Source organism: Kitasatospora sp. NPDC048365 (assembly GCF_043200835.1).
In the GTDB taxonomy this organism is placed as follows: Bacteria; Actinomycetota; Actinomycetes; order Streptomycetales; family Streptomycetaceae; genus Kitasatospora; species Kitasatospora terrestris.
Window position 1 is genome coordinate 1 of record NZ_JBICYJ010000032.1, and the last position, 101,892, is coordinate 101,892.

General features: G+C 72.1%; 91 protein-coding genes and 4 pseudogenes. 50 read left to right on the plus strand and 45 right to left on the minus strand.

Features of this window, described 5'->3' with window-relative positions:
* The first annotated feature begins 396 nt into the window (after positions 1-396).
* The 5 genes from ACGFX4_RS28110 to ACGFX4_RS28130 all read left to right on the plus strand — a co-directional run bounded on the left by ACGFX4_RS28110 (position 397) and on the right by ACGFX4_RS28130 (position 4,359).
* On the plus strand, positions 397-984 hold the full coding sequence (locus ACGFX4_RS28110) for a hypothetical protein (RefSeq protein ID WP_393079933.1): 588 nt from the start codon (positions 397-399) through the stop codon (positions 982-984).
* Between the two features lie 74 nt (positions 985-1,058).
* Positions 1,059-1,751 carry a VOC family protein gene (locus ACGFX4_RS28115; protein WP_393079936.1) on the plus strand — a complete coding sequence of 231 codons (693 nt, stop codon included), beginning with the start codon at positions 1,059-1,061 and terminating at the stop codon, positions 1,749-1,751.
* 194 nt (positions 1,752-1,945) lie between these two features.
* A complete protein-coding gene (locus ACGFX4_RS28120; protein ID WP_393079938.1) occupies positions 1,946-2,404 on the plus strand; it encodes a DUF4279 domain-containing protein in 459 nt (152 codons plus the stop codon).
* A gap of 523 nt (positions 2,405-2,927) precedes the next feature.
* Complete coding sequence (locus ACGFX4_RS28125) at positions 2,928-3,353, plus strand: BrxA/BrxB family bacilliredoxin (RefSeq protein ID WP_393079941.1); 426 nt, start codon at positions 2,928-2,930, stop codon at positions 3,351-3,353.
* Positions 3,354-3,861: 508 nt separating this feature from the next.
* On the plus strand, positions 3,862-4,359 hold the full coding sequence (locus ACGFX4_RS28130; RefSeq protein WP_393079944.1) for a cupin domain-containing protein: 498 nt from the start codon (positions 3,862-3,864) through the stop codon (positions 4,357-4,359).
* Positions 4,360-4,476: 117 nt separating this feature from the next.
* On the opposite strand, the gene ACGFX4_RS28135 is transcribed toward ACGFX4_RS28130, so the two are convergent.
* Together ACGFX4_RS28135 and ACGFX4_RS28140 are read right to left on the minus strand one after the other, a co-directional pair.
* Positions 4,477-5,037 carry an Imm1 family immunity protein gene (locus ACGFX4_RS28135; RefSeq protein WP_393079947.1) on the minus strand — a complete coding sequence of 187 codons (561 nt, stop codon included), beginning with the start codon at positions 5,035-5,037 and terminating at the stop codon, positions 4,477-4,479.
* Positions 5,038-5,627: 590 nt separating this feature from the next.
* Entirely contained in the window at positions 5,628-9,074 is a 3,447-nt protein-coding gene (locus ACGFX4_RS28140; RefSeq protein WP_393079950.1) for an AAA family ATPase, read from the minus strand.
* 651 nt (positions 9,075-9,725) lie between these two features.
* On the opposite strand from ACGFX4_RS28140, the gene ACGFX4_RS28145 reads away from it, so the two are divergent.
* From ACGFX4_RS28145 to ACGFX4_RS28160, 4 genes are all read left to right on the plus strand, one after another.
* On the plus strand, positions 9,726-10,199 hold the full coding sequence (locus tag ACGFX4_RS28145) for a hypothetical protein (RefSeq protein WP_393079952.1): 474 nt from the start codon (positions 9,726-9,728) through the stop codon (positions 10,197-10,199).
* Between the two features lie 241 nt (positions 10,200-10,440).
* On the plus strand, positions 10,441-10,749 hold the full coding sequence (locus tag ACGFX4_RS28150; protein WP_393079955.1) for a YkvA family protein: 309 nt from the start codon (positions 10,441-10,443) through the stop codon (positions 10,747-10,749).
* A gap of 291 nt (positions 10,750-11,040) precedes the next feature.
* The gene (locus ACGFX4_RS28155) at positions 11,041-11,505 is read left to right on the plus strand and encodes a hypothetical protein (protein WP_393079957.1); all 465 of its coding nucleotides are present in this window, start codon (positions 11,041-11,043) and stop codon (positions 11,503-11,505) included.
* A complete protein-coding gene (locus ACGFX4_RS28160; protein ID WP_393079959.1) occupies positions 11,502-11,849 on the plus strand; it encodes a transcriptional regulator in 348 nt (115 codons plus the stop codon). The genes ACGFX4_RS28155 and ACGFX4_RS28160 overlap by 4 nt, the downstream gene beginning before the upstream one ends.
* A 229-nt stretch (positions 11,850-12,078) precedes the next feature.
* Here the strand turns inward: ACGFX4_RS28160 and ACGFX4_RS28165 are convergent, their stop codons facing one another.
* A complete protein-coding gene (locus tag ACGFX4_RS28165; RefSeq protein WP_393079961.1) occupies positions 12,079-13,104 on the minus strand; it encodes a hypothetical protein in 1,026 nt (341 codons plus the stop codon).
* Positions 13,105-13,450: 346 nt separating this feature from the next.
* Between ACGFX4_RS28165 and ACGFX4_RS28170 the strand changes: the two genes are divergently transcribed.
* Positions 13,451-13,801 carry a hypothetical protein gene (locus ACGFX4_RS28170; protein ID WP_393079963.1) on the plus strand — a complete coding sequence of 117 codons (351 nt, stop codon included), beginning with the start codon at positions 13,451-13,453 and terminating at the stop codon, positions 13,799-13,801.
* A gap of 92 nt (positions 13,802-13,893) precedes the next feature.
* Here the strand turns inward: ACGFX4_RS28170 and ACGFX4_RS28175 are convergent, their stop codons facing one another.
* Positions 13,894-14,400, minus strand: coding sequence for a TetR/AcrR family transcriptional regulator (locus tag ACGFX4_RS28175; RefSeq protein WP_393079965.1), 507 nt, complete (start codon positions 14,398-14,400; stop codon positions 13,894-13,896).
* A gap of 18 nt (positions 14,401-14,418) precedes the next feature.
* Between ACGFX4_RS28175 and ACGFX4_RS28180 the strand changes: the two genes are divergently transcribed.
* On the plus strand, positions 14,419-14,754 hold the full coding sequence (locus tag ACGFX4_RS28180; RefSeq protein ID WP_393080164.1) for a DUF4345 domain-containing protein: 336 nt from the start codon (positions 14,419-14,421) through the stop codon (positions 14,752-14,754).
* 195 nt (positions 14,755-14,949) lie between these two features.
* Here ACGFX4_RS28180 and ACGFX4_RS28185 read toward each other — a convergent pair whose 3' ends face one another.
* Complete coding sequence (locus ACGFX4_RS28185; protein WP_393079968.1) at positions 14,950-15,321, minus strand: hypothetical protein; 372 nt, start codon at positions 15,319-15,321, stop codon at positions 14,950-14,952.
* Positions 15,322-15,578: 257 nt separating this feature from the next.
* Positions 15,579-17,318: an aminotransferase class V-fold PLP-dependent enzyme gene (locus ACGFX4_RS28190; protein ID WP_393079971.1), complete on the minus strand. Its 1,740-nt coding sequence runs from the start codon at positions 17,316-17,318 to the stop codon at positions 15,579-15,581.
* Positions 17,319-17,587: 269 nt separating this feature from the next.
* Here ACGFX4_RS28190 and ACGFX4_RS28195 point away from each other — a divergent pair, with 269 nt between their 5' ends.
* Positions 17,588-18,787, plus strand: coding sequence for an aminotransferase class I/II-fold pyridoxal phosphate-dependent enzyme (locus ACGFX4_RS28195; RefSeq protein ID WP_393079974.1), 1,200 nt, complete (start codon positions 17,588-17,590; stop codon positions 18,785-18,787).
* A gap of 187 nt (positions 18,788-18,974) precedes the next feature.
* Here ACGFX4_RS28195 and ACGFX4_RS28200 read toward each other — a convergent pair whose 3' ends face one another.
* Entirely contained in the window at positions 18,975-19,178 is a 204-nt protein-coding gene (locus ACGFX4_RS28200; protein WP_393079977.1) for a tetratricopeptide repeat protein, read from the minus strand.
* Between the two features lie 248 nt (positions 19,179-19,426).
* Positions 19,427-19,603 (minus strand): hypothetical protein, encoded by a 177-nt coding sequence (locus tag ACGFX4_RS28205; RefSeq protein WP_393079980.1) that lies wholly within the window; start codon positions 19,601-19,603, stop codon positions 19,427-19,429.
* Positions 19,604-19,772: 169 nt separating this feature from the next.
* On the opposite strand from ACGFX4_RS28205, the gene ACGFX4_RS28210 reads away from it, so the two are divergent.
* Positions 19,773-20,162: a hypothetical protein gene (locus tag ACGFX4_RS28210; RefSeq protein ID WP_393079983.1), complete on the plus strand. Its 390-nt coding sequence runs from the start codon at positions 19,773-19,775 to the stop codon at positions 20,160-20,162.
* 227 nt (positions 20,163-20,389) lie between these two features.
* Here the strand turns inward: ACGFX4_RS28210 and ACGFX4_RS28215 are convergent, their stop codons facing one another.
* The 5 genes from ACGFX4_RS28215 to ACGFX4_RS28235 form a co-directional block, all read right to left on the minus strand.
* On the minus strand, positions 20,390-20,734 hold the full coding sequence (locus ACGFX4_RS28215) for a hypothetical protein (protein ID WP_393079986.1): 345 nt from the start codon (positions 20,732-20,734) through the stop codon (positions 20,390-20,392).
* 24 nt (positions 20,735-20,758) lie between these two features.
* A complete protein-coding gene (locus tag ACGFX4_RS28220; RefSeq protein WP_393079988.1) occupies positions 20,759-21,619 on the minus strand; it encodes a DUF4240 domain-containing protein in 861 nt (286 codons plus the stop codon).
* Positions 21,620-22,153: 534 nt separating this feature from the next.
* A complete protein-coding gene (locus ACGFX4_RS28225; protein WP_393079989.1) occupies positions 22,154-24,874 on the minus strand; it encodes a PKD domain-containing protein in 2,721 nt (906 codons plus the stop codon).
* Positions 24,875-25,186: 312 nt separating this feature from the next.
* The gene (locus ACGFX4_RS28230) at positions 25,187-28,246 is read right to left on the minus strand and encodes a protein kinase (RefSeq protein ID WP_393079991.1); all 3,060 of its coding nucleotides are present in this window, start codon (positions 28,244-28,246) and stop codon (positions 25,187-25,189) included.
* A gap of 72 nt (positions 28,247-28,318) precedes the next feature.
* On the minus strand, positions 28,319-29,464 hold the full coding sequence (locus tag ACGFX4_RS28235; RefSeq protein ID WP_393079994.1) for a hypothetical protein: 1,146 nt from the start codon (positions 29,462-29,464) through the stop codon (positions 28,319-28,321).
* Between the two features lie 112 nt (positions 29,465-29,576).
* Here ACGFX4_RS28235 and ACGFX4_RS28240 point away from each other — a divergent pair, with 112 nt between their 5' ends.
* Positions 29,577-30,290, plus strand: a complete 714-nt coding sequence (locus ACGFX4_RS28240) for a hypothetical protein (RefSeq protein WP_393080167.1) — start codon at positions 29,577-29,579, stop codon at positions 30,288-30,290.
* Here ACGFX4_RS28240 and ACGFX4_RS28245 read toward each other — a convergent pair.
* Positions 30,208-30,972, minus strand: coding sequence for a maleylpyruvate isomerase family mycothiol-dependent enzyme (locus ACGFX4_RS28245; protein WP_393079996.1), 765 nt, complete (start codon positions 30,970-30,972; stop codon positions 30,208-30,210). The two genes, ACGFX4_RS28240 and ACGFX4_RS28245, sit on opposite strands and share 83 nt — an antisense overlap.
* Before the next feature lie 308 nt (positions 30,973-31,280).
* Between ACGFX4_RS28245 and ACGFX4_RS28250 the strand changes: the two genes are divergently transcribed.
* The gene (locus ACGFX4_RS28250; RefSeq protein ID WP_393079999.1) at positions 31,281-31,793 is read left to right on the plus strand and encodes an RNA polymerase sigma factor; all 513 of its coding nucleotides are present in this window, start codon (positions 31,281-31,283) and stop codon (positions 31,791-31,793) included.
* The gene (locus tag ACGFX4_RS28255; RefSeq protein ID WP_393080001.1) at positions 31,786-32,280 is read left to right on the plus strand and encodes a hypothetical protein; all 495 of its coding nucleotides are present in this window, start codon (positions 31,786-31,788) and stop codon (positions 32,278-32,280) included. The genes ACGFX4_RS28250 and ACGFX4_RS28255 overlap by 8 nt, the downstream gene beginning before the upstream one ends.
* Positions 32,281-32,459: 179 nt before the next feature.
* Here the strand turns inward: ACGFX4_RS28255 and ACGFX4_RS28260 are convergent, their stop codons facing one another.
* The gene (locus ACGFX4_RS28260; RefSeq protein ID WP_393080004.1) at positions 32,460-32,996 is read right to left on the minus strand and encodes a hypothetical protein; all 537 of its coding nucleotides are present in this window, start codon (positions 32,994-32,996) and stop codon (positions 32,460-32,462) included.
* A gap of 429 nt (positions 32,997-33,425) precedes the next feature.
* Between ACGFX4_RS28260 and ACGFX4_RS28265 the strand changes: the two genes are divergently transcribed.
* Positions 33,426-34,631, plus strand: coding sequence for an Ig-like domain-containing protein (locus ACGFX4_RS28265; RefSeq protein ID WP_393080007.1), 1,206 nt, complete (start codon positions 33,426-33,428; stop codon positions 34,629-34,631).
* A 76-nt stretch (positions 34,632-34,707) separates the two neighbouring features.
* Here ACGFX4_RS28265 and ACGFX4_RS28270 read toward each other — a convergent pair whose 3' ends face one another.
* Positions 34,708-34,875, minus strand: coding sequence for a hypothetical protein (locus ACGFX4_RS28270; protein ID WP_393080009.1), 168 nt, complete (start codon positions 34,873-34,875; stop codon positions 34,708-34,710).
* Positions 34,876-35,055: 180 nt separating this feature from the next.
* Between ACGFX4_RS28270 and ACGFX4_RS28275 the strand changes: the two genes are divergently transcribed.
* Together ACGFX4_RS28275 and ACGFX4_RS28280 are read left to right on the plus strand one after the other, a co-directional pair.
* A complete protein-coding gene (locus tag ACGFX4_RS28275) occupies positions 35,056-35,751 on the plus strand; it encodes a CBS domain-containing protein (RefSeq protein WP_393080011.1) in 696 nt (231 codons plus the stop codon).
* 51 nt (positions 35,752-35,802) lie between these two features.
* Positions 35,803-37,098 carry a Ni/Fe hydrogenase subunit alpha gene (locus ACGFX4_RS28280; RefSeq protein ID WP_393080014.1) on the plus strand — a complete coding sequence of 432 codons (1,296 nt, stop codon included), beginning with the start codon at positions 35,803-35,805 and terminating at the stop codon, positions 37,096-37,098.
* Between the two features lie 6 nt (positions 37,099-37,104).
* On the opposite strand, the gene ACGFX4_RS28285 is transcribed toward ACGFX4_RS28280, so the two are convergent.
* Positions 37,105-37,971: a universal stress protein gene (locus tag ACGFX4_RS28285; RefSeq protein WP_393080017.1), complete on the minus strand. Its 867-nt coding sequence runs from the start codon at positions 37,969-37,971 to the stop codon at positions 37,105-37,107.
* Positions 37,972-38,182: 211 nt separating this feature from the next.
* Here ACGFX4_RS28285 and ACGFX4_RS28290 point away from each other — a divergent pair, with 211 nt between their 5' ends.
* The 3 genes from ACGFX4_RS28290 (at position 38,183) to ACGFX4_RS28300 (ending at position 40,330) form a co-directional block, all read left to right on the plus strand.
* The gene (locus ACGFX4_RS28290) at positions 38,183-38,881 is read left to right on the plus strand and encodes a response regulator (protein WP_393080019.1); all 699 of its coding nucleotides are present in this window, start codon (positions 38,183-38,185) and stop codon (positions 38,879-38,881) included.
* 167 nt (positions 38,882-39,048) lie between these two features.
* Complete coding sequence (locus tag ACGFX4_RS28295; protein ID WP_393080022.1) at positions 39,049-39,339, plus strand: SHOCT domain-containing protein; 291 nt, start codon at positions 39,049-39,051, stop codon at positions 39,337-39,339.
* A 16-nt stretch (positions 39,340-39,355) separates the two neighbouring features.
* Complete coding sequence (locus ACGFX4_RS28300) at positions 39,356-40,330, plus strand: Acg family FMN-binding oxidoreductase (protein WP_393080024.1); 975 nt, start codon at positions 39,356-39,358, stop codon at positions 40,328-40,330.
* 41 nt (positions 40,331-40,371) lie between these two features.
* Here the strand turns inward: ACGFX4_RS28300 and ACGFX4_RS28305 are convergent, their stop codons facing one another.
* A complete protein-coding gene (locus ACGFX4_RS28305) occupies positions 40,372-42,087 on the minus strand; it encodes a GAF domain-containing protein (protein ID WP_393080027.1) in 1,716 nt (571 codons plus the stop codon).
* 174 nt (positions 42,088-42,261) lie between these two features.
* Here ACGFX4_RS28305 and ACGFX4_RS28310 point away from each other — a divergent pair, with 174 nt between their 5' ends.
* The 5 genes from ACGFX4_RS28310 (at position 42,262) to ACGFX4_RS28330 (ending at position 48,656) form a co-directional block, all read left to right on the plus strand.
* Positions 42,262-43,305: a zinc-dependent alcohol dehydrogenase family protein gene (locus tag ACGFX4_RS28310; RefSeq protein WP_393080030.1), complete on the plus strand. Its 1,044-nt coding sequence runs from the start codon at positions 42,262-42,264 to the stop codon at positions 43,303-43,305.
* 43 nt (positions 43,306-43,348) lie between these two features.
* A complete protein-coding gene (locus ACGFX4_RS28315; RefSeq protein WP_393080033.1) occupies positions 43,349-44,023 on the plus strand; it encodes a pyridoxamine 5'-phosphate oxidase family protein in 675 nt (224 codons plus the stop codon).
* 186 nt (positions 44,024-44,209) lie between these two features.
* On the plus strand, positions 44,210-45,211 hold the full coding sequence (locus ACGFX4_RS28320; RefSeq protein ID WP_393080036.1) for an Acg family FMN-binding oxidoreductase: 1,002 nt from the start codon (positions 44,210-44,212) through the stop codon (positions 45,209-45,211).
* A 14-nt stretch (positions 45,212-45,225) separates the two neighbouring features.
* Positions 45,226-47,961, plus strand: a complete 2,736-nt coding sequence (locus ACGFX4_RS28325; RefSeq protein WP_393080038.1) for a GNAT family N-acetyltransferase — start codon at positions 45,226-45,228, stop codon at positions 47,959-47,961.
* Positions 47,958-48,656: an HPP family protein gene (locus ACGFX4_RS28330; RefSeq protein WP_393080041.1), complete on the plus strand. Its 699-nt coding sequence runs from the start codon at positions 47,958-47,960 to the stop codon at positions 48,654-48,656. Before ACGFX4_RS28325 ends, ACGFX4_RS28330 begins: the two co-directional genes overlap by 4 nt.
* Before the next feature lie 51 nt (positions 48,657-48,707).
* Here ACGFX4_RS28330 and ACGFX4_RS28335 read toward each other — a convergent pair whose 3' ends face one another.
* The 6 genes from ACGFX4_RS28335 to ACGFX4_RS28360 form a co-directional block, all read right to left on the minus strand.
* Positions 48,708-49,403 (minus strand): pyridoxamine 5'-phosphate oxidase family protein, encoded by a 696-nt coding sequence (locus ACGFX4_RS28335; protein ID WP_393080044.1) that lies wholly within the window; start codon positions 49,401-49,403, stop codon positions 48,708-48,710.
* Positions 49,404-49,516: 113 nt separating this feature from the next.
* A complete protein-coding gene (locus tag ACGFX4_RS28340) occupies positions 49,517-50,080 on the minus strand; it encodes a hypothetical protein (protein WP_393080047.1) in 564 nt (187 codons plus the stop codon).
* Positions 50,081-50,241: 161 nt separating this feature from the next.
* Positions 50,242-50,928, minus strand: a complete 687-nt coding sequence (locus ACGFX4_RS28345) for a hypothetical protein (protein ID WP_393080050.1) — start codon at positions 50,926-50,928, stop codon at positions 50,242-50,244.
* Between the two features lie 672 nt (positions 50,929-51,600).
* Positions 51,601-52,914, minus strand: a complete 1,314-nt coding sequence (locus ACGFX4_RS28350) for a tetratricopeptide repeat protein (RefSeq protein ID WP_393080053.1) — start codon at positions 52,912-52,914, stop codon at positions 51,601-51,603.
* Between the two features lie 86 nt (positions 52,915-53,000).
* Positions 53,001-54,449 carry a DUF4331 domain-containing protein gene (locus ACGFX4_RS28355; RefSeq protein WP_393080056.1) on the minus strand — a complete coding sequence of 483 codons (1,449 nt, stop codon included), beginning with the start codon at positions 54,447-54,449 and terminating at the stop codon, positions 53,001-53,003.
* A gap of 231 nt (positions 54,450-54,680) precedes the next feature.
* Positions 54,681-55,835, minus strand: coding sequence for a HoxN/HupN/NixA family nickel/cobalt transporter (locus ACGFX4_RS28360; RefSeq protein ID WP_393080059.1), 1,155 nt, complete (start codon positions 55,833-55,835; stop codon positions 54,681-54,683).
* 356 nt (positions 55,836-56,191) lie between these two features.
* Between ACGFX4_RS28360 and ACGFX4_RS28365 the strand changes: the two genes are divergently transcribed.
* Both ACGFX4_RS28365 and ACGFX4_RS28370 read left to right on the plus strand, forming a co-directional pair.
* Positions 56,192-57,913: a high frequency lysogenization protein HflD gene (locus tag ACGFX4_RS28365; RefSeq protein WP_393080062.1), complete on the plus strand. Its 1,722-nt coding sequence runs from the start codon at positions 56,192-56,194 to the stop codon at positions 57,911-57,913.
* Between the two features lie 29 nt (positions 57,914-57,942).
* Complete coding sequence (locus ACGFX4_RS28370; protein WP_393080064.1) at positions 57,943-58,275, plus strand: hypothetical protein; 333 nt, start codon at positions 57,943-57,945, stop codon at positions 58,273-58,275.
* Between the two features lie 312 nt (positions 58,276-58,587).
* Here ACGFX4_RS28370 and ACGFX4_RS28375 read toward each other — a convergent pair whose 3' ends face one another.
* Both ACGFX4_RS28375 and ACGFX4_RS28380 read right to left on the minus strand, forming a co-directional pair.
* The gene (locus tag ACGFX4_RS28375; protein ID WP_393080066.1) at positions 58,588-58,893 is read right to left on the minus strand and encodes a hypothetical protein; all 306 of its coding nucleotides are present in this window, start codon (positions 58,891-58,893) and stop codon (positions 58,588-58,590) included.
* Positions 58,890-59,225, minus strand: coding sequence for a tetratricopeptide repeat protein (locus ACGFX4_RS28380; RefSeq protein ID WP_393080169.1), 336 nt, complete (start codon positions 59,223-59,225; stop codon positions 58,890-58,892). Before ACGFX4_RS28380 ends, ACGFX4_RS28375 begins: the two co-directional genes overlap by 4 nt.
* A 91-nt stretch (positions 59,226-59,316) precedes the next feature.
* On the opposite strand from ACGFX4_RS28380, the gene ACGFX4_RS28385 reads away from it, so the two are divergent.
* Both ACGFX4_RS28385 and ACGFX4_RS28390 read left to right on the plus strand, forming a co-directional pair.
* Positions 59,317-60,657, plus strand: coding sequence for an RHS repeat-associated core domain-containing protein (locus tag ACGFX4_RS28385; RefSeq protein ID WP_393080069.1), 1,341 nt, complete (start codon positions 59,317-59,319; stop codon positions 60,655-60,657).
* 30 nt (positions 60,658-60,687) lie between these two features.
* Entirely contained in the window at positions 60,688-61,167 is a 480-nt protein-coding gene (locus tag ACGFX4_RS28390) for a hypothetical protein (protein ID WP_393080072.1), read from the plus strand.
* A 58-nt stretch (positions 61,168-61,225) separates the two neighbouring features.
* Here ACGFX4_RS28390 and ACGFX4_RS28395 read toward each other — a convergent pair.
* Positions 61,226-61,351: pseudogene (locus ACGFX4_RS28395) on the minus strand (IS5/IS1182 family transposase); the annotation flags it as partial.
* Positions 61,352-61,431: 80 nt separating this feature from the next.
* Positions 61,432-62,517 (minus strand): hypothetical protein, encoded by a 1,086-nt coding sequence (locus ACGFX4_RS28400; protein WP_393080074.1) that lies wholly within the window; start codon positions 62,515-62,517, stop codon positions 61,432-61,434.
* Between the two features lie 298 nt (positions 62,518-62,815).
* On the opposite strand from ACGFX4_RS28400, the gene ACGFX4_RS28405 reads away from it, so the two are divergent.
* The gene (locus tag ACGFX4_RS28405) at positions 62,816-63,379 is read left to right on the plus strand and encodes a hypothetical protein (RefSeq protein WP_393080077.1); all 564 of its coding nucleotides are present in this window, start codon (positions 62,816-62,818) and stop codon (positions 63,377-63,379) included.
* 693 nt (positions 63,380-64,072) lie between these two features.
* A complete protein-coding gene (locus ACGFX4_RS28410; RefSeq protein ID WP_393080080.1) occupies positions 64,073-64,570 on the plus strand; it encodes a hypothetical protein in 498 nt (165 codons plus the stop codon).
* A 65-nt stretch (positions 64,571-64,635) separates the two neighbouring features.
* Here ACGFX4_RS28410 and ACGFX4_RS28415 read toward each other — a convergent pair whose 3' ends face one another.
* The 5 genes from ACGFX4_RS28415 to ACGFX4_RS28435 form a co-directional block, all read right to left on the minus strand.
* The gene (locus ACGFX4_RS28415; RefSeq protein WP_393080172.1) at positions 64,636-65,226 is read right to left on the minus strand and encodes a hypothetical protein; all 591 of its coding nucleotides are present in this window, start codon (positions 65,224-65,226) and stop codon (positions 64,636-64,638) included.
* 10 nt (positions 65,227-65,236) lie between these two features.
* Positions 65,237-66,292 carry a hypothetical protein gene (locus ACGFX4_RS28420; RefSeq protein WP_393080083.1) on the minus strand — a complete coding sequence of 352 codons (1,056 nt, stop codon included), beginning with the start codon at positions 66,290-66,292 and terminating at the stop codon, positions 65,237-65,239.
* Positions 66,293-66,703: 411 nt separating this feature from the next.
* Complete coding sequence (locus ACGFX4_RS28425; RefSeq protein WP_393080086.1) at positions 66,704-67,198, minus strand: hypothetical protein; 495 nt, start codon at positions 67,196-67,198, stop codon at positions 66,704-66,706.
* The gene (locus ACGFX4_RS28430) at positions 67,185-75,005 is read right to left on the minus strand and encodes a DNRLRE domain-containing protein (RefSeq protein WP_393080089.1); all 7,821 of its coding nucleotides are present in this window, start codon (positions 75,003-75,005) and stop codon (positions 67,185-67,187) included. Before ACGFX4_RS28430 ends, ACGFX4_RS28425 begins: the two co-directional genes overlap by 14 nt.
* A gap of 653 nt (positions 75,006-75,658) precedes the next feature.
* Entirely contained in the window at positions 75,659-76,432 is a 774-nt protein-coding gene (locus ACGFX4_RS28435) for a DUF6193 family natural product biosynthesis protein (RefSeq protein WP_393080092.1), read from the minus strand.
* A 358-nt stretch (positions 76,433-76,790) separates the two neighbouring features.
* Between ACGFX4_RS28435 and ACGFX4_RS28440 the strand changes: the two genes are divergently transcribed.
* Positions 76,791-77,534, plus strand: a complete 744-nt coding sequence (locus tag ACGFX4_RS28440) for a hypothetical protein (protein WP_393080094.1) — start codon at positions 76,791-76,793, stop codon at positions 77,532-77,534.
* 48 nt (positions 77,535-77,582) lie between these two features.
* Positions 77,583-77,766 (plus strand): annotated as a pseudogene (locus ACGFX4_RS28445) (LysR family transcriptional regulator); the annotation flags it as partial.
* A gap of 82 nt (positions 77,767-77,848) precedes the next feature.
* Here ACGFX4_RS28445 and ACGFX4_RS28450 read toward each other — a convergent pair.
* The 3 genes from ACGFX4_RS28450 to ACGFX4_RS28460 all read right to left on the minus strand — a co-directional run bounded on the left by ACGFX4_RS28450 (position 77,849) and on the right by ACGFX4_RS28460 (position 82,091).
* Positions 77,849-80,554, minus strand: a complete 2,706-nt coding sequence (locus tag ACGFX4_RS28450) for a hypothetical protein (protein ID WP_393080096.1) — start codon at positions 80,552-80,554, stop codon at positions 77,849-77,851.
* Between the two features lie 21 nt (positions 80,555-80,575).
* A complete protein-coding gene (locus ACGFX4_RS28455; RefSeq protein ID WP_393080099.1) occupies positions 80,576-81,442 on the minus strand; it encodes a hypothetical protein in 867 nt (288 codons plus the stop codon).
* Positions 81,443-81,773: 331 nt separating this feature from the next.
* On the minus strand, positions 81,774-82,091 hold the full coding sequence (locus ACGFX4_RS28460) for an AAA family ATPase (RefSeq protein WP_393080101.1): 318 nt from the start codon (positions 82,089-82,091) through the stop codon (positions 81,774-81,776).
* Positions 82,092-82,224: 133 nt separating this feature from the next.
* On the opposite strand from ACGFX4_RS28460, the gene ACGFX4_RS28465 reads away from it, so the two are divergent.
* Complete coding sequence (locus tag ACGFX4_RS28465; RefSeq protein ID WP_393080104.1) at positions 82,225-83,508, plus strand: hypothetical protein; 1,284 nt, start codon at positions 82,225-82,227, stop codon at positions 83,506-83,508.
* A 452-nt stretch (positions 83,509-83,960) separates the two neighbouring features.
* Here the strand turns inward: ACGFX4_RS28465 and ACGFX4_RS28470 are convergent, their stop codons facing one another.
* Complete coding sequence (locus tag ACGFX4_RS28470; RefSeq protein WP_393080106.1) at positions 83,961-84,296, minus strand: hypothetical protein; 336 nt, start codon at positions 84,294-84,296, stop codon at positions 83,961-83,963.
* A gap of 171 nt (positions 84,297-84,467) precedes the next feature.
* On the opposite strand from ACGFX4_RS28470, the gene ACGFX4_RS28475 reads away from it, so the two are divergent.
* From ACGFX4_RS28475 to ACGFX4_RS28485, 3 genes and pseudogenes are all read left to right on the plus strand, one after another.
* A complete protein-coding gene (locus ACGFX4_RS28475) occupies positions 84,468-84,716 on the plus strand; it encodes a hypothetical protein (protein ID WP_393080109.1) in 249 nt (82 codons plus the stop codon).
* Positions 84,717-84,925: 209 nt separating this feature from the next.
* Positions 84,926-85,117, plus strand: a pseudogene (locus tag ACGFX4_RS28480) (DNA polymerase); the annotation flags it as partial.
* Positions 85,118-85,203: 86 nt separating this feature from the next.
* Positions 85,204-85,878 carry a hypothetical protein gene (locus ACGFX4_RS28485; RefSeq protein ID WP_393080112.1) on the plus strand — a complete coding sequence of 225 codons (675 nt, stop codon included), beginning with the start codon at positions 85,204-85,206 and terminating at the stop codon, positions 85,876-85,878.
* Between the two features lie 44 nt (positions 85,879-85,922).
* Here the strand turns inward: ACGFX4_RS28485 and ACGFX4_RS28490 are convergent, their stop codons facing one another.
* Entirely contained in the window at positions 85,923-86,084 is a 162-nt protein-coding gene (locus ACGFX4_RS28490) for a hypothetical protein (protein WP_393080115.1), read from the minus strand.
* A gap of 129 nt (positions 86,085-86,213) precedes the next feature.
* Positions 86,214-86,438 (minus strand): hypothetical protein, encoded by a 225-nt coding sequence (locus tag ACGFX4_RS28495; protein ID WP_393080118.1) that lies wholly within the window; start codon positions 86,436-86,438, stop codon positions 86,214-86,216.
* 152 nt (positions 86,439-86,590) lie between these two features.
* Here ACGFX4_RS28495 and ACGFX4_RS28500 point away from each other — a divergent pair, with 152 nt between their 5' ends.
* The 5 genes and pseudogenes from ACGFX4_RS28500 to ACGFX4_RS28520 all read left to right on the plus strand — a co-directional run bounded on the left by ACGFX4_RS28500 (position 86,591) and on the right by ACGFX4_RS28520 (position 90,593).
* A complete protein-coding gene (locus tag ACGFX4_RS28500; RefSeq protein WP_393080120.1) occupies positions 86,591-87,844 on the plus strand; it encodes a DNA/RNA non-specific endonuclease in 1,254 nt (417 codons plus the stop codon).
* Positions 87,845-87,917: 73 nt separating this feature from the next.
* Positions 87,918-88,220 (plus strand): annotated as a pseudogene (locus ACGFX4_RS28505) (transposase); the annotation flags it as partial.
* Positions 88,221-88,469: 249 nt separating this feature from the next.
* Positions 88,470-88,772, plus strand: a complete 303-nt coding sequence (locus ACGFX4_RS28510) for a DUF6404 family protein (RefSeq protein WP_393080123.1) — start codon at positions 88,470-88,472, stop codon at positions 88,770-88,772.
* A gap of 364 nt (positions 88,773-89,136) precedes the next feature.
* Positions 89,137-89,463, plus strand: a complete 327-nt coding sequence (locus tag ACGFX4_RS28515) for a hypothetical protein (RefSeq protein ID WP_393080126.1) — start codon at positions 89,137-89,139, stop codon at positions 89,461-89,463.
* 320 nt (positions 89,464-89,783) lie between these two features.
* Positions 89,784-90,593 (plus strand): hypothetical protein, encoded by an 810-nt coding sequence (locus tag ACGFX4_RS28520; protein WP_393080128.1) that lies wholly within the window; start codon positions 89,784-89,786, stop codon positions 90,591-90,593.
* Positions 90,594-90,636: 43 nt separating this feature from the next.
* On the opposite strand, the gene ACGFX4_RS28525 is transcribed toward ACGFX4_RS28520, so the two are convergent.
* From ACGFX4_RS28525 to ACGFX4_RS28535, 3 genes are all read right to left on the minus strand, one after another.
* Positions 90,637-91,233, minus strand: a complete 597-nt coding sequence (locus ACGFX4_RS28525; RefSeq protein ID WP_393080131.1) for a hypothetical protein — start codon at positions 91,231-91,233, stop codon at positions 90,637-90,639.
* Entirely contained in the window at positions 91,230-91,814 is a 585-nt protein-coding gene (locus ACGFX4_RS28530; RefSeq protein WP_393080134.1) for a TetR family transcriptional regulator, read from the minus strand. Before ACGFX4_RS28530 ends, ACGFX4_RS28525 begins: the two co-directional genes overlap by 4 nt.
* 136 nt (positions 91,815-91,950) lie before the next feature.
* A complete protein-coding gene (locus ACGFX4_RS28535) occupies positions 91,951-93,138 on the minus strand; it encodes a CopD family protein (RefSeq protein ID WP_393080137.1) in 1,188 nt (395 codons plus the stop codon).
* Between the two features lie 148 nt (positions 93,139-93,286).
* Here ACGFX4_RS28535 and ACGFX4_RS28540 point away from each other — a divergent pair, with 148 nt between their 5' ends.
* Together ACGFX4_RS28540 and ACGFX4_RS28545 are read left to right on the plus strand one after the other, a co-directional pair.
* Positions 93,287-94,027 (plus strand): hypothetical protein, encoded by a 741-nt coding sequence (locus ACGFX4_RS28540; protein WP_393080140.1) that lies wholly within the window; start codon positions 93,287-93,289, stop codon positions 94,025-94,027.
* A gap of 207 nt (positions 94,028-94,234) precedes the next feature.
* Positions 94,235-94,663, plus strand: coding sequence for a VOC family protein (locus ACGFX4_RS28545; RefSeq protein ID WP_393080142.1), 429 nt, complete (start codon positions 94,235-94,237; stop codon positions 94,661-94,663).
* Between the two features lie 28 nt (positions 94,664-94,691).
* Here the strand turns inward: ACGFX4_RS28545 and ACGFX4_RS28550 are convergent, their stop codons facing one another.
* Both ACGFX4_RS28550 and ACGFX4_RS28555 read right to left on the minus strand, forming a co-directional pair.
* Positions 94,692-96,092, minus strand: coding sequence for an NAD(P)/FAD-dependent oxidoreductase (locus tag ACGFX4_RS28550; protein WP_393080145.1), 1,401 nt, complete (start codon positions 96,090-96,092; stop codon positions 94,692-94,694).
* Positions 96,093-96,235: 143 nt separating this feature from the next.
* A complete protein-coding gene (locus tag ACGFX4_RS28555) occupies positions 96,236-97,432 on the minus strand; it encodes a nitrate/nitrite transporter (RefSeq protein ID WP_393080147.1) in 1,197 nt (398 codons plus the stop codon).
* Between the two features lie 317 nt (positions 97,433-97,749).
* Here ACGFX4_RS28555 and ACGFX4_RS28560 point away from each other — a divergent pair, with 317 nt between their 5' ends.
* On the plus strand, positions 97,750-97,959 hold the full coding sequence (locus ACGFX4_RS28560; RefSeq protein WP_393080149.1) for a cold-shock protein: 210 nt from the start codon (positions 97,750-97,752) through the stop codon (positions 97,957-97,959).
* A 54-nt stretch (positions 97,960-98,013) separates the two neighbouring features.
* Here ACGFX4_RS28560 and ACGFX4_RS28565 read toward each other — a convergent pair whose 3' ends face one another.
* Positions 98,014-98,697 carry a TetR/AcrR family transcriptional regulator gene (locus ACGFX4_RS28565; RefSeq protein WP_393080152.1) on the minus strand — a complete coding sequence of 228 codons (684 nt, stop codon included), beginning with the start codon at positions 98,695-98,697 and terminating at the stop codon, positions 98,014-98,016.
* 103 nt (positions 98,698-98,800) lie between these two features.
* Here ACGFX4_RS28565 and ACGFX4_RS28570 point away from each other — a divergent pair, with 103 nt between their 5' ends.
* The 3 genes from ACGFX4_RS28570 (at position 98,801) to ACGFX4_RS28580 (ending at position 101,804) form a co-directional block, all read left to right on the plus strand.
* Positions 98,801-99,655 (plus strand): patatin-like phospholipase family protein, encoded by an 855-nt coding sequence (locus ACGFX4_RS28570; RefSeq protein ID WP_393080155.1) that lies wholly within the window; start codon positions 98,801-98,803, stop codon positions 99,653-99,655.
* 338 nt (positions 99,656-99,993) lie between these two features.
* Positions 99,994-101,268 carry a hypothetical protein gene (locus tag ACGFX4_RS28575; protein ID WP_393080158.1) on the plus strand — a complete coding sequence of 425 codons (1,275 nt, stop codon included), beginning with the start codon at positions 99,994-99,996 and terminating at the stop codon, positions 101,266-101,268.
* A 143-nt stretch (positions 101,269-101,411) separates the two neighbouring features.
* Entirely contained in the window at positions 101,412-101,804 is a 393-nt protein-coding gene (locus ACGFX4_RS28580) for a hypothetical protein (RefSeq protein ID WP_393080161.1), read from the plus strand.
* The last annotated feature ends 88 nt before the right edge of the window (positions 101,805-101,892 follow it).

Consider the following 101,892-nt stretch of genomic DNA (forward strand, 5'->3'; position numbering starts at 1 on the left):
TCATCGCCCGCGAGATCTACAAACACCTCGCCAGCCCACGCACCACAGCGCCACCACTCCTTCAGACCACTTGACGATCTATAGGAGCTTCCGGCCGACAGGCCGGGCCCGTGCCGGACGGCCCGTCAGCATCGCACGACGGGGCGCGAGAAGGTGCTTCCTGGCGGCGAGGGCCGGGGTTGAGCCGTTCGCGAGGAACCGGACGCAGTCGAGAAGGCTGGTCGAGCGCCCGCGGCCTTCCACCGGCCCGGCATCCCGGTGCGCGTCGCGGTCTACCTGCCACTGCTGCTGCCCCTGCCGGCCGCACTCCTCGCCCCGGGGCCGGCGACAAGCTCCCGCCCCGGGCGGCGACCCGGCTGCCGTCCGGAACGTGGACGCGCCCGTTAACCTGCGGTCATGGCGATCAACGGCTTCGGGGTCACCGAGCTCCAACTTGTCCTGCTCCGCAGGATGGCCGACTTCCAACCGGCCCTGGTGGAGGACGCGGTGCTCCGGCTGGGCGCCGGCCGGGCCGAGCTGCGGGAGGCCAACAAGCGCTGGCAGGCGATGATCCGCGCGCCCCGCTTCCCGCGCGGCGGCGCCCGGTACACCGCCGTACTCGGACCGCCCGACGCGACTGTGGCGCGGCGCATCGGCGACCTCGACTGCACCGCCCACCAGTGGGCCCTGCCGCTCTGGCCCGAGCTCCGCTTCGAAGTGCTGCTCGGACCGGCGGAGCTCGGCGGACCACTGCTCAACGAGTGGCTGGTCCGGCCGCCCGGCTCCCCGGCGCCGGCACTGCGCACGCTCGCCGACCTGGCGCCCTGGAGCTGCGTGCCGGACGACGTGGGTGCCGCGTTCCCGTCCGCCGTACCGCGGGAAGGAACCGCGCCCACCCGCTTCCAACTGGACCTCCAGGCGCCGGACGCGGACGGCCGACTGCACTCCTGCACGGCCGACTTCACCTGGGGCCTGCTCCAGGAGGTCCGGGTGGCGGGCGAGTAGCCGCCGCCACCCATCGGGGCGGCACTCGGACGGACCGCCTGACGGACCGCCCGACGGGCTGCGAAGATGCTTGCGTGGAACGGACATTGACGGGTTCGGAAGCGTCGGAGGCCATCCAGGACCACGGCTGGCGCTTCCTGCTGGGCAGTCTGCGGACGTCGGTCCCGGTCGGATCGCTGGCCCAGGCGATCGACGTCGCGGCGAAGGCCGCCACGGTGTGCGGCAGCGACGCCGACCGGCACCTGTCGGTCGACGCCCGCCCCCACCGGGTCGTGCTCACCCTGCAGTCGGTGGACCACGCCGCGGTCACCACCCGGGACGTCGAACTCGCCCGTCTGATCTCCGCCGCCGTACGGCAGACCGGCCCGTTGACGACCGGCCCCGAGACCGGAACGGGCGCACCGCGGTCGGTCCAACTCCTGGAGATCGCCATCGACGCGCTGCGCATCGCCGAGATCCGGCCGTTCTGGAAGGCGGTGCTGGGCTACGCCGACGAGGCGGGTGCCGGAGGACCGGAGGACCCGCTCGTCGACCCGGTCGGGCAGGGCCCGGCGATCTGGTTCCAGCAGCTGGATCGTGCGCGCCCCCAGCGCAATCGCATCCACTTCGACATCTGCGTCCCGCACGACGAGGCGCCCCGGCGGATCGCCGCCGCGCTGGCGGCAGGCGGCCACCTCGTGTCGGCGACCCGCGCCCCCGCCTTCTGGGTGCTCGCCGACGCGGAGGGGAACGAGGCCTGCGTGACCACCTGGCAGGGCCGCGACTGACACGCCCGCCGGCCTCCCGACGGCGCCCGGGCGAGCAACCGCTCGGACGCAGTGATCCGGAACGGGCGCCCGAACCGTGGAGCTGACGGACGTTCCGTTCCGGCTCGCCGGGCACCTCGCCCGCCCGGCTGCCGGCCCCGGGAGGCCGGGACAAATCCCGCTCGCCGTACCCCTGGCACCACTATTCTCCCGGGATGCCTCTCCACCAGTACGCCTACTTCGCGCTGTTCAGCCGGTGCATCCCTGCCGACGAGATTACTTCACAACTGTGTATCGCTCCCGACGAGGTGTCCGTCCGCGGCAGCCGTTTCACCGGGCCGAGACCGATTCGGGTGGACCACAGCTGGAAGATCGTCTGCCGGGAACCTGGACTGCGTGTCGATGAACAGATCACCTGCATCCTCGACAGACTCCGGCCGCACACGGCCCGCATCGCCGAACTGGCGGGTCGGCTGACCGCCAACGACGGCGGGGCGGTCCTTCAGGTCGTGCGCTACTTCAACGACACCGACCTGGAGCAGCCAAGCACAACGGACACCCCCAACCTCTTCGGCTGGCATCTGGACCGAGCTGTCCTGGACTTCCTCACCACAGTCGGTGCCGAGCTCGATGTCGACGAGTACGACATGACCGACATCGAGGCCGCCAGTTGAACCGCGCGACCTCCTGGTCGGCTGAGCACACGAGCTGAGGCGCTGACCTGTCTCAGCGAAGGCGGCGTGGTTCTCACCGAAGGTGAGCGGATGCGGATTCGTCTCGGCGAAGGTTGATCACCACAGGCCAGAGCCGGTTTTGCTCGCCTGGATGCGGGTCCCCCCGCGAGGCGGCAGTCTGGTCGGCCTCGCCGACCCTGCCCTTCCACCGCAACCGTTGCTACTGACCTCGGGGTCACCACCCACACCGACCGTGTCCACCAGGCACCACCACACACACCGCCAGGCGAGCACACCAGGTACCCCGCACGAACCACGCCAGAGCGCAGCGGCAGGCGGGCTGAAGCAGCGTGCCGGGACCGATCACGGCCGCAGCTGCGGCGGGAGGACGGCGGGCGGCGAACGGTCGGGAGGCGGTGCGCCCCGGAATCGCCGGGAACAGCCGCCGCGGGTGCAGCGGCAGGCACACCACGCGGCAGATACGCTTTGTGATCACACCATTCCATACAGTGAGGATCTCCTGATGCCGTACTCGCCGCTGCTGGTCAAGCCGTTCAAGGAAGAGCTGACGTCGATCGGGTTCAAGGAACTGCTGACCGCGGACGAGGTCGACGCCGCGATGGCCGAGGCGAACACCGGTGTGACCCTGATCGCCATCAACAGCATCACGGGCGCCGCGGCGGGCACGGCCCGCCCCGGGGTCGGCATCGCCCTGGAGAGCGACGGCAAGCACCCCGACCGGCTGTTCACGGTCTTCGACGAGCAGGACCTGGAAGCCACCGCGCGGATGCGCGGCTACTTCCCCGACATCCCGCCGTCCCACCCCTCGTTCGCCCTCTTCAAGGACGGCGAACTCGTCCACTTCATCCCGCGCCACCGCATCGAGGGCCGCGACGCCCGGCAGGTGGCCGCCGAGCTCACCGAGGCCTTCGAGGAACACTGCCAGTAGCCCCAGGCCCACCCCGCCACCAAGGCCACTCGGCGCTCCCGGCAGACACCCGGGAGCGCCGAGGCGGGGCACCAACAGCCGCGAGCCTTCGCTGAGACGAATCTGCATCCGCTCACCTTCGGTGAGAACCGCGCCGACTTCGCTGAGACAGGTCAGGCGCGCCCGCAAACCGGTTCGGCCGGTTGCCTGTTCGTGGGGTGTCGTCATGAGTTGACCGATGAGTCGTGGGTGGCGAACGACAGGTAATCGATCTTGCGGTAGGCCTGGGGTGGCCTGCTCCGCACGGCGTCGCCGTTGTCCGCCGCCTGCGGGTCGGAGCCCCTGATCGGCGCCAGAACTGCCGGTTGCCCAGAGCTGCCTCGGCGCGGCGGGCCGCTGTCGCGGAGCAGAATTGACCTGTGATTGTCGATGGTAAATGAACCATGTGATAGGTCTTTTCTCGGCCTAGAGTTGTGATCACAAGGCCGCGAGGGAACGCCGGAACGGCCCGTGACCAGGGGAGACCACCATGAGCAGCGCCGTGTTGAAGCCCGTTCTGACCTGTGCCGCCGAGGCCGAGACGACGAGCGACCCGAGCAGCACGATGACGCTGCTCGCCGACTGCGGCACCGACGGCAGCCCGATCACCACCTACCGATCCACCTTCGCCAAGGGCGCGGTCGGTGCCCCGGCCCACTTCCACACCCGGGCCTCGGAGCAGTTCTTCGTCATCTCCGGCGCGCTCCAGGTGCTGGTGGGCGACGAGGTGAAGACCCTGAACGAGGGCGACTTCCTTCTCGTCCCCCCGCACACCCCGCACGCGTTCGCCGCGGCCCCCGGCAGCGAGGCCGACGTACTGTTCACCTTCACGCCCGGCATGCCGCGCTTCGACTACCTGCGGCTGCTCGGCCGGGTGATGCGCGGGGAGGCGAGCGTGCAGGAGATCAAGGACTCCTCCGAGCTGTACGACAACCACTACGTCGACAGCCCGCTGTGGCGTACCACCCTGGAGGCCGCCGCCGAGTAGGTGCGCGGCTGTGTCCCGCGGGCCTCGGCCGAGCCGGCCGGCGAGTGCGCAGGGCGGGCGGCCCGCACCTCGAAGTGCGGGCCACCCGCCTCCCGTCCGATCACCGAGTGGGCCGGTTCAGGCGATTTCCGTTCGAATCGGCTCGGGATTCGGATCGGGTTCTCGCGGGAAGGCGTCGAGCCACACTTTGAATCGCGGTCCGTCGTGGCGCGTACCGTCGTACTCTCCGGTGACCCAGCCGATGCAGGTGGGACGTTCGCCGGTGCCCGATGCGCAGTACTCCTCGATCGCCGCCCTGATCAGTGCCAGGGGTAGGGCGCTGGCGGGTTCGTAGCACTCGCCGGAGCACGGATCCGCTATCAGTTGCGGTCCCGCACAGGAAGGGCCGGGGTTGTCGGAGAGCCAGAAGAAGTCGTACATTCCGCCGGATTGTGCACTGGACCACCAACTGAGGGCCCCGTAGCCGCTTCGCTCGTCCGCTGTGACGCGAAGGTACGTGCGGGGGCTTTTGGAATCCGGCTCACCGACGGTGAACCATGCCTGGCTGCCAACGGAGTGGACGCCGGGAGAGATTTCCTTCGGTGTGATCGACCGGAAGGCTTCGGAAGTGAGGTCGGAAATTTCTTCCGGGCGCGTCGGAAAGTGCTCGTCGCCCTTTATTTCGACTCGGAGGATCAACGCTCACCCCCGGGGCGCTTCCTCGTTCCCAGAGTTTCTTTCTCGGTCATTCTTCCCCTTGTCCAGCCACTGGCAACCATGAGCCGGTCAGTGTAGAGGGTCGCCGAAACTGACTCCGCGCAAGTCCATGGCGTCTTGCTGCGCATCCCCTCGCCATTGCTGATGGCGGCTGTCGCGTAGTTCTTGCCAAGGAATCCCTATCGGCCGTCCCCGCCGAGCACCCTGGCCCTCCTGGCTTGCCTGGCGACCGTGCCCGACCCGCGCCGCACCACGGCCGACGCCACCGCTCGTCTTGGTTCTCGCCCTGACCGCCTGCGCGGTCCTGGCGGGGCTCGCTCTCTCGCAGCGATCGCGGAATGGGCCAAGGCCCACCACGTCAGAGACGTCAGCTTTGGTGAAGACGCCTCCCGCGTCCGCACCGGCACTGCGCCCCGGGCCATGGCCGCCCTACGCAACCTGGCGATCGGCGCACTACGACTCGTCGGCCGCACCGACATCGCCGCCGGGCTTCGTCACCACGCCCGCGACACAACCCGGCCCACCACGACCCCGGCCCAGTTCTTTCAAGGGACAGGGGCGGAACGCGGGTATCAGCGCCTGTCCGGCAGCAGGAATGCGCGGCGCTCCTCGGTGCTGAGCTCCCGGAACACCCTCTTGTGGGCGCGCCGCAGTAGGCCGTCGACGTCGTGTCCGGCCAAGGTCCAGATGCGTACAGTCCGGTCGCGGGAGGCGGTGGCGAGGCGCGTGCTGTCAGGGTGCCAGGCGAGGCTGTTGCTCCAGTCGGCGTGGACGCCGAGTACGGCGACCTGGGTGGCGGTGTCCGGGTGCCAGAGTCGGACCGTGCGGTCGCGGGACGCGGACGCGATGCAGGTGCCGTCGGGTGACCAGGCGACGTCCTGGACTGCGCCCTCGTGGCCGGTCATGACGGCGAGTTCGGTGCCGCGGAACGGGTCCCACAGACGAATCGTGTGGTCGCGGGAGCCGGTGATCAGGCGGCGGCCGTCGGGTGACCAGTGGACTCTCCAGACGTAGTCCAGGTGGCCGTGCAGGGTGGTGACGGGGGTGCCGACGGTGGTGTCCCAGACGATGGCGGTGCGGTCCGTGCTGGACGTGGCGAGGTAGCGGCCCTCCGGGGACCAGGCCGTACCGCCGATCCAGTCCGCGTGGCCGCGCAGGATGTGGACGGTCGCACCGGTGGCGGCGTCCCAGATGCGAGCTGTGCCGTCGCGGGAGGCGGTGGCTATCCGGGTGCCGTCGGGGGACCAGGTGGCGTAGGACAGTTCACCGGCGTGCCCGTTCAGGACGATGTCGTCGCCGCTGCCGTCCGCCCGCCACACGACGGCTGCGCCGTCGCGCAGAGCGGTGACCAGACGGGTGCCGTCCGGGGCCCATGCCACCGCGGACACCTCACCGCCGCGCCGGAGGCGGGTTGTACGGCCGGTGGCGATGTCCCGGATACGCACGGAGCCGTCCTGGCAGGCAGAGGCGATGCACGTCCCGTCGGGCGCCCATGCGACGTGGAGGACCGCGTCGGTCTGGCCGCCGAAGACATCGGTCGATTCGGTGACGTCCCACACGGCCGCGGTCCGGTCGCGGGAGGCGGTCGCCAGCCGCTTCCCGTCGGGGGACCAGGAGACGCCGTAGACGGTGTCCGTGTGGTCGGTGAGCCGGACGTCCCCACCGGTGCCGTCGAGGCTCCATACGTGGGCCGTACGGTTCGCGTCACCACCGGCAAGGCGGGTGCCGTCCGGAGACCAGGCCAGGGAGTTGATGACCTCCGGGTTCTCCAGCGTCCGCTGCGTCTCCCATTCGACGGTGTCCCAGATCCGAACGGTCCGGTCACCGGAGGCCGAAGCGAGCCGACGGCCGTCCGGCGACCATCGGACCGACTCGATGTTGCTCTGGTGATCGGTGAGCACCGTGACGACGGCTGCCGTGGCTGAAGCCCAGACCCGCACCGTGCCGTCTTCTCCGCCGCTGGCCAGGTGTTCTCCATCCGGTGACCACGTCACGCTCCAGACCGTGCGCTCGTGCCCGCGCAGCACCGCGCATTCGGTGTACGTGTCGGTGTCCCAGATCCGCACGGCACAGTCGCTGCCGACGGACGCGAGGCGGGTGCCGTCGGACGACCAGGCGACACCGCCGACCCCTTCCTCCCGGTCGCCGGTCGCCGCCGTGTGGCGGAGGACGGCCAGTTCGGCCCAGGTGCGCGTGGACCAGACGCGGACGGTGGAGTCCCTGCAGCCGACGGCAAGCCTGAGCCCGTCGGGGGCCCAGACCACCGCTTGCATCCAGGCACCGTCCCCCTCGAGCACTACCGGTTGGTCGTCACCCTCCGGGCGCCACACGCGGACGGTACCGTCGTCGCTCGACACGGCCAGCAGCCGAGCGTCCGGCGACCAGGCCACCGCGGATGCGCCGCGTTCGAAGCCGCGCAGCACCGCGCGCAACCGCGAGGCGCCCAGGGCCGTGTGCAGTGCCTGGACCGCGCCGGGTGTGGCCGCGCACTCCTCGACTGCCGCAAGGGCGGCGAGCACCGCGCTCCCGGGCTCCGTGGCGAGGTTTTCGAGGGCCCGGACGGCCACCGCGTCCGCGGCACGTTCCATCGTCGCCCGATCCGCCCGTAGCGACCGGTCCACGAACTCTTCGACCAGCGGCGTCGCGCCGACCGTCCGCGCCGACTGCGCCAGCCACCGCCGGACGACAGACAGCCGCTCCCCTGTGAGGAGGTACGAGTCCTGGCGCTCCGCGCGCTCCCAGTCCTGCACCCAGCGTTCCAGCTCGGTGCGGCGGCGCAAGTCCTCGGTACGCGCGACGACCGCCTGGCGCAGCGGCGCCCACTGGCGGAACAGCGCCTCGTGCGCCACGTCCATGACGCCCCCGTCACTGGTGAGCAGGCGTCCGGCGACAAAGGCATCGGCGACCTCCTGCTCCTGCGGGGCGAGGTCGCCGCGGCGGACCCGCCGACGGGTGGCCTCGTTGCCGTCGACGGTGACGAACCGCAGCAGGGTGGGGATGACGGGTGCGTCCGCCAGCTCGGCGGCGATCCGGTCGGCCCTCTCGGACAGGGCTCCGGCGACGCCGCCGAGGGCGCGGTAGGTTTCCTCGGTCACCGTCCCGCCGGAGCCTCCGGCGCGCAGGTACAGCTCCTGGAGCGTGTAGGCGAGCAGTGGCAGCGCGTCGCCGCCCCCGCAGTCGTCGACCATGCGGGCCACGACTCCGGGCGCGAAGGTCAGCCCGGCCTGCTCGGCGGGCTTCTCGATGACCTCGTACAGCGCGTCCCGAGCGAGCGTGCCGACGATGGTCGGCTCGCGCACCAGCTCGGCGAAGCCGGACTCCAGGAACCCGGTGAGGAAGTCCGAGCGCAACGTAGCCACCATCCACAACCGCGGGTCACGGCGCAGCGCCTCCCGTACGGCGGCGAGAAACGCGTTGCGCTCCTCGGGCCCGGACAGGGTGAGCAACTCCTCCAGTTGGTCGATGACGAGCAATGCGGGTCGTTCGGAAGGCAGTTGGGCCAGCCGCCGTTGCAGGGTGCCGACCGGGCCCACTCCGGGCGAAAACGGTGCTGCGACCGACCAGCGTCCCCGCCGCCGGGCCAACGCCGGCAGCAGACCGGCCCGCACCAGCGACGATTTGCCGCTGCCCGACGGCCCGACCACGGTCACGAATCGCTGCGCCCGCCTCGGCGCGGCCGGGTGCAGCCGTCCGACCAGGTCGGCGATCTCCCGGTCCCGCCCGAAGAAGACGGCTGCGTCGTCCGCTGTGAAGGCTTCCAGCCCCGGGTACGGAGGCTGGGCCCGGTCCCAGATCCGGCGCACCGGCGACGGCCGGTCGAGGAGGTGCAGCGCGATCTGGCCCCCGACGAGAAGCACCAACGCGACGCCGATCAACGGCACCGACCAGTCCCGCAACAGCCGCAGTGGCAGCGGCACATGGTCCGTTCGGCCGGTCGCGTAGTTCGTCGCCATGCCCAGCAGGGTCCCGATCAACATGAGCAGGACATCGACCACGAGCTTGATGGGTCGTCGCTCCATAGATCAACAACTTATCCGGCGGAGAGGCCCGGATGGTCGGATCCCCACAAGTTGCTGATGCCGTTCCGATCCCGGGCCGTTGGACACGTCGGCTGCACGCGGCGCCGATCACCGCCGGCGGCTCGAAGCCGTGCCCACCTCCCTCTTGCTCCGGGTCAGCCGCGAAGCATGCCAAGTCATCTCACATTTTGACAAATAGGGCGCAATCGCGAGAACGACGCAGCCCTGCCTCCTGCGTGGCGCCGCACTCGACTCGGACTCCGCTCCCACGGCCGTCGGATGTCTGGTCGGCGTCGCAGGCGACGAACCGGTGACCACGGCGCGCGAGTTCTTCCTCCATCACCCCGACCGGGAGGTGCGCGAGGAGGCTCGGATCGCGGCAGTCGAGATCACCGCTGTCGTGTCGGAGGGCTTCACCCGCAACTCCTGACGCGGGTCCGCGTCTACCGCCCGGTGGCGGCCTCAACTCCCGTGCGGAGCAGAAGGGATCCGAGAGACCCGCCTCCCGGGCGCCGGTTCCGCGCCTGGCGGCCGAACGGTGGCCGGCGCGCATGCGCCGCGCCGTCGGGGGTAGCCGCCACGCACGACCAGGTGCCTCCGGTTCGGGCGAACTCGATTCGGACAGAGGCGAGTTGAAGGGTAGGAGACAGCGTGACGACGGAAATGCCGGGCGACGACGCATCCGCACCGTCACTCGACGAGCTGAGCGACCGGGCCGACCGGACCCCCAGACGACTCGGGCACACCGAGGGCGGCCCGACCGGTGAAAGCGCGCTCCCCGAGAGCGCCATGCGAAAGGCGGCAGCCGTGAAGGACGAAGTCCAGGAACAGGCCGTGCAGGCCGCCGAGGCGGTACGTGGCACGGCCGCGCGCGCCGTTCGCGCCGCACGGGACCACACCCCGACGGAGGTGCTCGACCGAGCCGGACAGGTGATGGCGCAGGCCCACGAGGCGGTGGCCCACCTCGGGCATCTCGCCACTGACGCCACCCCGCCGCAGCTGCGCGAGCGGGCCGGCCGCGCCGCGACGGCGGCCCGCGCCAACCGTACGCAGCTGCTCGTACTCCTCGGCGCGGCGGCCCTCGCCGCCGCCGTGCTCCGGGCCATGAACAGAAGGCGCCGGTGAGAAGGGCCGACAAGCTCGCCGGGCAGGTCGGGGCCCCGGGCGCCGGGCCCGACCTGCCGGGAGGCGCACTCTTCGCACCGGCCCGGTAGGGTCGCCACCACGACGGCCGACCCGGCCGGGCAGCCGCAACCCGTTCCGGAGCCTGCGCATCCCGGACCGCCCGCTGGACCGACTGCGTCGCTGTACCGAAACGGCGGCGGCTCTCGCGGGATCGCGCACCGTCCGAGCGAAAGGTGAACGGATGAACGGCGACGGCACACTCTGGTGGCTGGCCGGCGCGGCGCTCCTGGTCACCGTGGTGCTCGCGGCCGTCCTGGTGGTGAAACTCGTCCGGGCCAGGAAGCTGCTCGGGGCATCGGGGATCCCGATGTCGAACAAGGTGCTGTTCTGGGCGTCCATCGTCTACCTGATCAGCCCGGTGGACCTGCTGCCCGACCCGGTCCTGCTCGACGACATCGGCTTCCTGCTGATTGCCCTGCGCTCCCTCAACAAGGCCGCCTTCCGCCTGCGGACCGACCACCCGTCCGGCCGCGACGGCGACCCTCACTGATCGCGGCAGGGCCCCGCCGGCGCTGTCACCCTCCTCGGTGCAGGCCTCGTCATCGCCTACGGTCCGGGCACGGCTGCTGCACCCACCGCCGTCGGCCGGCTGCGTCGAATCGCCCCCGGCAGCGCCCTGCTCACCGGGTTGCTCACCTGGCCGTCGGACTGGGTTGTCGCCGCTTCGCTGCTGACGGGATCCGGGGCGAGGCCGGACCCGCTGCGGAGGTGCGCGAAAGTACTTTCCAAAGTGGAAAGAAGATGCCATCCTGGAGGAACTTGCCGAACTCAAGGGGGAACCATGGACCGCTCGCTCACTCCTGCCGAGGCGCTCGAACTCGCCAACCGCGCCACCGCCGCCGCCTCCCGCCCGGTACCGCCGCCCGACTGGTACGGGCCCGCGGTCGGAGCGGTCTTCCTGGCGCAGGGGCTGGTCGTCGGCGCCGCGATGCAGTTCGACCTGGACTGGCTGATGATCGTCGGGTGCTCGATGGTCGGTCCGGTGATCGGCGCGCTGGCCGGAGGGGTCGTCCGCCTCCAGAAGGTGGTCAACCGGCCCTCGCCGGCCGCGGCCAAGGTGGCCGTCCTCACCGCGCTGACGATCGCCGCGGTCGAGCTCGGGCTCGGCGGGCTCGGGTGGTGGGCCGGGCTGCCGATGCTGATGGTCGGCGCGGTCGCGGGCGCGGCCGCCGGTGCGGTGTTCTGGCGCGCCATGCGCCGCGTCACCCTCCAGATGCGCGGCGCCGGCCCGGAGGGCGACCGGTGACCGGGCTCCACCCTCAGCTCAACAACCCGACCAGGCTGACCGTACTGGCCTTTCTGACGGGGTGCCAGGAGGCGGAGTTCGGCGCCGTCCGCGACTACGCGCAGGTCTCCGACTCGGCGCTCAGCAAAGCCGCCGCCGCGCTGGAGGAGGCCGGGTACGTGCGGGTCAAGAAGGGGTACGTCGGCAAGCGCCCGCGCACCTGGCTCGCCGCGACCAAGGAGGGGCGGGTCGCGCTGGCCGCCCATCTGGCGGCTCTGCAACAGCTCGCCAGCGCGGCCGAGGCCGCCGGTGCGGCGAGCTCCTCGGGCCCGCTCTCGAAGGGGTCGGATCCGCAGCAGGCTTGAGGCGATGGCGATGGCGATGGCGCCCGGCCAGAACTCTGGCGGGGCGTTGACGCCGGCCCGTCCTCGACACGCGACCGCGACCCGCCCGCGCAGGGACCACAGCCCCGGGCCGTCGGCCCCGCCGCCCGCGCTGTCGCGGCACCCTTGGCGGGTGGGGTGGTGATGCGTGCCGGGACCTGGGCGGATGGGTGCATTCCCTGGGTGGCCTCGGCACTGCGATACATCCGAGTCAGTGGCCCTCCGCCCGCTGGAGCGGGCGGTGGCTCGGCGTCGCCGGAAGGGCGGGAACGGGGTAAGCGAACGGTCGCCCGTAGACGAGTTGGCGGACAGTGCTCAGCAGGCCGTAGTTACGGGTGAACCACGGCACCTCGTCGAAGGCCTTGTCCGCGTCGGCGGTGACGAAGGCGCCGACCATGTACCGCAGGTCGTCCGGGACCGGGTTGTCGGTGAGGCAGAGCCAGGCGAGCGCGGCCGCGATGCGGACATCCGCCGTCTGGTCCGGGTCGGGCCACAGGGTGCCGATCCAGGCGGTGACCGCGGGGTCGGGGTGGCTGCGCGTGAGTTCCGCGCAGGCCAGGATGAGCGCGGCGCGGACCGCGGGGACCTGCTCGGCGGCCAGCCGGTCCCGCAGGGCCGAGGTGATGAGGTCGGTGTGGTCCAGCACGGTGGCGAGCGCGTCGGCGGCCGCGGTCCGCACGTCCGGGGCCGGATCGTCGAGCAGAGGCAGAAGCAGGCGGGTGTCGGCGGTGATCGCCAGGCGTGAGGCCTCGATGGTCCAGGTCATCAGGTAGCCGTCGCAGGAGAAGTACAAGCCCGGTTGCGCGGTAACCAGGAAGTGGTCGCGGGTTGCCCCGTAGTCGCCGTGGCGGGCCACCGCGGCGGCCAGGCCCAGGGCGTCGGCGCGCCACGGTGTCGCCGGGACGACGCCCAGACGCAGCAGGAACGGCACGAGCAGCGGGGCACTGGCGTTGACCTGGTAGTCCGTGAACAGGCGGCGGAACAGGCAGTCCAGTGCGCGGCGGGCCGTCCCGGGGTCGGCGGAGCATGCCTGCACGAGCAGACGCTTCACCTGAAGGCCCTCGCCCGGGCCGTGGCCCAGTAGGAAGCGCTCCCACGGGACCTCGTCCAGCAGGAAGCCGTCCTTGACCCGCTGGGGCATCTGGGCGAGTACCGTCCGCGAGTCCAGCCCGGTGCCCTCGTATGCCTCCACCAGGTCCGTCCGATGCATGTTCCACACCGGATCGTCGCTCGCCATGCGCGCCCCCTCGAAAGATCAACAGCCATGCCTACCATCTGCTGCCGACGGCGGGTCCACGATGGCGGAAGGCACTGCGACGGACCCGGGCCGACCGGGCGGCCGGCTGTCGACGGTGGAATCGGGAGAACCCGGACCTGGCCCCGGCCGAAGGCCAATCCTCATGTGCCTCACGCCCTTTGGGCACCCAAGACAACCTGCTCGTGCGACGGACGGGACTCGGCCGTGGGTTGCTAGGGTGGCGGCAGGTCAGGGACGGCTCAGGCGCGGGGGATTCGTGGGTTCGGAGCATGGAAGTGACCGCGCGGCCTTCGGGTGCGCGGCGTGCTGCGCCGAGGATGCCGTGGTGGCGCGGGCGCACCATCACAGCCGCAACGGGGTCCGGCTGGAGAGGATGATCCAGGACGACTCGCATTTCATCGTCTCCGTCCAGCGCTGCGGCCTCTGTTCGCAGGCCTTCGTGAGCGTCTTCACCGAGTACGTCGACTGGGTCGCCTCACGGGACGCGCAGTACCGGACCGTGCTGCCGATCACGGACGCCGAGGCGGACGATCTGATGGCGGGACGGTTGAGCCCGCACCGGGTCGGGGCCCTGGGACACGGCCGCCGCCATCTGCAGAGCGACTGGCCGAGCGAGGCCGACGAGCCGTCCGTGTACTGGGACAGCGGCGTCTTCGAGGTGCGCGAGGGGTATTGACCCGACTTCGCCGCTGCTCCGGTCGCCGGGGTCCGGGCGCTTCCGGATCGGGCGTTCGTGGTGGCCCGGTCGGTTGCTCGTTCGGCGCTTGCTCACGGCCGGTCGGGGGCGGGGTCTTCGTCGAGGAGCGGTCTGATGGCGCCGAGGACGGCGCCGATGCAGACGTTGCGCAGTTCGGTCCGGGTGCAGGTCTCGTGGGTGAGCCAGTCCACGCACAGCACCTGGACGAACACCAGCCAGCTCTTCAGGACGCCGGACACGGCTTCCCGGGTGCTGTCGTCGGTGAGCGGGAGGACGCCGAGAAGCCGCTCGCGCAGGGCGTCGAGTTCGTTGGTGATGATCGTCTGGACCAGGCGGTCGCCGGCCGGCACTCGGTTCGCCGCCAGGACGGTGTTGCGGTTGGCCGCGAAGTACTCGATGTGGGCGTCCAGGCCCTCGGTGAGCTGTTCGACCAGGGTGTCCGCGGGGTCGAGGCGGGTCCGGGCGAGCAGTCGGTCGGCGACCTGCCGGTAGAGGGCGGCGAACAGGTCCCGCTTGCCGGGGAAGTGGCGGTAGAGCAGCGCGCGGGAGATTCCGGCGCGCTCGACGACGTCCTCCATGAGCACGTCGTCGTACGGCTGCGAGGCGAAGAGCTGCGCGGCGACGGCGAGGAGTTGGGCGCGACCGTCGACAGCCTCGGGCGCTTCTTCGGGGCGATCCTCGCCGGGTACGGCCTCGGCTGGCTCTGGGCCGCTCGGCAGTCTCCGGTCCCCGCAGCCGCCGTGCGATGGCTGGCAGGAGTCCTGTTGCTGGGCGGATTCGGGCGGCTCGTGTCCCTGGCCGTGGACGGGTGGCCGCACTGGTTCCAGGTCGTCCTGACCGTGATCGAACTCGTGCTTCCGCCGGTGTTCTTCCGGCTGGCCGGCGCGCAGGGGCAGGCGCCCCGGCCGGCGGACGCTCCCGCGGGCCCGTAGATCGGGGGCGAAGGCGGGCACGTACGGGTGGGCGCACGCTCCGAGGCACGGCGCCGGGCCGCCCGCCCCGGTCCCCACGGCGCAGGATGCGAAAGGCAGAGCCCCCGACAAGCCGCCGTGAAGCGGCCTGCCAGGGGCCTTGTGGCCACGGACCGTCACGCTGTCGGTGGCGCTGGCGCGTTCACCGTGCACTGCTCACGAGGCGGCGATGGGCACCAGGAAGAACACCTGGCCGTCGGGCGCCTCAAGGCGCAGCGGCGTGTCGGGCAGGGCCTCGAAGACGGCGTCGGCCACCTCCTGCGGGTCCGTGGCGCGAGTCAGCGGCTCCCGCAGGGCGCTCCGGACCGCCAGCCGGGTTTCGGGGGAGGGGGCGGGAGCCGAGGCGTCGTCCCTGGCCTCGGCGATGCACTCCAGCAGCTGGGTGTCGGTCATGTCTGCGTCCAGGCCGCGGCGCAGGGCGATCGCGGCGGCGCCGGTGGCCAGTGCCGCCCGCGAGTGCGCGCGGCAGAGTTCGCCGTCGGTTCCGGCGGGGTGGAAGAAGCGGGCCGTGCCGATGTTGGACCTCACAGCAAGCCTCCAAGGCGAGCAGAAGTGACGCGGAAGTGGGGTGTGGAAAGCAGGGGGATCAGGCGCCGCACCTGGCTTGGCCTGCAGAGATATTCTCTCGCCCGGCACTGACAGTCCGTCGGCCCCGCAGCTTCGAGGACTCCCGGTTCCGGCCCCGCGCCGGCCCGGCACGCGGGCTGCGGCACGACTGCGGCCGGCTTCCTTCGCCCGGACAGGGCAAGGGCGCCTGTGGCGACGGCGCGACTGCTGTCACCGGGTCACGGGGCCAGGCACTGCGGCGGCAGCGGGAACCAGCGCAGGGCCTCGAACTCCGCGGGGAGGGGGCAGGGGCCGGAGTCGATCAGGTCGGGCCGGCTGTCGAGCAGGGCAGCGGCCTGGGCGAGTTGCCCGGGCAGGGCCTCCTCTCCCATCCGGGCCCGGGAGTGCGGCCACCGCAGGTTTCCGTGTTCGTCGTAGCGGGCGTCGGTGAGCCTCAGCGGCGGTTCGGCCGCGGCGTTGCGGTGGCGCCAGAGGCCGGTGTGCGGGTCGAAGCGGTAGTCGGGCAGCAGCCGGTGGCCGCGGTCGGCGAGCAGGTCGACGGCGTCGATGAGGTAGTCCCGGACGGTGTCGGAGACGAAGTAGTGGAAGTTGATCCGGGTCCAGCCCGGTTTGATGCCCTCGCAGTGGTGTCCGACGATCTCGTCCCGGAAGGCGTGGGAGTGCGGCGTGTCGATGGCGAGCAGCCGGTGGCCGTAGGGGCCGGCGCAGGAGCAGCCGCCGCGCGACTGGATGCCGAAGAGGTCGTTGAGGACGGCGACCACGAAGTTGTGGTGGAGGAAGCGGTCTTCGTGCCGGATCCGGAAGGAGACGATGGACAGCCGTCGGGCGCGGTGGCTGCCGAGGACGTCGATCCGCGGGTTGCGTTCCCACCGGTCCAGGGCGGCGTGCCACATCTGTTCCTCGCGGGCCTGGATCAGGTCGGTGCCGACGGCGTCCTTGAGTCCGAAGACCAGCCCGGCGCGGATGGACTCGACGATGGCGGGGGTGCCGCCCTCCTCCCGGGCGACCGGGTCGTCCAGGTACCGGTGGCTGCTGGGGTCCACGAACATGACCGTGCCGCCCCCCGGCGCGGTGGGGACCGGGTTGCGCACCAGGTCCCGGTGGACGACCAGCACGCCGGGTGTCTGCGGGCCGCCGGGGAACTTGTGCGGTGACAGGAAGATCGCGTCCTTGCCGTCGCCGCGGCCCGGGGAGCTCTCGGCCGCACGCACGGGGACGTACGGTGCGGCAGCGGCGTAGTCCCAGAACGAGAGCGCGCCGTGGGCGTGCAGGAGGCGGGCGGTGCGGTCGGCGTCGGTGAGGATGCCGGTCACGTTCGAGGCGGCGGAGAAGCTGCCGATCTTCAGCGGCCGGTCGGCGAAGCGCAGGAGCCCAGCCTGGAGGTCGGCGAGGTCGAGGTGGCCGTCGGCGTCCTCGCCGATGGCCACCACGTCGGCGACCGTCTCGCGCCAGGGCAGTTCGTTGGAGTGGTGCTCGTACGGCCCGACGAAGACCACCGGCCGCTCCCCGGGCGGCAGTCGTCCGTCGGGCCCGAGCCGGGCGGCGAGGCCGGTGGGCGTGCGCAGTCCGAGGATGCCGACGAGCTTGTTGACGGCGGCCGTGGAGCCGGACCCGCAGAAGATCACCAGGTGGTCGTCGGTGCCGCCGACGCTCTCCCGGATCGTCCGGCGGGCGTCCTCCCGCAGCCGGGTCGTCTGCAGACCGGTGCCGGAGCTCTCGGTGTGGGTGTTGGCGTACCGGGGGAGCACGGCCTCGCGGATGAAGTCCTCGATGAAGTCGAGCGATCGGCCGGACGCCGTGTAGTCGGCGTAGGTGACCCGGCGCGGGCCGTAGGGGCCGTCGAGGACCGCGCCCTCACCGATGATGCCGGCCCGGATGCGCTCCAGGAGCGGTGAGGAGGGGGCGGGGGTGGGGGAGGGGGAGGTGGACTGCTCGCCTGACGCGGTCGTGGTGCTCACGTCGGCCTCCTTTCGGGGCGGTCGGGACCGGTGGCTGCGGTCCCGGAGATCACCCGGGTGACTGCCAGCATCCCTCACCTGCCTGCGCCGGGCCAGTGCCGGGCGTCCCAGATCGGATTCGTGATCGTCCTTCAGCCGCGCACCCGTCCCGTGCCGGCAGCTCCGCGAACCGGCCCGTGGTTGTGGGACGATCACCGCGATCACCGCGACCGCCGTCGCCCGCGGGTGCGGCAGCCGGGCGGCGCGGACGCAGGACGAGGGAGAACCGGATGACCAGCAGCACGGCCGGCCCGCGGCTCTCCGCGCGGGCCCGCGGCACCGCGCCGTTCTACGCGCTGGAGTTCGGCCGGCAGGCCGCCGCGCTGGAGGCGCAGGGCCACAAGGTGGTCAAGCTGAGCATCGGGGAGCCGGACTTCGGTGCGCCGGCCGCGGTGCGGGAGGCGATGCGCGAGGCGATGGACGGCCGGCCGCTGCCGTACACGGCGGCGCTCGGGCTGCCGGAGCTGCGGGAGGCGATCGCCGGGTTCTACGCCGAGCGGCACGGGGTGGACGTGGACCCGGCCCGGGTGGCGGTGACGGCGGGGGCGTCGGCGGCGCTGGTGCTGGCGGCCGCGGCCCTGGTGGACCCGGGCGACGAGGTACTGATCGCGGACCCCTCGTACCCGTGCAACCGGCAGATCATGGAGAGTTTCGGGGCGCGGGTGCGGCTGGTGCCGACCTCGCCGGAGACCCGCTTCCAACTGGACGCGGCGGCGGTGCGCGAGCACTGGTCGGCGGACACCCGCGGGGTGATGGTCGCCACCCCCGCCAACCCGACCGGCACCTCGGTGCCGACGGAGGAGCTGGCGGCGCTGTGCGCGCTGGCCGCCGAGCGGGGCGGCTGGCGCCTGGTGGACGAGATCTACCTCGACCTGGCGGACCGGGACGCGGACGGGCGCCCGCCGCGCAGCGCCCTGGCCCTGGACCCGGGGGCGGTGGTGGTGAACAGCTTCTCGAAGTACTTCGGCATGACCGGCTGGCGGCTCGGCTGGTGCGTGCTGCCGGAGGAGCTGGTGCCGGCGGTGGACCGGCTGGCGCAGAACTACTTCCTGTGCGCGTCCGCCCCGGCGCAGCTGGCCGCGCTGGCCTGTTTCACCCCCGGGGCGCTGGCGGAGTGCGAGGAGCGCCGGGCGGAGTTCGCCCGGCGGCGGGCGCTGGTACTGGACGGGCTGGCCGGGATCGGCCTGCCGGTGCCGGTGCCGCCGGACGGCGCGTTCTACGTCTACTTCGACGTCAGCGGGACGGGGCTGTCCTCGTGGGAGTTCTGCGAGCGCGCCCTGCGGGAGGCGCACGTGGCGCTGACGCCGGGGCTGGACTTCGGCCAGGTGTCGGCCGACACCCACGTCCGGCTGTCCTACGCGGCGTCGAGCGCGGAGCTGGCCGAGGGCATCGAGCGCCTCGGCCGCTTCACCGCCACGCTGCGGGCGTGAGCGCGGCGGCCGCTCAGCCACGGCCGAGCAGCCGCGCCAGGAAGCCGCCCCATCCGTCCCCGCGGCGCGGCGGGCGCCCGCCCTCGGTGCGTTCCAGGTTGGGATATACGGGCCGGCAGGACCAGGTCCGCCTCAGAGGCCCGCAAGACCCGCTGCACGCCGCGGCTGGGCGCCACCGGCACCAGCTCTACGTAGGGAGGTCGGGTGAGTGGTGTATCGCCAGTCCCAGCATGCGCCAGCCGCGGAGCGCATCCGCCGTTTGTCGGGTGTCTGGGTGGTCGTGGCCCAGCAGCCGCTCAGCGTCGGTGACCACCTGCTCCAACAGCTCGATCGCCCTGTCGATGCGCCCGGCCTGCCAGTAGGAGGCGGCGAGGTTGCCGCGGGAGGTCACGGTGTCGAGGGGTCTGCGGCATGCGGGCAGCTGGCGGCGAGCTGGTGCAGGACGTCGGCCTCGCGCCAGTCGACGGACAGGCCCGCTCTGAGGCCACGGCAACGGTTCGGAGACGACGGAGCGCAGCCGGTCGAGGCTGACAGTCCGGTCCGGCGCAACGGTGGGCAGTGCCGTTGAGCACCCGACGTGGGGCAGGGGGCGACGTTGTGAGTGCCATTCCCTGCGCCGCCGCTGAACACCTGTGCCCTTCAGCGACAGATCCAGTAGCTGTCGCGGGCCGGGTGCATGCGTCGCTCGCCAGTAGGGTTGGTCACCACGACGTTGCCCTCCTCGTACGAGAGCCGGTCGCCCGCTGCGACGAACACCGGCCCGTCCAGTTCGACTTGGAAGTCGGCGTGCAGCAGGAACTCGCTGATCAGTAGCATTCGTGGCACCAAGGTGATCCCGTCGGCATTCACTCGCATGAGCCGAGCATTCCGGACGGACCGGTGCCGCCGCGACAGGCTTTGAGGGTCAGGCAGGCACTGATGCCCCTGGATACCCTCGTTCTCGTTTCCGCCGGCACCCCTTGGACCACACCACCAGGAGGAACCAGTGTCATACCCGCAGCCGCTTACCCCCGAGGAGAAACTCGCCGACGCGAAGAAGCAGCTGAACCTCCCGCCCATCGTCGTGATCTGCGGCTCCACTCGTTTCATGACCGACATGACCGACGCGGATCTTCGGGAGACCGCTGCCGGGAAGGTTGTCGTCAAGCCGGGTTGCGACATGAAGTCGCCACATGAACTCTGGTCCGATCCTGTCGAGGCCGAGGAGCTGAAGGTTCGACTCGACGATCTGCACCGGGCGAAGATCCGGCTCGCTGATGAGGTGCTCGTGGTCGGTGACTACATCGGAGACAGCACGCGAGCCGAAATCGCCTATGCCCGGTCGCTGGGCAAGCCCGTGCGGTTCACGCACCCCGAAGTCGACCCCGACGCCTGACCGCCTACCCCCGCACCCTCCGCAGGCACCCTGGCCGGTCGGGCGCGGCGGGCGCTGAGGTGGGCAGCGTCAGCACCCGGGCGGGGTGAGGCGGTCAGGCCAGTTGGTCGGCGGCGGAGGTGACCAGGGCGGGGGCGGCAGTGCGGCCGATGTCCATGACGGGCCGCCAGCCTTCACCGGTCCAGGCTCGCAGGCCGACCATCGTGCCGTCGGTTACCGCTCAGCCGTCACCGGTCTCGCCGCGGTGCACCAAGACCTCGCTGTACCCACCGGCCGGGCCGGTTCAGGGGCGAGAGCGCCTGCGGGTTCCGGGACCAGCGGACATAGTCGGCGCTGCTCGCGGCGCAGGTGTTGTTCAGGAGGCTGCCAGAGCGGTCGAGGCAGTCGTACAGGCGGCCCAGGCGGTCCCAGGCCCGCAGCTGGGCGATCAGCCAATCCTGATCCTCGCCGGTGACAGCCTGGCCGGCGGCGACGGCGTCCAGGCGGCCGGTGTCCTGGGTGCTGGCCGCGAGGAAGGCGTCGACCCGGGCCGCCTCGTCGGCGGTGAGTTTCTCGGCGATGCGCCGGACCACGGCCGAGTCCCGGTGATTTTCCGTTCAGGCGTCCGGCGCTCGGTCGCGGAGCTCGGGCCAGCCGTCCTTGTTCGAGCAGGACTCGTAGTCGTAGCGGGTGAGGCGGTCCCACTCTGTTCCGGTCGCCTGCTCGAATGCCTCCTCGTGGACGTAGAGCAGTTCCTCGCATTGCAGTGCGGTGAACGGCGCGAAGCGCTCCGGACAGCCGAAGACACTCTCGTATGGCTGGCGGCCGGCGGCCACGACGGCAGCCCGCGAGTACAGGAAGCTGTCGTCCGACTGCGGAAACGGCGAGCCGTCGGACAGCTCCATCCCAACGACGGGCAGCGTGCCGAACGGCTCCTGGTCCAGCCGGTAGAGAGCTTCCGCGAGACGCTCACCGAAGCCGATGATCCGGCCCACGGGTTCGCGCGAGAGAATCGCGGTCAGGCGCGCGCAGCCCTCCTCGAAGCCCTGGTAGGTCTCGATGCCGGCCTCACCGCCGAGAACCGCGATGAGCTGCCAGAACCGCTCCCAGGTCATCACCGGGAGCCCGGGGCCGACGCCCTCGTTCAGCGGTGTCCTCGAATCGTTCACGACATGATCACCGTCGTCGTCCCCGTCGTCGGACGGCTCATCGCTCCACCGGAACCAGGAGTGACCGTCCTGGACGTGAAGCAGGAACTCGGCAACCGGGCCCGAGGGCGAGACCAGCGACAGGGTCTTCCTGACCTCCTCGTAGACGCCGTCGAAGCCTTCCCAGTCCTCTGCGTCGGCCAGCGCCCGTGACCGGGCGAACAGCGGCTCGAATGCGGCGAAGGCCGGACCTGCCATGAAGCGTCCGCGAAGCCACGGAAAGTCCGTCTCCTCGACCACGATCTCGCCTACCAGCTCGTTCTGGCCCACCAGCCGCCAAACCTGGCCCACGAATCCCATCGCACCCCACCCTTGCTGCCGTACCTTGCTGCCCGGCAGTCTCACATGCACCTCCGACACCGCAGGCCGGGAAGCGATCTTGCAAGACCTTGGAAGCCCCACGGTCAGCGCCACTCGTGAACACCCCTGGTTCTGCGGCAGAGCCCCGCTCGCGCGGGGAGGAGGCTTTCTGACCCTGGCGTGTCCAGACCTTGTCCCACGTGGTGATCTTCGACAGTCGTTTGTGGCAGGTTATGAGGGCGGCGAGGTCGCAGAAGGCCAGGTAGAGCAGGTGGTTGCGTTCGTAGCGCCGGGCGATGCGGCGGGTGCCGCCTGGTGGCCCGGGCGGTCGCCGAGGGCGGCCGGGAGCTCCGGCGGTTCAGACCTCGCTGGGTACCGGCCGAGCGGCAGGTGGCGCTCCAGGCGGGCGCGGGGCCGGCGGCGGTGGACGCGGTGGGCTGACCGGAAGCTGGAGACGGAGAGGGGCGCGGCCGAAGCCACGCCCCCTCGTGCGGACCACCGAGGTCAGCCGATGCCGCCCGCGGCGACGCCGGTGATGGGCTTGGCGGGGGTGCCGGCCGCGCCGGGGGCGGTCACGTCGAGCCACTTCGACCACTGGCCTCGGGTGTAGTCGCCGTTGGCGTTGTAGAGGTGGCCGCCGGACACGCCGAAGAGGCGGAGGCTGTTGCCGGTCGACGCGGCGGCGACCTCGGAGAAGCCGCTCAGGCCGCTGGCGGCGGAGATGTTGCCCCAACCGGTCCAGTAGCCGGCGGCGTAGTCGCCGGTGGTCTCGTAGACACTGCCGCCCGCGAGGACCACGACGTGGAACCGCGAGCCGGGCGTGGAGGCGCCCGCGACCTGCGTGATGCCGGTCGGGCCGCCGTACGCCGCGGTGACGTCGCCGCCCGACCAGGTGCCCCGGTCGTAGTTGCCGTCGGCGACGCGCACGTGCCGGTCGGCGCCGAGGGTGGCGACATGCAGCGAATTGCCGGTCGTCCCGGCCGCGATGCTGGTCACCCCGCCCGGCAGACCGACCGCTGCCGTGATGTCGCCCCACTTGCTCCAGGTGCCCGAGTCGTGGCTGCCGGAGGCCTCGTACACCCGGCCGCCTGCCAGGGCGACCAGGTGGGTCTGCTTGCCGATCGAGGCGGCCGCGAGCTGGGTGACTCCGGTGAGCGGACCGGGACCGGACGCATCCGAGAGGTCCTTCCAGCCCTCCCACCGGCCGCGGGCGCCGGTGGGCATGCTCTCGAAACGGGGCACCCCGAGGTTGCGGTCGCCGTTGTAGATCTTCCCGTCGGCGAGCAGGAAGGTCCGCAGGTACTCGTCCGAGGTCGTGGCGGTCGCCACTGCGGTCACGCGGTCGAGCGGCACCTGCGCGCCGAAGCTGGTGTCGACCGGCGAGAAGCCGGCCCAGACGCCGGCGGTGTAGTTGGCGCCGGTGCTGAGCAGGGGGCCTGACGACCGTGCGATCACCTGGACGCGCTCGCCGGGGAGCAGCGCACGGTGGTCGGCGTCGAAGTCCACCTGCACCTGCCGGCTCTTGGTGACGGTGTGCCCGGCCGTGTCGGTCACGGTCACCGTGACCGGGTAGGTGCCGGGGAACTCGTAATGGTGGTAAATGTCCTGGAAGGTCGACCCGCCCTGCCTACCGGTGCGGTCGCCGAAGTCGGCGGTGACCGAGGCGATCTCCCAGGGGGAGGAGGCGGACACCGCGAGGGCACACGTTCCGTCGCCGAGCACCCGGGAGGTGAAGTCCGCGGTCATGTCGCCGGGCGGGTTGGCGTGAACCCCGCCCCTGTGGATGGTCGCCGAGGCGCCGAGCGCGTTGGTGACCGTCACTCCGATGGTGAACTGGCCCGGCTGGGCATAGGTGTGCTCGACCGTGGGGCTGGTGGAGACCACGGGGGCCGTGCCGTCGCCGAAGTCGAAGGTGTAGCCGGTGAGGGGTGTCCCCCAGTCGTCCTGCGCACGCGCGGTGAACTTGATGGTGAGCGGCGTCGGCCCGACCGGGAAGGTGCCCTGCGTGCCCTGGAAGTTGAGTTCGGCGTAGCGCAGACCGCTGCGTTCGTACGCGCCCCGGTCGCGGAGGCCGGGGTTGGCGACCGAGGGGTGGTCGAGCGGCTTGGATCCGGACAGGTCGGTGGGCACGCCGGGCGCGGTCGGGTCGGCCGAGTCGATGGCGGCGGCGTCCTGGTCGCTCAGCCTGTGGAACGGCCAGTTGAGGTTCTCGTCGAACGCGATATCGAGGTCGGTGTCGTGCGCACCCTGACCGGTCGCCGTGGTGAATGCAGCGGCAGTCGGGTACGGGGTGCCGGCCCAACGGTAGGCAGCGGCGTCCGGCCAGGGATGGACGGTGTTGTAGTCCGCCTTGCTGCCGGCGGTGGAGTCGGCGGAGATCGAGATCTCCGCCTCGCCGCGCCGGCCGGCCCCGCACTTCGTGGTGTCGTACTGGGTGATGGCGGGGTAGTCGGCGGTGATCACGTTGTTCTCGACCAGCGCGCCCGGCGAGGCGCCGTCGATCAGCACGCTCTCCATGCAGGAGAAGGCGATGGTGTTGTTGGTGACCGCGGTCCCGGGCGCGTCCTTCGCGGTGATTGCCGCCGTCCGGGTGCGGTCGAAGTCGTTCGCCGTGACCAGGGTGTCGTGCACGCCCGGGTCGATGGCCACACCGGGCGAGTTCAGGAACTTGTTCCGGCTGACCGTGATGTGGTCGCTGGCACCGGAGAGCCTGATGTCGGCTGTGCCGGTGGTCCAGTCGAACCAGTTTCCGTCGACGGTGATCCGGGAGGAGTCCGCGATCGTGATGGCGTTCCGCAGGGAGTAGTACTGGAAGCCCTTGATCACAACGTCGTGCACGTTCGACAGGACGAAACTCCCATTGCCTGCGCCGGTGCTGGACCGCAGCAGGGGCTGCCCGGAGTTGTCCGCGCCCAAGGTGCCGCCGAGGAAGGTGATCGGCCGGTCCGGGGTCCCGGAACGGGTGAGGTGGACCTCGTCGTCGAAGTACTGACCGGCGCCGGAGGACAGAACCCGTACGGTCTGGCCCGGTTCGACCACCTTCGCGGCGGCGGAGATGGTGCAGAACGGCTGGGCGGGCGTGCCGCTGCCGGTGTCCGAGCAGTGGGCGGCCGGATCGTTGTCGACGATCAGCGTGCCGGCCTGGTCGGCCGTCGCGAGGCCGGGCAGGCCGAGGACGGCGGTGACCGCGGCCACCGTCAGCGCGGCGGATTGACGAAGACGCATGAAGCGTGCCCCCTACACGTTCGAACAAGATCGGCACAATATAGCGACGCAGACGAAGGGGCCGACTCCCAGGGGGGCTCGGCCGTTCGGGTGGTGCGACGCGTCAGATCCTTTGGCCTCCGACCGAAGGCGGTCGATGGCAGCCGTGCCGAGGCCGGTGCTGTCGTGGAGCGTCCGGCGCCGGCGTAGGCCTCGGCACCCGTCGGCAACCGCGTGGGAGGACCGCCCCGGCCGGTTGAGGGCTTGGCGAGGACCGGTGCGGCGAATGGGGCGGGGCGATCGCCGTCGGCGGGTGGAGCTGCTGACGGTGGGTCACCCCCGCGGGCGCCGCCAGCGGTCCGTGAGCCGGAGCCAGAAGGCGGTTCCGGGGTGCTCCGCTTCCAGGCGGGACAGATGCTTGGCAGCCGTGGCGTTGCCACCGCCCGCCGCCCAGCGGTACCAGTCCAGGGCAGCCCGGAAGTCGCCGCGCTGTTCGAGGGCGCGGGCGCCGTCCAGGACGGCCGAGGTGATCTGCCTCTCCCCGGCGCGTCGTAGCCAGTCCAGGCCGGTGAGGAAGTCCTCCTCGGTGCCCGTTGCGATCAAGTTCTGGCCCAGCGCTCGCATGGCCGGGGCATTGCCCGCTTTCACCGCGACGAGGAGCCAGCGCCGGGCGTTGGGCGGATCCAGCCGGGCCAGATCGAGGGCCAGGCCCACATCCCCGGCCCGGGCGAGCTCTTCCAGAGCGCGGAGGGACTGCTGGTCACCGTTCGCGGCGAGCTCGCGGTAGCGGCTGAGTCCCCGCTGGCGCAGCTTCTGGCGTCCGGCGGTCTTCGCCTTGCCCGCGAGTTTGACGGACAGTCTGGCCACCTCCCGCTTGGCGGTCTGGTCACCGATCGCCTCGGCCTTGAGGTACTGCTGCAGGGCGCCTTCCAACCGCCCTTGCTGCTCGCGGGCGCGTGCGCTCTCGCACAGGTGGGCGATCTGCTGCCGCTTGGCGGCGCTGAGGACGGTGGCCGCTCCGGCCTGCTGCGTGCTGCTCTTCTTCGGTGCGGCTGCTGGTGCCGGGGCGGCTTTCTTCGCGGCGGGTGCGAGGGTGGCTTTCTTAGCGGTGGGCGCGGGCGCGGCTTTCTTCGTGGCGGGTGCCGGTGTGGTCTTCCCGGCCGCCGGCGCGGCGGTCCGGGCCTGCGCCGAGCCGAGGCGCTCCGCCTCCTGGGCGGCCTTCTGGTCCCCCTTCGCGGCGGCGCGGCGGTACCACTCCAGCGCCCGGTCCGGCTGCTGCCCCTGCTCCAGCAGCTCCGCGGCCTCGATCATGGAGGGGCGGTGGCCCTTCTCGGCCGCCAGTTGGAAGCGGCCGAGGGCCTCCCTGAGGTCGCCCTTCTCGCGCCACCGGCGGCCCAGTGCGTGCATGGCCGCGGTGTTGCCCGCACCGGCGGCGCGGCGGTACCACTCCAGCGCCGCCGCCTCCTGTGCCGGGTCCTGGGCCAGCAACTGCGCTGCCAGCAGCATCGCATGGGCGTTGCCGGTGTCGGCGGCCCGCGCGTACCAGTGCAGCGCGGGTTCGTTCAGAGCGGCGTTCTGGTACCAGCTGCCGAGGATCAGCAGGGAGTGCAGGCTGCCCTTCACAGCGGGCAGTTGGTGCTCACCCAGCAGCGCGAGCTCAGCGGCGGACGGTGGAACGTGCGGTGCGCCGCCGCGCAACCGGGCCACCGCCTTTGCGGCCGTGTCGTCGCCGAGCGCAGCGGCCTTGGCGTACCAGTGGGGCGCCTCGGCCGACTGCTTCCGATCCCGCTCCAGCAACTCGGCGAGCCGTACGGGAGCTTCGCGGACTTCGCCCTCGGCCGCAGTCCGGTAGAGGTCGATCAGCCGGTGCCGTTGCTTCGGGAAGCTCTGCTGGATCAACTCCGCGGCCTGGTACGCCCCGGTGGGGTTGCCGGCCGCGGCCGACCGCAGGAACCACTGCAGGGCGGACTCCTGGTCCCCGGTCGCCTGCTGGGCTCGCGCGACCAGCCGCATGGCCTCACTGTCGCCGGCCCGGGCAGCGGCCAGGTGCTTGGTGCCGGGCGGGTTCGCGGTGGCAGACGGGTTCGCGGTGGCAGGCGGGTTCGCGGTGGCAGGCGGCGCGGCCGCGACACCGTTCCTGTCGCCTGCCGAGGTCGAGGGTGCCTTCGCCGCTGCCGGCCGTGCGGCAGTCGGTGCGGTCGGTGCGGCCGGCGCTGCGGCAGGTGCCGTGGCGACTGCCTTGACCACGGTCGCCGCCGCAGTCGTGCCGCGTGCGGCGGCCGGGCCGGGCGCAGTCGGGGGCAGCGTGGTGGCGTCCCCGTCCGGTCGACCGGGCGGCGCGGCGCTCGGCCGGTGCCGGCCGGGTCTGCGGTCCCCGGGTGGCACGGTCGGGTCCCCCGGGTCCGGCACCGGTGTCCAGGTCCTGGCATCCGGCGAGCTGTCAGCGCCCCACGGCTCATCGGGGCCCCGCTCCCGTCCCGGCAGCCGCAGCGGGGCCCGCAGGTTGATGGCGAGGGCAGAGCGGTCCTCCAGGACCCGCCAGAGTGGGCGCGGCAGCCACTCCTGCTCGTCGGGGGACACGGCGGCCGGCAGCAGCCCGGCCAGCTCGGCCAGGCCGGGGCGGGCGGCCGGGTCGGGCTCCAGGCAGGGGCGGACGACCCGCTCCACGGTCGGTGCCAGCCCGCGCAGGTCCGGCCGCCCGTGGACGATGTTCCAGCTGATCTCCAGCGGGGATCCGGGACCGAACGGATGGCGGCCGAGCGCCACGTAGGCCAGCACCAGGCCCAGCGAGAAGACGTCGCAGGAGCTGTCGGCCGGTTCGTTGCGGAGCAGTTCGGGGGCGGCGAAGTTGAGCGTGCCGAGGGCGGCGTTCCCCGTGAGGGTGGTGGCGTCCTCGAGGGTGAGGTGCCGGGCGATGCCGAAGTCGACCACGTACGGCCGGGTGCCGGCCAGCAGGACGTTGCCCGGCTTGAGGTCGCGGTGGACCAGCCCGGCGGCGTGGACGGCCCCCAGGGCGTCGACCAGCCCGGTGGCCGCCACCCGCCAGGTCCGCTCCGGCAGGGGCCCCTCGCACTGCTCCAGTGCGGTCGGCAGATCGACACCGCTGATGAACGTGGTGGCGAACCAGGGCTCGGCGGCATGCGGGTCGGCCTCCACCAGGGTGGCGGTGTACTCGCTGACCACCGTCCGTGCCGCCCGCACCTCCCGGGCGAATCGGCGGCGAAACAGCTCGGGGTTCCCGGCCAGGACGTGCGGGTGGATGGTCTTGAGCGCCACCCCGGCGCCGTACGGCCTGCGCGCGAAGTAGACCGTCCCCCACCCGCCCTGGCCCAGCCGGGCGAACAGCCGGTACGGGCCGATCGTCTCCGGATCGTCCGGCCGCAGGTGCTCCAACTCGCCCTCTTCTCCGTTCGGCCGGCCCTGGGACCCGCCCTGGTGTCGCCGTTCGGCCCGCCCGTCGAGGCCTCAGCCCACGCGGGTCAGGTCGTCCCCGTCGCGCGGGCGCCTGGGCGGCTTGGCCCGCACCCCCTCGTGCCGTTCGCCCGGCCAGCGCTGCCCGCTGCGGGAGAGCAGCACGCCCGGCACGATCTCGATCTCGTCGTCCGGGCCGAAGGCGCGCAGCAGCTCCTCGCGTGACTGCCCCGCCGACAGCTGGTTCAGGTGCGGCAGGGGCTCCCACGGGGTCGGTTCGCCGCCGGGCCTGCGCGTGCGGACGGAGCTGAGCGCCGTGCTGACGTCGAGCACGCGCAGCGTGCCGTGCCGGGAGACCAGGATCAGGTGCCGTCGACTGATCCGCCGGCGGCGGTCCTCGTCGAGGTGGCGCTCCTCGATCCGGTCCAGGTGGCCGCGGCCCAGGACGAACTCCCGGGCGTCGTCATGGGTCAGGTTGTCCCAGGCCCGGCAGACCCCGTCGACCGTGATCTTGAGCTGCACCCGGGGGCGGCGCGGGCCGCAGTCGTGCAACAGCGTCCGGTGGACCTGGCAGACCACCTTGCCGCCTGCCAGTGCGGGCTTCGGCGTGCAGCCGACGACCGGGCACTGCCAGGCGTGCTCCAGCACGTCGGAGCGGGGCCTGCCGCGCTGGTCGAGCAGGCGGGCGGCGCGCAGCCGGTCGTGCTCGTCGGCGCTGGACACCTCGCGATCGGCGACGAACCGCATGTCCCGGGGGACCAGCCGCACCGAGGGGCCGACCCGCTCCGGCTTGAGGAACCGGTCCCGGTTGCCCTGGATCCACTCGTGGCGGCCGCGGTGGCCCTTGAAGTTGTCGCTGCTGATCACGGGAGTGCCGAGGGCCTCGGCATGGTCGAGCAGGTCCGGGTCGGCGGTGGCGTGGGCGGTGATCAGGGAGCGCTCGTGCCACTCGCGCAGCAGCGCGGGCTCCGCGGGGTCGGGGAAGTCGGCGTCGTGGGCCGGGTTGAGCAGGCTGTCGTCGGCGATCGCGTGGACGGTCACCTCGCGGTCGCCGGTGAGGTCGCGCAGTGCGTCCAGGACCAGCCGCAGGCGGTGCAGCGAGCCGCGGTCGGCGCCGCCGAGTGACTTCTCCCGCACGATGTTCGACAAGTCCAGGAGGAAGTCGGCCTGTTCGGGGTCGCCCTCCAGGTGACGTTCCATCAGGCGAAGGTTCGTCAGATCGCTGGTCACGTGTTTCCACTCCACACCGAAGCGTTGTCGGTACGGGAGTAGAGGCTAGCCCGTCCCGGCGGGGCGCACTCGCGCATCCGGGATTTCTGCGCCGGCGACGCCGAGACCCGCGAGCGAGCAGAAGACCCGTGCCCGGCAGGACAAGTACGAGACCCCGGAGGAGCTGCGCCTGGCCCGCCGGCTCCGGGTCGGCCGGATCGTCATCGACAACCTCGCCGAGATCGCCCGCCTCGCCGCGCTCACCGTCGCCGACACCCCGCAGCGCGTCCTGGTACGGGTCGTTCCCGGCGTCGCCGCGGGCCACCACAGTGCCGTGCGGACCGGCGTCGACGGGCAGAAGTTCGGCTTCTCGCTCGCCGGCGGCGACGCCGCCGACGCCATCGCCCGGGTCCTCGCCCAGCCCGGCCTCCACCTGGTCGGCCTGCACTGCCAGCTCTCCATGGCCTCCGGGTACAACCTGGTCGGCCGCCCACTCCGCGATCTTCGAGTGGGCCGAAGGCTGGTACACCATGCGCAGGCCGCACAGCAGCCTCGGCTACCGCAGTCCCGCCGACTACGAGAACGTCCTGGCGGCCTGACCACCACACCAACGGTGTCTGTCAAAGCGGGGCAGGCTCAGGCTCCGCATGGTCGTCCGACGCTCGACGAGTTGCTACCGCTGGGACGGCCGCCCCACCGGCCGACGTCTCGAGTGGTCCGTCGGCCGGTCGGCCTCAGCCCCAGTCCTGCAGCTGCTGGAGCAGGTTGGCGTTGCCCTCGATCCGCACCGAGTCGGCCGGGATGCGCATGTACATGAGCAGGGCAATCTCGCTCGCCCTGCCGTAGATGGCGGCGGTGGGCTTGCTCTCGGCGGCCTCCGCCGAGGTGAGGCGGGTGAAGCGGGAACCGGCGGCGTCCACCGTCTGGCGCCAGGAGCCGGCCTCGGCTGCGTGGTAGTCCATGGTGGCGGGCTCGCCCGGCCACGGGTCCGTGCCGGTGCAGACGGTGGCGAGGAACTCCTCGACGGCGTCGAGCGCCTCGGTCGTCGGCAGCTCCTGCTGGGTGCCGGAGGCCAGCTGGGCGTCGTAGGTGTGGATCAGCGATTCCGGGACGCGGCGGCGGGCCACGGCGGCCACCATGTGCGACGAGGCCAGCGGCTCCCACCAGGCCCAGCAGCCCCGGTCCGGGCCGGCCTCGCGCAGAGCAGCGAGCAGCTGCTCCGTCGAGTCGGCCAGCCAGGTTGTGAGGGCCTCGCGCTCCCTGGGCGCCGCCAGCCCGTCCTTGCTCGGCCGCTCGTCGCCCGGCGCGGTGTTCAGCACGATGTAGGCCCAGAAGCGGTCCCCCTCGCTGAGGTGGTTCGCCAGGTCGTACAGCGTCCAGCCCGGGCAGGACGGGACGTCGGCGTCGAGGCTGGGGGCTGCGGCGACGGCGGCGCGGAACGCGGCGGAACGCTCGTCAATCATCCGCAGCAGGGTGGGGAAGTCGAGATGATCAGTCACGCGGACCTTGTATCACCCGGACCTGCACTCTCGCACTCGATTAAGGGCCCGCAGAGAATCAGCTCGCTGTTGCTTCCCACCTGAAACTGCTTCCTCCGGACTCACATGTCCCGGTCTCCAGGTGTCCGACCGCAGGGTGGAACTTCACCCTCCCGCTCGGCCCGCCCCGCCAGAACGCCAATCCGCGCGCGCCGGCGTTCTGGCGCCACAGGGAACGGCCCGGTCCACGAAACCCGGGGACAACGAAACCCGGGGACAACGAAACCGCCGCGGTGTTCGTGTGTGGAGATGACAAGAGAAGGAGAGTCGTGGACTGGCATCACGTTGCGAGTGAGCTGCTGCAGGCCCGGGGCAGCGCGCTGAAACGGTACGGGTACCTGCTGTGCGGTGACCGGGCGGAGGCCGACGACCTGGTCCAGGAGGCGATGGTCCGCGTCTTCGCCCAACCCCGTCGGAGCTGGGACGTCGAGTCCGCGGAGCGCTACGTGCGGCGGGTGATGCTCAACCGCTACCTCGACCAGCACCGCCGGCGGGCCCGCTGGAGCGCCCTGGTGCCACGGCTGGTGTCTCCGAGCACCACGAGCGACTTCAGTACCGCCAGCGGCGACCGGCTGGACGTGGTGAGCGCCCTCGACGCACTCTCGCCACGCCAACGGGCTTGCGCGGTCCTCCGCTTCTACGAGGACCTTCCCGTGACCGAAGTGGCGCAGCGGCTGGGGTGCAGCACGGGAACCGTCAAACGGCATCTGAGCGAGGCCGTCGCACGACTCGGACAGATCCTGGTGTTCAGCCAGGCGGATGGGGAGGATCACCATGGGTGAGACGGAACTGCGGCTGCTGCTCGCGGACGCCGCCGACGAGGCCGGGCCGCTGGAGGCGAGCCGGGAGGCCGTCCTGCGGGCGGTTCGCCGGCGCAGGCGACGGCGCACGGCAGCCGGCGGACTCGCCACCGCCGCGGTCGTCCTGGGCGCGGTGGTGACGACGCAACTGGCCTCCGGGGCAGGCCTGCCCGCTCGGCCCGCGCTCGGCACACCAGCGGCGCCGGCCGCCGACACACCCCGACCCGGTTGCATCGCCGACCCCGCCCCGGTGACGCAGTCGGCCCCGCCATGGCTGACAAAGGACTCCGCCTGCCGATACCTCGGTCTGACACTCGAAGCCGCACGTGCCAAAGCGGCCACCGAACACCGCTACGTGACCATCAGGAGTCAGGACGGGACGAATTACACCATCACCTACGTCTACGACCTCTCCCGGATCGTCGTCGACGTCGTCCACAACCGCGTCACCGCGGCCTCCGTCGGCTGACCCCCACCCGCACGCAACGGGCCGCGGCGGACGGCCCGGACAGCCTTTCCAGGTGCGTGCGGACGCATACGACCAGGCCGCGGCAGCGTTTGCTCCCGCGCCGGTGGTCCGGACGGTGAGCGTGCCCGCGGCGCAACCCCGTTGCGCGGTCGTGCCCGGCGGGCGGGTCTGTCAGGGCGTCAGGCCTGCGCGTACGCCCGGTCGGCCATCGTGGCGACCATCAGCGGGAACTCGTGCGGTGGCACGGCGGGCGAGGCGGGGAAGGCGGGCTTCAACGCCCCGGCGGGCCAGAACGCCACCCGGCAGGCCGAGCAGAACCAGGCGTGCTCCCACACCTGCATCCGCCGGGTCCAGACGACCTTGTGGAAGGACACCTGCTCGGCATTGGCGGCGGGCAGCGGATCGCGGCCGCGGGCCAGGTACAGCACCACCCAGAACCCGAGGCCCGGCAGCGGCACACCGGCCAGGACCGCTCCCACACCCACCCCGGTGGCACCGGCGACCAGAACCGCGACCAGGGCAAGCGCCAGGTAGCCGCCGACGATCAGCGCCACGGTGCGCGTGGTCGGGTTCCAGCGGGCCTCGGCGGTGGCGATCCCGGTCACCGGTGGCGCGGCCGGCGGGGCCACCTCGACAGCGGGCGGGTCGCCCTCCCAGGCCTGGCGGGCCCTGAGAGTGCTGTCTGATCCTCCGCACTGCGGACACTGCTCGGACACGCTCGTTCGTTCCCCTCAGACGGTCCACGCCCGTCGGACACCGGCCTCTCGGCCTCGCGGCCCGCGCGGGCCGGCGACACCCCGGACACGCAGGTGCCTGACACAGCTGACCCGGACGACGACATGCCCGGCCACCCCAAAGTGCCACTGCCGGCACAATGATCGACTGCCGGGGACGAGCAGGTCAAGGCATCCCGCCTGGTCACACACCGATCAACCGCCACCGAGTCGGGCCGTGCCGTCCTCCTGGGCTCGCGCCGATGACCACGCGAGCCCGGCCCGGCGTTGCCCGCGCAGGCCGCGCCGACACCGCGATTGCTCCCGCCGGGTCCGGCCTGCGGCGGCCGGGGGCGGTCCGGTGCGGGTCGATGAAACCGTTCGGGCGGTTGATGCGTGTACGCCGGTAGTGCCGGTACGGGGGGAAGAGCGATGAACAGGTTCGGCAGGTCCGCCGCGGCCGGGGTCATGGGTGTGGTGCTGACGTGCGCGGTGGGGTGCACCGGCGGTGGCGGCTCCGCGTCGAGCGGCGGTACGCGGACGGGCGCCGGTGCCTCGGCGGGCGCCTCGGCGGCGCGGATCCGCATCGAACCGGCCGGCGGCGCCGAGAACGTCAGACCGGCCGACGGGCTGAAGGTCTCGGTGACCGACGGCAAGCTGACCAAGGTCACCGCCGTGGACCAGGCCGGCAAGCCGCTCCCCGGAGCACTGTCCGCGGACGCCACCGGCTGGGCACCGACGGGCGGCCTGGCGGTCTCCTCCCGCTACACCGTGCACGCCGAGGCCGTGGACACCGCCGGACGGTCGGCGACCACCGAGAGCTCCTTCTCGACCCTCACCCCGGCCAAGGACGCGGGCCCGCACGACAACATCACCGACGGCTCCACCTACGGCGTCGGGATGATCGTGCGCCTGCGGTTCGACCGGGACGTCAAGGACCGGAAGGCCGTCGAGCAGGCCGTCACCTTCGAGAGCATCGACGGCGTGCAGGTGAAGGGCCACTGGTTCAGCGACCGCTGGGTCGACTTCCGCCCCGAGGACTTCTGGAAGTCGGGCAGCAGGGTCACCATCCACTACCGCCTCAAGAGCGTCGAGGTGGCACCGGGGGTCTACGGCGGCGTCGACAGCGACCAGACCTTCACCGTCGGCCGCGACAAGCGGAGCACCGTCGACGCGGCCACCCACCTGATGACCGTCGAGAAGGACCACCGCGTCGTCGAGACCGTTCCGATCAGCACCGGGGCCAGCACGCCCAAGTCGTGGAACGCCTACAACGGCACCATGGTCGTGATGGACCGGATCCCCTCCGAGACGATGGACTCCTCGACCGTCCCCGGCCTGGAGGGCAACGCGTACAAGGAACGCGTCCCGCACTCGCTGCGACTCACTGACTCGGGCACCTACGTCCACGGCAACAACTGGTCGGATCCGAGTGTCTTCGGCCACGAGAACGTCAGCCACGGCTGCGTCGGCCTGCAGGACGCCAAGGGGGACTTCGGCGCCGACAACTCCCCGGCCGGCAAGTTCTACGCCGACTCGATCGTCGGCGACGTCGTCACCGTCAAGAATTCGGTCGGGCAGCCCGTCGACCCCTCGAACGGCTACAGCGGCTGGAACACTCCCTGGAGCCAGTGGTAACCGCGCGGTCCGGCCAAGGCCGGGGGAGCGGCGGGTGCGTGCCCCGGACCGGAAGGCCTGTGGCGGCGGCGGGAGTTCAGCGGCGGCCGAGGAGCTTCGCCAGGAAGCCTCCGCCCTTGCGGGCGTTGCGGTCGCAGCTGCAGCGGGCGTTCTTCGGGACGCCGGCGAGCACCTGCTCGACGTGCATGCCGCACCCCGCGTAGTCGGCCTTGCCGCAGGTGCGGCACACGGTCCGTCGGCACATCGCCGTTGCTCCTCGCTTCGTCCTCGGCTCTCGCCCGTGCCCCCACTATACCCGGAGGGGTATATCGGGGCGGAGGGTCGGACCGGCCCCATGGGGCAGGGACCGACCGGCCCTGTTGACGCCGCGGGGCGCGGCGGAGAGTGGTGAGTACGGCACCCGTCCGCGGAGGAGTGAGTGACCATGCGGCACCGCTGCGTCCACGACGTGATGACCCAGGAGGTCGTCACCGCTCGGCCCGACACCCCGTTCAAGGAGGTCGCGCTGCTGTTCCACCGCAACGACATCACCGCCGTGCCGGTGGTCGACGAACAGGACCGGCCGATCGGGATGGTGTCCGAGGCCGACCTGATCCGCAAGGAGGCCGTCCTGCCCGACCCGGAGGGCCGCCACCCCGGCCTGCGGCTGAAGCCCGCTGACCGGGCCCGGGCCGAGGCCGAGACCGCCGGCGGGCTGATGACCAGCCCCGCGGTGTCCGCCCGCGCCGGCTGGACGATCGGCGAGGCGGCCCGCCAGATGGACCGGCACCGGGTCAAGCGGCTGCCCGTCGTCGACGAGGCCGGCCGGCTGGTCGGCATCGTCAGCCGCCGCGACCTGCTGCAGGTCTTCCTGCGGCACGACGGCGCGATCCGCGAGGAGATCGTCCACGACGTCCTGGGCCGGACCCTGTGGCTCGCCCCGGACGATGTCGAGGTCGCCGTGCACGACGGCGTCGTCACGCTCACCGGACGGCTCCCGCGCCGCAGTCTCATTCCGATCGCCGAGCAGCTGTGCCGCGCCGTGGACGGTGTGGTCGCGGTGCACCAGACGCTCGACTGGGCCGAGGACGACACCGATGTGCCCCTCGAGAAACCCCGGGCCTACGGCGCCGGCCGCTGACCCGGCCGCCGACCCGGCCCGGGCCCGCCGTACGAGCGGCGAGGAGGAGCGATGATCCGCCGCCTCCACCGCCCGCCCGCGGGCGCCCGGCCGGTCCGGACCGAAGCGCGGAGCACGCTGCACATCGCGGTGCGCGGCTCCCGGGTCGACGATGTCCGCCTGGAACTCCCCGAGCCCGCCGACGACTTCGAGGCGCTGCTGCGCGGCCGCGCCCACACCGAGCCGCCCGACCTCACCGCCCGGATCCGGGGCAGCTGCCCGGTCGCCCAGCGGATGACCGCCTGCCGCGCCGTCGAGGACGCCTGCGGCGCGGTGGTGGACGGGCCGCTCGCCGACCTGCGCCGACTCCTGCACTGCGGCGAGTGGATCCGCAGCCACGCCCTGCACGTCCACCTGCTGCACGCCCCCGACTTCCTGCACCTGCCCGACGCGCTCGCCCTCGCCCGCACCCGGCCCGACCTGCTGCAGCGCGGCCTGCGCCTGCGGAACGCGGGCAACGAGATCGTCGAACTGCTCGCCGGCCCGGCACCCCACCCGGCCAACGTCCGGGTCGGCGGCTTCCGCCGGCTGCCCGACCGCGCCGAACTGGACCGGCTGCGCGCCGTGCTGCGGCAGGCGCGGGGCGATGCGGAGTCCACCCTGGCCTGGGTGGGCGGCTTCGAGTTCCCCGACCTCGCGATCGGCCACGAGCTGCTCGCCCTGCGCGGCAGCGGCGGCTACGCGATCGACTCCGGCGTCCTGTGGAGCAGCCGCATCGGCGCCTTCACCGTCGCCGACTTCGAGCAGCACGTCCACCGGCGCCGGGTGCCCGGGTCGGCCTCGCTGTACGCCGAGCTCGACGGCCGCCGCTACCTGACCGGCCCGCTCGCCCGCTGGTCGCTCAACAGCGCCCTGCTCCCGGCCGAGGTCCGCGCGGCCGCCGACGCCGCCGGACTCGGACCGACCTGCGACAACCCGTTCCGCGGCATCCTGGTGCGGGCCGCCGAGGTGCTGTGGGCCGTGGTCGAGGCCCGGCACCTGATCGAGCGGTACGTGCCGCCGCGGGTACCGGCCGTCCCGGTCGAGCCCCGTGCGGGCGTCGGCCACGGCGCCACCGAGGCGCCGCCCGGGCTGCTGTACCACCGCTACGAACTGGCCGCCGACGGCACCGTGCTCGGCGCCACCGTCGTGCCGCCGACCACGCAGAACCTGGCCGCCGTCGAGTCCGACCTGCGCGACGTCGTCCAGGCCCGGCCGGACCTGGACGACGCGGAACTCACCCGCCGCTGCGAGCGGGCCGTGCGCAGCTACGACCCGGGCATCGCGTGCGCCGCCCACTTCCTGGACGTCACCGTCGAGCGGTCCTGAGCGGGCTCACCCGTCGGACGGGACGACGACCACCGGGCACCGCGCGTGGTGCAGCAGGCCGTGCGGGACGGAGCCCAGCCGCATGCCGGTGAAGCCCCCGTGCCCGCGGCGCCCGACCACGACGGCGAGGGCGTGCGCGGAGACCCGGGACAGCTCGTCGACGGGGTGGCCCAGCAGCACCTCGTGCGTCAGGTCCAGGTCCGGATGGTCGACCAGGCAGCCGGCGGTGACCTCGTGGAGCTGCCGGCGGATCTCCCCGACCGCCCGCTCCTCGTCGACCGGTACGTGCAGCGACGCCTGCCAGGCCGACACCGCGCGCAGCGCGGCCCCGCGCTGCGCGGCGAGGTCGGCGGCGAACGCCACGGCCCGCTCGGAGGCCGCGGAGCCGTCCACGCCGACCACCAGGTAGGGCGGCTGGTGGGAGGTGTGCTCCGGTGCCCCGACCACAACGACCGGGCAGTGCGCCTGCGCGCTCACCGGGACGGTCACCGAGTAGCCGCTCAGCGCCTCCTCCAGCCGGTTCAGGCCGCGGGAGCCGAGGACGACCAGCCCGGCCCGCTCGGACTCCCGGCAGAGCACGGGCGCCGGGTTGCCCTCCACCGGCACGGCCTCCACCACCAGGCCCGGGTAGCGCTCGTGGACCAGCGCCGCCGCCTTCTCCAGGGCCGCCTCGCCGCCGCGGCGCAGCGCCTGGTGGAAGCGGCCGCCGTCGTACCCGCGCAGGTCCCGCGGTTCCTCCCGGACCGCGTGCACCAGCCGCAGCGGCGCGGCCCGCCGGTCGGCGGCGTCGGCGGCCCAGGCGACCACCATCGGGCTGACGTGCTGCGCGTCGACACCGAGCACGATCGGACGGCGCTCACCGGCGGACGTCATGGCTCCTCCACGCGGTCGGGGGCCGGCTCGTCACGCGGCCGCTCCCCACCCACGCTAAGCGGCCCTGCCGGGCAGGGCGAGGGCCGACCGGCCCCGCCGACCGGGTGCGTGGCCCGGTCGGCGCGGTCGGGCGACCGCGCGCTGCCGCGCCGACGGGCGGGCAGAATCGGAGGGGAGCCGACGCACCTTCCCCTTTCCCCGGGAGCAGGACATGGACGAGAACCCTCCGGCCGGCGAGGCCGAGCCGCGCGTGACCGTGTTCCTGCTCGACGACCACGAGGTGGTCCGGCGCGGGGTGCGCGACCTGTTGGAGGCCGAGCCCGACATCGAGGTGGTCGGCGAGGCGGGCACCTGCGCGCAGGCCCTCGCCCGGGTGCCGGCGCTGCGCCCGCGGGTCGCCGTGCTCGACGTGCGCCTGCCGGACGGCGACGGGGTGAGCGTCTGCCGGGAGCTGCGCGACCGGATGCCCGAGCTGGCCTGCCTGATGCTGACCTCGTTCGACGACGACGACGCCCTGCTGGACGCGATCATGGCGGGCGCCGCCGGGTACGTGCTCAAGCAGGTCAAGGGCTCCGACCTGGTCAGTGCGGTGCGCACGGTGGCCGCCGGGCAGTCGATGCTGGACCCGGCGACCACGCGCAAGCTGATGGAGAGCCTGCGCCACCACGACGAGGACGACACCGAGGCGGCGCTGGCCCAACTCACGCCGCGCGAGCGGGAGATCCTCGTGCTGATCGGCGAGGGGAAGACCAACCGGGAGATCGGCCAGGAGCTGTTCCTGGCCGAGAAGACCGTGAAGAACCACATCTCCCGGATGCTCGCCAAGCTCGGCGTCGAACGCCGCCTGCAGGCCGCTGTCCTCGCCGCGCACGCCGAGGCCGACCACCCGCACCACACCCGGCCGCACTGAGCTCGCATGAGCCCGCACTGAGCCCGCATTGAGCCCGCATTGAGCCCGCATTGAGCCCGCTCGGCCCGGCCGACAGGGCCGACCGGCCCATGCGGGCAAGGCGTCCCCGGCCGGACCGTGGACGGTGAGGGGCAGCGGCCCCACCGCCCGCCGGCCAGGAGGCCGTGATGATGTACTACGACCACGGAATGAACGGTTGGGGCTACGGCCTGATGATGTTCGGCATGCTGCTGGTCTGGGCGCTGCTGATCGCCGCAGGCGTCGCGCTCTTCCGCTACCTGGCCCGCACCCAGCCGCACCACGCGGCCCCGCCGCCCCCGCCGCCGGCACCGGCGGCCCGTGAGCGGACCGACCCCGAACAGCTGCTCGCCGAGCGGCTGGCCCGCGGCGAGATCGAACCCGACGAGTACCGCCAACGCCTGGACGCGCTGCGGGCCGGCCGCCCGGGCCCGGGCTGACCGGCGGGAGGCCGCCATGACCACCCTGACCCTGGACGCGCAGGCCCTGGAGATGCTGATCTCGGCCGCGGTCGCCGCGCCGTCCGTCCACAACACCCAGCCGTGGCACTTCCGGCTGGTGCCGGAGACCTCCTCGCTGGAGGTCCGCTCGGTGCCCGAACGCTCCCTGCCGGTGCTGGACCCGCAGGGCCGGGCGCTGCACATCTCGGTCGGCGCGGCCGTGTTCAACCTGCGCACGGCCGCCCGCCGGCTCGGCCGCGCCCCCGAGGTCCGGCTGCTCCCGGACCCGGCGGAGCCCGGCCTGCTCGCCTCCGTCGGCCTGGACGAGCCCGCCGCCGTCCACCTGAACTCCACCGACACCCTGTACGAGGCGATCTGGCACCGGCATTCGATCCGCTCGCCGTTCACCGGCCCGCCGGTGCCCGCCGCGGTGCTCGCCGAACTCGCCGAGGCCGCCCTCACGGAGGACGCCGCGCTGTACCTGCCCGACCGGGAGGAGACCGAGCGGCTGCTGCACCTGACCGCCGAGGCCGAGCGCCGCAACACCACCGACCCGGGGCAGCGGCAGGAGAGCCGCAGCTGGATCCAGCGCCCCGGCGCGCCGTACGGGATCCCCGCCGCCGCGCTCGGGCCGCAGGACGCGGGCGGCCACCTGCCGATGCGCGACTTCGGCGCGCTGCAGCCGGAGCGGCACCTGGTGCCCGCCGCGTTCGAGGCGGAGCCGAGGATCGCCGTCCTCGCCACCCGCGGCGACCGGCCCGCGGACTGGCTGCGGGCCGGCATGGCGCTGCAGCACGTCCTGCTCGCCGCCACCGTGCACCAGGTCCGGGCCTCGCTGCTGCACCAGGCGATGGAGTGGCGGAACCTGCGCTGGGCGGCCCGCGACGCCCACCACGGACCCGGGCACGTCCAGATGCTGATCCGGCTCGGCTACGGCCCGGAGGGCGCGCCGACGCCCCGGCTGCGCACCGAGGACGTGCTGGACCGCTGAGGGCCGATCGGGCCGTTGAGGGTCGGCCGGACCGCTCAGGCTCAGTCGGCCGGGAGCGGGACCCGCCAGACGAGCTCGGTGCCGCCCCCGGCCGGCGCGGTGGCCTCGAAGGTGCCGCCGAGCCCGGCGGCCCGCTCGGCGAGGTTGGCCAGGCCGCTGCGCCGCCCGCCGGACGGCAGCCCGACGCCGTCGTCGCGGACCGTCACGGTGAGGTGGTCGTCGGCCTCGACGACGACCTCCACGGAGCGCGCCCGGGCGTGCCGGGCGGTGTTGGACAGCGCCTCCTGGAGCACGGCCACCGCCTCGTCGGCGACCTCCTTCGGCACGGTCGCGTCCAGCAGGCCCGCCGTCCGCAGCGCCGGGGCGAAGCCCAGCACCCCGGCCGCGCGGTCCACCACCGCGGCCACCGCCGCGCGCAGCCCGGCGACGGCCGGGCCGCTGTCGCGGGTGCGCAGCCCGAAGATGGTCGAGCGGATGGTCTTGGCGGTCTCGTCGAGGTCGTCGATGGCCCGCAGCACCCGGTCGGTCGCCTCCGGGTGGTCGATGAAGCGCATCGCGCCCTGCAGCGTCATCCCGGTCGCGAACAGCCGCTGGATCGCCAGGTCGTGCAGGTCGCGGGCGATCCGGTCGCGCTCCTGGAGCAGGGCGACCTGCTCGGAGTCGCGGCGCCGCTCGGCCAGCTCCATCGCGACCGCGGCCTGCCCGGCGAAGCCGAGCAGGGGGTCCGACTCGTCCGCCTCGAACAGCGGCGCCCCGGCGGCCCGGGCCATCATCAGGACGCCGCGCACCCCCAGCTCGGCCGTGCCGATCGGCACCGCGACCGCCGGACCCAGCCCGGCCCAGCGCGGCGGCCCGGCGGTGATCCGCGGATCCTTCTGGACGTCCGCGCTGACCACCAGCCCGCCGGTGAGGGCGGCCGCGCCCATGAAGGAGCCCTTCAACGGGAGGATCAGGTCGCTGTGCTCGTTCGCGCCGGTGCCGACCGCGATCCGCACCTCCAGCTCCTCGGTCTCCGGCAGGGGCAGCGCGACCACCACCAGATCGGCGCCGGCGATCGCGGTCGCCCGCGCCACCAGCAGGTCGAGCACCTGCTGCTCGGAGCTGCCGGACAGCAGGCTGCTGGTCACCTCCGCGCTCGCCGACAGCCAGCGCTCGCGCAGCCGGGCCTGCGCGTACAGCCGGGCGTTCTCGATCGCCACCCCGGCGGCCACCGCGAGGGTGGAGAGCACCGCCTCGTCCTCGGCGTCGAACTCGCCGCCGCCCCGCTTCTCGGTCAGGTACAGGTTGCCGAACACCTTGCCGCGGATCCGGATCGGCACCCCGAGGAAGCTGTGCATCGGCGGGTGGTTGGCCGGAAAGCCGTACGAGGCCGCGTGGTCGGAGATCCGGCCCAGCCGCAGGGGCTCCGGATGGCGGATCAGCTCGCCGAGGATGCCGTGGCCGGAGGGCAGCGGGCCGATCCGCCGGACCTGCTCGTCGGTGACGCCCACCGGGATGAACTGGGACAGCCGCTGGTCCTCGCCGACCACCCCGAGCGCGCCGTACTCGGCGTCCACCAGGGTCACCGCGGCCTCCACGATGTGCCGCAGGGCCTGGGTCAGCTCCAGGTCCCGGCCGACCGCGAGCACGGCCTCCAGCAGGCTGTGCACCCGGTCGCGGGTGCCGCGCGCGGCGTCCAGCCGGCTCTGCAACTCGTCCAGCAGGTCGTCCAGCCTCAGCTGCGGCAAGGGGGTCGGACTGTCGGGTGCGCTGCCCACCGCTTCCTCCGGAGCCTCGGCGACGGCAATCCCAGGGTAGGCCCGGACGGCGGCCCCGGCTTCCGAACCTGGGCCGGTCGGCCCACCCCCGGGGCCCGGCGGGCCCATGACCCCGCCCGGCGGCCGCCGCGACCCTGGAGACGGGGGCACCCGAGCGCGACGGGAGTGAGCACGATGAAGGCCCTGACCTACCACGGACCCGGCCGCCGCACCTGGGGCGAGGTGCCCGACCCGGCGGTCCGCGACCCCGAGGACGCGATCGTCCGGGTCGACGCGGTCACCATCTGCGGCACCGACCTGCACATCCTCAAGGGCGACGTCCCCGAGGTCACCGAGGGCCGGGTGCTCGGCCACGAGGCCGTCGGCACCGTCGTCACGGTCGGACCCGGCGTGCGGACCGTCGCCCCCGGCGACCGGGTGCTGGTCTCCTGCATCTCCGCCTGCGGCCGCTGCGGCTACTGCCGCCAGGGCGCGTACGGGCAGTGCACGGGCGGCGGCGGGTGGATCCTCGGCCACCTGGTCGACGGCACCCAGGCCGAGTACGTGCGGACCCCGTTCGCCGACACCTCCCTGCACCACCTGCCCGGCGGGGTCACCGACGAGCAGGCCCTGCTGCTCGCCGACATCCTGCCCACCTCCTTCGAGGTCGGTGTGCGCAACGGCCGGGTGGGCCCCGGCGACACCGTGGTGATCGTCGGCGCGGGCCCGATCGGGCTGGCCGCCGTCACGACCGCCCGGCTGTACAGCCCCGGCCGGATCGTCGCCGTCGACCTCGCCCCGAGCCGCCTGGAGGCGGCGAAGCGGGCCGGTGCGGACGAGGTGCTGGACGCCGCCACCAGCGACGACGCGGCGATCCGCGCGCTCAGCCGGGACGGGCTCGGCGCCGACGTCGCGATCGAGGCCGTCGGCGTGCCCGAGACCTTCGAACTGTGCACGCGGGTGGTGCGACCCGGCGGACGGATCGCCAACGTGGGCGTGCACGGCCGGCCCGCCACGCTGCACCTCGAAGACCTCTGGATCAAGAACGTCACCATCACCACCGGCCTGGTGGACACCAGCACCACCCCGCTGCTGCTGGAGATGCTGGCGGCCGGCCGGCTCGACACCGCCGGCCTGGTCACCCACCGTTTCGGCCTCGACGAGATGCAGGACGCCTACGACGTCTTCGCCGACGCCGGCGGCAACGGCGCGCTCAAGGTCGCCCTGTTCCGGACCTGAGCCGGAACGCCGCGAGGAGAACGCGAGGAGAAGGTGAGAGGTCATGGACACGCGTCTGCACCCCGACGACCCGCAGGCGGTCGCGCGGCGGATCACCGACCGGCTGGCCCAGCTGGGCATCGGCCCCGACTCGCTGGCCCGCGAGGCGGGCATGTCGCCGCAGTACCTGGCCGTCCTGACCGTGAGCGGTCCCGGCCTCGACCCGAACGGGTTCCTGCGGATCGCCGCCGCCCTCGGGCTGACCTACCGCGAACTGATCGAGGGACGCGCCGACCTGCCGCCCGGACAGAGCCCGCCCGGCCCGCGCCCCGCGTTGCTGCGGCTCGGGGAGGCCGAGTGCTGGGAGCGGCTCGGCAACCGGGGCGTCGGACGGATCGTCCTGCCCGCCGAGCCCGCGCCGCTCGCCTTCCCGGTCAACTACACCGTCGACGGGCGCACCGTCGTCTACCGGACCGACCCGGACGGCGCCGCCGCCGCGCCCGACGGCACGGCCGTCTCCTTCCAGGTCGACCGGATCGACGAGCACCGCAGCCACGGCTGGAGCGTCCTGCTCACCGGCACGGCGGAACGCATCACCGACCCGACGGCGCTGCACCGGCTGGAGCACGACCCCGCCGCGGAGCCCTGGGCGGGCGGGCCGAGGCCGCTGTGGATCCGGGTCCGGTCGCAGCGGATCAGCGGACGCCGGATCACCGGCCCGCCGAACGGCCGGGACTGAGCACCGGCCGGGACTGAGCACCGCAGGACGCCGGGGCCCGCGCCGGGAGGGCCGAGCGGCCCAGCACGGCAGGGCCGCCGGGCATCCGGGACCGGCCCCCAGGACCCTTGGGCGGCGGACCGCCCGGGGCGCACCGTAGGAGCAGGACACCAGCCAGACAGCCCCGCCAGGCAAGGAGCGAGTCCCATGACCGAGCGGCCCCTGACCCTCACCGACCTCCGGCTGATCGTCGAGGCGGCGTCGGCGGCACCGTCCCTGCACAACAGCCAGCCCTGGCGCTTCCGGCCCACCGCCGACCTGGACGGCCTGCTGGTGTACGCGGACCCGGGCCGGGCCGTCCCGGCCACCGACCCGGACGGGCGGGCCCTCCACCTGTCCGTCGGCGCCGCGGTGTTCAACCTGCGGGCCGCCGCCGCCCACCTCGGGCGCGGCGCCGCGGTGCGGCTCTGCCCCGACCCCGCGGACCAGGGCCTGCTCGCCGCCGTCGACCTGACCGGCGACCCCGCCGGCCCGGGCCCGCGGCTCGTGCCGGAGCTGTACGAGGCCATCGCCCGGCGGCACTCCAGCCGGCAGCCGTTCACCAACCGGGACGTGCCGGAGACGGTCGTCGGCGAATTGATGGCCGCCGCCGAGGCCGAGGACGTGCACCTCGCCGTCCTGGAGGAGGCCGGTGCCCGGCGGGTGCTGGAACTGACCGCCGAGGCCGAGCTGCGGACCTCCGCCGACCTGCAACGGCAGGCCGAGACCCGCGGCTGGCTGCGGGCCGAACCGTCCACCGACGGCATCCCGCTCGCCGCGCTCGGCCCGCTGGACCACGACGCCCGGGTCCCGATGCGCGGCTTCGCCGGCCGCCCGCAGCAGTCCGCCCCGCCCACCGAACGGTTCGAGGCGCTCCCGCAGCTGGCCGTACTGAGCACCCACGGGGACCGGGCGGTCGACTGGCTGCGCGCCGGCCAGGCGCTGGAGCGGATGTGGCTGGTGGCCACCGCCCGCGGCATCCGCGCCTCGGTCCTGCACCAGGCCGTCGAGTGGCCCGACACCCGGTGGCGGCTGCGCGACCCGGCCGAGGGCCCCGGCCACGTCCAGGCCGTCGTCCGGATCGGCTACGGTCCGCCCGGAACGCCGACCCCGCGCCGCGCCGTGGACGAGGTGCTCGACCTCGGCGGCCTCCCGCTCGCCGCCCGGTGAACGGAGACGGGCCGATGTCGACCGTCCGGCGACCACCCGGCAGCGCCGCGCTGCTCTCCGACGGCACCACCGTGACCATCCGGCCGATCGCCCCCGCGGACCGCCGGGCCGTCCTCGCCCTGCACGCCGAGCGGATGTCGGACGAGAGCCGGCGGCTGCGCTTCCTCGGCGCCAGCCGCCGCGCCGCGGGCCTGACCGCCGACCGGCTGTGCGGCCCGGCCCGGGAGGACGGGTTCGCCCTCGGCGCGTGGGCGGCGGACGACCTGGTCGGCGAGGCCGACTACGAGGTGCTCGACGCCGCGGCGGGCACCGCCGAGCTCGCCCTGGCCGTCGCCGACGCCTGGCAGCACCGGGGCGTGGGCACCCTGCTGCTTGAGCACCTGGTGCACGCCGCCCGCGAGCACGGCCTCGCGGCGTTCGAGGCGGACACCCTGGCCGGGAACCGGGCCGTCCACCGGGTCTTCACCGACCTCGGCCTGCCCGTCCACCGCCGCTACGAGCAGGGCGAGGTGCACGTCCGGGTGCCGCTCGCCGAGTCGGACGAGCACTACCGGCGCGCGGTCGACGAACGCGGCCGGGCCGCCGACGTCGCGAGCCTCGCCGCGCTGCTGCACCCCGCCTCGGTCGCCGTCGTCGGCGCCTCCCGGCGGCCCGGATCGGTCGGGCAGAGCGTGCTGCGCAAGATCCGCGACGGCGGCTTCACCGGCCGGGTGTGGGCGGTCAACCCGCACGCCCCGCAGGTCGCGGGCGAACCGGCCCACCCCGCGGTCGCCGCCCTGCCGACGGTGCCCGACCTCGCGGTCCTCGCCGTGCCCGCCGCCGCCGTGCCGACGGCTGCCGAGGAGTGCGGCCGGGCCGGGGTGCGGGCCCTGGTGGTGCTCACCTCCGGCCTGGACGCTCAGCAGGCACGGCAACTGACGGACAGCTGCCGCCGGCACTCGATGCGGCTGGTCGGGCCCAACAGCCTGGGCATCGCCGTGACCGACCCGCGGGTCCGCCTCGACGCCGAGTTCGGCGGCGCCTTCCCGCTGCCCGGCACCGCCGGGGTCGCCGTGCAGTCCGGCGGGGTCGGCATCGCCCTGCTGGAACGCCTGGCCTGGCTCGGCATCGGTGTCTCCAGCTTCGTCTCCCTCGGTGACAAGTACGACGTCAGCGGCAACGACCTGCTGCAGTGGTGGGAGAGCGACGGGCACACCGACCTCGCCCTGCTGCACCTGGAGTCCTTCGGCAACCCGCGCGCCTTCGCCCGCACCGCCCGGCGGGTCACCCGCTCGCTGCCCGTCCTCACCGTCGACGCCGGACGCTCCGCAGCCGGACGGCGCGGCGCCGCCTCGCACACCGCGGCCGCCGCCACCCCGACCGTCACCCGCGAGGCGCTCTTCCGACAGGCCGGCATCACCGCGGCACGGTCCGTCGCCGAACTGGTCGAGACCGCCGCCCTGCTGCACACCCAGCCGCTGCCCGCCGCCCGCGGCGCCGTCGCCGTGGTGTCCAACGCGGGCGGCATCGGCATCCTCGCGGCCGACGCCTGCGCCGACGCGGGCCTCGCCCTGCCCGACCTGCCCGCCGACCTCAGCGCCCGGCTGCTCGACCTGCTGCCCGCCGGAGCCTCGGCCGCCAACCCGGTCGACACCACCGCGGCGGTCCGCCCGGACCAGCTCCGCGACTGCCTGGAAGCCCTCGAACAGAGCGACGCGGTGGACGCCCTGATGGTCTGCCTGGTGCCCACCGCCCTGTCCGCCGAACCGGAGGGCGGCCTGCTGCGCGCCCTGATCGACGGAGGCGCCCGTCGCCGGACACCCGTCGCCGTCGTCCGCCTCGGCCAACAGGTGCCCGTCAGCCGCCTGCACACCGCCGACGGCCTGCTCCCGGCGTACGCCGACCCGCGATCCGCCGCCGTCGCCCTCGCCCACGCACGGGAACGCTCCCGGTGGCTGGCCCGGCCGGTCGGCACCGAGGTCGACGTCCCCGGATGCGACCCCGCCGCGGCCCGTCGGATCGTCGCCGACCACCTCGCCGACCACCCCGCCGGCGGCTGGCTCGACCCGTCGTCCACGGCGGCCCTGCTCGCCTGCTACGGGCTGCCGCTCACCACCGGCGTCTGGGCCCGCGACCGGCAGGCCGCCGTCGTCGCGGCCCGCGCCCTGCGCCGCGACGGCCACGACCGCCGGGCCGTCCTCAAGGCGTACTGGCCCGACCAGGTGCACAAGAGCGCCGCCGGCGCCGTCCGCACCGGCCTGCGCACCGACCGGGAGGTCCGCGACGCCTACCGGGAGTTCACCGCGGCCTTCGGCGGACGGATGGCCGGGGCAGTGGTCCAGCCGATGGCCGCACCCGGCGTGGAACTGCTCGTCGGCCTCGTCCAGGACCGGGTCTTCGGCCCGCTGGTCGTCCTCGGCCTCGGGGGCACCGCCACCGAGGTCCTGGACGACCGGGCCGCCCGCCTCGCCCCGCTCACGGACCTCGATCTGCCCGAGATGGTCGCCGCACTCCGCGCCGCCGAACTCCTGGCCGGCCGCCTGGGCAGCCCGCCCGTCGACCTGCCCGGGCTCCACCGGATCCTCGCCGGCCTCTCCCGGATGGCCGGAGACCTGCCGCAGGTCGTCGAGGCCGACCTCAACCCGGTGATCGCCCGCCCCGACGGCGTGCTCTGCGTCGACGCCCGGATCCGGGTGGAACCCCGGCACCCGTTCGACCCGTACCTGCGCCGACTGCGCCGGCCGCAGGGCCTCCCGGAGGAGGAGTCGTGAACCGGCACAGCATCCTCGACGGCACGCCCCGCGACGACCTCACCGGGTCCGGGCAGTCGGCCGCCGCGCCGCCGGTCAGCGCCTTCATGCGCCGGCCGGCGGTCGCCGTCACCCTCGACACCGACTTCGCGACCCTGGTCGCCGCGGTCACCGCCTCCCGCTACGGCGTGCTCCCCGTCGTCGGCCGCGACGGGACCGTCGTCGGTGTCGTCGCCGCCTCCGACCTGCTCACCGCCTACGCGGCCGCCGCCGGTCCGGACCGGCCCCCGGCCCTGGTGCGCGCCCGCGACCTGATGACCGCGCCCGCCGTCACCGTCACCGAGGACCGGCCCGCCCGGGACGCGCTGCGCACCGCGCTGCGGGCAGCCGTCCACCACCTGCCCGTGGTCGATGCCGACGGCCGACCGGTCGGCCTGCTCTCGCCGTACGACCTGCTGGACGCGCTGCGCCGGGCCGACCAGGCGATCCGCGACGAGGCACTCGCGCTGGCGCTCACTCCCGGCTCGGGCGTCGTGCCCGGCTCCCTGCACGTCAGGTGCGAACGCGGAACCGTCCTGCTCGCCGGCCGCACCCGGACCCGCTCCGACGCGGCGGCCCTGTGCCTCGCGGTCTCCCGGATCGACGGCCTGGCCGGCCTCACCGACCACCTCCTCTGGGACCTCGACGACGTGGCCCCGGCGGGCGGCCCGTCCTGAGCGCGCAGAGTCCCCGATCCGGGGTGGACCGGGGACGGGGGTCGCGGGCGATTATCCGGGCTCGGACGGCGTGTCGGCGGTGATGGCCCGTCCGGTGACGGCGGTGGGCCTGACCTGCAGCCACAGCTCGCGCACCCCGCCCGCCCACGGCTCGGGGTCGTGGCGGCGCCGCGGACCGGCCTCCGCCGCCGGCTCGTCGAAGCGGCTCGCGGTGCCGCGGACCAGCACGCTCCAGCCGGTGCTCAGCGCCTCGTCGATCCGGTCGACCTCGACCGCGATCCGCTGCCCGAGAGCGGCGGCGAGCGGCCCGTCCGCACCGGTCCGGAAGAGCAGCGTGCCGTCCAGCACCCGGTAGTTGACCGGCAGGACCAGCGGGCCCTGCGGCGTGGTCAGCGCCACCCGGCCGACGCCGCCCGGGGCGAGCCTGGCCCAGCACTCCCAGGGGCCGAGGTGGCGGAGCTGCGGCCGGGCCGCCGCCCCGCCGCCGCCCGGCGGAACGCCGAGGCCGCCGCCGAGCAGGTCCGCCGCGGTGGTCCCCAGCGCCGCGGCCAGGGCCAGCACTGTGCCCGTCGCGGGGCTCGCCGGCGTGGTCTCCAGGTACTCCAGGTACCCCTCGGCGATCCCGGCGCGCGCGGCGACGTCCGCGCGGCTCAGCCCGAGCTGCTCCCGGCGCAGGGCGAGGCGTCGCCCGAGGTCGCCGGGGTCGGCACGCGTGGCGTGCTCGTGTTCGTGTGCGGCGGCGCTCATGAACATGACCCGCTCCCTTCGGAGCCGCGCGGATGCTGCTGCCTCCAGCCTCGACCCGCAGCCGGACCGCGGGGAGGGCCGGTCGGCCCCCGTCGCCGGCCGGGCGGCCCGGGTCAGCTCGGCTGGCGCCTGGTCCAGCGGGGTTCGACCAAGGTCCACTCGGTGTCCCACTGGGCGAGGCGGCGGCGGTCGAGCAGGAGGACCGCGCCCTTCCAGGCGGAGAGGCACAGCAGGGGGACCGTGGTCGCGAGGGTGGCCGCGGCGAGCCAGCCGTTCTGGGCGGCCTGGCTGCGGGTGGTCGGGGCCGGGACGACCGCACCACGGGCGTCGGTCCAGACCGTCACCGCGCTGCCGGCCCGCTCGCCCGACCAGACCTGGACGATGGCCGTCCTGGTGGACCCGTCCGGTGCGGTCCAGGCGGCGGTGGCCGGGACCTTGGCGGGAACGCCGGAGTCGGCGAGGGGCGCGTCGGCCGTGAGCCGGGCCTCCACCGGATGCCGGGTGGCCGCCGCGGCCAGGCCGGCGTGCACCTGTGCCCGGTAGGTGGAGAACCCGGCCGCCGCGGCGGCGGGGAGGGCGAGGACGGCGGTGGCGAGCAGGAGGCAGCCCAGCCACCACTGGACGCGGTCGCTGCCCCGCCGCAGCGGGTTGCCGCGTCGGCGCGCACGGCTGCGCATGGCGGCCCACCTCCTCGCGGGCACCCGGACGGTGCTCCCAGCTTCCAGCTTGCGCCGCCCGGCGCCGCCCGGCCCAGGCCCGAGTGGCCCGGGCGGGGGGCCGACCGGCCCCGCCGACCGGGGTCGGGGGACCGGACGGCCGTGGCCGTCGGAGCGGTGCGTCAGCTGGGGAGGCACCCCGGGCTGCTGGTCGACGGCGAGACCGAGCTGCCGGGCGACGGGGGGATGGTGGTGACGGGGGTGGGGGAGAACGAGCCGCCGCCTGGGGTGGGGGTGAAGAGGGCCGCGGGGCTCGTCGGGGCGACCGGGAGGAGGGTGATCCAGCAGGGCTGCGGCTTGCCCGGGCCGAACAGCGAGATGCGGTTGATCACGTACGGGCCCTGGAGGTACCAGCCGTGGAACCACACGGTGACCGAGGTGGTGGACGGCCCGGTGGTGAAGGTGGTCTGCAGGACGTTGGACTGGGGGAGGTTCGACCAGAGGGACGGGTCCGGGCCGCCTGTCCCGGTGGCGCCGACGAAGACGTACGGGCCCTGTACGTTCGCGGTCAGCGTGTAGGTGGACGACGGCTCGACCGGGACCTCCTGGCTGCACCCGGCGTAGTCGACGTCGCTGGGGTAGCCCTGCAGGCCCGAGGAGGCGCCGCTCGCGGGCAGGACCATGCCGCGGCAGGACCAGAAGGTCAGGTGGTTGCCGATGTTGAAGCCGCCGTTCCTGATCGCTTCGACATCGGTGTTCGCCGCGGCGGCGTCGGCCCAGCTGAACAGGAGGGCCGCCGTCGCGACGGCGGCGGCCAGCAGGCCGGCCGGCAGCGCTCGGCGGTCGCGGCGGCGGTTCGGAGTGCGCATGCTGTCTCCAGGTGGGGGCTGGTGGTCGGAGGACAGTGCGGGGAGCGCGCGCACCACACAGTGGAGTAGACCAATCGCGCTGTCAAGGCCTCGTGGGTCGAGCACGGACACACAAGGCCGTTTCCCTCGACAATGGTTGACGTGTCGTCATGAACGCCTGCGAAGAGCGGGCGGCTCGCCCTCCGCGGCGCCGCCCGCCGCTTCGATCGGGATCGGCCCAGCGCGAGCTGTGGGAGGCACGGCAACGGGCAGGCCTGTCCTTCTCCGCCGATGTCCCGATAAACCGACCTGCGGTGCGCCGGGAAGCCCGGTCGGCTCGGGGGCGACTGCGGCGATCGGGCGGTGGTGACCGCGATCGTCCTGAGGCGGAGACGCCCTCATCGCGGAGCAGGACCCGACCCGCCGGTATCGCGAAGCCCGCGAGCTCGGCCAGGCTCCAGATCGAGCGTGGCAGGCCGTGCTAGCTGACCTGGCTGGTCGTCGCGTGGGTCTCGTGATCGTAAAATACCGGCCGCGCCACGTCGTTCTTGCCGGCGGACCGGGCGGCCGCTGCCGGTGCGCGGGCGGGAACACCGTTCCCATGCCGTGCCGGGGCATGCCGCGCCTGGGGAAGCGTCGATGCGGGAGCGGCTCACGGTTGAGGCAGTGGGGTCCGGGCCCGGGCACCGCTGGTCACCGGCCGAGTTCGTCCAAGGAGCGGCGCGCGGCCGGAGCCTGGAGAGGGTCGAAGCCGGGATCGGCGGCGAGTGCGGCTGAGAGGTGGCGACGGGCTTCGCCGGTGTGGCCGAGGGCCTTCTCGATCTCGCCTCGGTGATAGAGGAAGAGGGCGTTGTTCCAGCCATGGGCTGCGGCCCGCTCGGCGAAGGTGAGGGCTTCGGCGTCCGCGCCGGTGCGGTGCAGGGCCCAGGCGAGGGCGTCGGCGACGAGGACGTTCTGCCGACGCGCCCATTCCGCTCGCAGCAGGCGGACGGCTTCGTCGGGGTCGCCGTGGTCGGCCTGGTACTGGCCGAGGGTGAGGTCGTCCACGACGCCGTTGGCTGTGGCGAGTTGTAGTTCGGCGGCCAGGAGGCGGTACTGCTCCGCCGCCTCGGTGCGGTGGCCGAGTGATTCGTGGAGTTCGCCGAGTTCGAGGAGGTACTGGGGCAGCGGGACTCTGGCGATGGCGGCGGTGTAGTCGCGGATCGCGTCGCTGCTTCGGCCGAGTGCGGCTTCGGCGCGTGCCTGTCCAGCGAGGGCGGGTGTGTAGGCGGGGTCGGTGCGCAGGGCCTGCCGGTAGCCGGTGAGGGCGTCGTCGGTTCGGCCGGTGTCGCGGTCGAGTTCGGCGATCTGGAATTGGCAGAAGGCCTTGTCGGCGGGGTCGTAGGCGCCGTCGAGGGCCTGCTGGAGGGCGTTGCGGGCGTCGTCGGTGCGGCCGTGCTGTTCGAGGTCGTAGGCGGCGCGGGTGAAGGACGCGGTGCCGGGCCGCCGGTCGAGGAGCTGCTGCACGGCGTCGGTGGCTCCGGTGTCGTCGCCGAGCTGGGTGCGGGCGTCGGCGAGGACGGCGTAGGCGGGCCAGTGGGCGGGGGCCATGGCGATGGCCTGCTCGGCGAAGTCGCGGGCCTGGGCGAACAGGTGGCGGGCGTTGGCGAGCGCGCCGAGCCCGGTGAGCGCGTCGACGTTGTCCTTCGAGGTGAGCTGCAGGGAGCGGTGGAGGGCCTCCTCGGCCTTCGGGTAGTACGAGGGGTCGGCGGTGATCCGGGCCTGTTCGACGTACTCGGAGCCGAGCCGGGCCCACCCGGTCGCGTCGCCGGGGATCGTCCGCAGCCGCTGCTGGTCGGCGGCGATCGCTCGCGTGAGGGAACTGCTTCCGTCCGGGGCACGGTCCGCGCCCCGGACGGAATCCGATCCCGGGGGCCGGGCGGGCGCCGTGCCACGGTCCAGCGCCCCGAGGGCGGCCAGGCCGCCGCACAGAACAGCGGTGGTGAGCAGCAGCGGCAGGCGGCGCATGTACGGTCCTTCGGTCGAGCGGTGGAGACGAGGGGCGTGCGGGTGGCCGAAGCCGACGGCATCGGCCACCCGCAGGGTCAGGAAGGTCAGTTGGGCTGGTTGACGGCCTTGTCGTAGGGCAGGGCGAGGTAGGGGAAGGTCGCGGAGAACGGCTTGTCGGTGGTGTTGACCTTGTCGCCGGCGGCGAGCGCGCCGATCAGGTTGCCGGGCGTTGCGCCCTCCATGACCTGCAGGGCGATGTCGACGACGTCGTCGGTGAGGCGGCGGCCGTTGGGGAAGCCCTGGAAGTCGCCGTTGAGGATGCCGAGCCGGTCCGGGTTGGGGGTGACCGGGGTGGACATGTTGAGGCGCAGTTCCTCGGCGGGGACGAACCGCTTGGCGTCGATGTCCTGGTTCATGAGCTGGGAGTTGAGGTCGACCGCGTACGGGCCGTTGGCCGCCTTGGCGATACCGGTGAGGAAGATCTCCTGGAGGTCGGTGCGCGGGGTGGCGGGGGCAGGGAGGCCGTAGATCGCCTGGACGAGCTTGGGCACCTCCGGGTCGAGGACCCGCGCGACGACGGCGGGCTGGTTGTGGTCCTCGGACGGGGGAAGGGAGTTGAAGGCGTCCTTGAGGCCCGCGGGCAGGACGACCTCGTTGACGAGCGGGTTGCCGAGGCGGGAGACCTGGACGAACTTGCCGGTCGGGTCGGCCTTTCCGGGGCTGAGCTTGAGGGTCTGCTTCTCGGTGCTCGACCAGATCCCGATGACGGGGTTGCGGGTCGCGTCGCCCTTGTAGGCGAGTCGGCTCTTGGGGATCTGCAGGGCGACGGAGTTGACGTTGTACCCGGCGAGGGTGTTCTGCCCGACCTCGGAGAGGTTGCCGCCGTAGAGCAGGTCGAAGACCCGCAGGTCGAGGAAGAACGGGTCGGCGGCCTGGGTCGCGACTGTCTGTCCGCCGCCCGGGAGCTGGACGGTCGCCTGCTGGCGCAGCTGACCGTAGTTGGGCATGGAGGCGCGGCCGGTGTCGGACGGCGCGACCTGGCCGTGGTCGACCAGGGTGAGCGGCTTGCAGCCCGGGCGCAGCTCCTCGAGCGTGTAGTACTGGCGGAACAGCAGGGTCGGGTCGGAGAGGTTGTTCACGACGCCGTTGTTGTAGAGGAAGGTGTTGGTGCCGCGCTGGTCCTCGGTGTGGAAGGTCCAGCGGTAGGTGATGTCGGGCTTGCCGGTGCCCTGGGAGTCGATGTTGATGTCGTAGTGCGCGCCGTCGGCCCAGGGGTAGAAGTTCGGTCCGCCGTTGGGCTCCTGGAACGGCAGCCAGTTGGCGATCAGGGTGACCGTGTCCGGGTTGTCCGGGCTGGTGAACGCGTAGACGTCGGTGTTGTCGACCTGCGGGTCGGCCGCGATCAGCGGCGCCTCGCGGTGGCTGGAGGCGGACGAGGTGCCGGCTCCGGCGCCGAGGAGGGTGGACCCTGCCAGGGCCATGCTCATGGCGGTGAGGACCGCCGCGGTGCGGGCGGTGGAGTGCGTGCGGGCGCGTGGACGCGTGACGTTCATGCGGGTGGGATTCTCGCTTCCATGACAGGCGAATGTCGCCCCGTGCCGGCTGGCGTCGGGGTGGGGATCCGGCTGAGCAGCTGCACTCGGCACTGTGGACCGGATCCCGACACGCCTTCGCGCACCGGGCGGGCACGGACGGGTCGCCTCACCCCCTTGGCGCAGCGGTGTCACCCGCCCGGACGCACGGGAGGCTTTCCCGGGGGCGGAATCGCTTGGCCAGCCCGAGGATCACACGTCGTCGGTAGCAGCCAGCGGATGGACGGGCGCTCCGGGCAGGACCCACCGCTGCTCGATCCGGGCGAGTTTCCAGACGGCGAGGGCGACGGCCCAGGTGGCGAAGAACAGGCCGACGATCACGAAGCCGACCGTGTTGAGGTCCAGGCCGGAGATCCAGTCCCAGAACGCGCCGCGCAGGTGCAGCTTCTCGGCGAGCAGGCCCAGCAGTTCGACGGTGCCGATGATCAGGGCGACCGCGACAGACAGGCCGGTGACGGTCAGGTTGTAGTAGATCTTGCGGACGGGCTGGGAGAACGCCCAGCCGTAGGCGAAGTTCATGAACGACCCGTCGATGGTGTCCAGCAGGCACATGCCGGCGGCGAACAGCACCGGCAGGCACAGGACCGCGTACCAGGGCAGGCCCGCGGCGGCTCCGGATCCGGCGAGGACCAGCAGGGCGATCTCGGTCGCGGTGTCGAAGCCGAGGCCGAAGAGCATGCCCAGCGGGTACATCTGCCACGGCCGGCTGACCGACCTGGTGACCCGGCCGAGGATCCGGTTGAGCAGGCCGCGCTTGTCCAACTGCTCCTCCAGCGCCCGCTCGTCGAGGTGCCCGGCGCGCATCTGCCGGAACACCTTCCAGATCCCGGCGAGGACGACGAGGTTGATGATCGCGATCAGGTACAGGAACGAGCCGGAGACGGCGGTGCCGACCAGTCCGGTCACCTGGTGGAGCCGGGAGTTGTCGTCCTGCAGCGGGGCCGCGAGGGACTTGATTCCCAAGGAGAGCAGGACGGCGAGCGCGAAGACGATCGAGGAGTGTCCGAGAGAGAACCAGAACCCGACCGACAGGGGCCGTTCCCGCTGGTCCATGAGCTTGCGGGTGGTGTTGTCGATCGCGGCGATGTGGTCGGCGTCGAAGGCGTGGCGCATGCCCAGGGTGTAGGCGGTGACCCCGATCCCGATGCCGAAGCCCTTCTCGCCGATCGTGTGGTGCTCCGGGGCCACGACGGCGACCAGGGTGATCCAGCCGACGAGGTGCAGCGCGACGATGAAGGCGCCCATCGCGGCCAGGCGGCGCCATTCCTGACGGGTCATCGCTCCTCGGGGCTTCGCCCGGAGGGGACTGTGCTGTTCGTGGGACGGGGCTTCGGATGAGGAGGCCATCAGGCGTCCTTCCTACTCCTTCGCCTCGACGCACCCCACATGGTGCATCAGTTGCGTAACTGCACAATGACTGCAAGTGCAAGCCCCTGTCGCGGGGCGCGCCGGGGGCGCGAGGAGGTGCGCCACCGGCGCCCCAGGCGTGGAGCAGCCCTTCGACGGCCGGACGTTCGACCGGGGCGAACGCCTGCCCGGTTGCGCTGGGGCCGAACGGGTGGTCTCGACGGTCCATCGGGCTGGTGACCGCTACCGATTGGGGTTGAGCGCAGATGGTGATCCCGGGCCGATGCGGTCCCTCCCTCTCCCTGCCCGGCCGGACTCGGCTCCGGGGCAGTCAGCACCCCTTCCGGAGGCCAAGCGTGGCCGTCCCACGATCCATCGCCCGGTCAGGCGCCGCGGCATCAGCGGCCCTGGGCCTGTTCGCTCTCGCGGCACCCGCGGCACAGGCCCACCCGCTCGGGAACTTCTCCGTCAACCACTACCTCGGCTTCATCGTCCGCCCCGACCGCGTCGACGTCCTCGCGGTCACCGACACCGCCGAGATCCCAACCCTGCAGGAACAGCGGCAGGTCGACCGCAACGCCGACGGCACCGTCGACAACACCGAACGCACCACCTGGGCGGCCGATCAGTGCACCCGGATCGCGCAGCGGCTGCGCGTCACCACCGACCAGGACGGCGCGCCGATCACCTGGCGCGTGGACACGGCACAGTTCTCCTACCAGGACGGCTCGGCGGGCCTGCGGACCGGCCGCCTCGAATGCGGGCTGAGCACCGCACTTCGGATCCCGGCCGTCGGCACCACCCTGCGCGTCGACAGCGGAAGCGACCCCGGCCGGGTGGGGTGGAACGAGATCACCGCCCGCGGCGACGGCACGACCGTCGACCGCTCCGACGTCCCTGCCCACTCCACCTCCGACGAGCTGCGCGACTACCCCCGCGACCTGCTGGACAGCCCCAGCGGTGTCACCCGCGCCCAGTTCCGGGCCAGGCCCGGGAGCGGGGCGGAGGCCGTATCCGCCCTCGCTCCGGCAGCCGGTGCATCCGGTCCGACCGCCTGGCTCGCCGGCCTGGACGCCCGCCTCACCGAACTCGGCGCGGCGCAGCGCCTGACCCTCCCGCTCGGCCTGCTCGCCGTCCTCCTGTCGATCGTGCTGGGCGCCGGGCACGCGCTGCTCCCCGGGCACGGCAAGACGGTGATGGCGGCGTACCTGGCCGGTCGGCGCGGCCGCACCCGCGACGCCGTCACCGTGGGCGCGACCGTCACGGTGACCCACACCGCCGGGGTCATCGCCATCGGCCTGTGCCTGACCACCTTCTCCTCGCTCGCCGGCGACGTCCTGCTCGGCTGGCTCGGGGTGGCGAGCGGCGTCCTGGTGGCCGCGGTCGGGGCAGGGCTGCTGCGCGACGCCGTCCGCCGTTCCCGGCACGCCCGCGCCCACGGGCGCCTTCCGGCCCCGCACCCCGGCCCGGACGACGACACCACGAGGGAACTCGCGCACGCCGCGGCCCACGCCGCCGGCATCCCGCACGACCACCACCACAAGCCGCACCCCGCCCCGGGCGCCACCCAGGTCCTCCTCGCGGACCACGGCCACCACCACGATGACGACCACCGCCACGGGCACGGTCACCACGACAGTAGCCATCATCACGGGCACACCCACGGCCAGGACTCCGGCCGTCATCACGGCGACGGCCACCGGCACGGCCTGTTCGGCGGCGGGCACCACCATCACGACCCGGGCGAGCCCGGCCGCCGCAACCTGATCGGCCTGGGCATCGCCGGAGGCCTGGTCCCCAGCCCCTCCGCGCTGGTCGTCCTGCTCGGCGCGATCGCCCTCGGCCGGACCCTCTTCGGTGCCGCTCTGGTTGTCGCCTACGGCCTGGGCATGGCCGCCACCCTCACCGCCGTCGGCCTGCTCCTCGTCCGCGTCGGCGACCGGGTCACCGCCGCGGAGCACGGCACGCTCGGCAGCCGGATCCGACGCCTCGCCCCGTACAGCGCGCTGCTCACCGCCCTGCTCATCCTCACCGTCGGGCTCGGACTGGTCATCCGCAGCCTCCCCGCGACCCTGTGACCGCACCCCTCGACCGGAGGCCCACCGCGATGACCACCCGCTTCACACGCCTGCTCGCCCTCGCTGCCGCCCCGCTGCTGGCCGCCTGCGGGGGAGCGGCGGACGGCAGCTTCGACGCACAGCCCTCCGCCCCGTCGCCGAGCTGTATCCAGCACCAGCAACAGGAGCCGGGCAGCAGGTACACGAGCGGACCATCGGCCGATCCGCGCTCGGTGCTGGAGATGATGCGCTTCTACACCGCCAACGGCACCAAGGCGTACTGCGACGGCAAGCCACCGACCGACACCGACCGGCACTGGACCGCGCTCTACACCAAGCTCGGCGGCGACCCGGGCCACGTGCCCCAACCCGTCAGGACCTGACACTCCAGTCCCGGCCACCCGACCTCCACCGAGCGCCGCATGCGCCACTGGGTTGCCGGCTGGTGCAGAGCTGATCATGACGAGGCCGGAGCGGCATCGTGCGGCGAAGGAGGCGACGTCAACATGGACAGGCGGAACACCTTCGGCCGCAAGGCGCCCTGGCTCCTGGATGACCGCCGGGCGAAAGCGGCGCCCAGTACGTCGAGGGACGCATCCCGCGTCCTCCGAACGATTCCTGCCGAACACCTGTTGAAGGAACCGGCGAAGAGCCGGTGAGGCCCGGAGCGGACGCCGCGTCACCGCGACCGCGGGTCACGCCACGGCGGTGACCACGACGCGCACCCGGACGGCCGCGGTCGCGGGCCGGTCGTGGAGCGCGGCGGTGATCCGGTCGCGGACGGCGCGGGCGGTGGCCGCGGCCTGGTGGCCGGCCCGCACGGCGATCCACACGTCGACGCGCGGTGACGGTCCGAGGCGGATCCGCACGCCTCCGGTCGCTCCGCCGGTGCGGGTGAGCCGTTGCAGGAGGTTCGGGCTGAGGTAGGCGACGCCGGGCGTGCCGGCCACGAGTTCGGCGAGCTCGGCCTCCAGCCGGAGCGGGTCCGGTGCTGTGGTCATGGCTGCTCGTCCTCTCGGATCAGGTCCCGCACCATGACGTCGATCTGCCGGACGTCAGGGGGCCGCGCGGCAGCCTGCGTCCGGGCCGGCTGCAGCTCGTGCAGGGGGTGGAAGGCCGGATTGAGGTCGAGGGCCTGGGTGAGCTCGGCGCGGGCCCGGTCCGGGTGGCCGAGCGATTTCTCGATCATGCCGCGGTGGTAGTGGTAGAGCGCGTTGCGGGTGCCGAGGGCCAGTGCGTGGTTCGACTGGGCGGCGGCCTCCTCGTCGCGCCCGTTGAGGTGCAGGGCCCAGGCGTAGGCGTCGTGGGAGTCGAGGAAGGGCCGGGTCGCCAGGCCTTCCTGGGCGAGGACGAGGGCGGTGCGCGGGTCGCCGTGGTCGGCTTCGAAGAGGGCGGCGTCGCTGTCCGCGCCGACGGCGTTGTTGGTGAAGGAGTCTCTGCTTGGCGCGGACGAGTTGGTACTGCTGCTCGGCCTCGGCGGTACGGCCGAGGGATTGCAGGAGCTCGCCGTAGGCGGTCAGGACGTCGGGCTGCGGGAGGCGGGTGACGGACTGCTGGAAGTCGGCCAGGGCTCCCGCGCTGTCGCCGCAGGCGGCCCTCGCGCGGGCGCGGGCCTGAAGCAGGCCGGCGTTGCCGCGGTCGCCGCGCGCGGCGCCGACTGCACCACCACCGGAGGCACCACCCGCACCAGCGGCTACGACAGCGCGGACCGGCTCACCGACGCCGGCTACACCTACGACGCGTTCGGCCGCACCACCGCCCTGCCCGGCTCCACCGTCGCCTACTACGCCAGCGACCTGGCCCAGCAGGTGACCACCGGCGCCAACCGCACCAGTTGGTCCCTCGACTCGGCCCAGCGGTTCCGCACCTCGACCGCGGAGACCTACAGCGGCGGCACCTGGACGGCCGGCCGGACCACGACCAACCACTACGGTGCCGACGCCGACTACCCGCGCTGGGTCACCGACAACCTGGGCAACCTCACCCGGAACGTCCTCGCCCTGGGCGGCGACCTCACCGCCACCACCGGCAACGGCAACGCGGTCACCCTCCAACTCGCCAACCTGCACGGCGACGTCGCCCTCCAACTCCCGCTGGGCGGGGCCGCCCCGACCGTTCTCGACCACGAGGAGTACGGCACCCCCCGCGCGGGTCAGGCAACCGCGGCGTACGGCTGGCTGGGCGCCAAGCAGCGCTCCGCCGAGACCCCCGGCGGCCTGCTGCTGATGGGCGTGCGGCTCTATAACCCCGGCACCGGGCGCTTCCTGTCGGTCGACCCGGTGTACGGCGGCAACGCCAACGCGTACGACTACACCTCGGGAGACCCGCTCACCCGCTACGACCTCGACGGCCGGTGGAGCTGCCCGCAGTGGTGCAGCTGGGCACCCCGTAAGATCGCCGAGACCGAGGCCTGCCACTCGCTGGGCCGCGGCTGCGGCTGGGCCAAGCAGATGTCCGACATCATCTCCAGCATGGCGCCCGGTGGCCACGGCAAGGAGAACGCGATGCGGCACTTCATGTGGCAGGCGGGCCTCACCCTGTACTTCGGCGCGGCCGCGGCCAAGCGGCTCGGCGATGCCCACGAGGTCGGCCAGCACGGCAAGGACCACGACATCGACGTCTACAACAACGCGTACGCCAGGAGGTACGCGGGGAGCTACTGGTTCCGCAAGCGCATGAAGGCCGCCATCTCCCGACGGCAGTTCTTCGAGGTGCTGTACCAGCAGGCCGAGCGGGTCTACAACTCCCGTGCCCTCCGCGAGTAGCCCACCATCCGCACCGTAGGAAGGACAAACGTGAAGAAACTGTGGCGGGCCTGTCTCGTCATGGCCGCGGTCGCGGCGGTGGGGGTGGCCCTGCTCTCGCTGCCGGAGATCCTGGCCGGCCGGGGGTGCGACGCGGCGGTCGGCCGCGCCGACTCCGAGCAGGCCCGGCAGCTCCTCACCGCGCACCCGGACGGTGTCGCGGACGGGAGTTCCAGCAAGGCCTGCAATGTGGACGGCGGCTTCGGCCACGCCGAGACCGAGTACCGGTACGACGTCCCCGAGACGGAGATCGTCGCCTTCTACCGGCAGCGCGCCGCCGCGGCCGGCTGGACCGCCGACGACGAGGGCGCGGTGGGCCATCCGGAGAGCGTGGGCTTCTGCTTCAGCCGGACGGTCTCCGAGCAGCAGGTGCTGATCCGGGTCTCCTTCCGGAAGCCGGAGCACACCTACATCGTCAAGGCCGAGTCCAGTCTGAAGGACGACGACCCCGGCCGGTGCTGGGTGTCGTGACCCGCGGCGAGGCCGCAGCCCTCGGGCTGCGGCCTCGTCCGTCCCGGTGGGCCGCGGCTCCTGCCAGAGCCGCCCGGTCCGGGACCCGTGGTCGCCCGGGGTGCCTATGGCGTCGCCCGGGAGCGGGCGGCAGCAGTGGAGCCACCCGCTCCCACAGATCGTCCGGGACAAGATCAACACGCACCCTGGATACCCCTGCCTACCAAGACCGACGAGTGCAAGAGTGCAGCTCAACTCATTCTGAAGCGATCAGCACGGGCACGATCACTCCTCGTACCACTGCTCCGACCCGAGCCGGGCCTCGCTGATGACGCTGTCACCGACGCGGGCGGCACGCACCGTCACGCCGAGGCCGTAAATTTCCTGGTCCCCGCTGACGAGAAGCCGCAGGCCGAGGTCGTTGTCCGTGAGGTACCTGCCGATGTCGGCCTCGACGGCAGTGACAGGTCGGCCGACGAGCGGGATGCCGTCGAGGAGGACCTGGGGACCGGAACGCCCGAGGGCGGTGACCGCGCCGAGGAACGGCCCGCGGCCCTGCTCCCACCACGGATAGTGCACGCGGACTCCGGCGGCCTCGAACCGCTCCTCGACCAGCCACTCCTCCGCGGGGTCGCCCTGGTCCTCCCAGAGGGACCCCGCCGGGTAGGGGTGGTAGGTGCCTCGCGAAGATGCCGTCTCACCGCCCAGGGCCGCCGACACCTGCTCCGGCGTCATCCCGAACCGCAGCGGCCCCACCCCCACCAGCGGCACACACTCCCACCGCGGCCGGTCCCGCTCGGGCCGCACCGGCCAGGGCCCCGGTTCGGGGGCGCGGCGCCGGGAGTTGCTGCGCCAACTGGCCACGGTCTTGTCGCCGTACGGGTCCTCGGCCAGACCGGGCCCGGTCACCAGCAGGTCGGTGACCATGGCGTCCCCCCGCTGCAGGAAGCCCTCGGCGTCCGGCAGGTACTGCTGGACCGCACCCACCGAGATACCCCACGCCGGCACGTCCCGCTCCCCTTCGGCGTTCGGCACCTCTTTCACCCCGTGTCGCAGCGCCAGGCGGCTGACGTCCGCACGCACCTCGGAAGGTGCCCGGCCGACCAGCACCACGCCCTCCCACAGCACCAGCGGCCCGCGATTCGCATTGATCCCCACGGCCACCAGTTGCTCCCCCGGGCCGAAGATCGCGCTCACCAGGTGTTGGCGGTACCAGCTCCACTGCCGCTGACCGCCGCTGAGGACACCGTGCGGAGCATCCTCGCCCAACGCCACGTTCACCTGCTCAGGAGACATCCCGAACCGCAGCGGCCCCACCCCTGTCAGCGGCTCCAGCACCCAGCTCGCCCGATCTCCGACTCCGACACCCATCCCGACCTCCGTATTGCGTCCGGTCACCGGCACAATCGGCCTGCAAAGAGCACCAACCTAGCGATGACCTGCGACACCAGGTGAGGCAGCAGATCGGCTACCTCGCCTGCAGCATCATCTGCCTACGGCGCCTTCGGAAGTCATTCTGAAACGATCAGTAAGGAATTGATCATGAACTCACTCCAGACCCTGGTGTGTGACGGCCTCGGCGGCTGCTGGATGATCGGCGGACACGTTGTCGATCGTGAGAGCCCGTGGGGTCGCTTTGATAGTTCGGTTGCAGCCGCTTACGTCGTCCTTGATCGGTCAGCTGGCTGAGCTCGCCAGGGCTGGCTTCACTCGCTCTGGTTTCGCTCGGTTTGTTGATGAGCAGGGGTGGCAAGAGCGGGACGATCACTTCGAGACCGCGTCTGGGCACCGCCTTGTCCCCGCTGTTCCGCTCGAAGACTGGAAGGACCGACAGCCCAGCTTCCACCTGCCGTTCTGCTACTTCGATCCGAGCGAAGAGGCAGCGGACGGCCCGCTCGGTGACGAGTTCCATGAGCTCAGCGAGCTCGATGGGTGGGACGTCCTCGCGTCAGACGCTGTCCCGTTCTTCGAGGGCTGGCGGCACGGCTGCGAGGTGGTGTCCGGTGTGCTCGGGCAGCCCGATCTGACGCTCACCATGGAGGAAGAGCCCGAGGCCTGGCACTTCTCTGTCTGGCGGGTCGGCGCAGTGGCTGTCGTCGTGGCCCAGGGTGAGGAGTTCTTGTCCTACGGAGAGCTGTCCATGGCTGCCGTCTGGCTGGTTCAGCAGGCACCGGACGCTCCGCTCCCTTCTGACGGTGCCGCGTTCTACTCATGGCTGCTCGGCGAGGATTGAGCCTCCGTCCCGCCAGCGGTTCACCGGGTCCGGCGGGTGTGCTTCAGAGATGGGTGTCCCAGGGCTCGGGGCAGGTGGACGTGGAGGTGCTCAACCTCGACATGGCGGCCGTGATAGCGCGTTCACGGGTGAGGCTTTCGGTGAGACCGGATGCCCGGAGCCGACCCCCGGCTCATCCGATGGCGATGCGCCGGAGGTGGACGATCAGCGGGGAGTCGATCCCCTTCAGCTGCCTCAGTCGGCTGTCGCAGGACTCGGGGCCGGTGCTGGTGAATTCGGGTGCCACGGTTCTCCGATCACAAGAATGGGGTCCGGCCGGGCGCCGGCGCCGCGCACCATCGCGCCCCGCCCGCCGGGCCTGGCCGGCTCGGGGACGGGGCGCGAGGGTGGGGAGCGTCAGTGCCCGGTGCGATGGTGGCGGATCTCGTCGAAGCCCTCGCCGAGGAGGAGGTCGCGGGCGGAGCGGACCATGCGGTGCTGGTAGCGCACGATGTCGTCCGGTACCCGCTGGTGGTCGGGCCTGCGTGAGCTCCGTGTGAGGCAGACGTCGAGTTCTCGGGTGGTCGCCGATTCTGAGGCGGACTCCTGATGGGGCTCCCTGAATTTGGCTCTGACCAGATCTGCGTGAACGCTCCTGTAGGTTCTTCCGGACTCGCGTGTGCGGGTCCCCGACGGAGGCAAAAGGGAGTGACCGTGGCTGGCGAGCGGCTTGATGCCGAGTGGCTTCGCGGCTGGTGTGAGCAGGCGGATGCGGCGCTGGCGAAGCTGGTGGAGTCGTTTCAGGCACGGTATGGCTTCGAGCCGGGCAGCAACGTGGTCGTGCTCGCTTCGGAGGCGAGCCATCAGGCAACCGACGCGCTCGTGGAGCTGACGCCGATTCCCTCGGACCTGACCACTATGTACTGGGTGATCGACGAGGTCTCCTTGACCGATGTGGAGAACGGCTACTTCGTTCATCCGGCTTCGCTGGTCGCGGACCACTTCCGCGAGTACGGGGCCGTCCAGATCGACGGGGAGGAGCCTGCCCTGGTCTTCGCCAGCGACGGGGGCGGCCATCTGTTCGCGCTGGCGGGCTCCGGGCAGGTCTGGAGGTCGACCACCGCCTCGTGGTTCGATCAGTTCGACCTTGCTGTGGCCACCCTTCAGGAGTTCTTCGAAGGGCTCTCTCGGCAGATCAGCGGCCAGCTCTGACAGCTGGGAGAAGAGCGAGCCGGCTCACTGCCGGGTGAGGATCCGGATCCTGAGGACCCAGATCCTCACCCGGTCGTGAGCGAGACGGAACCGCCAGGTGAGATGGAGTTCTCGCGAATCAGCTCGATCCAGACCGACCGGTCATCGGCCGCGACCGCGTGGTCGACGTGTCGTGCGATGTCTACGACAAGCTCCACGCATGCACAGAGACGCTCGTAGTGGCGGACGTGATCTTCCTCTGGAGCCGTGTGTGCAGGCTCCTCGACCCTCCGGAGGATCTGGATTGCCGCGTTCCAGCGCCAGGCAGTCTCGACGTACTGGGCCACCGAGGAACTGAAGAAGGAGACCGCCGGTTCGTGGAGGCCTGCGTGGTACGGCCTGAGGACCTCGGGGATGTCATCGGCGGTGATGGGGGCGGGGAGGAGGCAGAACACACGGCCATCGCCGGGACGCACACCGACGACGAAGCTGTCCTCCTTCGTGCCCCAGAATTCGAGGCCGTAGAGCCTCTGGCCGTCTCCGATCAGGCGCCGCTCGTATTCGCCTGCCAGGTTCGGCACCAGGACAGGGTCCATTCCGGACTGCGGTCTGGGCGTGAAGAGGGACAGGTGCGGCAGGCCAAGTTCTCCCAGGGCAACCCGGTCGCCTGCGGGGATGCCCCACGCCTCACTGTGAGCTGCTCTGGGTGGTGTCCTCGATGACCCAGCGGACCTCGTCCGAGTCGTCGCCGTAGTGGTTGAGCTTGCTGGTGGCGTTCGCCCAGGTGCCGTCGCCCTGCTTGGCGGCGGCCTTGAAGGCGGTCAGGCGGTGGGCCGGGTCGAGTTCCCAGGTCTGCTGGGTGTCGCCCTTCTCCTGGGAAGCGACCTTGTCGTTGGCCCAGTAGCTGTTGGTGGCGCCGGTGGCCGTCTTGGTGGTGCGACCGAAGGCGTCGTAGGTGTAGCCGGTGTCGGTCAGACGGTCGGCGCTGTCGTAGGTGTAGGTGGTGGACCCGGTGGGGTCGGTGACCTTGGTCGGCTTGCCGTACTGGTCGAATTCCGTGGTGGTGGTGGTGCCGCCGTCGGCGTCGGTGTACGAGATGAGCCGGCCGAGGGCGTCCATGGACCGTGTGAGGGTCTTGGTGCCGGCGGTGGTCTTGACGATGTCGCCGGTGGCCGGGTCGTACTCGGTGGTGACCGGCGGAAGGGCCTGGCCCTCGTCGGAGGTGATCTGGGCGGACATGATCCGGTCGGCGCCGTCGTAGACGGTCGTCGCGGTGCGGGTCTTGCCCGCGTTGGTCTCCGTGGTCTCCTCGGCCTCGCCGAACCGCGAGTAGCGGGTGACCCGCTTCACGGGCAGCGTGGTCGGCATCCGCGTCGCGTCGCCGCCTGCAATGGCGCCACCGGGCAGGGTGACGCACGGGCTGCCCGCCCATTCGGGACGGTTGCCGCACGCGGCGTCCTGGCCGTTGGCGCCGGCGGTGTAGAACACGGTCTTCACCGTGGCCGCGTCGGTGCCGGTGGAGCCAGGCTTGCGTGACTCCACCGCGCGGCCGGAGGAGTCGTACTGGATGGTCGCGGTCAGGTTGGCGCCGCCGAGTGCGGCGTCGGTGGTGACCGAGGTCGGGGTCTTCAGGGTCCAGCCGGAGGGGCCGCCGATCGGGGTGCCGTAGCCGTTCTTGGTGACCCGGAGGTCGGTGTCGGTGGCGTAGCCGTCGATGCGGGGCGCCGCAAACACACTCCCCACCGGCCCGCTCCGGCGTAGCGGCGTGAGTACACAGGGCCGTGGCGATTCTTCCACGGCCCTGTGTACCGGCTACCGCCTCCTACTATCGAGACCCCTAATCAAAATAAGCACAGCAAGATATGTCGGAAATGCAATAAATGCGATGATCAGGTTGGCGATGGCGTCGTTCAGATCGCTTCCGAAGCCGACCGTGACTCGACATCACCGAACTGTGCAGGAGGCCTTTCTCTTATGCGCCGGCCGCGGAGCGATCACCCGAACGAGGCTGATGCGATCGGAAGTTCGAGCAGCAGCCGTATCCCTCGGTTTGGAAATCGCTTCTCAGCAGATTCACGCCCTGACCGGCGTCAACCAGGACACCGACCGCTGAAAACAGGCGGCGCACCACCACTGCAACCCACGCGCCGCATATCACCACGGCTGAAGGATCACCAGCCATCCCAGCCACCCCGGCGCGTAGAGAATCCACAGCCCTGCCGTCCCAGCCCATCGACGCAGCCAGCGGCTCCGCCGCTGAGTGAGCCGACCGCGTTCATGTGCGGATTTGGCAAGCATGAATGCTGCTTGGCGGGCGGCGAACAGCGCTGTGAGTGCGGCGGCAATCGTGATTACCGCCAGTTCGAGCAATGGGGTCCGGGGAAGCAGAATCCCCGCTACTCCGGTGGCTATCGCCGTAAGGAACCAGGTCCAGGAGCGGAACCCCAGCATCGCGACCGCGTCTGCCCAGACCTCGTCGTCCGAGGTGTCGATCCGGCCGGCTGGACTACTGAGGACGCTATCGACCGAGGCGGTTCCTTCTGCGCACAGCTGCGCCGCCTCGGTGCGATCACCTCGACAGAACGCCAGAAGCGCGGCATATTGGGCGCCAGTTTCGAAGCGGCTGATTGGCGCGTTAATCGAAATCACCGGAGAACCACTTTCGGAATCTGTTGCTCTGATAGTCCTGATATTCACCATAGAGTCCGTATGCCGTAGATCCAGATCCGTACCATTGGTCAGTTCTGTCGGCGCGTCTAGTGTAGCGCGCGTCAAATCGCTCATGGTCCCTTGCGGCCCTGCTGCGCGCTCGCTTGTTGGCTTTGCCCATTCCGGCAACTCCCTTCGGGGCGCTTTTGAGCTTTTTGGCCTTCGCAAATCTTCCCATGAAGGCAAGCCCCTTGCCTGCGCCAAAAGTAGCGCCACCGGCAATGTCGATCCATCCTGATCGATCTCCGGTTGCGACTTTGACGACGCCACTTCCCACTGAGATCACAGCCGAGGCTACGCTACAGGGGCCGCAGCCGAACATTCCCGCGACGGCTAGGACCGTGGAGGTACGGTCGACCCACTTGCTCACACATCTCCAGCAGATTCGGCCGTCGAGGTCGTACTTGGAGAGTGGGTCGCCGTAGACGTAGTCGTACGGGTTGGCGTTGCCTCCGACGACGGGGTCGACGGAGAGGAAGCGTCCGTTGGTGGTGTCGTAGAGGCGAACACCCATCAGGATCACACCGTCGAGGGCTTCGGCGGAGCGTTGCTTGCCGCCGAGCCAGCCGTAGCGGGTGGGGGCCCGGCCGGCTGCGGGGATGCCGAACTCGTCGTAGCTGAGGACGCTGGGGGCGGTCAGTGCAGGGTCGGTGGTGACAACGACGCTGCCGAAGAGGTCGGTGAGCTGGAGCTGGGTGCCTCCGGTGCTGGTGGTGGTGGCGGCGAGGTCGCCGTCGGGGGCGGAGATGTTGCGAGTCCAGGCGCCGGTGCCGATGTCCTCGGTGATCCACCGGGGTTCGTCGGTGGCGTCGCCGTAGTGGTTGGCCTTGCTGGTGGTGGTGGACCAGGTGCCGTCGCCCTGCTTCTTGGCGGTGACGGTGCCGGCGAGGCGGCCTGTGGGGTCGAGGGTGAAGGTCTGGCGGGTGTCGGCGGTCTCCTGGGAGGCGACGAGGTCGTTGGTCCAGAAGCCGTTCACCGTGCCGCTGGCGGTGTGGGTGGTCCGGCCGAAGGCGTCGTACTGGTAGCCCGCGTCGGTGATCCGGTCCGCGCTGTCGTAGGTGTGGGTGGCCGTGGCCGGGTTGTTGGTGGTGCAGTCTCCGTTGGCGGCGGTCGGCGCGGTGGCCTTGGCGGTGCGGTTGTAGTGGGTGTCGTAGGTGTAGCTGCGGGTGGTGCAACCGGTGCCCGAGGACTGCTCGGCCTTGGTGAGGCGGCCGCGCCGGTCGTAGGTGTAGGACTTCGCCGACGTGGAGTCGGTGTCCTTCACGATCTGGCCCTGTGTGGAGACCTCGCGGGTCTGCGACCAGATCACCGCGTTGTCGGAGCTCCGGGTGTAGGCCCGTCCGACGGTCGCGCCGGAGGCATTGCGGGTGTCCTTGCGGACGATGCCGCCGGGGTAGGTCTGTTCGGTCAGTTGCCCGTCGGGCCCGTACTTGGCGGTGAACTCGCCGGCCACGCTGTCGGTGACCGAGGTGAGCATGCCGCGGGGTTCCTTGGTGCGGTCGTAGGTGTAGGTGGTGGACCCGGTCGGGTCGGTCACCTTCACCGGCTTGCCGTAAGTGTCGTACTGGGTCGTGGTGGTGGCCCCGTCACCGTCGGTGTACGAGATCTCCCGGCCCAGCAGATCGACCACACGCGAGACGGACTTGGTTCCGGCGGTGGTCTTCACCACTGCGCCGTTGGCCGGGTCGTATTCGGTGACCGTCTTGGGGACGGCTTGGCCCTCGCCTCCGGTGATCTCGGTGGAGAGCGTCCGGCCGACCGGGTCGAGGACGGTCGTGGTGGTGCGGGTCTTGCCCGCGTTGCTCTCCGTGGTCTCCTCGGCCGCGCCGAGCCGCGAGTAGCGGGTGACGCGCTTGTCGGGGAGCGTCGTGGGCATCCGGGCGGCGTCCGCGCCGGTAACCGGACCACCCGCCGACGAGGCACACGGATTTCCGGACCACTCCGGCCGGTTGCCGCAGGCGGCGTCATCCGGGTTGCTGCCGGCCGTGTAGTAGACCGTCTTGACCGTGGACGCGGCCGTCCCGCTCTCGCCGAACTTGCGGGACTCGGTGGTGCGGCCCTGGGCGTCGAACTTGAAGGAGTCGGTCGCCGCCGTGCTTCCGGCAGCGTCGGTGGTGACCGAGGTCGGCTTCTTCAGCGTCCAGCCGGAGGTGCCGCCGATCGGGGTGGCGTAGCCGTTCTTGGTGACGCGCAGGTCGGTGTCGGTGGCGTAGCCGTCGATGCGGGCGCCGTCGGTGGTGGTGGTGAGCAGGTGGTAGGCCTGGCCGTCGGGCTTGCCTTCGTCGTAGGTGTTGGTGGTGTGGTCCCGGGCCAGGACCGAGGTGCCGGCCGGGATGGTCGGGTTGACGGTGGTCTTGGTCAGGGTCAGCGTGTCGATGTCGGCGTGGAATCGCTGACCGGTGGAGGCGGTGTTGGTTCCGGTGACGGTGAAGGTGACGGTGTGGTCGCCTCGGGTGAGGTGGACGGCGGTGCCGGTCGTGAACGGTCCGATGACGTAGGTACTGGCGTACTGGTCGATCGGCTGGCCGACGTTGGTGCCGTCGATGGACCACTGGACGATGCCGTGGTCCGAGGACTTGGTCTGCTGGCCGGACAGGACGTAGTCGCCCTCTTCCGGCACGGTCATGCGGACCGAGTCCGCGGCGCCGGCCTGGGTTCCGACCAGGGCCAGCTGGGCGCCGCCGGACCAGGTGAGGTTGCAGCAGTTGTTGGTGATGGTGATGGGTGCGGTCGCGCCGAGCTGGGGCAGGGTTTCCGCCTCGGCGGTGACGGTGACCGGGTTGCTCTGGCCGGCCACGGTCTCCGACAGCGATGCGCGGTAGGTCGGGCCGAGTGTCTCGGTGACGTCGAGCCCGTCGCTGGTGTACGTGGTCCGGGAGTCGAGCAGGCGGGCCCGGTCGGCGGATGCGGTGGGCAGGCCGAGCTCGTCGACGAACCGTGCCGCGTCCGGGTGGGTGCCGAGTGCGATGGAGCGGTTGGTGGCGTCCAGGGTGCGTACGACGTGGCCGTAGCGGTCGTACTCGGAGGTGTCGATGTCGCCCTGGTCGGTGACGGACGGGGTGGCGGTGTTGACCTCGTTGCCGGAGGCGTTGAGGTAGTGGACGGTGGCGGGCTTGAAGCCGTCCTTGCCCGGGGTGGCGGAGCCGGCGGTGTTGGTGCCGGGCTCGTCCTCGGGGCCGAAGACGGCGGTGGCGTCGGTCGGGGCGTCGGTCTGGGCCCACTTGGCGACGTCGGCGCCGGCCATGTCGTACGGGCCGCCGGCGCCGCGCGTGAGCGGCACGCTGTAGACGACCTTGGTGCCGATCTCGCCGGTGACCTGGTTCTTGGATCCGGGCGCGAGCGTGCCGCGGCGGACCTTCAGCAGTCGTCCCGCATCGAGGTCGGCGCCGGCCGGCCCGTAGTCGAAGTCCCAGGGGAGTTCACCGGCGGGCGTGATGCGGGTGAGGTGTCCGGCGGTGTCGTAGGTGTAGGCGGTCTTGAGCGGGGTGGCCAGGCGCGGGTCCCAGACCTGGACCAGGCGGCCCTTCTCGTCGTACAGGTAGCGGGTGACCTCGACGGCCTCCTGCTTGGACGTCGCCGGGTTCCACGACCAGGCCTTCACGGACCGGACGCGGTCGGTGAAGTCGCCGGAGGTACCGGCGACCGCCGTGGTGGCGGTGGCGTAGTCGTAGTCGAGGACGTCGCAGCCGCGGGGCAGCGGGTCGACGGTGCAGTGGTTGGTGTCGTCGACGCCGGGTTCCACCGGGGCGACGACCCGCTTGGGCAGCGAGCGGCCGTCGGTGGTGTCGTAGGAGTACCGGGTGGTGGAGGCGGCCTCGGGGCCGGTCTCGCTGGTCACCTGGTAGACGTCGGATCCGGCCTGGCGGGCGAAGACGGTGGTCGAGCCGTCCAGGTCGGTGAGGGTGTAGGTGGTGCCGGAGGTCTGGACGCCCCAGAACTGGTTGGCGCCGCCCCAGCACACCCACAGCGAGGCGCCGCGGTAGGCGTCCAGGCACTTGCCGGACTGGCGGTTGACCACCATCCGGGTCGGCGTGACCTCCCACTGCTGGTTGATTCCCGCGTTGCAGGTCCACAGCCTGAGCGTGGTGTCGTCGGCCGTGACGCCCCACGGGTTGTCCAGGCAGTACCCCAGAACCCGAAGCGTCAGATCGTCGCCGTAGGTCCACTGCTGGTTCGCGGCACCGGTGCACGCCGCCGTCTGGAGCGTCACACCGTTGCCGGGGGCGCCGTTCGGCACCTCCAGGCACTGGCCGCCCGCGGCGACCAGGGCGCCGGACGTCGTGGCGGTGGCCTTCAGGGTCAGCGACTCGGCGCCTGGCTCCGGGAACAGGGTGCCGTCGTTGCCCTTGGCGAAGGTCAGCACGGAGTCGTCGGTCTGCTTGATCTCGACCAGGTCGGAGTCCGGGAAGGACAGCGAGCGGTACTCGGAGCCGGTGCCCGCGTCCGGGCCGCCGGCCCACTGCGGGCCGAACGGCGCGATGATCTCCTTCAGCGACAGGTCGTCGAAGAACACCTGCTTGCCGGTGTTCGCAGCGAAGCCGTTGAAGAGCCGGAACCAGCCTTCGGTGGCGTCGGCGGGGAGGGCCATGTCCACCGAGAGCTGCTGCCAGCCGTCGGTGAAGGAGGCCTTCGCGGACAGCACGTCCGTGTATCCGGCGGGCGTGCGGTAGACGCCGTTGAGGCGCAGGCCCAGGTCCGCCTTGTCGGGGTTGAGGCCCGAGGCGGAGGGGACGTAGATCCAGCCGGTCAGCCGGTATGTGTGACCGGGCTTCATGCCCTGGCCGAGAGTGAGCTCCGGGCCGAGGGCGGCGTAGGAGGCCCAGCTGTTCGCCGGGGTAATCAGCAGTGAATCGGTGGAGTTGTCGTGGCCGCGCAGGGTGGAGCGGGACACGTTCGCCGGGCCTGCGGTGATGCCGGTCAGGTCGGTGCCGATCTGGCGCTGGTTGAGCGTCAGGCGCTCGCCCTGCGGCTGCCAGCCGCGGCCGGTGCCGCGCGAGGACGCGGTGCGCTTGACCGACATGCCCGCCTCGTCGGCGTCGGTGACGTCGGTCGCGTAGTCACCCGTGAGCAGGTTGACCGAACCCGGACCCACCGCGGTGCCGGCCGCGCCGTCCGCGTTGGGGTCGACCGTCATGGTGTTCCAGCCGGTCGCCGTGCCGTTGCCGGAACCGTCCTCGGGGAACATCAGCGCCCGGACCTGCACCACACCGCCGACGTTGCCGAGGGTGTCGACGACCGTCCAGTTGGCGTGCGTGCCCAGGTCCGCGAGGCGCGGCTTGGGGTCGGTGACCGGGGTGTTGTTCGCCTTGGTCAGGTTGGCCAGCGGCACGTTGTACTCGGTCGCGCCGGGGCCGCGGCGGTACTGGTACACCACGCGGGTGAGGTCGGCCTGGGCGTCGACGGAGAGCTTCACGCGCTTGGCGCTGGCCGTGCCGTCGACCGGGGAGGTCAGGCCGGCCTTGCCGACCTGGAAGGCGAATGTCGTCGGATCGGACAGGTTGCCGGCCCGGTCCTTGGCCTGCACCTTCAGCGTGTGGTGGCCGTCGGTCGCGGGCGTGATGCTGGTCGTGGTGGTGTCGGTCGCGTTCACCGTGACCGCCGCCGCGCCGTCCAGGGTGTAGACGAAGCCGGTCAGGTCGGTGGTGCCCGCGGACGGGGTGAAGGTGAACGACCCGGCCTGGCCAGCCGCTCCGTGCCACAGCCCGTCGGCCGGGTAGGTCGGCGAGGTCACGAACGGAGCGCCGGGCTTCGCGGTGTCGACCACGAAGGACTTCCCGACCCAGCCGGACTGCGAGTTCGCGTCACTGACGCGCGCCCAGACCGCGTAGCTGCCGGCCTCGTCGAGGGTGGCCACGTTCAGGTCGGACGGGCGCACCTGCAGGTAGCTGCCAGCCGGGACGGTCCGGTAGATGCCGTTGAGGTAGGTGCTGCCCTTCCACAGGTCGATGTTGACGCCGACGTTCCCGCCGTCCGCGTCGGCCGCGAGGACCTGGAACATCGGGGTCTTCGAGCTGCTGTAGGCCGGGTTGCCGGGCTGCGAGGGCAGCACGTCGACGGTCGCCGGGGTCGGCGGGACGGAGTTGTAGGTCACCGAGATGTACGGCGGCAGGCCGCTCTCGGCGGAGTAGAACTTCTTCCACGCGAAGCTGTCCGTCTCGCTGTCGGCCTTCAGGCCGAGCGCGGCCGTGTCGTAGCTGCCACCGGCCCAGTCGCCGACCAGACGGGTGATGTCCGCCTTGACCCAGCCGCTGCCGTCCGCGTTGGCGCACTGGTGGCTGTCGACACCGGTGTCGGTGTCACGGGTGTCGAAGGAGTACGCGTACTCGCTGCCCCACTGCGGCTGGGACGTCCACCGGGTCGAGGTGGAGGCGTAGTTGGTGGTCCACACCTCCCACTCCTTGGCGGTGCAGGAGTAGGAATGGAAGTTGTACAGGTTCAGCGAGGCGCCGAGGACCTGCTTGCCCCTGAACGCCGTCGTCGGGAAGTGCAGGAACGAGCGGGCGACCGTCGAGCCGCCGTCGTACGTGCCGACCCTCAGCTCGGTCGACGACGACTGGTCGGTGCCGGTCCCGGACTGCACGAAGGTGTCGAAGGTGGTCCCGAGGTCCACCGTCGGGTCGATGGTGACCGGGAACCGGGTGGCGGAATCCGCGAGGAACGTTGCATCCGGAGTGAACACGAGCTCGCTGTCCGCGCCCTGGCCCCGCAGCTCCATGGCCACCGCCGCGCGGTGCAGGTGCTCGTTCGACGGGCCGTCGATCGCGGCGTCCCACATCATCGGCGCGGGGATCCGGACGGTCGGCTTGGCACCGGCGGCGTCGACCAGATGGATCGAACCGTCCTGCTGCCGCTGCACCGCGTACCCGGTCGTGTCCAGCGGCAGCGTCAGCGTGCCCGCCTGGGAGACCGCCGAGCGGTCCTTGACCACCAGGAACTGCTCGAAACCGGTCCGGGTCGCCTCCAGCACCAGGTCGACGCCCGGACGGGCATCGACGTAGGTCGCCGTGGAACCCGACAGCTTCGGCTTCGGCAGCTTGCCCAGCCAGCCCAGCTCCACCTGCCGGTCGTCGGAACCGACCTTCACCAGCTCCTGCTCGGCGACCGGCGTCGCGGGGCCGGCGGCCGGCAGCGCGAGACGCGGCGCACTGCGCGCCGCGCGATCGGCGGACGCGGACGTCGACGGCTCGACCGAGGGCGAGGTCGAGGTCGAAGTGGTGCCCGACTGTGAGGCTGCTGCCGACGGGGCACTGCTCGGGGCGGCAGCGGCCGCACCGGCCGCAGCCGACGCCGATGCGGACGGGGACGGCGACGGGCTGGGAGCAGCGGTGGCGGTACCCGGCAGGGCATCACCCACCTTCACCGCGGCGTCACCACCGGAGAACACCAGGCCCTCCGGGTGCGCCTTGGGCGCGATCCGGCCGTCCGGAAGCTCCACCAGCGTGGTGTCGACGGGCACCCAGGCGTCGCCGACCTTCATCCGGACCGGGCCGCCGGCGATCTCCTCGTTCAGCGTGCCGTCGGGGTTGGCCCACCGGGTGCTGGTCGGAGTGCGGGCAGCCGTCACCTCGACCCGATGCTTGTTCAGCCGTGCCGCCAGCAGCGCCGTCGCCTCGTCGGGCGCCTCGTTGACGGGCGCTGCGGCCGGCTGTGCTGGCGCCGCGGCCGCGGTGCTCGGGGTCAGCGCATCGAGCGCTACGCCGGTCTCCACGAGGAGACCGAGCGCGGCCAGAACGGATATTCGGCGCAATCTGCGCATGGTGAACGCCCCGCCGGCGAACACCGACGGGGACTGGGACCTACGTTGCAAAGGTTACTCCAAGAGAATGTCAAGGTTTCTGTGACCGTAAGGTCGCGACAAAGATCCCATACGGAGCTTCGGCAAATCGCGAGGAACTATATCGATATGGGAACAGATTTTTACTGACGGATTGTAATTTTCCATACTCTGTAGAAATGTCTGAATTGTGGTGCGACTTGCAGGTCTTGGCCTGAGATGATGGGTGACTAATGGTTATATGTCCCATTTTGCGATGTGGGGCAGTCGGACCGACCGGCTTCGAGGCTGCGTGAGTCATGACCGCTCGGAATGTGCTGAGAATTGATCAGAAAGGCGGTGGATAAGTGGATTTCGGTATCTCTATGCCGGCTGCACCCAGCTCGGCAGAGGGAACGCCGCTACTTCGCTCCGCTCCGATGGCACCCCGCAGACGGTCGGCGACATGCCCAACCAAGCGGAGTTGATGAGGATCCGTGAAATTGGCTCTGACCGGAGTTCCGTGAATGATCTTCTGCTCGGTAGCGGGTACTGGACGGGGGCCCCGTCGCGGACCGCACCGTCCCACTCCGCCGCGCAGCACATCGTGATCACTCACAGAATCGCGGCCAGGGTTCGATCGCGTGCTACGGCTGGTCCGGGAGCGCGGCCACCAGGAGGGCGACGGCTTCCTCGGGCGTCTCGGTGCGCGCGACCAGTTCCCCGCTCCGGCGCCGCACCCCGTACAGCCGCTCATCGTGCGGGAACAGGCCGTACCCGACCTGCCCTGCCCAGTGGCCGAACCCTGCCTGTCTGTTCTGGAGGAATTCGATCCTGGTGGAGAACCACACATTGAAGTGACTGGTGATCGGTATCAGCCTGCGGAGCGGCGGCTGGGAGTGCGCGGCCACCAACAGCGCGTGCGTGCGGGGCAACCGGCCCCACGACGATGTGTGGAAGCGGTCGAGCTTGGTGTGCCACACCAACTCGACCGCGTCCAGAGGCTCCTGTTCGTGCTCCACGGCCCATGGGCGGTACTCGATGCCCGGAGCCAGGGCCTTGGTCTCGGCCAGCCCCGCACCGCCCATCCACGCAGCTGTCGCCCTGACCACTTCGGCCGGCTCCATGACCCACCCGCCGGCCATGAGTACGCCGCGGCTCTGCAGGGCCATCCAGAAGCCCCCGCACTGCTCGCCGGTCGGATATACCGACAGGAACCTCGAGCCCCAGGACTGATCGTAGGGCGGACGCACCGTCACCTGCCGGCCGGACTCCTCGCCGCTGTACTTCGCGATGCCCGAGAGCTCACCGTCCGGCTCGGGCAGGACCACCCCGAGGCCCTCCGCCGTACGCCTCAACACCTCCTTGGGTGCCCCGCCGCTTCCTTGCTGGCGCTCGCCTGCCCCCGCCTCGACGCTCATCCGCTCAGTATGCCGCGCAGTTGCGTGATTCCGAGAGTGATCGCGACGTGCTGCGCGGCGCAGCAGGGCGGCACCGTCCGCGACGAGGTCCCTGCCCAGCACCTGGCGCCGAACAGAAGATCATTCACGGAACTCCGGCCAGAACCAATTTCACAGATCCTCATCACTCCGAGTCGGGTCCTCGCAGCTCAGTGGCTATGACTGAGCAAAGTAGGCAGTGCAACAGGTGCGGCGCAAGGAATAGCGGCCGGCTTCGCTCGTCCGTGGTCGCCAGCAACGTCTGCGGGAGTGCTCCTGGCGACGGCAGCCGGTCAGGAATTCGCGTGTCCTCCGGGTGCGGCCGTGCGAGCATCGGCGGGTGATCGACGATGAGGAGCTGTTTGCCGCCGACCTGATCGGGAGGCGACTGCTGAAGGTGACCACGGCTTGGCACCACCATGCTGACGACGACTTGTCGCTCGTGCACCTGTGGCTTCACCTGGAGGGGCTGGGCCCGGTGCTGTTCCACACGCCCTCGACCGGCGTGTCTCTGCGAGCCGACCAGCCGCACGGTCCGTACTCGATGGAGGAGTACGGAAGCGTCTCCGTGATCGACGATTCGCCGGATGTTCCGGTGACCCAGTTCGTCGGACAGACGATCCGGTCGGTTCGGCAGATCGACTACAACGACGGCCGTGTCAGCTTCACGGCCGGTCTCACCCTCCAGTTCCCCGGCGGAAGCGTCCGCCTGCTCGGTCTCGTGGACGACCTCCTCATCGCCCACGACCGGCATCTGGGCGCTGTCGAGGCCCACCTGCACGAGGATGTGACCCTCGCGCGAGTGGTGCAGACCTCCGAGGGCTGCCCGTCGCAGTGGGACGCCTGGACGACCACAAGTCAGTACCTGTACCTGCGGTACCGGCACGGCGAGGGGACGGTCGAGCAGCATCCGAGCGAGGACGTCGACACCTGGGACGGCGAGGAGTCGAGGCTCTGGACCAGCTGGGACGACGGAACCAACGGCGGCTGGCTCGAACTCACCGACTTCCTCGCCACAGCCGGTCTGCGGCTGGCCCCGGACGCCGAGGTCCACACCACACCGCCGATCGACCCGAAGGCATGAGAACGATGGCCACGCACCCCAGCCGCGACTACGCGATCACCACGATGTACCGCGGTGAAGGCGGCGGCCGTCCGCGCCGCCGGCCCGGCCGTCCTGAGCGAACTCGCCGTCGCCGAGGAACTCGCCTCCCGCCGGCTGGTCGTGGTCCCGGTGGCGGGCGTCCTGCTCCGCCGGGACCTGCGAGCGGTAAGGCCCACGGCCCACGGGCCACCGCCCCACGGGCCCGGCCCGCGCCCCCTGTCCCCGACGCGGGCGCGCCCGGCGGGCTGACGCGGGGCGCCGGCGCCGGGTGGCGAGCGGTGTCCCGGCCGTGGTCACAGAGGTTCGTCCATGCGGAGGTTCTCGGAGATGTACCGGAAGTAGGGATCCTGCTCGGAGTGCTTCGGTCGTGAGAAGCCTGGGGGAAACTGTCCGACCGACCTGTCCGTCGTCCCCGCCCACCATTCCTCGACGATGGACGCCTGCTCCTCAAGACCGTAGTGCCGCCACGGCTCTCCGGCGGGCCCGTAGTAGTAGGCGGTGTGGAAGTTGCCGTCGGCGACGCCACTCGTGAAGGCGCGGAACAGGTCGACCGCGCCCTTCCAGAAGTACTCGAGCTTGAAGGACTTGTGTGCGATCTGCCAGGCGTGCGCGAGTTCGTGGATGAACACCTGTCCGGGCTTCGAGGTGAAGGGCAGCAGCCCCGGCGGAGGAGCCCAGTTCAGCGGGCTGTCGAACCCGTCGCCCAGATTGACGAGGATGGTGCCGTCGTAGGAAGGGATCGTCACCGGACTTCCTCCGGGCCCCGACATGTTGGTGAGCCGGATGCGGTCCCACGGCAAGGTGTCCCCGAAGACCCGCTCGGCTTCCGCCCTCTCCGGCGGTTCGAGTGGCCGGTGTCCCACGAGAGCCTCTCCGATGAGCGCTCCGCCGACGAAGGCCGGGATGACCAGGGCGGGACTGACGAGGAAGGCGACGCCACCGGCCACCAGGACACCGGCCAGGCCTCCCGGTCCGATGATCGGGGCGTCGGCGATGTCGCCGATCTCGCTGCCGACGAAGGACAGGCCGGCCAGGCACTGCCCGGCGGGCCCGAAGGGGAGGAGCAGCGCGTTCGCGACGGCGAATTCCAGTACGTCGCCAACCAGCTCCGCGCCGCCGCCGATCAGGCCGATCATGTCCGAGCTGCGGCTCGCCGTGATCGAGCCCCCACGGAAGTCGGGCCACATGTCGGCGATCACCTGACCGTCCGCGGGCTCGTCCCAGTCGAGCTGACGCGGGCCGGGCGTGTCGGTTCCGTACACCCGTCCCGACTTCTGGTGGATGACCACCACGGCGCGGCTGCGCGACTGCAGGACGGCTCGGACGGTGAACTTGTACGAGAAGAATCCTGTGGCCCGCATGAATCCTTTGAACCGCGCCGATCCGTCACTGTTGATCACGAATTCGGCGCGCCCGGCCAGCGGGACACCCGCGGGAGTGATGATCGGTTGCGAGAACGTCCTCGACTCGGGCCGTTGAAGGATGGTCAGCCGGAACACCGCGGTCCCGCTCTGGCCGTGGCTGGCCTTCCAGCGGATCTCCACGGGCTGCCCGGACACGAGACGGGCGTTGTCCGGATCGACGTCGATGCGGAGTACACGCTGCACCTCGGTGTCGGTGGGGCCCAGAGACAGTGTCGCCGATTCCACTCGCACGCCCGGCGGCAGCGGACCGGGGGTCAACTCGACCTCCTTGGAGCCTCCTCCGGAGAGCACGGCGACTGTCAGCAGGCCGGACGATCCCGTGGGCACGCCGATGGCGGTCGGGCTCACCCGCACTTCTGTCGCGCTCGGGACGACCGTGACGTGGAAGTTCAAGGTGGTCGTGAGGGCGTCCTCCGCGCCTCCGGCGCTGAACAGCGCCACCAGCCGGAGGTCGGCCGGGCCCAGGGGCGCGGTGGGAGAGACGGACATCGGGATCCACGTGCGGACCTTCGCCTGGGGCCCGTAGACCAGAGGCGCCGGCGGCGGCAGGCTCACGACGTCGTCGCCTCCCCAGAGCTCGAACATCACGTATCCCGCGGCGCCGAGCCCCGAGGACACGGTGACGTCGAGCCCCGCACGCGCGGCCCGGGCGAGGGTGAACCTGTCCTTGTCCAGGGAGACCGACACACTCTGGACCACCGCGGTGACGGGGACGGTGACGGGTTTCCACTGCGGGGCGACCAGCGCCACGTGTGCCCGCTCGACGCCGCCGCCGTTCTCCGGGGCCCGGCACGCGACATTTACCCTGACCTGGTTCCCGGACGACACCCGAACCGGGTCCGAGCCCGTGGCGTGCGCGATCTGCACCATGCGGCTGAAGCCGTTCTCCCGCACCACGTCCAGCTCGTCCTCGGTCATACCGTCAAGCAGCCCGAGATGCAGGGCCTGTTCATAGGTGAGCTGTTGCTCCTTCTCGACAAGGATCTCCGAGGAGCGGATGGTCCGCTCACCGCCGATGAGACAGGCGCGTACGTCGGCGCCGGACGGAGCGCTGTCGATCGAGAAGGAGGAGTTTCTCTCCTGGCCCGGGTCGAGCCAGACACTCAACTGCTCCTCCGAGACGTGCGGTTCCACGCCGTCGCCGCCGACCGCGAAGTACAGCGGCAGCTCACTGGTCGCAGGGCCGGGCAAGTGGGCGACGAGGCGCCCCACATGCCACTTCTCCGCGCCGTCGCCGGACGTGTGCTCACACGCGAGTTCGATGTCGACGTCCTGATCGGGCTCCACGGGCACGGACTGCGCACCATGGCCTCTGACGACGACCCGGGTGTCCTGGACGACATGCTGGGCCGGGTCGTCCCGCTGGTCCGGGGGCAGGTCGTGGATCTCGTCGGCCGCCAGGTGCCGCCAATAGGTCTCGGAGACGACTATCTCCCCTACCGAGACGAGTGGATTGATGCCCTGGACGTCGAGCGACATGTGTCCGGAGGGAGGATCGGTCAGCCGGACCCATCGGGTGGTGGATGAATGAGGCATCATCCGTGCGCAGATCAGACTGGGATCGAACGCAGACATCGCCGCTCCTCGGCCGATCGCCTACCTACCACTCCAGTCTGCTCTCCGCGCGGCGCCCTGTCCTCCGCGGGCGTTCACACCTCCGTGCCCGCGGTACGTGACGCCGTCCACCGTCGTCAGGCCGAGGGCGGGCATCATCCGGTGCGGTGCCACCGGTCCTTCCGGACCGGCCCGGGCGGCGAGGGCCTCGATGAGGTCGCCGATCGCGTCCGGGGTGACCGGTGATCCCAGCGGTGCGCGGAACAGGTTCACCAGCAGGAAGTCGCTGCCACCGGCGCCGATCCGCTCGTGGCGTTCGGCTACGTAATGGTCGAAGGCCTGCACCACCAGGAAGTCCACTGGTTGAACCCACCGGCGCCGCGACTTCCACCACGCCCCGTTCGAGTTCTCCCGGCGCACCACGTGCAGATGGGCCCCCTCCGACGCGCAGCCCAGCGTCCGCGAGACCATCAGGAAGGCGGCAGTCCTCCCTGCGCAGCCCCGCCACCTGCCCCGGCGCAACCCGACCCGGGAGAGCAGCAGCACGATCAGGCGGTCCCGGGCATTGCGGCACTCCCTGAACATCGCCACCACCTGCTCATCGCTGGTGCGGTCAATCGCCGACGCCGGCTCCTGGAGTCGGTGCCGGGCCTTCATCCGGTAGGCCAGGCCAGTCCCCTCGCCCTGCGCTTCCTCCGGCAGGCCTCGTGTGTCGGCAAGCTCGTAGAGCACACCGAGCACCCACTGCGGCGCCGCGCCGTCGCGGATCGCGTGTGTGAGGAACCCCCGGACGCCGGTCAGGATTCGGTTGACCCGGCGTTCACCTCGCACCGGCTCGGCTCCAGGCCCCATCCGTACCGTGCCGATGCTGCCGTCCGGCTCAATCGGGGTGTACTGCAGCCACACCATGAACAGGCCCAGCTCCTGTGCCGCTTCCGGCCACGGCCGCCCCGTCCGCAATCACCAGGTGAAGTACAGGGCGGCATCACCGGCGTAGGCCTTGGTCGTCAGCTCCGCCCGGTTCTGCCCGAAACGCAGAGGGCGAAGCCAACGGTCAGCCGGATGTACAACTTCCAAGCGGTCATCGACAACTGTCCAGTACCGCACGCCGGACGGCATTCGAATCGGAAACGCTCGCACTTCTCACCTCGGGCTCTGTGAACTCAGCAACGACCAGCCACAGAGCAACACCCCCCGAGAACCGGCTCCCGACTCCCAACGAGGCGGCTCTAACCCAACGTCACGCCACAGGGCCGCCCCCCGAGAAGTCGAGCGGGGCGTCGACGAGGACCGCGACCGTGCGGCGTCCGTGGGCGTGGGCGAGGTCGACCAGCTGGCGGCGGTGGTGGCTCTCGCAGCTGACGTTGTCGATGTACGTCGTCAGGCCCCGGCGGAGCCGCATGCTCAGGATCTGGTGCTGGAGGAGGAGTGCGTCGGCCGTCGCCTTCTGGTCGCCGGGAACGGAGACGACGGCGCGCAGCTGGTCGAGACTGACGATCCGGTGCGGCGCAACGGTGGCCAGTGCCGTGGACTTGCCGGAGCCGCTGGCGCCGATCATGACGACGACGTCCCCGAAGGCCGGGGAAGTGATGTCACACCCATCATGACAGTTCAGAGGGTATTTTCGTAGGAGGAACGGCACATGCGACCTGCCTTGTTCGCCCCTCTCCGGGGCGCCCAGAATCTCCGTTATGAATCACTCGGGGAAAGTCGATCAGGACGACATCGCGCGAGCGCGGAATGTGCTGCTCGCGTCGGGACACCGCACGCCACGCGAGGAAGTTGACGCCTACCGGGTGCTCTCCCAGGTCAGCCCCGCCGCTTACCTTCCTCTCTTGGCCAGGGCACTGCAACGTCTGAGCTACGACACCAGCGTCGGCAGGTGGCATCCGTCCTCGCTCGCGCTGTGCGAGGAGGCGGTGGCCGCTGCGCGGTCCATCGACCCGGCCGACACTGCCCGGGCCAATGTTCTGTACCAGGCCCTCGACTCGTGCCAGCGACAGCTGTACATGGCGGGCCGACGCGCCGAAGGACTTGCCATGCGCGCCGAGATGCTCGCCATTGGCCGTGCACAAGCCGAACTGTCCGGAGACCCCGTGGTCAAAGGGCTGCATGAGTGGGCTGCCGGACTTTCCGAGGAAGGCCGGTATGCCGAGGCTGCTGATGCCATGACCGAGCTGGTCGCAGCGATCCTGCCCGATGGACCCGCCAGCGGGGCCCTTGCCTGGTCACTCCTGGAGTGGATCGCCGCTCTCCACGACGCTGACCGGCCCAGCGAAGCACTCGCCGCGTTCGAGACACTCGTCAGCATGGAAGCGGCCGAAGCCGCGAACGATCGCAGCTCGATGGCCTGCCATCTCTACTCGCTCATCGGGTACGCGCAGATGCTCGACACCCACGGCCGAGGCGAGCAGGCGGCCCTCGCGCGGCAAGAAGCACTCGCCTTGCTAACGGAGTTGGCCGATCCCGGTGAGCGGAAGTCCTGGGGTGGCTATCAGGCGTCGTTCTGGGCGGTGCTGCTGACCTTCTCCGGTGCCGAAAGCGAGCGGCCTGCGCCCGATGTACCGCGTCCGCCTTCGGGAGCTGCGCCCATCCGGTGGTCGCCCGATGCCACGCGGCGCTACTTCGACAGCCTTCAAGCCCTCCGCGAAGAGGTGGACACCCTTGCTGCGCGAGCCACCGAGGATCCGGACCAGCACCTGGCCGAACTGGTCCGGCTGCATCGGGTCCTCACCGTCCGCTCCGCCGTCTACTGGGAGAACCGCACCCATCTGTTCGCGGAGCGGGTGCGCTCCCTGTTCGACGACGGAGTGAGTCTGGCCGGTCGGCTGTCTCAGCACGATCCGGCGGACGGAACGCGAACACTGGCCAGAATCCTGATCGACCGATCCACCTTCCACACCGCCGCCCACGAGTTCGGGCCCGCTCTCGACGACTTCCGCCAAGCCCTGAACTGCCTGGGGGAGGTCAACTAACCCGAGCCGGGCGACGTCCCCCGTGAGACTCGTACACACGAGCAGCTCGCTCCAGACCGAGAAGATCGGCCATTCCGCAACATCCAATAGCCCGGGTTACCAGTAGGTTCGACGGGGTCGAGGGGCGGCGTGGTGGTGTCCATCGTGGGTTCCCTCCGTGTTGGTCCGGCCGGGCGCCGGCGCCGCGCACCACGGCGCCCCGCCCGCCGGGCCTGGACGGCGCGGGGACGGGGCGCGTGGGTGGGCGACGTCAGTGCCCGAATTCGTGGCAGATGCACTTCAGCGTGGGCTCCACGCCATCGGGGGTGCGCCGATTGATGGGGCTGGCCCCGGGGCCGGCGCCGCTGCGAGTCCGCAGGGCGGCAGCGGGCGCAGTCCGCGTAGTCGGTGCCGGTGATCGGTTCGGTGAACTCCTCGGCGTCCGCTGTCCGGCAGCGCGGGCCGGTGATCGTCTACTGCCGGGGGCGGACGGCGTGGCCCAGCGGGTCGGCCTGGACCGCGAGCAGCGTCTGGTAGTTGGCGGCCTCGATCTCGGCGACCCGGTGGGCCGGCGCCAGCGCCTGCTCGCGGGTGTGCGAGTAGGCGGCGGCGCGGCCGATGTCCCTGACGGGCTGCCAGCCCTCGCCGGTCCAGGCCCGCAGACCGACCACCGCGCCGTCGGTCACCGCCCAGCCGTCACCGGCCTCGTCGCGGCGCACCACGACCTCGCCGTACCCACCGGCCGGGCCGTGCGGGATCGGCACGCGGAACTCGACGGCGAGCGCGAGCTGCTCCTCCGTGGACAGCATGCGGGTCATCGTTCCTCTTCCCTCTTTGGTGGTCGGTGGTCGGTGGTCCGGTCAGCGGGCGGTGGTCGGGTGGCCGGGCCGGTTCAGGGGCGAAATCGCCGGCGGGTTCCGGGACCAGCGGACGTAGTCCACGCTGCTTGCGGCGTAGGTGTTGCTCAGGAGGCTGCCGGAGTGGTCGAGGCAGTCGTGCAGGCGGCCCAGGCGGTCCCAGGCCGGCCGCAGCTGGGCGATCAGCCAATCCTGGTCCTCGCCGGTGACAGCCTGGCCGGCGGCGATGGCGTCCAGGCGGTCGGTGTCCGGGATGCCGGCCGCGAGGAAGGCATCGACCCGCGCCGCCTCGTCGGCGGTGAGCTTCTCGGCGATGCGCCTGCCTCGTCGGCCCGGGGGCGTCCGCGTAGCAGGCGAGGCTGCGCTCGTTGAGCGCGATGCCGGCCAGGGTCCAGTCGGACTCGGCCTGCAGGAAGCTGTCCTGACGAAACGGACGGTCGGGGTGGGCGAACGGCTCGTGGGCGGTCGTGGCGGGCTGCTTGGTGTCGGTGGTCAAGGCGTCCTCCTGTCGCGGTCCGGCCGGGCGGCCGGCGCCGCGCTCCGGAGCGCACCGCCGCCCGCTCGGCTGGTGCCGAGGGGCGGTCGACGAGGCGCTGACCGCCGCCGGCCTCACCTCCCGGATGCTGCTCCAGGTGCACGACGAAATCGTGCTGGAGCTGGCCCCCGACGAGCGTGCGCAGGTCGAGGCGATCGTCCGCGAGCAGATGGCCGGCGCCTACCCGCTGGAGGTCTCCGTCGGCGTCGGCGCCAACTGGGAGGCCGTCGCGAACTGACTTGTCGTCATGTATGTTTCGGGCAACCGGAATTACCGCTCGCCCGCCATCTTCCGGCCGGTCGCGTCCGGCTCTACCGTGGCGGTATGGCTGATCGTGCGCCGCTTCGTCCCGGACCAGACTCCACCACCGACCTCGTCCTCCACGAGGGCGGCGGCTCCCGCGCGTGGGTGGTGCCGATCGTCCTGACCGGGGCCGCGAAGTCGCTGCTGGTGCCGTTGGTGCTCGGCGGCATCACCGGGGCGGTCGCCGTCGTCGCGCTGGTGACCGGCACCGACGCCGCGACCGTTGGACAGATCGTCCTCGGGATCGCCGCCGTCGAAGCCGCGCTGGCAGCACCGCTGACCGTGTGGATAGAACTCACCACGGTCCGCCGGCTGCGATTCGCCCCAGCCCAGGCCCCCACCCGGTTCCGGACGGTCCGCGCCGCCCGCCCCGGCCCCTGGCAGCCGATCACCCAGCTGCGCGGAATCCGGCTGGAGCACCGAGTCACCGAGCCCTACCCGGGAGACCAGCAGCCGGCGACCGAACAGCTCACCGTCCGGTTCGACCTCGCCGGCGACGAACTGAAGTGGACCCCGCCCGCCCTCACCTCGCCGCAGCGGCTGTACGGGGCCTTCACCGCGCTGCTCGGCCCCGCCGGGGTGCGGGTCGAGCTGGTCACCGAACGCACCGTCCGGGCCCGCCCGTCGCGCGGGCCCGGCTGGACCGGCGGCGGCTCGGCCTCCGCCAACTCCGGCGGCTTCTCGGGCGGGGGCTGACCTCCCCGCCGCGGCGGCGCGGCGGGTTCGTCGAGGACGGACCCCTACCTGCGGGCGTTGGCGCGCCGGCTGGGCTCGGCCGTGGTCGGGTCCTCCGGCCAGGGGGGGGCGGGGTAGAGACAGACCTGACCGTGGAAGCCCATCAGGGCCAGGTCGGCGGTGATCGCGCCGGTGGCGGCAGCGGTGATGGTACGGGTCACGGCCATGGAGAACTCCTTGTTCGAGTTCGGCGATGCCGCCCGGGCCGTGACGCCGCACACCACGGCGATCCGCCGCCCCGGCCTGGCGGGCCAGCGGGCGGGGCGCGGTGGTGGGCAGCGTCACGGCCCGGGCGGTCAGGCGCTGGTGAGTGCGGCGAGCTGCTCGCGCTCGTCGTCGGACAGTTCGCTGCACGGCAGGCAAGAACCGATCGACTCCAGCGGCAGGCAGTAGTCGTAGGTGACCAGGTAGATCGGGCACGTCTTTCGGGCCTTCATCGCGGCGGCGAGGGCTCGGGCGCGGCCTGGGGTCATCTGCCGCACCGGCTTGGCGCCGGCGACCGGGAAGAGGTGGCCCCACACGGGTGCCGCCCCGGCAGACGACCTGGGCGGCGACGTCCTGGCCGCCGGGGCCACCTCAACTCGGCGGCAGACCCCCCTTCCGTGGGGAGGAGTAGCGCGCCGAGCTCGTGACGGTGCCCGGCAGACCCTCGCTCGCGCGGGGAGGAGAGGGTGTGGGACGGGATGAACGTGATCGGGTTCGGCAGACCCCCGCTTGCGCGGGGAGGAGGGCGCGGTGGTCACCTTCAGCTGCGCCATCCGGCCCCGAGACTCGCCTCCGCTACAACGTCCACCGCTACTACGACCCCGAAACCGCCCGCTACACCAGCCCCGACCCGCTCGGGCTCGCCCCCGCCCCCAACCCCGACACCTACATCACCAACCCCCACAGCGTCAGCGACCCGCTCGGCCTCGCCGCAGTCGACGAGAACGACGTCACCTGGGGCGGACGCGTCACCTACCAGCCCACCGACCACCTCGGACGCGCCAAGGGCGTCTTCGCCATCCTCGACTCCAGCATGATGGGCGGCAAGACCAACCCCCAGTACGACCCGGTCGGCTGGGTCACCGGTAGGGGCTACAACCGCGCCCACCTCCTCGGCGCGCAGCTCGGCGGCTCCAACAAGGACCCCCGCAACTTCGTGACGATGCACCAGTACGCCAACACGCCCATCATGCGCGACCTCGAAGGCCAGGTGCGCAAGGCGGTCGACGCCGGCGAGATCGTCCACTACCGGGTCACCCCTCACTACGATGGGCAACGACCTCCTCCCCAAGGGCGTGACCATCGAGGCCTACGGCAACAAGGGATTCCAGTTCCAGCCCAAGGGCTCGAGCAGCGGAACGAACCTCCTCAGCATCTGCAACAAGAAGAAGTGACGGACCCCATGACCAACGCCCTCGAACAGCTCAGCCGCCTCCTCCCGCGCCCCGACGGCGTCGAGCCCAAGGACTGGGACTCCGTGCGGCGCCAGCTCGGCACCGACCTGCCCGCCGACTACAAGGCGTTCGTCGACACCTACGGCGGCGGCTACGTCGACGCCTACCTGTGGGTCCTCGAACCGGGGTGTGCGAACGAGTTCTACGACCTGATCGACGCGGACGAGGAACGCGCAGAGGCCTACGAGGAGCTGTGGGACGGCGGCGAGGAGAAGCCCGCCGAGCTCGACGGAACCGGCGCCCGCCTCATCCCGTGGGCTTCTACCGACAACGGGGAGTTCCTCTTCTGGCTCGCCCGGCCCGGCCAGGACCCCGACGAGTGGACCGTCATGGTCAACGAGGCCCGAGGGCCCTGGTGGGAGCACCTGGACATGGGCTTCAGCCAGTTCCTCGCAGCCGCCCTCACAGGCGAGGTCCGCTCCGAGATCCTCTCCGACTCCTTCCCCACCTCGCCCCACGACTTCCGGTCGTCCGCGGACTTCGTGTAAGAGGAGCTAACACAAAGCCGTTGTTCGGCCATGACTCCTCGGCGGTGTGCTCGTTGGTCCATCCGTGGGAAAGTTGAAGGGTCCGCCATGGGTGGTGTCGGACGATCTCTGGGCGCGGATCGAGCCGCTGCTGCCGGTGAGGCAGCGGCGGTCTCGAAATCCAGGCCGGTTGCCGCTGGATGATCGCGGCTGTCTGCAGGGGATCCTGTTCGTGCTGCACACCGGGATCCAGTGGGAGTGGTTGCCGCAGGAGCTGGGCTTCGGTTCCGGGATGACCTGCTGGCGCCGGCTGCGGGACTGGCACGAGGCCGGGGTGTGGGACCGGCTCCACCAGGTCCTGCTGACCGAGTTGCACCGTGCGGGGAAGCTGGACTGGGGGCCTTCGGGTCTGCGTTGAGGAGTGCGCTGCGTCGGCGGCTGGTTCAGGCTGCCGCCGGTCGGCCATCTGGCTTCGTTCACTTCAAGCAGCAGCGTTTGTCTGCCTGTTTGGTCAGCAGTTAGCGATCTTGAGGCTCGTGGATGTTCACGAGAAATGACGTCACTACCTGAGCTCGGTGTCCAACAGGCTGCTGCCCGGCGGTGAGCTCTCGGTGGGGGCAGCGATCGACTGTCATATCCTTCTGCGGTGGCGAACTGGCGGCGGTCTCTGGCGGATGGGTTTTGGGCGTGGGACCGGTCCATGGGTGGGCAGCGGCGTCCGACTCGGATCCAGAAATGGGTTGCCCGGCACCCGATCGGCACCGGCTTCTGTGTCGCTGTGCCCTTCACCTTGTTCTTCTTGTTGCTGTCGCGCGAGGAGGAGCCGGACGACCCTCTGTTCGCTGTGGTGTTCGGGCTGATCATGGGGCTTGTCTTCGGTCTCACGGCCGTCTCGGAGCGGCTCCGGCAACGTCGGCTCAAGCGTCTGGGAATATGGGACGGATCTTGAGAGAGTCGGGGCGTGAAAGGTCGGGTTAGTGGCTGTTGTCGTTCCGATCTTGAGGAGTGCCGGTCGAACGGGAGTCCGGATCGGATGGGCTAGCCTGTGCGCCATGGACCATACTCCCGAGCTGCTGACTTGCCCCGACTGTGGGCAACCGCTGAGGAGCCTGGGCCTGGTCATGTCTTTCCGCGACGAGGACCAGCAGCGCGTGTGCCGTCATGCCTGGAAGTGCCCGGCGGGTCAAATCTGGTGGCACTGGGCGGACCGGCCTGCGGAGCCCCTGGACGCCTGTCCCTATCCTCAGCTCTTCCGGCGATGACGACTGAACCAGCGTTGCGCTTCACATAGTTTGTTGCCGCACGGTCCTGCGATGCGGGCCATGATCTCGACTGATGCAGACTTCCTCCGAAAGGTCCGGGAGATCCAGGAGGCGCGTGACAAGGCGATCGAACCGCTCGCCACCGTCCTGGTCGAACGGGAGCGACTGCGCCGGCTTCTCGCGGAGACGGACGTTCCCTACGGCAATGCCTACGCCGATGCCACGCGGGCGGGCTGGCGCCCGGAGGAACTCGCGGCGCTGGGTGCAGAGCAACCCGTCGGCAAGTCCAAGGCCCGGCCGCGCACTCCCATCAGCCAAGGAGGGCGTCTGCCGAAACCTGCGCGCCGAACTGAGTCAGATTCAGCAGCAGCTAGTTAGTGGTCGTCGTTACGTTGGTAGAGCTGCTGGCCTTCTCTCGGTTCGGTGGTGAAGAGGTAGAGCGATAGGGCGTTTGTGGTGCGACCGTCAGGAGACGGCCAGTCAGTCTCTGTGGTCGGAGGACGGTGCGGGTAGTGCGCGCACCACAGTGGAGTAGACCGATTGTGGTATCAAGGGGTTGCAGATTGGGCGCGGACGGGCAAGGGCGCTTCTCTTGCCGGTGCCTGGTGGAGCATGAGGCCGACCCCGGGCCGGGCTCGCGCCGTGGTCGGTGCGGCCGGCCTTCCGCCGGGAGTCCGCCCACCTCTACGATCGCGATCATGTCGATCGCCTCGTCCGTACCCGTCCTGCAGGGGAGCCGGGGAGTCGTGCTCCGCTCCGTCGACGGCGCACTGCTGCTGACCACTCCGCGGGAGGAGTCGCGGATTCCCCTGGCGGCGGTCGAGCGGGTGACGGTGGACGGCCGTTCCGTCGCGGTGGAGCTGACCGCGGCGCCCGGATCGGCGCCGGCGCTCCACCGGGTCGGCGGGGTGAGCGAGGCGGCCGCGACGGCCTTCGCGGAGGCGGTGAACCGGTCGCTGCCGGAGCGAGCCGAGGGCGAGGCGGTGGTCGACGGGTCCGCCCTGGTCGCCACCCGCGTCCTGGACGAGTCGCCGCGGGAGCGGCAGCAGCGCCGCATACGGTGGGGGGTGCTCGCGGCCGGTGTGCTGATCGTCGCCCTGTCCCTGGCGACCGGGATTCGGGAGGGTGGAGCCGCCGGAGTCGTCCTGGCCTTCACGACCCTGCTGGTCGGCCCCGTCGCGCTGGCGATCACCGCGGTTTCCTTCGCGGCGCTGTGGTTGACCTGCCGGGGCTGGTACCTGTCGCGGTATGGCATCACCGTCGAGGCGAACGCTGCCGATGCCCAGGGGAGTTACGTCTACACGGACACCGCGGGAGTGGGCCGCGCGATGAACGCCTCGGCCGGAGCCGGGACCGTCCGCGTCGCCTACGATCCACGGGATCCCGGGCGCGCGGTCGTCCACCGGTCGGGGCTCCGCACGATCGGGAAGGCGTTCGGTTCCCTGGTCGGCCTGGGCATCGGTCTGGGCCTCGACTTCGTGATGGTCATGGTGCTTCTGACGTCCTGACAGCGCCACCTGACAGCACGACCCGGCCGCGTCCCGGCCGGGCTCAGCCCGTCGCCGGCCCCGGGCTCTGGCAGCGGCCGGTGGCGAGGGCCAGGCCCCGGACCGCGGCCGCCGCCACGGCGAGCAGCAGGGAGGCGGAGTACAGCCCGGACTTCAGGCCGTTGACGGCGCTGACCGCAGCCGCGAGGCCGTCCAGGTGCACGGGGAAGGCCGACAGCAGGACGGTGAGGCCCGCGTCCTCCAGCAGGTTGGCCGCGGCCGCCGCGAGCGGGACGGCGAGCAGCGTCCACCGCAGGCCGGAACGGGCGCGGGGCGTGGCCCAGCGCAGGGTGGCCGCGGTGAACAGCGTGAAGGCGGCGATCAGCGGCAGGTCCAGCAGCAGGATCAACAGGTGGTCCCGCCGGCCGTCGGCCCCGAACGCGGTCAGCCAGGCGTACGCGGTGTCGGCGGAGTAGCCACCGGTCCGGGGCTCGGCGGCGTTGCGCGCGCCGAGCAGGTTGAGGATGCCGCTGCCGTACGTGTCGTGGAAGCGCGTCGCCGCGACCGACATCGCGGCCATCAGGACGGCGAAGGCGCCGAGCGCCGCGAACGCGACCCGGCCCGGACGGGTGTGGAGCGCGGTGCGCACGGTGGCGGTCATCGGGTCTCGCTCCTCACGGCGGCCAGCGCCGCCTGTTCGATGGTCAGGTCGTGCGCGTCGGTGCCGAGCAGGTCGAGGGCGCCGGGCGCGGCGAGGTCGGACACCAGGACGGGCTGCAGGATGCAGCCCGCGAAGACGGCCGCGAGCAGGTTCCGGGCGCCCTCGCGCACCTCGCCGGCGTGCTGGCCCTCGGCGATCAGCTCCTCGACGACGTGCAGCGGGTACTCGCTGCCGGGCGGCAGGCCCGGCATCAGCGAGCCCGTGCGGTGCAGCGCGAAGAGGAAGGCGTGCGGCTGCGCCCGGTAGGCGCCGAGCATGGCGCGGACCGTCCCCGCCAGCCGCTCCAGCGCTCCGCCGGGGCCGTCGGCCACCTCGCGCAGCGTGCGGACGTACGCCTCGACGGTCTCGGCGTACAGGGCGCGGGCGATCGCCTCCTTGGACGGGTAGTGCCGGTACAGCGCGGCCTCCGACATCCCGGCGCGCTCGGCGATGTGCTTGGTGCGGGTCGCGTCGTACCCGCGCTCGGCGAAGCAGGCGAGCGCGGCGGCGTGCAGGGCGGGCTTCTGGCTGGGCCTGGGCAACGTCCACCTCCAAAGTGAATGTTTACTTACTTTGGCTGACGGGCTGACCCCGCGTCAAGGCCGCAACGCACCGCGCCCCGACCGCGGGTGCGGTCGGGGCGCGGAGCGTTGCGGCCGGGTCGAGGGTGGTGCCGGGTCAGGCGGTCGCGGGCGCGGCCGGGGCGGCCGGCGCCTGGCGACGCGAGAGGGCGTCGGAGGCCTTGGCGGTCGCGTACAGGGAGGCGGCGAGCGCGATCGCCAGCGCGGCACCCGCGGCGAAGACGCTGCCGGAGGAGACCGCCTTCGCGTCGCCCGCCTCGGTGCGGGCGGAGCCGGCGAGGAACGGCAGGACCACCAGCACCGCGACACCGAGGGCGACCTCGCCCCACACCACCTTCGGGAAGTGCCGCAGCGTCAGGTGGAGCAGCGAGGCGGAGTCGTCGGCCCGGCGGGCCTGCGCGATCCGCGGCATCAGCCAGAACTGGTTGAAGCCGCCGGCCGCGACGAGGCCCAGCACCAGGGCGACCTTCACCAGCAGGGCGACGCCGTAGCCGGTGGTCCACAGCTGCGAGACGGCGCCGACGTGCTTCCAGCTGAGCCACAGGCCGGAGACCGTGACCGCGCCGACGCAGACCATCGCGACGAGGCTGAAGCGGCGCCAGATGTCGGCCCACAGCAGGCCGGCGCCCTCGCCGAGCCGGCCGCGGGTGCCCGCCAGGGCGACCAGCAGGGCCAGGCCGCCGAGCCAGACGGTGCCGGAGACGATGTGGGTCTGGTCGAAGACCGGGTCCAGGCGGCGGTCCAGGTCGGTCGGGGCGGTGGCAGGTATGCCGGCGATCAGGGTGACCGCGAGGGCGGCCGGAAGCGCGGCGAGCGCGACCAGGTCGACGTGGCGCCGCACCGCCGGGACGAACAGGCTGATCAGCGCGGCGGCCGTCACCACCAGGACGATGTTCTGCACCAGGTAGAGAGTGCCCTGGGCGATCCAGGCGCCCTTCGCGGCGGGCGCCTGCAGGTAGTCCCAGATCTTCCCGGGCGCGAGGGCGTCGCCGAACGGCATGCCCTTGCCCGCGCGGGCCACCCGCGCGGCGAGCTGGAAGTAGCCGGCGACCAGCAGGACCACGCCCGCCCAGGCCAGGTACGTGGCCGATCTTCTGCGCAGCACCGAGGCGTCGGCGGCGCCCGTACCGGCGGACCTCAGCGCGGGGCGCACGGTGGCGACGTAGGTGACGGTGCTGCCAATGGCGCCGCTGAGGCCGATGAAGTAGCCGGTCTTGGTGAGAACCCGCCAGATTTCGGGCGTGGTGTATCCGGCCGTCTTCGCGGCCAACAGCAGATGACTCATAAGGTCAGCCTAGCCTTACGAAGGGTAGCCTGTCCTTATGTGTGTCTTATGTCATGCTCGATCGATCGTCAGAATCAGCTTCTTGTCGTAGGGCCGACGGCGGTGGAAGGATCGTCGGCATGAAGAGAATCGAGTCCGACACCCTCCGGTGACCGCGCCCCGGACGCAGGCCCTGATCCGGCTGGCCGACCGGACCACCGGCATCGACCGCATCGCGTACGTCGAGGCGCTCAACCGCCTCGCCGACCCCCGCGCCCGGTACCCCTGGTTCCCCGGCAACGGCCGCGACCCCCGCGCCTCGCCGGACCGCCCGGCGGACCCGGTGGCGCTGCACTGGCTGCGCCGCCGGGCGGCGGACCTCGGCGACTTCACCGGGTACTTCGCCGCCGGGACGGTCGTCGCGGCCTCCGTCGACCGTGCGATCGCCGACCCGCACGCCGACAGCGAGGTCGTCGACCAGACCGGCAGACTGCTGCGGGCCATGACGGCCTGCCACGGCATGGGCGTCACCCTCGCGGCGCTCGACACCGCCCCGGAACTGCTCGCCCACTACACGGCGCAGGTGAGCCGCCTGACCCCGACCACCGACCGGTACCGGTCGGTCTTCGAGCTGGCGGCGTACCTCGCCGACCCGGACGGGGAGGCCGCGGGCCTCGACTGGCCGCCGGACGGCCGGGCCGCGGCCCTCGATCGGCTGAACGCCCTGCTGCGGCGGCCCGGTTGGCCGGAGCACCTGGACGCGCTGCTGGCCTGGCCGACCGGCAACATCGCGCGGTGGGCGGAGCTGCCGGCCGGCCGGCTCGGCCTGCTGCCGCCGGGATTCGTGCGGCGCCCTCCGGTCGGGCGGCGGGCCCGGTGGCTCGCCGCGCGGGAGGGTGACGGGCGGTGAACCGCGTTGTCGGGGGCGGGGGTGGTCGTCTAGGGTCGGCCGGGTGACTGCCGGGTCGGCCTTGGGCCACGCACGAGTGGGGTTCCCGGCCTCGGCATGAGCCCGGGGCGGGCCCGTGGCCCGCCGTCTCCTCCGCGTCCTCGCTCCCGGCGCCCGCATTCCGGCGCCCCCGTTCCAGCGGATCCGACGACCGGAGAGTCACCAGCAATGTCCTTCCACCAGCAGTACCCGCACGCGGCCGGGTCGCCTACGGCCGGCGTGCAGTTGAACCACACCGCCGTGTACGCGAGCGACCGGTACCTGTCCGCCGAGTTCCTGGCCGTGGTCCTCGGCCTGGAGGTCGGCGCGCCGTTCGGGCCGTTCCTGCCCGTCGACCTCGGCAACGGCGTGACGCTCGACTACTACGAGAAGCGGGACGAGCCGATCCAGTCGCAGCACTACGCCTTCCTCGTCCCCGAGGAGCGGTTCGACGCGGTGATTGCCCGCCTGGAGGCGGTCGGGGTCACCTACTTCGCCGATCCCGCCCACACCGAACCCGGCCGGGTGAACGGCCTGTTCGGCGGACGCGGCGCGTACTTCGCGGACCCGGACGGCCACAACCTGGAGGTGATGACCCGGCCGTACGTCCGCCCGTAGGCGGTGTACGAGGCCGCCCGACGGGTGGTCAGTGGCGACCGGAGACCAGGTCGGCGAGGCGGGCGACGGGGGAGGTGCGGGGCCGGCCGGCGCGTTCCTGGGCGTCGGCGAGGTGGTAGGCGGCGTAGAGGCCGTGGACGCCGAGCCAGCGCAGCGGCTCGGGCTCCCACTTGCGGACGCGGTGGTCGACCCAGGGCAGGGCGGTCAGTTCGGTGTGCTCGCCGAGGACCAGGTCGCGCAGGGTGCGGGCGGCGAGGTTGGTGGTGGTCACGCCGCTGCCGACGTAGCCGCCCGCCCAGCCGAGACCGGAGGCGCGGTCCAGCGCCACCGTGCTGCACCAGTCGCGGGGCACCCCGAGCACGCCGGACCAGGCGTGCTCCACCGCGACGCCGCGTGCCGCGGGGAAGAACCGGGTGAGGATCCCGGTCAGCTGCTCGACCGTCCTCGGCGCGGTCGAGCCGTCGTTGTCGGTGCGCGAGCCGAAGCGGTACGGCACGCCGCGCCCGCCGATCGCGATCCGGTCGTCCGCGGTGCGCTGCGCGTACATGTAGGCGTGCGCGAAGTCGCCGAGCGTCTCGCGCCCGGCCCAGCCGGCCGACTCCCAGAAGGAGGCGGGCAGCGGGGCGGTGACGATCATCGAGGAGTTCATCGGCAGCCAGGAGCGCTTCTCGCCGGGCAGCCCGGCGGTGAACCCCTCGGTGCAGCGCAGCACGTACCGCGCCGAGACGGTGCCGTGCTCGGTGACGGCCCGCGCCGGGGCCGTGCCTGCGGCCGGGTGGACGGCGGTGACCGCGGTCCGCTCGTACAGCTCGACGCCGAGCCGCTCGGCCGCGTCGGCGAGGCCGCGGACCAGCTTGACCGGCTGCAGCCGGGCGCCGTGCGGCGTCCAGCTCGCGCCGAGGGCGCCGTCGACGGCGATCCGCCGGGCGGCCTCGGCGGCGGTGAGCCGCTGCACCTCGGTCTCGCCGTAGGCGTGCTCGGCCGCGACGAAGGCGTCCAGGCGCTCCACCTGGGCGGGGGTGCGGGCGACCTCCAGGACACCGCCCTTCACCTGGTCCGCGTCGATGCCCTCCGCCGCGCAGACCCGCAGCACCTCGTCCACCGAGGCGGTCATCGCCCGTTGCAGCGCGACCGCCCGGGCCCTGCCGTACCGCCGGGCGAAGGCGGAGCGGCCGGCGAAGCCGTTGTACAGCCAGCCGCCGTTGCGGCCGGAGGCGCCGTAGCCGCAGAAGCGCTGCTCCAGCACGGCGATCCGCAGCGAGGGCTCGGCCCGCTTGAGGTAGTACGCCGTCCACAGTCCGGTGTAGCCGCCGCCGACGACGGCGACGTCCACCTCGGTGGGGCCGTCGAGGGCGGGGCGCGGCGCGGGGGCGCCGAGGGCGGTGTGCCAGTGGGAGACACCGCCGTTGACGGTGGTGGGCGTGGTCACGTCGGAGCTGCTTCCGTCGGTGGGCGTTGCTCGGTGCGGGCACGCTATGCGGCGGCCCCGACCTGCGGCAATGCCCAGGGTGTCAGGCCCGTGGCACCGTTCCCGACACTCCGTCACCCGTTCCGGAGCCTGTGCGGCCGGGGTCAGGCGGTTTCGCCGGGGCGGATGGTGCGCATTCGGACCGCCGCGTAGACGCAGCCCGCGAGCGCCAGGTCGGAGAGGAGCATGAAGCCGATCGAGTAGCTGCCCTGCGCGCTGTAGATCGCGCCCATCACCAGCGGGGGCACGAAGCCGCCGAGTCCGCCGATCGCGCCCACGATGCCGGTCACGCTGCCCACCTGGGCGACCGGGGTGACCTGGGCGACCAGCGCGAACACCGCTCCGCTGGTGGTGCCGAGGCCGACCGCCATCAGCAGGAAGGCGATCGTGCCGACCGGGCTGAGGTCCGGGTCGAAGGCCTGGACGATGGCGAACAGCGCGGTCAGCGCCAGGGCCCAGGCGGTGACCACCGCCGGGTGGATCCGGTCCGACAGCCAGCCGCCGATCGGTCGGAAGATCACGGTCATCAGCGCGAAGCCGGCGGCCTTGGTGCCGGCGTCGGTCGCCGACAGGTGGTACCAGGTCTTGAGGTACGTCGGGAGGTAGACGCCGAACGCCACGATCCCGCCGAAGCCGATCGCGTACAGCGCCGAGAGCTCCCAGGTCACCCGCAGCCGCCCGGCCCGGGCGAGGCGCTCGGTGAGCGGGGAGGTCGGTACCACCCGGTCCGGGCGGTCGCGGATGAACAGCAGGGCGATCACCACGTACACCGCCAGCGCCCCCGCGAGGACCAGGAACGGCAGGTTGTGGTCGTGCTTCCACATCCGCGGGGTGAAGTACCCGGACAGGGCCACGCCGCCCATGCCCATGCCGAACACGCCGACGCCCAGGCCGCGCTTGTGCGGCGGGAACCACGAGTTCACCAGCGGCACGCCGATCGCGAAGGTCGTGCCGCCGAGGCCCAGCAGGAAGCCGACGGCGAGCAGCGCCCCGTACGAGTCGCGGGCCGGGATCAGCAGCAGCACCGGGACGATGGTCAGCCCCGAGATCAGCGGGAACATCAGCCGGGCGCCGTACCGGTCGGTCAGCGCGCCGACCGGCACCCGGCCGAGCGAACCGACCAGCACCGGCACCGCCACCAGCAGGGACTGCTCGAACGAGGACATGTGCAGCGTCTTGTCGAACTCGCCGGCCAGCGGTGCGATCAGGTTCCACGCCCAGAAGGTGAGGGTGAACCCGACCGTGGCGGTCACCAGGTCCACGTACGCGGTCGGCGACACCCGCTCCTCTGCGGCACTCACTACGTGCTTCCTCTCCGTCCACCGGTACGACCGCCCCATCACAGCAGCGAATCCCCGTCGATCCCCGCGGCGCCGCACGGCCGTCCGGGTGGTCTCATTCGAACGGAGCAGCGGAAAGCACGCCCGGGGCCTGCGCCGGTGGGGCGGTCGGACGCAGGCGGGTGCGGTGATCGCATCGCGGACCCGGCCGGGGTCGGAGTGGCGAGCGGGTCTTCGGCCTCCTCGCTGCCAGGATGTGTGCGCGGCCGGACGTCCGGGATCGGACGGGCCGACCGCGTACGCCGACCGTCGGCCTGACCGGAGATGAGGACGTCAGCATGCCGCAGCAGGGAACTGTGAAGTGGTTCAACGCGGAGAAGGGATTCGGCTTCATCGCCCCTGACGCCGGAGGCCCGGACGTGTTCGTCCACTTCAGCGCCATCCAGACCTCGGGCTACCGCGGCCTGGAGGAGAACCAGCGCGTCGAGTTCGACGTCACCCAGGGGCCGAAGGGTCCGCAGGCGGAGCAGGTCGTCCCGCTCTCCTAGCCTCCGCGCGATGCCCGGCCACCCCGCCTCCCGGGGTGGCCGGGCATCCGGCTGTCAGCCGGCGCGGTGCGGGCCCAGGTGGTGGAGGACGCCGGCGAGCTGCTCGGAGGTGAGGGCCGGGGCGGGCAGCGGCGGGTGCGCGGGGGAGGGGCGCAGGCCGTCGAGGAACAGGGCGAGCGGGCGGCGCCAGGCGTCGGGGCCGACGGCGCCGGCGAGGGCCGGGACGGTGCGGCCGAGGGCGGCGAGGGCGAGCAGCAGGTCCTCGGTGGTGAGGTCGGCGCGGACGCTGCCCTGGTCGCGGCCGCGGCCGAGGAGCAGGTCGACGGTCTGCCGGTTGTGCTCGTGGACGGCCTGCAGGGCGGCGCTGTCCGGGAGGTGCGTGGTCATCAGGTCGTTGGTGCCGCGGTCGGCGGCCAGTGTCGCGAAGACGTGCTGCAGGTAGTCGGTGAGCCCCTGCCAGGCGTCCTCGGCGGCGCGGGCCCGTTCGCCGGCGGCCCCGGTGGCGGCGAGCAGGTCGCCGAAGACGGCGTCGACCAGGGCGGCCCGGGTGGGGAAGTGCCGGTACAGGGTGGCGTTGCCGACGCCCGCGCGGCGGGCGATCACGTCGAGCGGCGCGTCCAGGCCGCGGTCGGCGAAGACCTGCCGGGCCGCGTCGAGCAGCAGCTCCCGGCTGCGCCGGGCGTCGCGCCGCAGCGGCGCTGCTGTCCCGTCGGTGCCGGATCGGGTGATGCTGCCCATGCCACTCCCTCGGTCGAGCGGGGAGTACTCCCCGGTTCGGCTGCTATCCTCGCACGGAGATGAAACGGGGAGTGCTCCCCGTTTTGAAGGGGGAGTGGGGAACATGGACGGCACGGCACTGGTCCTGGGCGGCGGCGGACCGGTCGGCGGGGCGTGGCTCACCGGCGTCCTCGCCGGCCTCGCCGACGGCGGGGTCGACCCGGCCGCCGCCGACACCGTCATCGGCACCTCCGCCGGTGCGGTCTTCGGCTCCCGGCTGCTGGCCGGCGAGACACCGGCCGAGCTGTACGACCGTCAACTCGCCGACCTCGACCGGGTCGAGCTCGGCGTCACCGCGGCTCAGACCGTCCGCTACCTGTGGGCGGCGCTCGCCACCCGCGACCCCGAACGCTCCGTCACCCGGCTCGCCCGCGCCGCCCTCGACGCGCGCACCGACCCCGCCCACGACCTCCACGCCACCGTCCGCACCCTGCTGCGCGACGCCACCGCCTGGCCGGACCGCACCCTGCGGATCGCCGCCGTCGACGCGGACAGCGGACAGGTCGAGGCCTTCGACGCGCACTCCGGCCTCCCACTCGCCGACGCGGTCGCCGCCAGCTGCGCCGTCCCCCTGGTCTGGCCGCCCGCCACCGCCCTCGGCCGGCGCTGGATCGACGGCGGCACCCGCGCCACCGCCAACCTCCAACTCGCCGCCGGCCACCGCCAGGTGCTGGCCGTCGCCCCAGTCCCCACCGCCGTCGGACCGCACCCCGACGCCCGGCAGCAGGCCGCCGAGCTGCGCGCCGCCGGCGCGTTCGTCACCCTGGTCGTCCCGGACGACCAGGCCCGCCGCGCGATGGGCCGCGACCTCACCGCCAACGCCCGCCGCCCCGCCGCCGCCCGCGCCGGCCACCGCCAGGGCGCGGCCCTCGCCGCCGCCCTCGGCCGCACCTGGCCGACCGGCACCAGCTGCGACTGAGTCCCCACAGCCGCGGGTGGTGCCGCAACCGCGTGCCGACCTGCCGGACCGCGGACCCTTCGGCCTTCCGCCCGGTGGACACCGGAGCGTGACAGCGGAGCCCGACGAAGTGCGGCTACGGGCAACCGATCCCCCGGCCGACCGGGTCCTGGGGCGGCGCGACCCGGGCCCGCGGGGCCGGCCGACTCTCGGGAGGGTCACGCGCGGTGAGCCCGTGCCGCGGAGGCCGGACGAGCGCCCGGCGCCGCTCCTGCCGCAGTCCGTCGCGGTGGGATGCGAGGTGTCGGAGCCGGGCGGACCATGGGAAACGGTTCGTCAGCGGAAGGGGTGCAATGACGATGGCGCTGACATTTTCCCAACTCTGTGACCTGGCGAAGGACGCCGGCTTCGGCGGTGACGACATCCGCATCGCCGGGGCGGTCGCGATGGCGGAGTCCGGCGGCCGACCGGACGCCGTCGGGGACACCACCCTGGTGAACAACACCTGGGGCCCGAGCATCGGCCTGTTCCAGATCCGCTCGCTGCGCAGACCGCAGGAGTACGGCTACCCCGACAACCTGCGGATCGAGTCCTCGCTCGCCGACCCGCAGTACAACGCGAAGGCCGCCCGGGCGATCCAGCAGGACGCCGGCGGCTGGTCGCCGTGGTCGACGTACACCGGCGGCGCGTACAAGCAGTACCTGGACGGCGCCCTCGGCGAGCCGCACGACGGGCAGCCGCCGGCGACGGGGGCGACCGGCTCCCGGATCCGGGGCTGCCTGGAGCTGCTGATGGGGGAGAACGGCTACCGCGAGGGGGAGAACAACTACACCAAGTACGCCCAGGAGCTGATCGAGGCGGGGAAGGTCCCGGGCAGCTGGCAGAACAAGGCCTGGTGCTACACCTTCCAGTCCTGGGGGACCTGGAAGGCCGGGCTGGAGGACTACTGCCTGCTGTCGATCTTCTGCCCGGACGGGGTGCGCTACTTCCACGACAAGGGCTGGTGGTCGGAGTACCCGATGGTCGGCGCCGAGGTGTTCTACGGCACCGCCGACGAGGAGTGGGGCGCGGGCGGCAGCCACATCGAGCGGGTGTACAAGTTCGACGCGGACAACATCTGGACGGTCGGCGGCAACACCAACCTGACCGGCTCCAGCCAGGGTGACGGCGTCTACCTGCGCGGTCCGATCCCGCGCCGCGGCGTCCGGGTGTACGGCTACGGCTGCCCGCCGTTCCCGGAGGGCCGGCTCTCCGCAGACCCCCGCTGGGGCGGCCGGACCTCCGCCGCGTACACCGAACTCGCGCAGCCGCCCGACGCGCCGCAGAGCGGCGTCGACCCGCGGCCGTGGGTCTACCTCGGGCAGCTGGAGCACGCCATCGCCGCCGACGTCCCCGCGCCGACCGGACACCGCTCGCCGTACTGGACGCAGGTCCTGCTGGTGGAGAAGGGGCTGGCGGGCGAGGGCCTGCTCGACAACGCGTACGTCGACGGCTCCTGGGGCACCCTGACGCTCAAGGCCTACTCGGACTGGCAGCATGTCCTCGGGTACGAGGGCAGGGCCGCGGACGGCCACCCCGGCCGGGCCTCGCTGCAGAAGCTTGCCGACAAGTACGGCTTCCGGGTGGGCAATTGACGGATTAACGACCGCCGCCCAGGTCACGGCCGGCGCGGGCGGCGGTCACCTCCGATTGGCATTCGCATTGACCACCTGACATCCTCGTGGCTCTGACACGACTTCGGGGGGATCGGATGGTCAGGCGACCTTTGGCTGCCGCGGTGGCCGTACTGCTGGTGATGACGCTGGCGGCGTGCGGGACCGGCGGGGGCAAGAAGAAGAAGCGGAACCGCAGTACGAGCACCAGTACGCCCAGCAGCACCGCCAGTGGCAGAAGCGTCGACGTGACGGTCCTGCCGGAGACCTTCACGGTGGGCCGGGACCTGACGGTCAGCTTCTACGGCTGCGGGTCCGCCGACACGGTGGAGTTCCGCTGGCGCGACGTGGGGACGGGCCGGAGCGGTGTCCTGGGCGCGCAGCGCTGTTCCAACAGCACCGCGACGCTGGTGCTGCGCGGGTTCGCGGAAGCCTCGCCCGGGCACTGGGAGGTGACCGGCAAGGCCGCGCCGTCCGGCCTGTCCGACGTGGCCGTGCTGACGGTCCAGGCCCGCTGACGGCTGCGCCCGCCGGGGGGGGGGGGGGGGGGGGGGGGGGGGGGGGGGGGGGGGGGGGGGGGGGGGGGGGGGGGGGGCGGGGCCGGGG

What these genes read in the sequence shown, in the direction of transcription:
- ACGFX4_RS28110 (WP_393079933.1), top strand. Translation starts at nt 397, where the DNA reads ATGGCGATCAACGGCTTCGGGGTCACCGAGCTCCAACTTGTCCTGCTC.
- ACGFX4_RS28120 (WP_393079938.1), top strand. Translation starts at nt 1,946, where the DNA reads ATGCCTCTCCACCAGTACGCCTACTTCGCGCTGTTCAGCCGGTGCATC.
- ACGFX4_RS28125 (WP_393079941.1), top strand. Translation starts at nt 2,928, where the DNA reads ATGCCGTACTCGCCGCTGCTGGTCAAGCCGTTCAAGGAAGAGCTGACG.
- ACGFX4_RS28130 (WP_393079944.1), top strand. Translation starts at nt 3,862, where the DNA reads ATGAGCAGCGCCGTGTTGAAGCCCGTTCTGACCTGTGCCGCCGAGGCC.
- ACGFX4_RS28140 (WP_393079950.1), bottom strand. Translation starts at nt 9,074, where the DNA reads ATGGAGCGACGACCCATCAAGCTCGTGGTCGATGTCCTGCTCATGTTG.
- ACGFX4_RS28150 (WP_393079955.1), top strand. Translation starts at nt 10,441, where the DNA reads ATGAACGGCGACGGCACACTCTGGTGGCTGGCCGGCGCGGCGCTCCTG.
- ACGFX4_RS28155 (WP_393079957.1), top strand. Translation starts at nt 11,041, where the DNA reads ATGGACCGCTCGCTCACTCCTGCCGAGGCGCTCGAACTCGCCAACCGC.
- ACGFX4_RS28165 (WP_393079961.1), bottom strand. Translation starts at nt 13,104, where the DNA reads ATGGCGAGCGACGATCCGGTGTGGAACATGCATCGGACGGACCTGGTG.
- ACGFX4_RS28175 (WP_393079965.1), bottom strand. Translation starts at nt 14,400, where the DNA reads ATGGAGGACGTCGTCGAGCGCGCCGGAATCTCCCGCGCGCTGCTCTAC.
- ACGFX4_RS28195 (WP_393079974.1), top strand. Translation starts at nt 17,588, where the DNA reads ATGACCAGCAGCACGGCCGGCCCGCGGCTCTCCGCGCGGGCCCGCGGC.
- ACGFX4_RS28205 (WP_393079980.1), bottom strand. Translation starts at nt 19,603, where the DNA reads ATGCTACTGATCAGCGAGTTCCTGCTGCACGCCGACTTCCAAGTCGAA.
- ACGFX4_RS28225 (WP_393079989.1), bottom strand. Translation starts at nt 24,874, where the DNA reads ATGCGTCTTCGTCAATCCGCCGCGCTGACGGTGGCCGCGGTCACCGCC.
- ACGFX4_RS28235 (WP_393079994.1), bottom strand. Translation starts at nt 29,464, where the DNA reads ATGGAACGTCACCTGGAGGGCGACCCCGAACAGGCCGACTTCCTCCTG.
- ACGFX4_RS28255 (WP_393080001.1), top strand. Translation starts at nt 31,786, where the DNA reads ATGGGTGAGACGGAACTGCGGCTGCTGCTCGCGGACGCCGCCGACGAG.
- ACGFX4_RS28265 (WP_393080007.1), top strand. Translation starts at nt 33,426, where the DNA reads ATGAACAGGTTCGGCAGGTCCGCCGCGGCCGGGGTCATGGGTGTGGTG.
- ACGFX4_RS28270 (WP_393080009.1), bottom strand. Translation starts at nt 34,875, where the DNA reads ATGTGCCGACGGACCGTGTGCCGCACCTGCGGCAAGGCCGACTACGCG.
- ACGFX4_RS28275 (WP_393080011.1), top strand. Translation starts at nt 35,056, where the DNA reads ATGCGGCACCGCTGCGTCCACGACGTGATGACCCAGGAGGTCGTCACC.
- ACGFX4_RS28280 (WP_393080014.1), top strand. Translation starts at nt 35,803, where the DNA reads ATGATCCGCCGCCTCCACCGCCCGCCCGCGGGCGCCCGGCCGGTCCGG.
- ACGFX4_RS28285 (WP_393080017.1), bottom strand. Translation starts at nt 37,971, where the DNA reads ATGACGTCCGCCGGTGAGCGCCGTCCGATCGTGCTCGGTGTCGACGCG.
- ACGFX4_RS28290 (WP_393080019.1), top strand. Translation starts at nt 38,183, where the DNA reads ATGGACGAGAACCCTCCGGCCGGCGAGGCCGAGCCGCGCGTGACCGTG.
- ACGFX4_RS28295 (WP_393080022.1), top strand. Translation starts at nt 39,049, where the DNA reads ATGATGTACTACGACCACGGAATGAACGGTTGGGGCTACGGCCTGATG.
- ACGFX4_RS28300 (WP_393080024.1), top strand. Translation starts at nt 39,356, where the DNA reads ATGACCACCCTGACCCTGGACGCGCAGGCCCTGGAGATGCTGATCTCG.
- ACGFX4_RS28310 (WP_393080030.1), top strand. Translation starts at nt 42,262, where the DNA reads ATGAAGGCCCTGACCTACCACGGACCCGGCCGCCGCACCTGGGGCGAG.
- ACGFX4_RS28315 (WP_393080033.1), top strand. Translation starts at nt 43,349, where the DNA reads ATGGACACGCGTCTGCACCCCGACGACCCGCAGGCGGTCGCGCGGCGG.
- ACGFX4_RS28320 (WP_393080036.1), top strand. Translation starts at nt 44,210, where the DNA reads ATGACCGAGCGGCCCCTGACCCTCACCGACCTCCGGCTGATCGTCGAG.
- ACGFX4_RS28325 (WP_393080038.1), top strand. Translation starts at nt 45,226, where the DNA reads ATGTCGACCGTCCGGCGACCACCCGGCAGCGCCGCGCTGCTCTCCGAC.
- ACGFX4_RS28335 (WP_393080044.1), bottom strand. Translation starts at nt 49,403, where the DNA reads ATGAGCGCCGCCGCACACGAACACGAGCACGCCACGCGTGCCGACCCC.
- ACGFX4_RS28340 (WP_393080047.1), bottom strand. Translation starts at nt 50,080, where the DNA reads ATGCGCAGCCGTGCGCGCCGACGCGGCAACCCGCTGCGGCGGGGCAGC.
- ACGFX4_RS28345 (WP_393080050.1), bottom strand. Translation starts at nt 50,928, where the DNA reads ATGCGCACTCCGAACCGCCGCCGCGACCGCCGAGCGCTGCCGGCCGGC.
- ACGFX4_RS28350 (WP_393080053.1), bottom strand. Translation starts at nt 52,914, where the DNA reads ATGCGCCGCCTGCCGCTGCTGCTCACCACCGCTGTTCTGTGCGGCGGC.
- ACGFX4_RS28355 (WP_393080056.1), bottom strand. Translation starts at nt 54,449, where the DNA reads ATGAACGTCACGCGTCCACGCGCCCGCACGCACTCCACCGCCCGCACC.
- ACGFX4_RS28360 (WP_393080059.1), bottom strand. Translation starts at nt 55,835, where the DNA reads ATGGCCTCCTCATCCGAAGCCCCGTCCCACGAACAGCACAGTCCCCTC.
- ACGFX4_RS28370 (WP_393080064.1), top strand. Translation starts at nt 57,943, where the DNA reads ATGACCACCCGCTTCACACGCCTGCTCGCCCTCGCTGCCGCCCCGCTG.
- ACGFX4_RS28375 (WP_393080066.1), bottom strand. Translation starts at nt 58,893, where the DNA reads ATGACCACAGCACCGGACCCGCTCCGGCTGGAGGCCGAGCTCGCCGAA.
- ACGFX4_RS28400 (WP_393080074.1), bottom strand. Translation starts at nt 62,517, where the DNA reads ATGGGTGTCGGAGTCGGAGATCGGGCGAGCTGGGTGCTGGAGCCGCTG.
- ACGFX4_RS28435 (WP_393080092.1), bottom strand. Translation starts at nt 76,432, where the DNA reads ATGAGCGTCGAGGCGGGGGCAGGCGAGCGCCAGCAAGGAAGCGGCGGG.
- ACGFX4_RS28450 (WP_393080096.1), bottom strand. Translation starts at nt 80,554, where the DNA reads ATGTCTGCGTTCGATCCCAGTCTGATCTGCGCACGGATGATGCCTCAT.
- ACGFX4_RS28455 (WP_393080099.1), bottom strand. Translation starts at nt 81,442, where the DNA reads ATGGTGTGGCTGCAGTACACCCCGATTGAGCCGGACGGCAGCATCGGC.
- ACGFX4_RS28460 (WP_393080101.1), bottom strand. Translation starts at nt 82,091, where the DNA reads ATGATCGGCGCCAGCGGCTCCGGCAAGTCCACGGCACTGGCCACCGTT.
- ACGFX4_RS28465 (WP_393080104.1), top strand. Translation starts at nt 82,225, where the DNA reads ATGAATCACTCGGGGAAAGTCGATCAGGACGACATCGCGCGAGCGCGG.
- ACGFX4_RS28470 (WP_393080106.1), bottom strand. Translation starts at nt 84,296, where the DNA reads ATGCTGTCCACGGAGGAGCAGCTCGCGCTCGCCGTCGAGTTCCGCGTG.
- ACGFX4_RS28485 (WP_393080112.1), top strand. Translation starts at nt 85,204, where the DNA reads ATGGCTGATCGTGCGCCGCTTCGTCCCGGACCAGACTCCACCACCGAC.
- ACGFX4_RS28490 (WP_393080115.1), bottom strand. Translation starts at nt 86,084, where the DNA reads ATGGCCGTGACCCGTACCATCACCGCTGCCGCCACCGGCGCGATCACC.
- ACGFX4_RS28515 (WP_393080126.1), top strand. Translation starts at nt 89,137, where the DNA reads ATGCGGGCCATGATCTCGACTGATGCAGACTTCCTCCGAAAGGTCCGG.
- ACGFX4_RS28520 (WP_393080128.1), top strand. Translation starts at nt 89,784, where the DNA reads ATGTCGATCGCCTCGTCCGTACCCGTCCTGCAGGGGAGCCGGGGAGTC.
- ACGFX4_RS28525 (WP_393080131.1), bottom strand. Translation starts at nt 91,233, where the DNA reads ATGACCGCCACCGTGCGCACCGCGCTCCACACCCGTCCGGGCCGGGTC.
- ACGFX4_RS28535 (WP_393080137.1), bottom strand. Translation starts at nt 93,138, where the DNA reads ATGAGTCATCTGCTGTTGGCCGCGAAGACGGCCGGATACACCACGCCC.
- ACGFX4_RS28545 (WP_393080142.1), top strand. Translation starts at nt 94,235, where the DNA reads ATGTCCTTCCACCAGCAGTACCCGCACGCGGCCGGGTCGCCTACGGCC.
- ACGFX4_RS28560 (WP_393080149.1), top strand. Translation starts at nt 97,750, where the DNA reads ATGCCGCAGCAGGGAACTGTGAAGTGGTTCAACGCGGAGAAGGGATTC.
- ACGFX4_RS28565 (WP_393080152.1), bottom strand. Translation starts at nt 98,697, where the DNA reads ATGGGCAGCATCACCCGATCCGGCACCGACGGGACAGCAGCGCCGCTG.
- ACGFX4_RS28570 (WP_393080155.1), top strand. Translation starts at nt 98,801, where the DNA reads ATGGACGGCACGGCACTGGTCCTGGGCGGCGGCGGACCGGTCGGCGGG.
- ACGFX4_RS28575 (WP_393080158.1), top strand. Translation starts at nt 99,994, where the DNA reads ATGGCGCTGACATTTTCCCAACTCTGTGACCTGGCGAAGGACGCCGGC.